The sequence below is a fragment of the Sphingomonas arvum genome, from assembly GCF_026013565.1.
Lineage (GTDB): Bacteria > Pseudomonadota > Alphaproteobacteria > Sphingomonadales > Sphingomonadaceae > Sphingomicrobium > Sphingomicrobium arvum.
Genome location: NZ_JAPDOB010000002.1, coordinates 719503 through 829171 on the forward strand (window position 1 = coordinate 719503; position 109669 = coordinate 829171).

Sequence of the window (109669 nt, forward strand, 5' to 3'; positions counted from 1 at the left end):
CGCCTGTCCGCGAGCAAGATGCTGGCGGGGATCGTGCTGGTCCTGCTTGCCTTGGGGCTCGTTGCCGGGACCATGTTCTGGCTTGGCAAGCGCAACGTGGGCGAAGGCTCCGGCCCGCCAGAGTTGATCGCCGCGCCGTCCGGTCCCTACAAGGTCAAACCGGCCGATCCCGGTGGCCTCGACATCAGGGGCGAAAGCGGTACCGCTTATGCGACCAGCGCCGGCGAGCAAACGGACGCGCAGCTCGACCTCAACGCGGTGCCGGAAGAGCCGGTAGCTCGGCCGCAGCAGCAGGCCGCTCCTGCTGATGCTCCCGCCGCGGCCGACAGTCAGCCGGCGGCCCCCAGCGGACCGGCAGGAAGCACCATCCAGCTCGGCTTTTTCCCTAGCCAGGCGGCTGCGAACGGCACGTGGGAATCGCTCTCCGGCCGCTTCCCTGCGGTGGCGGGCGCCGGCAAGGTGGTAGTTCCTTACCAGAGCGGCTACCGGCTGCGCGCCAGCTTTGGTTCGGCGGCCGAGGCCGCCCGCGCCTGTCAATTGCTCAAGGTCGCCGGCGAAGCCTGCTTCGTGGTGCGCTAGTGCAGGCAGCGATCTACTCGATGGCCGGCGGGTCCCTGAGCGCCGACGAACGCGCCTTCTTCCGCGACGTCGACCCGGCCGGCTACATCCTGTTCAAGCGCAACTGCGAGGACCGGGCCCAGCTGAGGGCGCTGACCGACTCGCTACGCGAGCTTCATGGCCACGGCGACGTGCCGATCCTGATCGATCAGGAAGGCGGCCGCGTGACCCGGATGAAGCCGCCCGAATGGCCGGCGCTGCCGGCCGGTGAGGCGTTCGACCGGCTCTACCAGCTGGCGCCCTCGTCAGCGATCGAGGCGGCGCGAATGAACGCCCGGGCCATCGCGCTCACCCTGCGCGAGTGCGGGATCAACGTGAATTGCCTGCCGATGCTGGACGTGCGCCAGCCGGGCGCGACCGACATCGTCGGCGACCGGGCTTATGGGGCTGAGCCGATGCAGGTGTCCGCCCTGGGTCGCGCCGTGCTCGACGGCATGGCGTCAGCGGGCGTGCTCGGCGTGGTCAAGCACATGCCCGGCCATGGCCGCGCGCTCGTCGACAGCCATCTGGAGCTGCCGGTGGTGGACGCGTCGGACAAAGAGCTGGCGGTCGACCTCGAACCGTTCGAACGGCTGGCCGCCGCGCCGATGGGCATGGTCGCGCACATCATCTTCACCGCCTGGGACAGGGAGCGACCGTCCAGCCAGTCGCCTATCATCATCGAGCAGGTGATCCGTCAGCGGATCGGATTCGACGGTTTCCTGATGACCGACGACATCGGCATGCAGGCGCTGAGCGGCAGCCCGGGCGAGCGCTCGGCCGCGGCAATTGCCGCTGGCTGCGATGCGACCCTGCACTGCTCGGGCAAGTTCGACGAAATGGTGGATGTCGCCAACCACGTCGGACCGCTCACTCCGGAAGCGGAGGCGCGCCTCGCCCGCGCAATGGCTGCCGTCATGCTGGACGGGGAGGGGCCGAGCCTCGCCGCCGCCGCCGCCAAGCGCGACGAGCTGCTGGCGCTCGCCTGACCGCATGGCCGCCGAGCTTCCGCTCCGCGCTGAGGACGAGCTCCAGCTCAGCCTTGGCGCGTGGGAGGGGCCGCTCGACCTGCTGCTCAACCTGGCTCGCGCGCAAAAGGTCGACCTGGCGCAGATCTCCATCCTGCAACTGGTCGAGCAATATCTCGAATACCTGACCGGCGCCCGCGCCTTCAAGCTGGAGATCGCCGCCGATTACCTCGTGATGGCGGCCTGGCTGGCCTATCTCAAATCCTGCCTGCTGCTGCCCAAGGACCCGCAGCAGGACCCCAGTCCGGAGGAGCTGGCCGCCAGGCTGCAACTCCGCCTGCAACGGCTCGATGCAATGCGCGAGGCAGGGGCGCGGCTGATGGCCCGCGACCGGCTCGGCCGCGACGTGTTCGCGCGCGGTGCGCCCGAAGGGCTTCGGCTGGTCCGCAAAGCGGCGTGGCAGGCGACCGCGTTCGACCTGTATGCGGCCTACGGCACCGTTCGCGCCCGCTCTGCGCCCGTCGTCCACATGGTGGCGCGTCGGGCGGTGCTGACCCTGGAGGAGGCGATCGAGCGTGTGTCGGCGCTAGTCGGCGCGCGGTTGGAGTGGCGCCGGCTCGAATCCTTCCTGCCGGTGACCCAGGATCCGCAGTTCCGCCGCTCAGCCCTGGCGTCATCCTTCGCCGCTGCGCTGGAGCTTGCCCGCAAGGGCCATGTCGAGGTGCAACAGGACGGCCCGTTCGCTCCGATCATGCTGCGCGCCCGCGCGGCGAACATGCCATGACGGCCCCGTTCACTCGCGCGGTCGAGGCGACACTGTTCGCGTCGGAGGAGCCGCTGACGCCCGACGACATCGCCGCGCACGCCGGCCCCGGGGATGTGCGAACGGCACTCGCCGAACTCGCCGAGCATTATGGCGGTCGTGGCGTGGAATTGGTCGAGCGGGGCGGGCGCTGGCACTTCCAGACGGCCGGCGACCTTGCCCACCTGCTGCGGCGCACGCGCGAGGAACCGCGCCGCCTGAGCCGCGCCGCGACCGAGACGCTGGCGATCATCGCCTATCACGAACCCGTCAGCCGCGCTGAGATCGAGGCGATCCGCGGCGTCCAGACTGCCAAGGGCACGCTCGACGTGCTGATGGAAGCGGGCTGGGTCCGCCCGGCCGGTCGTCGCGAGGCGCCGGGTCGGCCGCTGCTCTACGCCACCACCCAGGCGTTCCTCGGCCACTTCGGCCTTCAGTCCCGCCGCGACCTGCCGGGCATCGACGACCTCAGGGCCGCGGGCCTGCTCGATCCGGTCGACGTCAGCCTCGGCCAGCTGCAACTGGAAAGCGGCGGCGAAGAGGGCTAGATAGTAGCCGACCTTATGGAGTTTGAACGATGGGCGGCTTTAGCCTCTGGCATATCCTGATCTTCGCCATCGTGTTGCTGTTGCTGTTCGGCGGCAATCGCTTCTCGAACATGATGGGTGACGTCGCCAAGGGCCTGAAGAGCTTCAAGCAGGGAATGGCCGACGACGACGACGAACAGCGCCGGCGCTACGAGCGGGAGCATGGTCGGCTGGGCTCACCCGATCGCCCGATCGAGGTGACCCCGCACCCACGCGCCGCCGACCCAGTCGCGCCGCCGCCCCCGCCCCCGCCGCCAGCTGCGCAGGATCCGCGCGGCTAAGCGCGGAGCCACTCGCCGATGTTCGGCGTCGACAGCAGCGAGCTGCTCATTGTCGCGGTGCTGGCGCTGATCTTCATCGGCCCCAAGGAACTGCCCGCCACCCTGCGGACGGTCGGCCAATGGGTCGGCCGCATCCGCGCGCATGCCCGTCACTTCACGTCCGGCATCGAGAACATTATGCGGGAGGCGGAGCTGGAGGAGATGGAGAAGCGCTGGCGCGAGGAGAACGAGCGCATCATGCAGCAGTACCCAATGGGTGCGCTGCCCTATGCTGGCGCCAACCTGCCGCCGACTGACGAGCCTGTGCCGATAGCGGACGTGATGCCACCCGCAGGGCCCGTCACCGACCCCGACGAGCCCGGCCTGCCGCTGCCCGCACCGGACCACGCCCGGCGCCCGCTGCCATGAGCGACATCGACCAGACCCGGCAACCGCTGCTGGAGCACCTGATTGAGCTGCGGCGGCGATTGCTGATCAGCCTGGTGGCGCTGGTCGCTGCCTTTTTCCTGTGCCTCAGCTTTGCCAAGCCGATCTTCTCGGTGCTGGTCCAGCCATTGCTCGCCGCGGGACAAGGCAAGCTCATCTACACCGACATCTTCGAGGCATTCTTTACCGAGGTGAAGGTCGCGCTGTTCGCCGCGCTGATGCTCTGCTTTCCGGTGTTCGCGACCCAGATATGGCGCTTCGTCGCGCCGGGTCTCTATGCCAAGGAGAAGCGGGCGTTTCTGCCGTTCCTGATCATGACGCCGGTCTTTTTCGCCGCCGGCGCGCTGTTCGCCTACTTCATCGCCATGCCCTGGGCATTGAAGTTCCTGCTCGGCTTTGAAGGCAATGTCGGCGGGGTGCAGCAGGAGGCGCTGCCCGGCGTCGGTAATTACCTGAACTTCGTGACCCGCTTCCTTTTTGGATTTGGTGTGGCGTTCCTGACGCCGGTTCTGCTGATGATCCTGGAGCGGGCCGGCATCGTCACGCTGGAGCAGCTTAGCAAGCGCCGCCGCCACGCCATCGTGGTTGCCGCGGCAGTGGCGGCGGTGCTGACTCCGCCCGACGCCGTGTCGATGCTGCTGATGCTGGTGCCCCTGTATCTGCTGTTCGAATTCGCGCTGCTGGCCATCTGGCTCACGCACAAGCGGGCCGGGCGGCGCACGTCTGCAACCGAACCTCAGGCCTGACCGACCCGAACCGCTTCTGCCGATGTGGAAGTGCCCCGAACATGAGTGGGCCCGGAAGCGCTACCGGGGGGGGGGAGGGTTAGCGGTTCCGGGCCCATGTAAGCGGATAGCGAGAGCGGGGGGGCAAAAGGTCACTATCCGAAGAGTAGAACGTCGAGGCCGGTAAGGGGTTCCGGCTACCCATGGATTTTTTCAGTTTTTTTCCGACCGCGACGGAAACACCGGTAGGATCACGCTGTAGCTGCCCATTTCGCGCTCCAGCGGTGAGCGCAACTGCTTGGCGAGGCCGGTTATGATCCGCTCGAACTGCGGCCGCTCGCCCAACGTGTCCGGTTGCAACATGGCAGCGGTGATCGTGTAGCGGGCGCGGACGTCGTCGATCCGCGACAGGGTCAGCCGGATTGCGTCCTCGGGATGCCCGAGCATGGCGCATTCGACCACTTCCGTGGTGAAGAAGGCCACCGCCACCGCCGCGTCCTGCGTGGTGTTGAGGCTGTCGAGTTCCAGGTCGATGTTGAAGCGGCGGGCGGTGTCCGGAGCGCTGCTGCGCAGGCTCGCCGCCAGTTCGCTGATCAGCGGGCGGAGCGAAATGCCGCGGTTTTCCTCGAGCTCGGCATAATGGTTGCGGTGGACCACGGCGAGCGCATCGACGCGCCGGCCGATTGACGCATAGGCATTCCGCGCTTCCGGTGCCGCCGTCAGACGGCTGTGGATGTTTAGCAGCGAGGCGATCACCTGGAGGTTGTTCTTGACCCGGTGGTGTACCTCGCGAACCAGCCGCCGCTGTCCCTCCAGCGCCACCGCCATGTCTCGTTCCGACTCCTCGATCCGCTCCACCGCCCGGGAAAAGCTCTGGCCGAGCTCGCGAATTTCCGTGGCGGAGCCAAGGCGTTCCGGCAGTTCCAGCGCTGCGCTGCCTGGCTGGTAGGAGCCAATGGCCCGCTGCATGCGGCGGAGCGGCCGGATCAGGAAGCTGCCGACCAGCAGCCAGCTGAGCAGCGTCGCCACGATCCACATCAGCAGTGGCAGGAGGATGAGGCCCCGCTCGCTGGTGCCGATGCGGTCCACTTGCGCGATACTGCTGGCGCTGAGCTGACCTCCCCCGATCATCCAGCGGCGCTCGACCAGCTGCATGTTGGGGTCACGGTCGGCAGCCTGGACCGCGCCTGCCTCGTCGATCAGCAACATGGACGTCCGCCCGTCGCTGAGCGTCAGCTGGCGCAGCGTCCTGCTGCTTATGAGGGCCGCATCGCGCAGCTCCTCCCGCGAGAGGGTTCCGGTGCCGATCCCTCCGGGCACGCCGACCCGGTAATAAAGCATGTTACCGGTGGGGGAGATCCACAGCCGGACCTGCCCGGGGGGCACCAGGATCCGGTCTTCCTGCGGCAGGATGGTTCCGGCGGTGCAAAGGAGCTGACCGCCCGGGTCCTGCAGGGCAAATGTGCGAACCACACCGACGGATGAGCTCAGTGACTGCCGTGCAAGGGCGCAGGGATCGCCGGAGCCGTCGCGCAGCGCACCGGTGGCCGCCACTCGCAGGGCGAGCACGTTACGGGCCAGCAGGCTTTCCACCGCCCGCCCCGCCGAGCGGCTGCGATCCTCGGCGCTGATCACCAGCGCCTGGTTTGCCCTGTTGATGCTGGTGGTAGCGGCCCACACGAGGACCAGGCCCAGCGGCAGGATCGCCGCAGACAGGATGACAAGCAGTTTGGTGGTGGTCGAAAGGCGCCCGAACCAGTGCGACAAGCCGCTCACGCAGGAAGGTCCACCAAGGAACGGAGATCAGCTGAGCTTGCCGAGCAGGTCCATGAAGTCGTCGGGAACGTCTTCGCGCAAGGTGTTGTCGTAGACCGACCGGAGCGCCTTGCTGAGTTCGCCCGCCGGAGCCGCGCGCCGGCGCTTGCCGCCCGCGCCTTGCTCCGGTTCACCTGCACCTTTGGACGGGCGATGGTCATCGGCTTTGTCGTTGGCACTCAACCTCTCGTCCCCCGTGACGCCGTATTCAGCTTGGCGCAGTGTGCTTAGTCTCTGGTTAGATTTGCGCAATGGATGGTGTCCCGCCCCCTAGAAGTCGGGTGCCCGACTCGTCAAACGAATGCGATAACCCGCCCGGGAAACCAAAACGGGGCAGCTTTGTTCCGACCGGTCAACGAAGATTCCGCGCCGGGGTGGCAGGGTTGCACATTGGCGCAACCGCTCCCAATAGGGGCGTAACAAACGGATTAGGGAGCAACGATACGACATGTCGCTTGGCCAGGAACTCGCGCCGCATCTGCCGTTCTTGCGCCGGTACGCCCGCGCCCTGACAGGTAGCCAGACCCACGGTGATGCGTTTGTGCGGGCCACGTTGGAGGCGATCGTTGCGGCGCCCGACAGCTTCCCGCGCGACGTCGAACCGCGGCTCGGCCTTTACAAGACCTTTCACGCGATCTGGTCGACGGCCAACATCGAGGAAGGCGACCCCGATGGCGGCGATCTCGCCCATCCGGAAGGTATCGCCCAAGCGCGGCTGTCCCGCATCACGCCCTTGTCGCGCCAGGCGCTGCTGCTCACCGCGTTGGAAGGCTTCTCCGCCAACGATGCGGGCTATCTGATCGGCGCCAGCCCGGATGAGGTCGACAACTTGGTCGGCGAGGCCATGGAGGAGATCGAGCGGCAGACCCATGCCGACGTCCTGATTATCGAGGACGAGCCGATCATCGCCATGGACATCGAGACCATCGTCCGCGACCTCGGCCACAACGTCACGGGCGTGGCGGTGACCCGCGACGAGGCGGTGGCGCAGGCCCGTGCCCATCCGCCCGGGCTGGTCCTGGCCGACATCCAGCTAGCCGACGACAGCAGCGGCATCGACGCCGTGCGTGACATCCTGGCCGAGTTCGCCGTGCCGGTGATCTTCATCACCGCCTTCCCGGAGCGACTGCTGACCGGAACCCGGCCGGAGCCGACCTTCCTCATCACCAAGCCATTTCAACGGGCCACGGTGAAGGCGGCGATCGCCCAGGCATTGTTCTTCGATGCGGCCACGGTTCCCGCCGGTTAATCGACAAGCGTCGGAACTTCGGTTCCCACCGTTGCGTTGGCTTTCCAAACTTTCCTGGGGAATCAACCAATGGCAAAAGAGCAGCCGGACCATCTGACCGGCACAGAGGCCCGTGCGGGAACGACTCCGCACATGGCACGCGTGGCGCTGTTCGGCGGCCTCGGCTTGGTGATCATCATCTTCGCGATCATCGTGCTGGCCGCCGGCTAATCTGTATCAGTCGCGATCAACAAACATGCATGCTAATGGTGGTGCGGCCTTGAACCGTGCCGAGCCGGTTGAGTGGGGGAACGTGGAAGTCGAGGACGCAGATAACGAGGGCATGGATGCTCCGCGGCCCGAGCCGGTTCCGCTCTCGGATCCGGAATTCAAGCAGCAGCTCGCGCAAGTCATTCCGCACCTGCGCGCGTTCGGCCGCTCCCTGTCGGGCAGCCGCGACCTTGCCGACGACCTCGTCCAGGAAACGCTGCTTAAGGCGTGGGCGGCGCGCAAGCGCTTCCAGGCCGGCACCAACATGCGCGCCTGGACTTTCATCATTCTGCGCAATCTGTTCCTCAGCCAGATGCGGCGCGCCCGCTTCAAGGGGGAATGGGACGAACTGACCGCGTCCAAGCTGCTTGCCGCCCCGGCCAGCCAGGATCGTCACGTGGAGCTGGGCGACATGCAGCGGGCGCTGATGCACCTGCCGCAGCCCCAGCGCGAGGCGTTGATCTTGGTCGGCGCCGGCGGCTTTGCTTACGAGGAAGCAGCCGAGATCTGCGGGTGCGCTGTCGGCACGATCAAGAGCCGGGTGGCCCGTGGCCGGGTTGCGCTCGAACAGCTGCTGTCGGGCGGCAAACTGCCCAGCCGGCGCCAGCACAAGACCGACCCCAATAGCTCGGCACTAGCCCAGATCATGGGCGAGGTGGACGAGCTCGCCAAGGAACGCGGCTAATCGTGAAAGCCTGGGACGGCGTTGCGAACGTCGTGCCGGTCCCTGCTACGTCTCCGTCGCTGCTACCCTAATCGTGACAGCAGGTCGTCGAACTGGCGATCGTCGTTGCCATGCGGCACCGCCGCGAACGCCTTGCGTAGCGCCGCGGTCACTCCGGCATGTGCGGGTGGCAGCTCGACTCGGATGATCCGGCGATCCATGCTGCTCTCACTGCTACCCGCCGCCTTGTTGGAAAGGTCGGAAACCATTTGGGTAGTGAACGCCGGGGAAGCGGACAGGTTTCGTGAACAGGACCTTTCAGGCAGGGTCTGTGACCATGGGATTACACTCTGCCCAGTCACTACGCGACTCCGCGCTGGCGCGGGCCCACCGCCATTCGCCGTTCCTGCGCGAGGCGTCCGCCAAGTGCCCGGACGTGACGGAGCGGTTTCTGGCCGACGGATCGGACGCGGCTGTTGCTGCGGCCTTCGCGGTCGACGCGGCCGATCTCGGCGAGCGCCTGCGCCGGCAACGGCTGCGGCTGGCTCTAGCCGTGGCGCTCGGGGACCTGGCGGGAGAATTCTCGCTGGAGCAGGTCACTGGCCACCTGTCCAACTTCGCGGACTCGGCAATTGACGCAGCCCTGCGCCAGGCGGTGGTCGAGCGCGCTGGCGACCAGCCCTTCGCGGGCTTGACGGTCCTTGCGCTGGGAAAGCTTGGCAGCCGGGAGCTCAACTACAGCTCGGATGTCGACCTCATCCTGCTGTTCGATCCTGCGACGCTGCCGCGCCGCAGCCGAGACGAGCCGGGCGAGGCGGCCGTGCGCTATGGCCGGCGGCTGATCGAGCTGCTCCAACATCGCAACGAGCATGGCTATGTCGTGCGGGTCGACTTGCGCCTGCGGCCCTCGCCCGAGGTGACTCCGATCGCACTACCGATCGGCGCGGCCATCTCCTATTACGAAAGCTCGGCGTTGCCGTGGGAGCGCGCGGCGTTCATCCGGGCGCGCGCCTGCGCCGGCGACGCGGAGCTGGGGCGCGAGTTCCTGGCCGCAATCCAGCCATTCGTATGGCGCCGCAGCCTCGACTTCGGCGTGGTGGACGAGATCCGTGCCATCTCCACCCGCATCCGCGACCATTATAACCAGGGCCAGCGTTTCGGGCCCGGGTATGATCTTAAGCGAGGTCGCGGCGGCATTCGTGAGGTAGAATTCTTTGCGCAGATCCAGCAGCTGATCCATGCCGGGCGGGAGCCGGCCTTGCGGGCACCCGCCACCCTTGATGCGCTGGCCGCGCTTGCGGATTCTGGCAAGCTGCTGCGGAGCGATGCGGAGGCGATGGCGCTGGCCTACCGCCGGTTGCGTACGGCGGAGCACCGGGTGCAGATGATCGCCGATGCGCAGACGCATCTGTTACCGGCCGCGCCCCCGGCGCTCGGCCAGGTTGCCGAGCTGCATGGGCTCAGCGGCGGAGAAGAACTGATCGACTGGCTCGCGCCAAGCGTCACGGTCGTCGAGCAACTGTTCGGCGCGCTGGCCGACGATCGTGGCGGACGCTTCAGCAACGATCCCACGGTGCTGGAGGAGGAGCTTCGGGAGTTGGGCTTCCCGGAGCCGGCCATTCCCGCCCGCCATGTCGCCGGGTGGCGCTCGGGCCGGGCCCGCGCGCTGCGCTCGACCGCGGCGCGCGAGGCGTTCGAGGCGATGCTGCCGCTCCTCCTTACCTCCATCGCCGACGCTCCGGATCCGGCGGCGGCGCTCAACCGCCTGGCCGACCTGATCGAGCGGCTGTCCAGCGGAGTGAACCTCTTCCGGCTGATCGCGGCCCGGCCGGAACTCGGCACCCTGCTCGCCACCGTCCTCAGCCACGCGCCCACACTGGCCGCCCAGCTCGGCCGGCGGCCGGAGCTTCTCGACGGCCTGCTCGACGACAGCAGCTTCGCCTTGCCGCCGTCCGCCGGGGAGTTCGCAGCGCGGCTCCGCACCGGCATTGCGGGCCTGCCCTACGATAAGGCGCTCGACCGGGCACGGGCGCTGATCGGCGAGCGGCGGTTCGGGCTCGGCGTGCAACTCGTCAGCGGCCATCGCGACCCAATCGCCGTTGCCGAAGGCTACAGCGACGTGGCGGAGGGCGCCGTCGTGGCGTTGGCCGAGGTCGCGCAGGCCGATTTCGAGCAGGCCCATGGCCGGATGCCCAGCGGCGAGCTGATCGTGCTGGCGCTGGGCCGGCTGGGCGGGAGGGCGCTGACCCATGCATCGGACCTCGACCTCATCTTCATCTACGACGGGCCGCCCGACGCCCGAAGCGACGGGGCCAAGCCACTGTCGCCGGCCGATTACTACAACCGTCTGGCGCGCCGGATCATCGCCGCGCTGAGCGTGCCCACTGCCGCCGGACCGCTATACGAGCTGGATACAAGGCTCCGGCCGCAAGGGGAGCAGGGCATGCTGGCGGTCAGCCTCGACGGCTTTGTCGCCTACCAGAGGAATGAGGCTTGGACCTGGGAGCATATGGCCCTGTGCCGCGCCCGGCCGCTGACCGGGTCCGCCGCGATGAAGGAACGGGTGGCGGCACTGATCCGCGATATCCTCGGCAGCCGGGCCGACCCGGCCAAGGTGCGCGCCGACGCCGCGTCCATGCGGGCGGAGATGGCCCGGCACAAGCCGGCGCTCGGCCCGCTGGACATCAAGCTCGGCTCGGGCGGGCTGGTGGATCTGGAGTTTGCGGTGCACACGCTGCAGCTGACGACCGGCGCAGGCCTCGACCCCCGGCTGGAGGTCGCCCTTGCCGAACTGGGCCGCGCCGGCCTCGTCGACGCAGCTCAGGCCGACGCCGACCTGCGGCTGCTGTCGCGGGTGCTGGTCTGCCTCCGCCTTCTTGCGCCCGGCGAGGTCAAGCTGACGGAGCCGACGCAGGGGCTACTGGCCCGGCTGTGCGGCCAGAGTGACTGGCCGGCCCTTGTTGCGGCAATGGATGCGGCGCGGCAGAGGATCGCCGCTTTGTGGGACAGGGTAAAGGAGGGACGATGATCGACCAGGGACAGCAGGCGCCAGCGCTGACGGTGACTGCCACGGACGGCAGCAGCGTTGACCTTGCGGCGCCGGGAGCGCCGACGGTGCTCTACTTCTACCCCAAGGACGACACCTCGGGCTGCACCCGCGAGGCGCAGGACTTCACTGCGCTAGCCAGCGAGTTCGCGGCCGCCGGCGCCCGGGTAATCGGTGTCTCGCGCGACAGCGACAAGAGCCACGCCAAGTTCATCGCCAAGTACGACCTCCAGGTGCCGCTTGCCACGGATGACGGTGCGCTGAGCGAGGCGTTCGGCACCTGGGTCGAAAAGTCGATGTATGGTCGCAAGTACATGGGCATGGAGCGCTCGACCTTCCTGATCGGCGCGGACGGGGTCGTGCTGCGCGCCTGGCGCAAGGTGAAGGTGCCGGGTCACGCCGCCGAGGTGCTGAAGGCGGTGCAGGGAGCCTAAGCGGGACCAGATTGTTACGGTCGCATGACGGACCTGTTCGGCGCCGACCACTTCGACATCCTGCCGCATCTGGTCGCTCTGGCGGTGGCCTATGCGCTGGCCCTGCCGATCGGCTGGAACCGGGAACGGGAGGAGCGCAGTGCCGGCCTGCGTACCTTTCCGCTGGTGGCGGTCGCCAGCTGCGGCTTTATCCAGGCCGCAGAGGGGGTCGTCGGCGAGCAGCCCGAAGCGCTGGCGCGGGTGGTGGAAGGCCTGATCACCGGCATGGGCTTCATCGGCGGCGGCGCGATCCTCAAGGTGAAGGATAGCGTCAAGGGCACCGCCACCGCCGCCAGCCTGTGGGTCACCGGCGCGATCGGGGTGGCGGTGGGGCTGGGAGCGGTTGACGTCGCGGTCATGCTCACGATCGCCACTTTCTTTACCCTCTATCTGCTGGCGCCCTTGAAACGCATTGTCGAGCAGGACAGCGACCAGCCTTCCACCTCCGAGTAGGTCCATGGGCCAGTGGGCTTTTCTTCTGGGCGCCGCGCGCCTAGATCGCCCTCCAAGCACAAGAGGGTTTCATGGCCGAGTTCACGCTTCCGAAGAACAGCGTCATCAGCAAGAAAGGCAAGGCCTACAAGGTCGAGGGCAAGGCCGGGCGGACCAAGTCGTTCAAGGTCTACCGCTACGACCCCGACACCGGCCAGAACCCGCGCTACGACACCTACGAGCTTAACCTCGACGAGTGTGGCCCGATGGTGCTGGACGCGCTGATCAAGATCAAGAACGAGGTCGACCCCAGCCTGACCTTCCGCCGCTCGTGCCGCGAGGGCATCTGCGGCAGCTGCTCGATGAACATCGGGGGCCGCAACGGCCTGGCCTGCACCACGGCGATCGAGGACGTTAAGGGCGAGGTGCGCATCACCCCGCTGCCGCACTGCGACGTGGTCAAGGACCTCGTACCCGACTTCACGCACCTCTACGCGCAATATGCCTCCATCCAGCCGTGGCTGAAGACCGCGACCCCGGACCCGAGCGGCAAGGAGCGGCTGCAGTCGCCGGAAGATCGCGAGCACCTGAATGGGCTGTACGAGTGCATCCTGTGCTTCTGCTGCTCGACCAGCTGCCCGAGCTACTGGTGGAACGGTGACCGCTTCCTTGGCCCGGCCATCCTGCTCCAGGCCTATCGCTGGCTGGCCGACAGCCGTGACGAGATGACCGGCGAGCGGCTGGATCAGCTGGAGGATCCGTTCCGGTTGTACCGCTGCCACACCATTATGAACTGCGCGAATGTCTGCCCCAAGGGCCTCAACCCGGCCAAGGCGATCGCCGAAACCAAGAAGATGATCGCGGAGCGCGCGGCCTAGCGAAGGCCTGAGCGCAACTTCGCCGGCGCAGCATGCGTGGCCGAAGCAGCGCGAAGAGCGCGCGAGCAGCGGGGGCCTGCTGCGCAACTGACAGGACCGACGCGGATTTACTCCGCGCCGGCTCTTTCGTATCGCACCGCAGCATGGACGCACCCGAAGACCTGCCCAACCGCCCCTCGGGCGCGCGCGAGGACCCTGAGCATCCCGGCTGGTACAGTTGGGTCGACTTGCCGCCCGACAGTTTCGCGGCGCAGGTCGGCAAGATGATCTTCCGCCCCGACGGCGACGGCCATGCCGTGGTGCGCATGTTCCCGACGGAGAAGCACCTCAACCTCGGCGGCAGCCTGCACGGCGGCATGGTGATGAGCTTCATCGACATGGCGCTGTTCGGTGGCGGGCGCTGCGCCGGCATGGCCCCCGCGCACTACGTGACGCTGGACCTCACCACCCATTTCTTGGCGCGCGGCGAGGCCGGCAAGCCGCTCGACTGCCATGTCGAGCTGATCCGGCAGACGCGCAGCCTGGCGTTCCTGCAAGGCGTGGTCCGGCAGGAGGGCCAAGCCTGCTACAGCTTCACCGGCACGCTGAAGCGCTTACGCGACCGCACATGAGCGGCCCGGTCGCGGCCGCCTATGGGCAGCTGCTGAATGACGGCGAGCTCCGGGCGGACGGCGACCAGCAGCGGGCGGTGGCGGCGCTCGACCGGCTGGCCGGCGATCTGGGCGCTCCGGCTCCCGGCTTGCTGTCCCGCCTGCTCGCCCGCAAGCAGCCGCGGCCGTGTGGCGTCTACCTGTGGGGCGGGGTGGGGCGCGGCAAGTCCATGCTGATGGACCTCGCCTTCGACCACATGCCCGTGCAGCCCCGGCGCCGGGTCCATTTCCATGCCTTCATGCTCGATGTCCACCAACGGCTGCGCCGTGCCCGGACCGAGCACCCCGGCGACCCGATCCCGCCCGTCGCGGCCAGCATCGCCGACGAAGCGAAGCTGCTCTGCTTCGACGAGATGGTGATCAACAACACGGCCGACGCCATGATCCTGTCGCGTCTGTTCACTGCCTTGCTGGACGAGGGCGTGGCGGTGGTCACCACGTCGAACCGACCGCCCAGCGATCTCTACAAGGATGGCCTCAACCGCGAGCTGTTCTTGCCGTTCATCGACCTTATCGGGCAGCGGATGCAAGTGATCGAGGTCAACGGCGGGACCGATTACCGGCTGGATCGGCTGACCGGCGTCCAGACCTGGCACGTGCCCAACGGCCCGGCCGCGACCGCCGCGCTCAGTGAGGCCTTCTTCAAGCTGACCGACTATCCGGTCGAGGACCGCGCCAAGGTCCCGACCGAGGAACTGGACGTCGGCGGCGGGCGCACGCTGCACGTGCCCAAGAGCCTGAAGGGCGTGGCGGTGTTCTCGTTCAAGCGGCTGTGCGGGGAGGCGCGCGGCGCGGCCGACTATCTTGCCATCGCCCAGCGCTTCCACACGGTGATCATCGTCGGGATCCCGGTGATGGGCCCGGAGAACCGCAACGAGGCGGCGCGCTTCGTGACGCTGATCGACGCGCTGTACGAGCACAAGGTTAAGCTGCTCGCCGCCGCCGATGCGGAGCCCGCCGAGCTCTACCCGGCCGGCACCGGCGCGTTCGAGTTCGGGCGCACGGTCAGTCGGCTGGAGGAGATGCGCAGCGCCGACTACCTTGCCGAGGGTCACGGCACCGCATAGCGTCGCGCCCATGCGTCACCTCATCGCTTCGCTGCTACTCGCCGCCACTGCAACGCCCGCGCTCGCCGCCAACCCCGTCAGTCAGCCCAGCAAGCTCGACCCCGCCTGGCAGGCCAAGGTGCGCAGTTTCCTGCAGCAGGCGGTCGAGATCCCGTCCGTGGTCCAAAGAGGGCAGGTGCCCAAGATGGCGGAGCTGGTCGCGGAGCAGCTGCGTGCGGCGGGCTTTCCGGCCGACTCCGTCCAGCTCCTGCCTTACGAAGGTTTGCCGGGCGACAAGACCGCGGCCTTGCTGTTCCGCTGGAAGGCCGAACGTGCCGCGGCCAGGCCGATGATGATCATCGGCCACATGGACGTGGTCGAGGCCAAGCGGGAGGACTGGCGGAACGATCCGTTCAAGTTTCTGGAGCAGGACGGCTACTTCTACGGCCGCGGCACGTCCGACATGAAGAACGGCATCGTTGGCACAACGCTGGCGCTGGCCAAGCTCAAGGCAGCCGGGTTTCGCCCGAAGCGCGACATCGTGCTGTTCTTCACCGGTGACGAGGAGACGATGCAGAACGGCGCGCTGCTGGGCTCGACGGAGTGGAAGAGCCGACTGGATGCCGACTTCGCGCTCAACGCCGATGGTGGCGGCGGTGCGTTCGACAAGGCCGGGCGGCCGCTCGGCTATGCGCTCGACGCGGCGGAGAAGACCTACCAGACCTACTTCTTCACCGTTCGCAATCGTGGCGGCCACAGTTCCCGCCCGCGGCCCGACAACGCGATCTACCAGCTTGCCGATGCCCTGAAGAAGCTGGAGGGTTATTGGTTCGAGCCGCAGCTGAACGACGTCACCCGCGCTTACTTCCAGTCGCGCCAGCAGGACGAGAAGGGGCCCCTGGGCGATGCCATGCGGCGGTGGCTAGCCAATCCGCGCGACGGAGGCGCGGCGGACGCGATCGAGGCGAGCGAGCTGGAGGTCGGCAAGACGCGCACTCGATGCGTCGCGACCATGCTCAACGCCGGCCATGCCGACAACGCACTGCCGCAGATGGCGCGCGCCACCGTCAACTGCCGGATCATGCCGGGAATCGAGCCGAAGGTTGTGCAATCCGAACTGCAGCGGCTCGTCGGCTCAGGGGTGGAGATCGCGCCCGATCCGAGCTTCATAGGCAAGCCGACGCCGGTGCCCGCAATCCGCCCCGATGTGCTCGCCGCCTACACGCGTGCGGTGCGGCAGCTGCACGGGCCGGCGATGAAGGTCATCCCGAACATGGCGACCGGCACCAGCGACGCCAGCTTCTTCCGCTCGGCGGGCATCCCGACCTACGGCGTGGACGGAAGCTGGGGGATCAGCCCCGATGACGAGCGCGCCCACGGCCTCGACGAGCGCATTCCGGTGCGCGCGGCCTATGACGACGTGCTGCACTGGGAAGCGATGATCCGCGACCTGGCCGGGAGATAGAAAAGGCCGCCCGGATCGCTCCGGACGGCCATTCTTCATCTGCTGCCCGGACTAGCGCAGCAGCGCCTGGACGATCTGCTGGACCACCTGCGTGCGTGGGTCGACGCCGTAGAGGTAGCCATTGTTGTCGTAGTAATAGCGGTAGTTGCGATTAAGGTCGTACCGCCGCCGGACGTCATACGGAATCGAATCGTAGCTGTACGAGCGGTAACCGTAGCTCGACGCGTAGCGCTCACCGCGTGACAGGCGGCGCGCGTGGCCTGGCGGGAGGCAACCGTTGCGCTTCTTGGCGAGGCCGGGCGGGCAATGCCGCTCATTGTAGACGCCTTGGCTGCCGCGGTTGGCGTGGTGGTGCTGGGCGGCGGCCGGGGCCGCGGCTAGGGCCAGGCCAGCGCCGGCGAGAGCAAGCATGAGCTTCATCGACGATCCTTCCGATATGCGCCCGCAAGCGGGCCGTAACGCCTGTGTCAACTTACGGGGGTGCCAAGCGGTTGCCCCTGCGGCCTCATCGGTCTAGAGGCCCACTCGCACCGGCCGCCCGTCCGTGAGCGGCCCCTCACACGCTTGTTTCACGAGAGGCCACCACGACAATGGCTCGAAAGAAGATCGCCCTCATCGGCGCCGGCAATATCGGCGGCACCCTGGCCCACCTCGCCGCCCAGAAGGAGCTTGGCGATATCGTCCTGTTCGACGTGGTCGAGGGCGTTCCGCAGGGCAAGGCGCTGGACCTGTCGCAGTGCGGGCCGATCGAGGGCTTCGACGCCAGGGTCACCGGCTCCAACGACTATGCCGACATTCGCGGCGCGGACGTGATCATCGTCACTGCCGGCGTCGCCCGCAAGCCGGGCATGAGCCGCGATGACCTCATCGGTATCAACCTCAAGGTGATGAAGGCGGTCGGCGAGGGCATCCGCGACAATGCGCCGGACGCGTTCGTGATCTGCATCACCAACCCGCTGGACGCGATGGTCTGGGCCCTGCGCGAGTTCTCCGGCCTGCCGCACAACAAGGTGGTCGGAATGGCCGGCGTGCTCGACAGCGCTCGCTTCGCGCACTTCCTCGCGGAGGAGTTCAAGGTCAGCGTTCGCGACGTCAACGCTTTCGTGCTGGGCGGCCACGGCGATACCATGGTTCCCGTCACCAGCTACACCACGATCAGCGGCATTCCGGTCGACGACCTTGTGAAGATGGGCAAATCGTCCAAGGAGCGCATCGACGAGATCGTGAAGCGCACCCGCGGCGGCGGCGGCGAGATCGTCGCGCTCTTGAAGACCGGCTCGGCCTATTACGCGCCGGCGACCAGCGCCATCGCGATGGCGGAAGCCTACCTCGGCGACCAGAAACGCATCCTGCCCTGCGCCGTCTATGTCGAGGGCAAGTACGGCCTCGACGGCCTGTACGTCGGCGTGCCGGTGGTGATCGGTGCCGGCGGCGCCGAGGAGATCATCGAGATCGCGCTCGATGACGAAGCCAAACAGAACCTTCAGGTCAGCGTGGACGCGGTCAAGGAACTGCTCGACGCCTGCAAGCAGATCGACGGGAGCCTCGCCAAGTGAGCATCCTCGTCAATCGGAACACCAAGGTCATCACGCAGGGCATGACCGGCGAGACCGGCACCTTCCACACGCAGCAGGCGCTCGCCTACGGCACGCAGATGGTCGGCGGCGTGACTCCCGGTAAGGGCGGCACGACCCACATCGACCTGCCGGTGTTCGACACGGTCGAGGAAGCGGTCGCCAAGACCGGCGCCGACGCGTCCGTCATCTACGTGCCGCCGCCCTTCGCCGCGGACTCGATCCTGGAGGCGATCGACGCCCGGGTGCCGCTGATCGTCTGCATCACGGAGGGCATCCCGGTGCTCGACATGGTCAAGGTGAAGCGCGCTCTCGACGGCTCCAAGTCGCGGCTGATCGGTCCGAACTGCCCGGGCGTGCTGACGCCCGACGAGTGCAAGATCGGCATTATGCCGGGCAATATCTTCAAAAAAGGCAGCGTCGGCGTGGTCAGCCGCTCCGGCACGCTGACCTATGAGGCGGTGTTCCAGACCACCAACGAGGGTCTGGGCCAGACCACCGCCGTTGGCATTGGCGGTGACCCGGTTAAGGGCACCGAGTTCATTGACATGCTGGAGCTGTTTCTGGCGGACGACGAGACCAAGTCGATCATCATGATCGGCGAGATTGGCGGCTCGGCCGAGGAGGACGCGGCGCAGTTCCTCGCCGACGAGGCGAAGCGCGGCCGTTCCAAACCAACTGTCGGCTTCATCGCCGGCCGCACCGCGCCCCCGGGCCGGCGCATGGGTCATGCCGGCGCGATCGTGTCCGGCGGCAAGGGTGACGCGGAATCCAAGATCGCCGCAATGGAAGCGGCTGGCATTAAGGTGTCTCCGAGCCCATCTGAGCTTGGAAAGACGCTAAAAGAGCTCCTGAACGGCTGATCACCCCCGACCAAGGTCGGACTCCAGCTGTCGGGACGAACGGTGAAAGGCTGGACCGCGGCGAGGGCCGGGGTACGGGAGCGACATGGACCAGATTTTCGACGTCGAGCAGGGGCCGAGCTGGGAACGGCCGAACTGGCCGCTCGCTGAGCTGGATGAGATCAACCTTGGTCTCGATCCGACCCAGGCGACCATCGAGAAGGTGCAGAAGGCCGCCAAGGCGCAGGCGGCTACCGCAGGGGTGACCGACGAAACGGCCCTGCGCCGGGCGGCCGACGACAGCGTCCGGGCAATGATGCTGATCCGCACCTACCGGGTGCGGGGGCATCTTGCGGCCGACCTCGACCCGCTGGGGCTATCCCACCGCGAACTGCCCGCCGATCTCACGCCCGAGTACCACGGGTTCACTGCCGGCGATCTCGACCGCCCGGTCTACATCGGCGGCGCGCTTGGCCTCGAGACGGCGACGGTCCGCGACATCGTCGCCATCCTACGCGCCAACTACTGCGGCCGGATCGGCCTCGAGTACATGCACATCAATGACCTGGAGGAGCGCCGCTTTCTCCAGGAGCGGATGGAAGGCCGCGACAAGGGAGTCAGCTTTACCCCCGCGGGCAAGCAGGCGATCCTTGAGAAGGTGATCCACGGCGAGCAGTGGGAGAAGTTCCTCGCCAAGAAGTACGTCGGGACCAAGCGCTTCGGTCTCGACGGCGGCGAGAGCATGATCCCGGCGCTTGAGGGCGTGATCAAGTATGGCGGCCAGTATGGCGTTGAGGAGATCACGGTTGGCATGGCCCATCGCGGGCGGCTCAACGTCCTCGCCAACGTCATGGGCAAGCCGTACCGCGCCATCTTCAACGAATTCGCGGGTGGCAGCGCCAACCCGAAGGACGTCGGTGGCTCCGGCGACGTCAAGTACCACCTCGGCACCAGCAGCGATCGCGAGTTCGATGGCATCAAGGTCCATCTGTCGCTGCAGGCCAATCCGTCGCACCTGGAAGCGGTCAACCCCGTGGTGCTCGGCAAGGCCCGGGCGGTGCAGACGATCAAGGGCGATCCCGACGGCGACAAGGTGCTGCCAGTGCTGCTGCACGGCGACGCGGCGTTCGCGGGCCAGGGCATTGTCTGGGAGTGCCTGAGCTTCTCCGGCCTGCCCGGCTATGGCACCGGCGGCTGCCTGCATTTCGTCATCAACAATCAGGTCGGCTTCACCACCTCGCCGCAGTTCGCGCGCTCGTCGCCCTATCCTTCGGACGTGGCCAAGGGCATTCAGGCGCCAATCCTGCACGTCAATGGCGATGATCCGGAAGCGGTGACCTTCTGCTGCAAGCTGGCCGTCGAGTTCCGCCAGCAGTTCAATCGCGACATCGTGATCGACATGTGGTGCTACCGCCGCTTCGGCCACAACGAGGGCGACGAGCCGAGCTTCACCCAGCCGCTGATGTACGATGCGATCCGGCAGCATCCGGCAGTGAGCAAGCTCTACGGTGACCGGCTGATTGCGGAGGGCGTGGTTGACCAGGCCTGGATCGACGCGCGCACCGCCGAGTTCACTACCCTGCTGGAAGGCGAGTTCACGGCGGGTGCGACCTACCTGCCGAACAAGGCCGACTGGTTTGAGGGACGCTGGGCCGGGCTGAAGCGCCCCGGCGAGCCGGTGTCCGGGCGCCGTAACACGGGCACGGCGATCGACACCGAGGAGATGGCGCGGCTCGGCGAGCTGCTAACCCAGGTTCCCGAGGGGCTGACGGTCCACAAGACGCTGCAGCGGATTCTCGATGCCAAGAAGCAGATGTTCACGGCGGGCGCCGGCTTCGACTGGGCGACGGCGGAGGCGCTGGCGTTCGGTGGGCTTCTTGCCGACGGTCACAGCGTGCGGCTGTCGGGCCAAGACAGCGGTCGCGGCACCTTCTCGCAGCGTCACGCAGTGTGGACCGATCAGCAGACCGGCAACAAGTACATCCCGCTGACCAAAGTCGAGGGCGGTCGGTTCGAGGTCCGCGACAGCCCGCTGTCGGAGTTCGGCGTGCTCGGCTTCGAATATGGCTACAGCCTGGCCGACCCTCGCACCCTGGTGCTGTGGGAGGCGCAGTTCGGCGACTTCGCCAATGGCGCGCAGGTCATCATCGACCAGTTCATCGCCAGCGGCGAGGCGAAGTGGCTGCGCGCCAGCGGCCTCGTGCTGCTGCTGCCGCACGGATTCGAAGGACAGGGACCGGAGCACAGTTCGGCCCGCCTGGAGCGCTACCTGCAGCTGTGTGCGGACGACAACATCCAGGTCGCATATCCGACCACGCCGGCCAACTACTTCCACCTGTTGCGGCGCCAGTTGCTGCGCGACTTCCGCAAGCCGCTGGTGGTGATGACGCCCAAGTCGCTGCTTCGCCACAAGTTGGCGGTATCGACTGCCGCCGACTTCACCGGCGAAAGTCACTTCAAGCGGATTTTGTCCGATCTTAACCCGCCAGTTGAGGGCAAGACCAGGCGGCTGGTCTTGTGCTCGGGCAAGATCGCCTACGAACTGCTCGAAGCGCGCGACGCGGCCGGGCAGGACGATGTCGAGGTGGTCCGGATCGAGCAACTGTATCCGTTCCCGTCCGAGCCGCTGGTCAAGCGCCTGTCTGCCATGCCGAACCTCGAAGAGGTCGTCTGGTGCCAGGAAGAGCCGCGCAACAACGGCAGCTGGTTCTTCGTCGAGCCGTTCATCGAGGAATGCCTCAAGGCGGCCGGCAAGAACCTGCGTCCGCGCTACGCGGGCCGCGCCGCGTCCGCTTCGCCTGCAACGGGCCTCGCCAAGCGCCATGCCGAGGAGCAGACGGGCCTTGTCGGCGACGCGCTCGGCACCCCTGAATCGACCAACGCTGAAGTGGAGGCTAAGCAGCCTCCAGCCGCAGCAGCCAACTCCTGAGGAGCCGAATGGGCATCGAAGTCAAAGTTCCGACGCTTGGCGAAAGCATCACGGAAGCGACCCTCGGCCAGTGGCTGAAGAAGCCCGGCGAGGCGGTCGCGGTCGATGAACCGGTCGCGAGCCTTGAAACCGACAAGGTGTCGGTGGAAGTGCCCTCGCCCGTCGCCGGCACGTTCGGCGAGGCGATGGTTGCCGAGGGCGACACGGTCAACGTCGGCGCGGTGATCGCGACCATTTCGGAAGGGGCAGCTGGGTCCGCTCCTGCTGCGACCTCCGCTCCGGCCCAGGCACCAGCCGCTCCGGCTTCGGCCGCGTCGGCCGCCCCGACGCAAGGGCACGAAATCACGGATGAGCAGGCACAAGCTCTTCGCCTCAGCCCCGCAGTGCGCCGGGCTGTTCAGGAAAGCGGCGTAGATCCGTCGGCTCTGACCGGGTCCGGCAGGGACGGTCGCCTGACCAAGGAAGACGTGCAGAAGGCGGCCGAGGGCAAGGTCGCGCAGCCGAGCGCGCCGGCTCCGGCACCGGTCGCGCCAGCGTCCGCCGCCCCGGTTGCGACCGGCGAGCGCCGCGAGGAGCGCGTCCGCATGACGCGCCTGCGCCAGACCATCGCCACCCGCCTCAAGGAAGCGCAGAACACCGCTGCGCTGCTGACCACGTTCAATGACGTGGACATGACGGAAGTCATCGCCGCCCGCGCCCGCTACAAGGACCTATTCGAGAAGAAGCACGGCATTCGCCTCGGCTTCATGGGATTCTTCGTGAAGGCGGCGGCGCTGGCCGCCCGCGACGTGCCGTCGGTTAACGCCCGGATCGAGGGCGACGAGATCGTCTACCACGACTACCTCGACGTTTCGGTCGCCGTTTCCGCGCCCAAGGGCCTGGTCGTCCCGGTGATCCGCTCGGCCGACCGGATGAGCTTCGCCGAGATCGAGGGCGCGATCGCCGGCTACGGCAAGAAGGCCAAGGAAGGCACGCTCACCCAAGCCGACATGGCTGGCGGCACCTTTACCATCTCCAACGGTGGCGTGTTCGGCTCGCTGCTGTCCACTCCGATCATCAATCCGCCCCAATCGGCGGTGCTCGGCATGCACCGGATTGAGGAGCGGCCGGTGGTCAGGGACGGGCAGATCGTCGCCCGCCCGATGATGTACCTGGCGTTGAGCTATGATCACCGGCTGGTCGACGGCCGCGAGGCGGTCACGTTCCTGGTCCGCATCAAGGAAGCGATCGAAGACCCGACGCGGCTGCTGATCGACTTGTGATTTCCCCCACCGACCCCAGTTGAGACGGGTGTCCCGGCTGCGTCCGGATGGCGGCGGCTGCCGCCACGACGAACAGGAAAAATCTGATGGCTGATTACGACTTCGACGTATTGGTGATTGGCGCCGGCCCCGGCGGCTACGTCGCCGCAATCCGCGCGGCGCAGCTCGGGCTCAAGACCGGCTGCGTCGAGAGCCGCGAAACACTGGGCGGCACCTGCCTCAACGTCGGTTGCATCCCGTCCAAGGCGCTGCTCCATGCGTCCGAACTGTTCGAGGAAGCCGCGCACGGCCACTTCGACCAATGGGGCATCAGCGGCCAATTCACGCTGGACCTCACCAAGATGCATGCCGGCCGCAAGGATGCGGTCGGGGGCCTGACCAAGGGCATCGAGTTCCTGTTCAAGAAGAACAAGGTCGAGTGGATCAAGGGGCAGGGCACGTTCACCGGCAAGGACACGGTCCAGGTCGGTGATCGCACCGTCAAGGCCAAGAACATCGTGATCGCCACGGGCTCGTCCGTCACCCAGCTGCCGGGTATGACCATCGACCAGCAGCGGATCGTCGATTCCACCGGCGCGCTGGAGCTCCCCGAGGTGCCGTCACACTTGGTGGTGATCGGCGGCGGCGTGATCGGCTTGGAGCTCGGTTCGGTCTGGCGGCGGCTTGGCGCCAAGGTCACGGTCGTCGAGTTCCTCGACCAGATACTGCCCGGCATGGACGAGGAAGTCCGCAAGGAAGCCAACAAGATTTTCAAGAAGCAGGGCTTCGAATATCGGCTCGGCACCAAGGTGACGGGCGCGCAGGTGAATGGCGGCGGCGTCGCCGTGACGATCGAGCCCGCGAAGGGCGGCGCGGCCGAGACCATCGAGGCCAGTCACGTGCTGGTCGCCATTGGCCGCCGCGCCAACACCGAAGGGCTTGGTCTCGATGCGGCCGGGCTGCAGGTCAATAACCGCGGCCAGATCGAGATCGACCACGACTTCCGCACGGCCGTGCCCGGCATCTGGGCGATCGGTGACGTGGTCCCCGGCCCCATGCTCGCGCACAAGGCCGAGGACGAGGGCATCGCCGTGGCCGAGAACATCGCCGGCCTGACCGGTATCGTGAACCACGCGATCATTCCGTCCGTGGTCTATACCACGCCGGAGATCGCGGGCGTCGGCCTGACCGAGGAGCAGGCCAAGGCCAACGGCGAGGTCAAAGTCGGCAAGTTCCCGATGCTCGCCAACAGCCGCGCGAAGACGAACAAGGAGCCGGACGGATTCGTCAAGGTCATCGCCGATGCGAGGACCGACCGGGTGCTCGGGGTGTGGATGATCAACACTTTGGCCGGCACCATGATCGCGCAGGCCGCGCAGGCGATGGAGTTCGGCGCGACGTCCGAGGACATCGCCTACACTTGCCACGCTCACCCGACCCACGCCGAGGCCTTCAAGGAAGCGGCGATGGCAGTTCGCGGCAAGCCGATCCACGTCTAGCATCGAGGCTCAGGAAGACGGGCGGAGCACAGGCATGCGCCTCCGCTCGACCCTGCGGCGCTGGCATACCTGGCTCGGCTGGCTGATCGGCCTGCCGCTGCTGTTCTGGACCTTGTCCGGCGTGATCATGGTGTGGAAGCCAATCGAGGAGGTGCGCGGCGCCGACCTCCTGCGGCCGCTGGCGCCGGTGCGCATGACGGCGCCGCCCGCACCGCCAAGCATCGCCGGACTGCCGCTCGAGCGCTTGAGCCTGGAACAGCGTGCCGGGGGTCCGCGCTGGATCCTGGCGGTGAAGGACGGACCGACGCGGCTGGCCGACCCGCTGACCGGCCACTTGCTCCCGCCACTCAGCGCGGCCGATGCCGCACGCGAGGTTACCGGCCGCTACACCGGATCGGCGCACGTCGCCGCCGTCGCCCGCACCTCCGCCGACAGCCCGCCGCTCGACCTCCGCCGTCCGCTTGCCACCTGGCAGGTGAGCATGAGCGACGGCACTCGCTTCTACGTCGACGCCGGCTCCGGCGAGGTGGTCGCCCGCCGCACCCGCTGGTGGCGCTTCTATGATTGGATGTGGGGGCTCCACATCATGGACCTGAAGGGCCGCGAGGACAGCCACAACCCGTCGGTGATCGGCTTCGGGATCGCGGCGCTGATCGGCACGGTGCTGGCGCTCGCCCTGCTGCCCTTCACGGTGCGGCGGCGCCGGATCAGCCCAGCAGCGCCGCAAGCCGCTCCCACCAGCCCAGCTCCGCCGCGCTGACTCGCGCCGGCACGGGCGCCGGGCAGCTCAGGCAGCGAACCTGGATGGTCGGACCCATCAGCACCGAGCGGGCGTCGGCCAGCCCGCCCAGAAGTTCGCGCTGGCCGCGCGCCGCCAGGCTGGCGAAGGCGTCGGAGCCGCCGCTGCTGCCCTCGTCGTCATCGTCACCGCCGACGAAGCCGAGCAGCTGCGACCGCCAGCTGGTCGGTCGTTCCAGGTAAGTGACCCGGCGCTCGTCACCCAGCTTGGCCAGGCGGGCGGCTTCCGCGATCGCCTCGTCCATCCCGCCGAAGCTGTCGACCAGGCCGATCTGTCGCGCCGTTCCGCCTGCCCACACGCGGCCTTGCGCGATTTGGTTGACCTGGGCCGGCGTCTTGCCGCGCGCCTGGGCGACCAGCCCGAGGAAGCGACGGTAGGTGCTCTCGATCCCCATCTGCACCAGCCGGCTCGCTTCGGGGGAGGGCCCGTTGAGCAGGTCCGGCTCGCCCGACAGCGGCGTAGTCTTCACCCCGTCGGCACCGACGCCCAGCTTTTGCAGGGTGCCCTGGAAGCTCGGCAAGATGCCGAACACGCCGATAGAGCCGGTGATGGTCGAGGGCTCGGCTATGATCCGATCCGCGGCGGTCGCCACCCAATAGCCGCCCGACGCGGCGACATTGCCCATGGAGGCGACCACGGGAATGTTACGTGCCCGGGCTTGCATGAGGGCTGCGCGGATGCGCTCCGATCCGGTCACCGAGCCGCCGGGCGAGTCGATGCGGACGACCAGCGCCTTCAGCTTGCCGCCGCGCAGCGCTTTGTCGATCGTCGCCGCGATGCTTTCGCCGCCGGCCGTGCCGAGCGGCGCCTTCCCGTCCACGATGGTCCCGGCAACCGTCACCACCCCGATCGGCGCCGAGCGGTTGTCGCGTACCTTGTCGCGGACGTAGGCGGCCAGCGGGATGCGCTGGTAGGCGCCGCGAGCGCGGTCTCCTTCGCCGCCGAGCGCCGCCAGCCGGCGCTCGAACTGGTGCCGCTCGCCGATGCGGTCGACCAGCCCGGCGCGTAGGGCCGCCTGGGCAAAGTCGCCGCCGCTCGCCTGAACGACGCCGGCCGTGTCGCGCAGATATGGGTCGACGGCCGCCTTGGGCCGTGCCGCGCGGATGTCGTCGCGCCAGGTCTCCAGCAGGTTGCCGGACAGTTCCTGCGCATTCTGCCGCGCCTCAGGCGACATGTCAGAGCGGGTGTAGGGCTCGACCGCGCTCTTGTAGGTGCCGACGCGGTAGACGTTGGCGGTCACGCCCAACTTGTCGAGCAGGCCCTTGAAGTAGAGGTTGTTGCCGCCCGGCCCAGCAAGCGCCACCGTGCCCAACGGGTTGAGCCATACCTCCGACGCGTGGGCCGCGAGTTGATAGCCGTCGTCGGTGTAGGCGGTGGCATAGGCGATCACCGGCTTCTTGGCCCGGCGCACCTCGTCGAGCGCCGTGCCGAGGTCGTGCAGGGCCGCCTGGCCGCCACCCATGAAGCCGTCGAGGTCCAGCGCAACCGCCTTGACCCGGCCGTCGTCCTTGGCCGCAAGCACCGCCGCACGCAGCTGGCGCAGGCTATGCTCCCTCATGCCGCTGCCGCCGAGGGTTGCCAACGGGTCGACCTCGGCCGGCTGTTCGACCAGCGTGCCGGCCATGTCCAATGTCAGCACGCCATCACCGACCGGTGCCGGCCGGGAGGACAGGGCCGCGTACAGCAGACCGAAGAACAGCAGCATGAAGATCAGCACCAGTGCATCCTTGATGCCGACCAGCAGGTGCCAGACGCCGCGCACGAACCGCATGAGCTTCTCCTTGTGTGCGGCGGCAAGTAGCGGAGCGAGCAATGTCGCGCCATAGGTGACGGCAGAGGTCCGGGCGGCTAGGGCGGCGCCATGCCGCGTGCGCTCGCCGCCGCTCCCGCCACGTGGCGCGACGAGCTGTCCGCCAGCCTGCGCCTCGCGGGGCCATTGGTGCTGTCCAACCTTGCGGCCAACGCGATCACCACCACCGACGTGCTGATGCTCGGGCGACTGGGGCCGGAGCCGCTCGCTGCCTCGGCGCTAGCGGTCAATTTCTTCAGCCTCGTCCTGTTCACCGGCGTCGGCCTGACCATCGCGATCGCGCCGCTGATCGCCTCCGCACTCGGGCGGCGCATCGGGGCCGTGCGGGAAAGCCGGCGCAGCTTCCGCATGGGCCTGTGGCTGGTCGCGTTCTACGGCCTCGCTGGCGTGGGAGTGCTGAGCCTGGTTGAGCCGTTGTGCCGGCTGCTGGGGCAGGACCCGCGCCTGTCGGCGGCCGCGGGCGATTTCATGGGCGTCCTCCGGTGGGCCCTGCTGCCCGGCCTGCTGATATTCCTGTTCCGCACCGCGCTGACCGCATTCGACCGGACGATCGTGACGCTGGTGGTGGCGCTTGGTGGCGTCGCGCTGAACGTGCTGCTCAACTGGACGCTGATCTTCGGCCACCTTGGCATGCCGGCGTTCGGGATGATTGGATCGGCCATGGCGACGCTAATCACCAACAGCGTCATGGCGCTCGCGCTGGGCGTTACGCTGACCAGGCTAGCACGGCTGCGCACCATGCACCTGTTCGGTCATTGGTGGCGGCCCGACTGGCCGCGTTTCCGGGAGCTGGTCCGGCTCGGCACGCCCATCGCGCTGACCTGGGCATTCGAGGTCAGCGTCTTCTCCTGCGCCGTCTACCTGATGGGCCTGATCGACACGACCAGCGTTGCGGCGCACGTGATCGCCCTGCAGATCGCCGCCTTCGCCTTCATGGTACCGCTGGGCCTGAGCCAGGCGGCGACCGTGCGGGTCGGCTACGGCCACGGCGCGCGCGACCCGGCGTGGATCGCACTGGCGGGCCGGGTGGCGATTGCGTGCGCGTTGGCGTTCGCGCTGCTGTCCGCCGCGGTCATGTGGCTGTTCCCTAGCCGGCTGGCCGGCCTGTTCCTCGACTCCGCGGAGCCGGGCAGCGGAGCCGTGCTGGCGCTGGCCGTGCGGTTCCTGCTGGTCGCCGCGGTGTTCCAGATCGTCGATGGCGCGCAGGTGATCGGCGCCTCCATCCTACGCGGACTGCACGACACCCGCGTACCGATGCTCTATGCCGGGTTCGGCTATTGGGCGGTCGGCCTCGGCAGCGGCGCATATCTCGCCTTCGCGACACCGCTCAAGGGCACCGGAATCTGGATCGGCCTGGCGCTCGGGCTGGCGGTCGTGTCCGTGCTGATGCTGGTGCGCTGGTCGCGGCGGACGCGACTGGGCCTTGTTCCGCCCACGTAAATTTGCGGCTGAACGGGGCATTGACAGACACGCCGGCGCTACCCAAATGCGCGACGTCGCTGGCACTCTCTTGATGGGAGTGCCAACGCGAAACGGTTCAACAACGAAGAGCAAAAAGGGGCTTAGCTCATGGCTTTCAGGCCGCTTCACGATCGCGTTCTCGTCCGCCGGGTCGAGGCCGAGGAGAAGACCGCGGGCGGGATCATTATCCCGGACACCGCCAAGGAAAAGCCGCAGGAAGGCGAAGTCGTTGCCGTTGGCACCGGCGCCCGTTCCGACAACGGCACCGTGACCCCGCTGGAGGTTAAGACCGGCGACCGCATCCTGTTCGGCAAGTGGTCGGGCACCGAGGTCAAGGTCGACGGTGAGGACCTCATCATCATGAAGGAAAGCGACATCCTGGGGATCGTCGGCTGAGCAAACGAGCTCGGATCCTTCTTCAACCATCACCGGCTCTGATCTTCAGAGCCGAACTCATGAAAGGGTAGCCACATGGCAGCCAAGGACGTGAAATTCAGCCGGGACGCGCGCGAGCGAATCCTGAAGGGCGTCGACATTCTCGCCGACGCCGTCAAGGTGACGCTGGGCCCGAAGGGCCGCAACGTCGTCATCGACAAGAGCTTCGGCGCACCGCGCATCACCAAGGACGGCGTTACCGTCGCCAAGGAAATCGAGCTCAAGGACAAGTTCGAGAACATGGGTGCGCAGATGCTGCGCGAAGTGGCCTCGAAGACCAACGACATCGCCGGCGACGGCACCACCACCGCCACCGTGCTCGCCCAGGCGATCGTCCGCGAGGGCATGAAGTCGGTTGCGGCCGGCATGAACCCGATGGACCTGAAGCGCGGCATCGACCTCGCCGTGACCCGCGTGGTTGAGGACCTCAAGAGCCGTTCCAAGCCCGTCGCCAACAGCCAGGAGGTTGCCCAGGTCGGCATCATCTCGGCCAACGGCGACCGTGAAGTCGGCGAGAAGATCGCCGAGGCCATGGACAAGGTCGGCAAGGAAGGCGTCATCACCGTCGAGGAGGCCAAGGGTCTCGAGTTCGAGCTGGACGTCGTCGAGGGCATGCAGTTCGACCGCGGCTACCTGTCGCCGTACTTCATCACCAACCCGGAGAAGATGTCGGTCGAACTCAGCGATCCGTACATCCTGATCCACGAGAAGAAGCTCAGCAACCTGCAGGCCATGCTGCCGATCCTGGAAGCGGTGGTGCAGTCGGGTCGTCCGCTGCTGATCATCGCCGAGGACATCGAGGGCGAGGCGCTGGCGACCCTGGTCGTCAATAAGCTGCGCGGCGGCCTCAAGGTCGCGGCCGTCAAGGCGCCGGGCTTCGGTGATCGTCGCAAGGCGATGCTCGAGGACATCGCCATCCTGACCGGGGGCGAGATGATCTCCGAGGATCTCGGCATCAAGCTCGAGAACGTCACGGTCGGCATGCTCGGCACCGCCAAGCGCGTCACCATCGACAAGGACAACACCACCATCGTCGACGGCGCTGGTGAGAAGTCCGGGATCGAGGGCCGCGTCGCCGCGATCCGCCAGCAGATCGAAGTTACCACCAGCGATTACGACCGTGAGAAGCTCCAGGAGCGTCTCGCCAAGCTCGCCGGGGGTGTCGCCGTGATCAAGGTCGGCGGTTCGACCGAGGTCGAGGTGAAGGAGCGCAAGGACCGCGTCGACGACGCGCTGCATGCGACCCGCGCCGCGGTCGAGGAAGGCATTGTCCCGGGCGGCGGTACCGCGCTGCTCTACGCCACCAAGGCGATTGAGGGCCTGAGCGGCGTCAACGACGACCAGACCCGCGGTGTGGATATCGTCCGCAAGGCGCTCTACGCGCCGGTCCGCCAGATTGCGTCCAACGCTGGTCATGACGGTGCGGTGATCTCGGGCAAGCTGCTGGACGGCGGCGACGCCAACCTCGGCTTCAATGCGCAGACCGACACCTACGAGAACCTGGTTCAGGCCGGCGTGATCGACCCGACCAAGGTCGTCCGCACCGCGCTGCAGGACGCGGCCTCGGTCGCCGGCCTGCTGATCACCACCGAAGCGGCGGTCAGCGAAGTGCCGGAAGACAAGGCTGCTGCCGGCGGCGGCCTGCCGGGCGGCATGGGCGGCATGGGCGGCATGGACTTCTAAGCCGAGCCGGCCGGGGCCAAGGCCGGCGACCGACAGGTCGGCGACTTGGCCCCGGACTCGGCGACGGTTGGACGGCCTGCGGCAACGCCGACAGGACCGACGTCACGAAATTAACTCCCGTGACGGCCCCGCCCAAGCTACTCCGACGAACTGGAAGGGCCGCTGTCCTCGGGCAGCGGCCCTTCTTCGTTCCCAAGCGCATTCAGTTCCGCCTCGGCCTGGTCGAGCCGCCGGCTCTCCTCCGCCGTTGGCGCCGGCGGCCGCTCATTCCGTCCGCAGGCGCTCAGCAGCGTCAGTGTCAGCAGCAGGGTCGTTCTCAAGACATCCCTCCAACGAAGAAGGGCCGCCCGGTCTGCCCGGACGGCCCTTCCGCTTAACTGATCAGGAACGCGAGAGCTTAGCGGCCCGCGACGTTGTCCTGGCCGTTGGCGACGTCCTCGGCCGCATTCTCAACGGCGTTGCCGGCGTTCGACACGGCGTTGCCGGCCGCGTCCAGCGCGTTGTCGGCGGCGACTCCGGCGTTGTCGGTCGCGTCGAGCGACGCGTTGGTGTCGGCCGCAGCTTCGGTCTCGATCGTGTTCTCGGTCGAGACGTTGTTGTCCGGAGCATTGTCCTGGCAAGCAGCGAGACCCAGACCAGCAACGGCCACGGCGACGAGCGCAAACTTCTTCATGATCGTTTCCATCCCTATCAAAACGACGCCGGCCCCAAAGATCGAGTTCGGCGCAGGTCCGGCCCGCCGCATTGTTTACGGTCAGACCAGCGCGCGGATTTAGGTGAGGCCTGGGGAGCACGCAATCACCTTTTGCGACGAACCGATTTTGTGCGGGTCCGCGCTTTCGTGCTTGCCCCACATATAAAGACTTCTTTATATCGTTATCCGTGTCTCCATTGCTCCCCCTGACCGAGTTGTTCCAGGCGCTTGCCGACCCCACGCGGTTGCGCATCGTGGCGCTGGTGCGCGAGCTGGAGATGTCGGTGGGCGAACTGGCGCAGCTACTGGGGCAAAGCCAGCCGCGGGTATCGCGACACGTCAAGATACTGGTTGACGCCGGTATGCTGGCTCGCCGCAAGGAAGGCAGCTGGGTTTTCCTGACCCTGGCCCGGGCGGACCTGGCGAAAGCGCTGTTCGCGCTGACCGATCTTGCTGCCGACCGCGAGGCCGCCGCGTCGCTCGCCGCCGACCGGGCGCGGCTTGCTGCTGTGCGACGCGATCGGGCCGAGGCGGCCGAGCGCTATTTTGCGGTGAATGCCCATGTCTGGGACGAGATCCGCTCGCTGCACGTCGCGGAAAGCGAGGTTGAGCAGGCGATCGGGCGGGTGCTCGGCGCCGGGCCGCTCGGCCGGATGGTCGATGTCGGCACCGGCACCGGGCGCATGATCGAGCTGTTTGGACGCTTGGCCGAGCAGTCGATTGGAGTCGACAAGTCCAGCGAGATGCTGCGGTTTGCCCGCGCCAAGCTGGAGGCTGCGGCGGTGCCCGCCTCGCTGCGGCAGGGTGACATGTATGCGCTTCCGCTGGACGACGGCAGCGCCGACCTGGTCTTGCTACATCAAGTGCTGCACTTTGCTCATGCGCCGGGGCAGGCGATCGTGGAGGCGGCGCGCCTGCTGTCCCCGGGAGGGCGGTTGCTGGTCGTCGACTTCGCGCCGCATGAGCGCGAGGAACTACGCGAGATCGCGCAGCATGCGCGGCTCGGCTTCAGCGATGACGCGCTGCTCGGCTGGCTGGCGGAGGCGGGGCTCGTGGGCGAAGTGGTCGAGCACCTGGCCGGCGGGGAACTCACCGTCACCATATGGTCTGCGCGCAAAGAAGCTGCGCGGCTAGCAAAGCGGAGAGCGGCATGAGCAGGGTAGCGCTGGCGTCGGTCGGCACATTCGAGCCCACACCATTATTCGCGGCGGCAAAGGGCGACATTGCGGTCAGCTTCGAGTTCTTTCCGCCGAAGTCGGACAAGATGGCTGAAACGTTGTGGGCCTCGATAGAGACGCTCGCGCCGCTTCAACCGCAATTTGTGTCGGTGACCTACGGCGCGGGTGGCTCCACGCGGGAGCGGACCCATGCGACAGTCGAGCGTATCGTTCGCGAAACGCACTTGCCGGCCGCCGCGCACCTCACCTGTGTCAACGCAAGCCGGGGCGAGATCGACGACATCGCGCGGAGCTATTGGGACGCCGGTGTGCGCCACATTGTCGCCCTGCGCGGCGATCCGCCGGAAGAAGGCGCCGATTATGTGCCGCGTGCCGACGGCTATGCCGATGCGGCGGCGCTGGTCGCCGGCCTGAAGCAGGTTGCGCCATTTGAAGTGAGCGTTGCCTGCTATCCCGAGATGCACCCCCAGGCGACTTGCCCGGAAGCCGACCTGGACCATCTCGCGCGCAAGGTGGACGCCGGGGCGGATCGGGCGATCAGCCAGTTCTTCTTTTCGGCCGACGCGTTTCTCCGGTTCCGCGACCGCGCGGCCGCCCGGGGCATCGCGGCCGAGATCGTGCCCGGCATCCTGCCGGTCAGCAACGTCGCCCAGACCCGCAAGTTTGCGGGCCAGTGCGGCGCCGCCATCCCGGACTGGATGGACGAGCTGTTCGAAGGGCTCGACCACAAGCCGGCGGCGCGGCAGCTGATCGCCGCTACCATCGCCGCCGAACTATGCGGCCAGCTCTACGCCGGCGGGATCCGCCACTTCCACTTCTATACATTGAACCGCGCCGAGTTGGCCTATGCCATCTGCCACCTGCTGGGGGTGCGCGCGGACCGAAAGGCTCACCGATGACGTCTTCCGCCGATGCCCTTCGCGCTGAGGCCGCCCGCCGCATCCTGATCAAGGACGGAGCCTATGGCACCGCCATTCAGGGCGCCGGGCTGGCGGCCGCCGACTATTGCGGGAGCATTGGCCTGACCCGCGACCAGAAGGGCAACAATGATTTGCTCTGCCTCACCCGGCCGGACCTGATCGCATCCATCTGCGAGGCATATGTCGAGGCGGGCGCGGACGTGCTCGGCACCAACAGCTTCAACGCCAACCGCATCAGCCAGGCGGACTACGGGGCCGAGGAGCTGGTGCCCGAGATGAACGTGGCCGCGGCCCGCATTATCCGGGAGGTCGCCGACCGCTATTCGGACAAGGATGGCCGCCGTCGCTTCGTCGCCGGCGCGCTCGGGCCGACCAACAAGACCTTGTCGCTGTCACCGGACGTCAACGATCCGGGCTTCCGGGAAGTCGATTTCGACACGGTCAAGGCGACCTATCGCGAGCAGGCGCAAGCGCTGCTGGAAGGCGGGGCCGACTTCATCCTGATCGAGACCGTGTTCGACACGTTGAACTGCAAGGCGGCGATCATGGCCGCGCTCGACCTGGCGCCGATCATGGTTTCCATGACCCTGACTGATCTTAGCGGCCGCAACCTGTCCGGCCACACCGTGGAGGCTTTCTGGGCCAGCGTTCGGCACGCGCGGCCGATCACCATCGGGCTCAACTGCAGCTTCGGCGCCGCGCAGCTTCGTCCGCACCTGGCGGCGCTGAGCGCCCAGGCGGACACGCTGATCATGGCCTATCCGAACGCCGGCCTTCCTAACGAGCTGGGCCAATATGACGAGGCGGCCGAGCAGACCGCCGCGCAGGTGGGCGAGTGGGTGGACGATGGCCTGGTGAATATCGTTGGCGGCTGCTGCGGCACCACCCCCGCGCACATCGCCGCCATTGCCCGCAAAGTCGCACACCGCACTCCGCGCGTTGCGCCGCCAGCGCCGCGCCGGACGGTGCTCGCCGGGCTTGAGCCGATGGTGCTGGCCGCCTGACATGAACGCCACTGCCGACACCTCTGCCGCCAACGCGGCCACCGCGTTCGTCAATATCGGCGAGCGCACCAACGTCACCGGCTCCGCCCGCTTCAAAAAGCTGGTGCTGGCCGGAGATTACGACGCAGCGGTCGAAGTCGCCCGCCAGCAGGTCGAGAACGGCGCGCAGGTGATCGACGTCAACATGGACGAGGCGCTGCTCGACGGCGAACTCGCCATGACCACGTTCCTGAAGCGGATCGCCGCCGAGCCGGACATCGCGCGGGTGCCGGTGATGATCGACTCGTCCAAGTGGACCGTGATCGAGGCCGGTCTCAAGTGCGTGTCGGGCAAGCCGATCGTCAATTCGATCAGCCTCAAGGAAGGCGAGGCGGTGTTCCTCGAACAGGCCCGGCTGGTCCGCGGCTATGGCGCGGCGGTGGTCGTGATGGCGTTCGACGAGACCGGTCAGGCAGACACGGCTCAGCGCAAGGTCGAGATCTGCGAGCGCGCCTACCGCACCCTCACGGACGATGGTTTTCCGGCCGAGGACATCATCTTCGACCCTAACGTGTTCGCCGTGGCCACCGGCATCGACGAGCACCGCCGCTACGCCATCGACTTCATCGAGGCCGCGAGCGAGATTCGGCGGCGCTGCCCCGGCGCGCACATCTCCGGCGGGCTGTCGAACCTAAGCTTCTCGTTTCGCGGCAACGAGCCCGTGCGCCGCGCCATGCACTCCGTGTTCCTGTACCACGCCATTCCGGCGGGCATGGACATGGGCATCGTCAACGCGGGCCAGCTGGACGTCTACGACCAGATCGACCCGGAGCTGCGGGATGCGTGCGAGGACGTGATCCTCGACCGCCGTGAGGACGCGACCGAGCGGCTGATCGCGCTCGCCGAACGCTTCAAGGGCACCGACGAGGTCGCGGAGAAGGCGGCCGCCGAATGGCGTTCGCTCCCCGTTGCGGAGCGCCTGTCCTATGCGCTGGTGAAGGGCATCGACGCCCACATCGTCGAGGACACGGAGGAGGCACGCCAGCAGGCGACCCGGCCGATCAGCGTCATCGAGGGTCCGCTGATGGACGGCATGAACGTCGTCGGCGACCTGTTCGGGTCGGGCAAGATGTTCCTGCCGCAGGTGGTGAAGTCCGCCCGCGTGATGAAGAAGGCGGTTGCTCACCTGCTGCCCTTCATCGAGCTGGAAAAGGACGAAGGCGCCAAGGGCAAGGGTCGGATCGTCATGGCGACGGTCAAGGGCGACGTGCACGACATCGGCAAGAACATCGTCGGCGTGGTCCTGCAGTGCAACGGCTATGAGGTGGTCGACCTTGGCGTTATGACGCCGTGGACGAAGATCCTCGAGACGGCGCGCGAGACGGACGCCGACATCATCGGCCTGTCGGGGCTGATCACGCCGTCGCTGGACGAAATGGTCACGGTGGCGAGCGAGATGGAGCGGGCGGGCATGAGCCTGCCGCTGCTGATCGGCGGCGCCACCACTTCCAAGGCGCACACGGCGCTCAAGATCGCGCCGGCCTACTCTGGCCCCGTCATCCATGTCCTGGACGCGAGCCGGGCGGTGGGCGTCGCGTCGGCGCTGGTCAGCGACGGGCCGCAGCGGGCCGAGCTGATCGACGGCACGGCTCGCGACTACCAGGCGCTGCGCGAGGCGCGGGCGCGAGGCGGGCCGCAGGACCGGGTGACGCTGGAGGAGGCGCGCGCCAACCGCTTCCGCGCCGACCCGGCTGGCAAGGCGCCCGACCCGTATCGGCCGGGCAGCCACAAGTTCGCCGACTGGCCGCTCAGGGACTTGCGCGCGCACATCGACTGGACGCCGTTCTTCCGCGCGTGGGAGCTGCACGGCACCTTCCCGGCCATCCTCGACGATCCGGTCGTTGGGGAGAGCGCCCGCGGCCTGTACCGCGACGCCGAAGCGATGCTCGACCGGATCGTGGCGGAGCACTGGTTGACTGCCCGCAGCGCCGTCGGCCTGTGGCGCTGCTGGCGTGATGGTGACGACGTCCTCGTGCTGGCCGGCAACGAGCCGGTGCGGGTACCCTTCCTCCGTCAGCAGGTCCGGAAGCGTGAGGGCCGAGCCAACATGTGCCTGGCCGACTTCATCATGGAGGAGGGCGAGGATTGGATCGGTGGCTTTGCGCTGGGCATCCATGGCGCCGAGCCGCACCTCGACCGGTTCAAAGCGGCTAACGACGACTATTCGGACATCATGCTGAAGGCGCTGGCCGACCGGCTGGCCGAAGCGCTGGCCGAACGACTGCACCATCATGTGCGCACCTACCTGTGGGGCTATGCCGAGGAGCATCTCTCCAACCAGGAGCTGATCCGCGAGCGCTACGCTGGCATCCGTCCGGCGCCCGGCTATCCGGCCAGCCCGGATCATAGCCTGAAGCCGATCCTGTTCGACCTGCTGGGCGGGGCGCCGGCCGACCTCCAGCTGACGGAGAGCTTTGCCATGATGCCGACGGCGGCGGTCAGCGGCTTCTACTTCGGCCATGCCGACAGCGCCTACTTCGGCGTGGCGACGATCGGGCGCGACCAGCTGGAGGAATATGCCAAGCGCCGCGGCGTTGATGTCGAGCAGGCCGAACGGTGGCTGCGCCCGAACCTCGATTGATGCTAGGGCGCGGTTCCGTGCTCCGCTGCCTGCTTCTGCTGCTCGCGCTGATCTTCAGCCGACCGGCGCTTGCGCAGCTGGGGTCGGGACCGCCGAACATCACACCGCAACTGGTGGTGGACGGACCGGTGCAGCCGGGCAGCGAGGTCGACCTCGCCATCCTGATGACTCCGGCGCCGGGCTGGCACGGCTACTGGCTGAACCCGGGCGACGCCGGCCAGCCGATGAGCATTGAGTGGCAGGTGCCGGCCGGCGCGAGTGTCGGCGAGCTGCGCTATCCGGTGCCCCAGACGCTGACGATCGCGGGCCTGATGAACTATGTCTACAAGGGTCCATACGCGATCCTGACCCGCCTGCGCGTGCCGGCGGATGCGTCCGGCCTGATGCCCGTGCGCGCGCAGGCCCAGTGGCTCGCCTGCACCGACCAGATCTGCGTTCCGGAGCGGGGCGAGTTGCGGCTGGACGTTCCGGTCGGCGGCGGGTCGGACGAGCGGGCGCGCTTCGACGAATGGCGGCGCAAGCTGCCGCGGCCGCTCGGTGCTGCTGCCCGGTTCGATGGAGTGGGCACGGCGGTGCGGCTGGGCATTCCGCTGCCCGCCAGCGTCGCCGTTCAAGAGCCGCACTTCTTTCCGGCGCCAGGTACCGACCTCGGCCATGCGGCACCGCAGCGATTCCTGCGCAAGGGCGACCTGCTGATCGCCGAGCTGACGACCAAGTCGCCCGGTGACCGCATCGAGGGAGTGCTGGCGCTGGGTGCAGGGCAGGGGCTGACGGTGGCAGCGACGCCCGGTTCGGTCCCGAGCGGCGGGACGGTGATTGGAGCGGCCGGGCGGAACGACTGGAGCGCACTTGGCTGGGCCCTGCTGGGCGCGCTCGCCGGCGGGCTGCTGCTCAACCTCATGCCGTGCGTGTTTCCGATCCTCGCCTTGAAGGCGCTGGCGTTGGCACGGGCTGGTGGGGACGAGCGCCACGCCCGCCGCGATGCGCTCGCCTACACGGCGGGCGCGGTGGTCGGCACCGGTGCGCTGGGCATCGCCCTGCTCCTGATCCGCGCCGGAGGGTCGGCCGCCGGCTGGGCGTTCCAGCTGCAGGACCCACGCACGATCCTGGTCCTGCTACTGCTCGGCACGGCCATAACTCTCAACCTCCTGGGCGTGTTCAAGCTGCCGGTGCTCGGCGGCGCTGCCAACCCGCGCGGCGGCTTCGCCACGGGCGCGCTGGCCGCGTTCGTCGCCACGCCATGCGCGGGGCCGTTCATGGGTGCGGCACTCGGCGCGGCGCTGCTGCTGCCTGCCGCTGGAGCGATCGCGGTGTTCGCCGCCTTGGGCTTTGGCATCGCGCTGCCGTTCCTGGCGGTTGCGTTCGTTCCCGCGCTGCGGCGCCGATTGCCCCGTCCGGGCGCGTGGATGGTGCGGCTGCAGCGGGTACTTGCGATACCCATGGCGCTCAGCACGGGCGCGGCCCTGTGGTTGCTTTGGCGGCAGGGCGGGCAGGCGGGCCTGCTGCTCGGATTGCTGGCGGTGGCGCTGCTCGCGCTGCTGCTGTTCCTCTACGGTCGAAGTCAGCGCGGCGAGCGCCGATGGGGCTGGCTTGTGCTTGGCAGTACGGTGGCGGGGGCGCTGGTGCTCGCCTTGCTGCTGCCAGTTCCTTCGGGGGCGACCCGCAGCCTGGCGGGCGTGCGGGCGTGGAGCGAGGCAAAGGTCACGTCTGCGCAGGCCCAGCGCAGGCCGGTGTTCGTATACTTCACCGCCGATTGGTGCCTGACGTGCAAGGTCAACGAAGCCAACGCGATCGATCGTGAGGCCGTCACGGACGCATTCCGCCGAGCGAAGGTCGAGGTGCTGGCCGGCGACTGGACCAACGGCGATCCAGCGATCACCCGGTTTCTGGAAGCGCGTGGGCGGGCGGGCGTACCGCTCTACCTGTGGTACGCGCCGGGCCGGTCGGAGCCCGAGGAACTGCCGCAGGTGCTGACCCCGGCCATGCTCATCGCACGGGCGCAGCGTCCCTAGCCCAGACGCGCTGGCCGGCGACCCAGGTTTCCAGCACCTGTGTGCGGGCAAGGTCATGCGGGCTCGCGGCGCTGATGTCCCGGTCGACCAGGATGAAGTCGGCCCACTTGCCCGGCTCCAGGCTGCCGAACTTTTGCTCGGCGAAGCCGGCCCAGGCCGCGTCACGGGTGAAGCCCTTGAGCGCTTGGGCGAAGGTCAGCCGCTCCCACGGCCGCCACCCGCCGGGCGGCTGGTCGTCCATGCCCTGGCGGCTGATCCCCGCGGCGAGCCCGTGAAACGGGTTGGGGTCCTCGACGGGGAAGTCCGATCCGAACGCCAGCCTGGCGCCGCTCTTCTCCAGCGTCTGCCAGGCGTAGGCGCCGGCCGATCGTTGCTGGCCGAGCCTCGCTTCGGCCATCAGGCGGTCGCTGGTCTGGTGCACCGGCTGCATGGACGCGATGATCCGGCCGCGGGCGAAGCGGTCGAGGTCGGCGGTGTCGACGATCTGCGCATGCTCGGCCCGCCAGCGCCGGTCGCCATTCGCAGATCCGAGCTGCTCGTAGGTGGTCAGGACCATGTCGTTGGCGGCATCGCCAATGGCGTGCACGGCGATCTGGTAGCCGCCCGCCGCAGCGACGCCCGCCTGCTGCTTGAGCTGTGCCGGGGTGAGCAATGCCAGGCCGCGGGTCGGGGCGTCGGCGTAGGGCCGCTTGAGCCAGGCGCCGCGCGAGCCGAGCGCGCCATCGGCGTAGAGCTTCACGCCGAGCAGCTTCAGCCGGTCCGCGAATAGCCAGTCCTTGGCGCCGGTGCGCGCGATGGCGGCGAGGGCATCGGGGCCGGCCGCATAGCTCATGATGCGGACCTGGAGCGAGCGGTCGCCATAGGCCTGCTGCATGGCGGCCCAATCGTCGAGGCTGGTGCCCATATCGGCGACGGCGGTCAGTCCCTTAGACAGGAGGTCGGCCTGCGCCTTCAGCAGCGCAGTGCGGCGCATGGCTGCGGTCGGCGCGGGAACGGAGCGTTCGACAAAGCCGGTCGCGGCATCCACGAACAGGCCGGTGGGCCGGCCGGCGGCGTCCTGCTCAATCCGGCCGCCGGACGGCGCCTTGGTGGCAGCGGTCACACCGGCCGCGCGCAGGGCAGCGCTGTTGCCTACGTTGGCGTGGCCATCCACGCGACCGAGCCAGACGGGTCGGTCGTTGACCACTGCGTCGAGATCGGCAGCGGTGGGGAAGCGCTTGTCCGGCCATAGCTCCTGGTTCCAACCGCGGCCGATGATCCAAGGCAGGTCGGGGTTGGCGGCCGCATAAGCCCTGAGGCGCTGCTGCAGCTCGGCCACGGAGCGGGTACCGGTGAGGTCGAGCTGCGACAGCGAAAGGCCGAGCTCCATGACGTGACCATGGGCGTCGATCAGCCCCGGCAGCATCGCGCGCCCGCCGCCATCGACCACACGGGTGGAGCCGGGCAGCTTCAGCTGCTCACCATGGAGGACGCGCCTGACCTTACCGGTGTCGTCGAACAGCAGCCCGGTGAAGCGCTCGACCTGACCGCGGGCATCGACCTGCACGCCGCGGACGTTGCGGACGAGCGTGTCGGCGTGAGCCGGAACGGCGGTGAGTGCGGCGGCGGTGAGCAGGATGGGGAAGCGCATGGGGTGAGCCTAGCATTGTTAGGCCGCTCGGGAAGGGCTAGCCGGACGGGCATGAACCTTCCGACCGTTGACGACATCCGCCTCGCCGCCGACCGCATCGCCGGCGCGGTCATCCGTACGCCTACCCTGCGCAGCCGCACCCTGTCGGAGATCACCGGCGCCGACGTCTGGTTGAAGTTCGAGAATCTGCAGTTCACCGCCGCCTACAAGGAGCGTGGCGCGCTCAACAAGCTGCTGCAGCTGACTGACGAGGAGCGCGGGCGCGGCGTGATCGCGGCGTCGGCGGGGAACCATGCGCAGGCAGTAGCCTACCACGGCCGCCGGCTCGGCATTCCGGTGACCATCGTCATGCCGACCAACACGCCGATCATGAAGGTCAGCCAGACGGAGGAGCATGGCGCCCACGTGATCCTGCATGGTGAGCGGTTCGACGACGCCTATGCCTATGCGCTGGAGCTGGCGGAGCGCGACGGCTTCGTCTTCGTCCATCCGTTCGACGACCCGAAGATCGTGGCCGGGGCGGGCACCGTCGGGTTGGAGCTGCTCGACCAGGTTGCGGACCTTGATTGCGTGGTGGTGCCGATCGGCGGCGGCGGGCTGATGAGCGGGGTGGCGACGGCGGTGAAGGCGCTGCGGCCCGAGGTCGAGGTGATCGGCGTCGAAGCAGAGCTCTACCCGTCGATGAAGAACTGCATCGACGGCACGGTGACGGACGTCGGCGGCGATACGCTGGCCGAGGGCATCGCCGTCAAGGAGCCGGGCCGGCTGACCCGGGCGATCATCGCCGAGCGGGTCGACCGAATCCAGCTGGTCGCCGAGAAGCACATCGAGCATGCGGTGGCGCTGCTGGTCGGGATCGAGAAGACGGTGGTCGAAGGCGCGGGCGCGGCAGGCCTGGCGCTGATCCTCGCCCGGCCGGAGCAGTTCCGGGGCAAGAAGGTCGCCACCGTGCTGTGCGGCGGCAACATCGACACGCACCTGCTGGCAAACGTGCTGATCCGCGAGCTGGTCCGTTGCGGGCGGATCGCGCGGCTGCGCATCTTCGCGCAGGACCGGCCGGGCGCGCTGGCGGCGATCACCCGCACCATCTGGGAGGCGGGGGTGAATATCGTCGAGGTGCGGCACAACCGCATTTTCACAGCGCTACCGGCCAAGGACACCGAGATTGAAGTCGAGGTGGAGGCCCGCGACGCCGCCGACATCGACGCGCTTGAGAAGAAGCTGGAGGGCGCCGGCTTCCACGTCGAGCGCGCCCGGCTCGATTAAGCGCTGCCCCACTCCGGTACATGCTTTCGGCTTAACCAAGTTCGGGAGGGAGCGAGGCCTTCCCCTGCGCGTTATAGAGGGACATAAACCTTTTCGTAACCAATTTCCGGAGCCCCGGGACTCGTGAGCGCACCATTCCGTTTTCCCAAGTTCTTCGTCACGAGCCCGAGCGCGTGCCCCTACCTACCGGGCAAGATCGAGCGGAAGGTGTTCACCGAATTGTCCGGTCACCATGCCGGCGAACTGAACGAGGCACTGGGGCGGATCGGCTTCCGGCGCTCGCAATCGGTCGCTTACCGGCCGAGCTGCATCGACTGTGCGGCGTGCGTGTCAGTGCGGGTGGTGACGGACGAATTCGAGCCGAGCCGGACGCAGCGGCGGCTGATGCGGCGGTTCGCGGACCTCGAGGTGACCGCCTGCAAGCCGTGGACCACGGATGAGCAATACGAACTGCTGCGCCGGTATCTCGCCGTGCGTCATCCGGGCGGTGGCATGGCGGAAATGGACGAGAACGACTTTGCCGACATGGTCGAGCAGACTCCCGTCCGCACCTATGTCGTTGAATATCGCGAGCCCACGGTGAACGGCCGGCCGGGCCGCCTGGTCGGCGCCTGCCTCAGCGACCAGCAGAACGACGGGCTTTCGATGATCTACAGCTTCTACGACGTTGGGCCCGACGCCCGGCAAGGGCTGGGCACGTTCATCATCCTCGACCACATCATCCGGGCGGCGCGCGCCGGGCTGCCATATGTGTACCTGGGCTACTGGGTGCCGGGGTCCGACCGCATGGCCTACAAGGCGAAGTTCCGACCGATGGAGAAGCTTGGCCGGGATGGCTGGCACCGGTTCGATCCCACGGCCGAGTAAGCCGGACTTGATCTCCGCGGCGAGATGCGTGGAAAGCTGCTGCCATTCAATGGTTAGTTAATGGGCCTTGCGCGCGTTCGCGGCGGGGCAAGTTGATTGGAGGGCTCGAGATGAAGCGTTGGATTGCTCTCACGGCCGCCGTGGCCGTTGCGTGTTCCCCGATTGTGATGGGATCACCGGTTCAGGCGAAGCAGCCGGATCTGCCCGGCGATCCGGACATCCATGCCTTGTGCGAGTTCCTGATCGACGAGTATGGCGGCTTCAACTCCTTTGGCGATTGCATCTCGGGCTTTCGCAGCAACGCGCCGGAAATCTGCAAGGAGTTGCGCAGCGCCGACCTGCTGGAATGGGCCGGGTTCGACAGCTTCAGTTACTGCGTCCGGACCGTCAACAACGGGTCATCGCAACGGCGCTGAGCCGATTGCCTATCAACCGACGGCTGCCCGGCCACATCGCGCGGCCGGGCAGCGCTTAGCTCGTCAGGCGACCGCCGCTTCCGGCAGTTCCACCTCGTTGGGATCCCGCAGGACGTAGCCGCGGCCCCAGACGGTTTCGATGTAGTTCTCGCCCCCGCACGCCAGGCTGAGCTTCTTGCGCAGCTTGCAGATGAAGACGTCGATGATCTTCAGTTCCGGCTCGTCCATGCCACCGTAAAGGTGGTTCAGGAACATTTCCTTGGTCAGCGTCGTGCCCTTGCGGAGCGACAAGAGCTCCAGCATCGCATATTCCTTGCCGGTCAGGTGCACCCGGGAGCTGTCGACCTCGACCGTCTTGGCATCGAGGTTGACGGCCAGCTTGCCGGTGCGGATCACCGATTGGCTGTGGCCCTTGGACCTGCGCACGATGGCGTGGATGCGGGCGACCAGCTCGTCACGGTGGAACGGCTTGGTGACATAGTCGTCAGCGCCGAAGCCCAAGGCGCGAACCTTGCTGTCCATCTCGCCGACGCCGGACAGGATCAGCACGGGGGTGGTGACCTTGGCCGTGCGCAGCTTCTTCAGCACGTCGTAGCCGTGCATGTCGGGCAGGTTCAGGTCGAGGAGGATGATGTCGTAATCATACAGCTTGCCGAGATCGAGGCCTTCTTCCCCAAGGTCGGTGGTATAGACGTTGAAGCCTTCGGTGCCGAGCATCAGTTCGATGCTCTTGGCCGTCGTCGGCTCATCCTCGATCAGCAGAACCCGCATTGCATTGTCCCCCGTTCAAAGGCGGTTCGGCTCACTTGGCTCATATAGAGCGTTACGCGAACTTAACGGCCTTGAAGCGTGCATTAACCATTGGGGATGTCGTCGACAAAGGTTAATATCGCCTAAACCGCTGGATTGCCGCGGGAACGTTGCGGGAAAGCCGCAGTGGGGACGGCGGAGCTGGAAGAAGGGCACCGTCCTCCCTGCTTGGGCAGCCATGTTGCCAGCCGGCCAAGCTCCTGCCAGTCAGCCCTCATGTCCCTGTCCGACCGCATCCTGTTCATTGATGGCGAAGCGCTGGTGATCGACAAGCCGGCCGGGCTGCCGGTTGACCGGCCGCGTTCCGGCGGGCCGAGCATTGAGGGGCGGATTGACGAGCTGAAAGCCGGCTTCCAACGACCGCCGGTGCCGATGCACCGACTGGACCAGGACACGTCCGGCTGCCTGCTGCTGGCGCGCCACCAGAAGGCAGTGAAGCGCTTCCAGGCGAGCTTCGAGGCCGGAGAAGTGCGCAAATCCTACCTGGCGGTGGTCGCTGGCGAGCTGGTGGACGATGAAGCGGCGATCGACCTGCCCCTGGCCAAGGTGTCTACCGCGCGCGACGGCTGGCGGATGGAGATCGACGAGGGCGGCAAGCCGGCGCTGACCCGCTGGCGGCGGATCGCCTCGGCCGAGGGGCAGACGCTGTTGGAACTCCGGCCGGAGACCGGGCGGACGCACCAGCTGCGCATTCATGCTGCCCGCGGGCTGCTGGCGCCGATCGTCGGCGATCCGGTCTATGGCGGAGCGCGCTCAGGCGGCGGGGTGATGGCCGGGCCGGACTGCGGCATGCTGCTGCATGCCTGGCGGCTGGCGGTGCCGCGCGAACCGCACGACGAGATCGACGTCACCGCGCACGTGCCTGAGCGGTTCGGCCGCTGGCGCGACTATCTGCCATGAGGCCGGAGGACGTGGTCATTCCGGAGGAGGCGCTGAGCGAGCGGTTCCTGGCGGCGACCGGACCGGGCGGGCAGAACGTCAACAAGGTGGCGACCGCCTGCCAGCTGCGCTGCGACGTGTTCCGCCTCGGCCTGCCGCCGCATGCGTATGAGAAGTTGAAGAGCCTGGCCGGTAGTCGGATGACGGTCGGGGGCGAGTTGCTGATCACCGCCCGCAATTACCGGACCCAGGAGGCCAATCGGGAGGATGCTCGCAAGCGTCTTGCCGAGCTGATCGCCGCTGCCCATGTGCGGCAGGCCAAACGGCGGCCGACCAAGCCGAGCCGGGCGGCCAAGGCCAAGCGGGTCGACGCCAAGAAAGGGCGGGGCGCGGTAAAGGCGGGGCGTGGAAAGGTGACGCTGGACTGATGTATGATTTCAAGATCGCCGCGGCTGACAAGCAGACGCTCTATGCCGACCTGCTGTCCGCGCTGGAGGGGCTGACGGCCGGCGAGCCTGACCCGATAGCCAACATGGCCAATGCCGCAGCGCTAATCTGGGAGAGCCTGCCGGAGCTCAACTGGGCCGGTTTCTACCGCAACGTCGATGGTGAGCTCGTCCTTGGGCCGTTCCAGGGTCGGGCGGCCTGCATCCGCATTCCGTTCGGCAAGGGCGTGTGCGGCGCTGCGGCGGCGACGCTGCAGGTGCAGCGGGTCGACGACGTCCATGCTTTCCCTGGGCACATCGCCTGCGATGCAGCGAGCGCGTCGGAGCTGGTGGTGCCGATCGTACGCGACGGTGAGCTGATCGCCGTGCTGGACCTCGACAGTCCGCACAACGCGCGGTTCACGGCCGAGGACGAGGCGGGCTGCGTGGCGGTGTGCGAGCTGCTGGCGCGGGTGCTCTAGCTCAGTTGCTCCAGTCGCTCGTCGCTGAGCGAGCCGGGGATGATCATGACTGGGCAAGGGAGCTTGCCCGCGTCAGTTCCGGCGAAGGCGGCGACGAGCGCGCCGGGCGAGCCGCTGGGGGCGGCGCCGAGGACCAGTGCGTCGATGTCCTCGCGCGCGCCGATGAGGTCGCGGACGACCTGCACGGGGTCGCCTTCCTGGACCATGATGCGCGGCGTGATGCCGGCGGCGCTGACGATCTCGCCGACCGCGGCGGAGACGCTGCCTTCGATGCGGAGGCGCTGTTCCTCCTCGATCGCGGCCTGAACGCCGCCCCATTGGACGAAGTCCTGCGGTTCGGCGACCGCGAGTACCTCGATTGCGCCATCGGTCTTGGCGGCGCGGCGCGCGGCGAAGCGCAGGGCTTGGCGGGCTTCGGCACTGTCGTCGATCACGACCAGGTAGGTGCGCTTGGGGCTGTCCATCGCCGCGCAGCTTAGGCCACGGCGCTTGACGGGCAAAGGGGCTTGGTCTTTGGACTTCGGCGATCCACGACCAATCGCTAGCAAGGCTCCCCATGGCGACCGAACTCAAGATGCCCGCTCTGTCCCCGACCATGGAAGAAGGGACTCTCGCCAAATGGCTGGTCAAGGAGGGCGACACCGTCAGCAGCGGCGACATCCTGGCCGAGATCGAGACGGACAAGGCGACCATGGAGTTCGAGGCGGTGGACGAGGGCACCGTTGCCAAGATCCTGGTGGCCGAGGGTACGGACGGGGTGAAGGTTGGCACACCGATCGCGCTGATCGCGGCCGAGGGCGAGGATGCGGGAGCCGCTACTCCGGCGCCGGCCGCGGAGGCTCCCAAGCCCGCGCCGGAAGCAGCGAAGCCAGCGCCGGAAGCACCTGCTCCCCAGCAGGAAGAGCAAGCGGTCGCGGCGACCGCGCCGGCTGCGGTCGAGACTCCGGCGGCTCCGGCCGAGCCGGCAGCGCCGCCGACGGCCGAGGGCGAGCGGATCAAGGCGAGCCCACTCGCACGGCGGCTGGCGCAGGCGCAGGGAATCGACCTGTCGACGTTGAAAGGCAGCGGGCCGGGCGGCCGGATCGTGCGGGCGGACTTGGGTCAGGCCGCGGGTGGTGTGATGGCGCAGCCGCAGGCACCAGTCGCGGCTCAGCCGAGCGCTGCGCCGGCCGCCACCCCGGTTGCACCGGCCCAGCCATTCTCGACGGATATTCCGCACGAGGCCGTGAAGCTCAGCAACATGCGCAAGACGATCGCGCGGCGGCTGACCGAGGCAAAGCGCGAAATACCGCACATCTACCTGACGGTCGACGTGCGGCTGGACGCGCTGCTGAAGCTGCGGGGCGAGCTGAATGGGACGCTGGCGGCACGGGGCGTGAAGCTCAGCGTCAACGACATGCTTATCAAGGCGCTGGCGCTGGCGCTGGAGGCGGTGCCGGAGTGCAACGTGTCGTTCACGCCGAACGAGTTGATCATGTACCGCCGCGCCGACATCTCGGTGGCGGTGAGCATCGACGGTGGTCTGATCACGCCCATCATCCAGGATGCCGGGTCCAAGTCGATGTCTCGTATTTCGACCGAGATGGCGGAGCTGGCCGGACGGGCGAAGGCCGGCAAGCTTGCCCCGCATGAATATCAGGGCGGCACCGCCAGCATCTCCAACATGGGCATGTTCGGGATCAAACAGTTCGACGCCGTCATCAACCCGCCCCAAGCGATGATCCTGGCGATTGGCGCGGGCGAGAAGCGGCCTTATGTCGAGGGCGACCAGCTGACCGTCGCGACCGTAATGAGCGCCACCGGCAGCTTCGACCACCGCGCCATCGACGGCGCGGACGGCGCCCGCTTCATGAAGGCGTTCAAGGAACTGGTGGAGAACCCGCTGGGACTGGTTGCGTAGGTGGTGCCGGGAAGGAAGAGGGGCCAGATGAGCTTCCCTCCACTCCTTTTGAAATCTTACCTCTTCGGCACACTCGCGGCGGCAATCGCGCTTCATGTTGCTGTTTCGTTAATCGCTCCCGGCGAAGGGGGCACGACTGTCGCACTTACCAGTGGCTCGATCTTTCCGGCGATCTTGGTCGTGATTGCCGGCGTCGCACTGATTGCGTTTCCGGTTGCTGCACTTGTCAGCTGGCCTCTTCGCGGCCTTGTTGCCTCGCGACCTGTACTTGCCTTCGTTCTCGCGACGGGCACTGGGTTAGCTGTCGGTGCGGTTCTAACAAGAACACAGTTCCAAACTGGGCCCGGAGACTTCTGGTCCGGTCCTCTGGTTGGTTTTGTGTACGGAGCAGTTTGGTTCTGGGTGGTGTGCAACGCTTCGCGAAGGGCCCAGTCACTTGGTTGACCGAACCCCTCTCATCCGCGCTACCGCCATGCCGGCCGACACCAACCCGTATGGCGGCGTCTTCGGGGGGTGGTTAATGGGGCAGATGGGGCTGGCGTGCGGGTCGTTTGCCTCGCGGCACTCGGGCGGCAAGGCGATCCTGGTGGCGGCGGATGAGGTTCGGTTTCCCGGGGCGATGGCGGTGGGCGATGAGCTCAGCGTCTATGTCGAGCTCTTGCGGCAGGGGCGGACGTCCTTGCGGCTGAAGGCCGAGGCGATCGGGCGCGAGCGGGACGGCGATAAAGAGACGGTCGTCGCGAGCGGCGAGTTCACCTTTGTCGCGCTGGACGAGAACAACAGGCCGCGGTTGATCGCGGCAGAGGAAGTGACCGATGGCTGACCAATATGACGCGATCGTGCTCGGCTCCGGGCCGGGCGGCTATGTGGCGGCGATCCGCTGTGCGCAGCTGGGCCTCAAGACGGCGATCGTCGAGCGGGAGAACCTCGGCGGCATCTGCCTCAACTGGGGCTGTATCCCGACCAAGGCGCTGCTGCGCTCGGGCGAGGTGTATCACCAGATGAAGCATGCCGAGAGCTACGGGCTGTCGGCGGGGCAGGTCGGGTTCGACCTCGCCAAGGTGGTGGCGCGCAGCCGGGCGGTCGCCAAGCAGCTCAACCAGGGCGTTGCGCACCTGATGAAGAAGAACAAGATCGCCGTGCACATGGGGACCGGCAAGCTGACCGGGTCGGGGAAGATGCACGTCGACCTCAACGACGGGAAGGCCGTCGACCTCGAGGCGAAGCACATCATCGTGGCCACCGGGGCGCGGGCGCGGGAGCTGCCGTTTGCGCAGTCGGACGGCAAGCGGCTGTGGACCTATCGCCATGCGATGGTGCCCGAGACCATGCCGACCGAGCTGCTGGTGATCGGTTCGGGCGCGATCGGGATCGAGTTCGCCAACTTTTACAACGACCTCGGCGCCAAGGTGACCGTGGTCGAGATGGTTGACCGGATCGTGCCGGCCGAGGACGAGGAGGTCAGCGCGGCGCTGCGCAAGAGCCTGGAGAAGCAGGGCATGACCATCCTGACCGGCGTCGGGGTGCAGAGCCTCAAGGCGGACGGGCAGGGCGTCGCCGCCGAGATCAAGATGGCGGATGGTAAGGTCGCGCCGCACCGGTTCAGCCACTGCATCGTGGCGGTCGGCATCGTCCACAATATCGAGGGCATCGGCCTGGAGGAGCTGGGGGTGGCCGTCGACAAGGGGCGGATCACCATCGACGATTATGGTCGGACCAGCGTTTCGGGCGTGTGGGCGATCGGCGATGTGACCGGTGCGCCGTGGCTGGCGCACAAGGCGAGCCACGAGGGCATCACCGCCGCCGAGAGCATCGCTAAGGAGCTGGGCAACAGGCAAGTCCACCCGCACGTCATGGACGCCAGGAACATCCCGGGCTGCACTTACTGCCACCCGCAGGTCGCCTCCGTGGGCCTGAGCGAAGCCAAGGCCAGGGAGGCCGGCTACGAGGTGCGGGTCGGCAAGTTCCCGGCGATCGGCAACGGCAAGGCGATCGCGCTGGGCGAGACTGAAGGGTTCATCAAGACGGTGTTCGACGCCAAGACCGGCGAACTGCTGGGCGCGCACATGATCGGCGCGGAGGTGACCGAGCTGATCCAGGGCTACACGGTGGGCAAGACGGCCGAGCTGGTGGAGGAAGACTTCATCAACACCATCTACCCGCACCCGACCCTGTCGGAGATGATGCACGAAAGCGTGCTGGCGGCCTACGACCGGGTGCTGCACATCTAGGCTTCGGCGGAACGCACCCGCCGGAGCAGGGTTGTCCGGAGCGAAGCTTTCGGAGACCCCCTTAATGACCCGTTTCGCTGTGCTCGCGTCCGTGGCCGTCCTGTCGCTGGCCGCCGCCGCGTGCAAAGAACCCGACCTGACCGCCTCCCAGAACGAGCCGCAGGCGGCCGAGCTGAACACGCCGGACGATCCGGGAGTGGCCAACATGGCGGCGCCGGCGGGAGCGTCGGTCGCGGCTCCGCAGTTCGCGGCTCAGGCCGCCGGCAGCGACCTGTTCGAGATCGCCAGCGGCAAGCTCGCGCAGCAGAAAGGCGAATCGGCGGGCGTGAAGCGCTTCGGCGAGCAGCTAGTGGAGGAGCACACCAAGTCGTCGAACGAGATGAAGGCGGCGCTGGCAGGGGTGCAGCCCGCCATTGCCTTGCCGAGCGCGCCGCCGGCCGAGCTCCAGGCCAGGCTGCAGGCGCTGCAGGGCCTGTCGGGCAAGCAGTTCGACCAGCGGTTCATCGCCGACCAGATCGCCAGCCACCAGCAGTCGTTGGCGGCGGTGAACGGCTATATCGCCTCAGGTGACAACCCGGCGCTGCGCGACTGGGCGCGCAAGGCGACCGGAGTGATCCAGAAGCACCTCCAGCAACTCAACCGGATGAGCCAGCGATGACCGACAGCAGCAGCACTCTTGAGCGCCCGCAGACCAAGCGCGGCTTCGTCGGCGACATCGAGGAGCAGACCTGCGCCAACACCGACTTCCGTCGCGTCCTCTATACCGGCCAGCACCTGCAGCTGGTGCTGATGACGCTGCAGCCCGGCGAGGAGATCGGCGAGGAGGTGCACGAGGACCGCGACCAGTTCTTCCGCTTCGAGGAGGGCTCGGGCGTGGTGCTGATCGACGGTAAGGAGAGCCCGGTCGAGGACGACTTTGCCGTGGTGGTGCCCGCGGGCGCGCGCCACAACGTGCGCAACACGGGCGACCGGCCGCTCAAGCTCTATACCGTCTACGGTCCCCCCGAGCACAAGGACGGCGTAGTACAGGCAACCAAAGAGGAAGCGGACCGCCGCCACCATGACGAGGAATGGGACGGCGGCACGACCGAGTAGCCGTTAAGCCTTCCTCAGGAAGATGGCGCTACCCTCCACACGAGGAGGGGAGCGGCATGCGCAAGTTTCATTATCGGACCGGGCGCAACGCCTTTGCCGCCATCGGCCTGGGCATCCTGGCGCTGGCGTGCGGCCTGGCCTGGTTGGGTGATGGCGAATGGCCGCTCGCCCTCGGGTTCGTCCTGTTCGGAGCGGCCGGCGTCAAGGCGGCGGCCAACGCCATGAGCGATGAGCCGGCCTTGGTGTTTGATGCCTACTGCCTCAAGGTGCGAACGTCGTTCGGCGTCCGGGAGGCGCTCTGGTCCGACGTCCAGGCGATCAGCCTGGAGGTATTCACCTATCGTTATTGGGGCATCATCCCGATCGCCCGTCACGAGAACCTGGTGATCAAGACGGGTGGAGGTACATTCGGATCGAGGCGGCTGCGGATCGCAGTCAAGTCGATCGAGTTGCCACCGGGCGGGTCGACAGAGTTGGTTCACCTCCTGCACCAGCAGCATGTTGCTGCGGTCGGGCAGGCGGGAGTCGCCATGGCCGGTGCGGACCAGCACGGCTGGGGTGTTCGGCCGGGGAGAGCGGCAAGGGTCGCGGTGGACACCGACGAGTCGTTGACGGGCTTTGATCCCGACGCGGCATTGGCCCGCTACCTTGCCGCGCGGGAGCAGCAGCCCGAGGTAGCGGCCGCCGAGCGCGCGATCGGGCAAACACCACAGATCGTGCCCCAGCCCGCACGGGCCGCGTTCGGGCGCAAGGGCCTGTAACCAGCCGCGGGGGCGTTGACCGCCTCCGTCCTGCGATGTAAGGGGCGGCCGTCCGCGAGGAGCGTGCTCGGTAGCGGACAGAGCTGAACATTGTGCTCTCTCAGGTGAGATGGCCGGCGGCCTTCGGGTCAACCGGCCTTCGCGCTTGAAGGCCAAAGTAACCGCCGGGTCTTCCGGTAACAACAAGGTGAAGGGCTTCATGCCAACGATCAACCAGCTGATCCGCAAGGGTCGCGAACCGCAGAAGGCCAAGTCGAAGGTCCCTGCGATGGAGCAGAACCCGCAGAAGCGCGGCGTCTGCACCCGTGTTTATACCACGACCCCGAAGAAGCCGAACTCGGCGTTGCGCAAGGTGGCCAAGGTCCGCCTGACCAACAGCCGTGAGGTCATCAGCTACATCCCGGGCGAGGGCCACAACCTGCAGGAGCACTCGGTGGTGCTGATCCGCGGCGGCCGTGTGCGCGACCTTCCCGGTGTGCGCTACCACGTGCTGCGCGGCGTGCTCGACACGCAGGGCGTCAAGGACCGTCGCCAGAGCCGGTCCAAGTACGGCGCCAAGCGGCCCAAGTAAGCTGATCGTTGGCCGCCCGCGACTAGACGCGGGCACCGCTCAAGAAGGAAGAGACACATGTCCCGTCGTCGTCGCCCAGAAAAGCGCGAGATCCTCCCCGATCCGAAGTTTGGGGACATCACCCTGTCCAAGTTCATGAACAGCGTCATGCTGGACGGCAAGAAGTCCGTCGCCGAAGGCATTGTCTACGGCGCGCTTGATAACGTGGAAACCCGCTTGAAGCGCGAGCCGCTGGCCGTGTTCCATGACGCGCTGAACAACGTCAAGCCAGGCATTGAAGTCCGCAGCCGCCGCGTTGGCGGTGCGACCTACCAGGTTCCGGTCGAGGTCCGCGACGTGCGCGCCCAGGCGCTGGCGATCCGCTGGCTGATCTCGGCTGCGCGCGCCCGCTCGGAAAAGACCATGGCCGGCCGCCTGTCGGGCGAGCTGATGGACGCCGCGCAGAACCGCGGCAACGCCGTCAAGAAGCGCGAGGACACGCACCGCATGGCCGAAGCGAACCGCGCCTTCAGCCACTACCGCTGGTAAAACAAACACCTATATGTTGGGGACGCGGGTCGCTGGCTCGCTCCCCACATCGCTAAGGAATTGACGATCATGGCCCGCAGCCATCCGCTCGAGCGTTACCGCAATATCGGCATCATGGCGCACATCGACGCCGGCAAGACCACGACGACCGAGCGCATCCTCTATTATACCGGCAAGTCCTACAAGATCGGCGAGGTCCATGAGGGCACCGCGACCATGGACTGGATGGAGCAGGAGCAGGAGCGCGGGATCACGATCACGTCGGCCGCGACGACCTGCGTGTGGCGGGCCGAAGAAGGCAAGGGCGAAGAGCACCGCATCAACATCATCGATACGCCGGGTCACGTCGACTTTACCATCGAGGTCGAGCGCAGCTTGCGCGTGCTGGACGGCGCGGTGGCCTGTTTCGACGGCGTCGCCGGCGTTGAGCCGCAGTCGGAGACCGTGTGGCGCCAGGCCGACAAGTACGGCGTGCCGCGGATGTGCTTCGTCAACAAGCTGGACCGCACCGGCGCCAACTTCGACTATTGCGTGCAGTCGATCGTCGAGCGCCTCGGCGCGCGTCCGGCCGTCCTGTACCTGCCGATCGGCATTGAGGGCGGCTTCAAGGGCCTGGTCGACCTGGTTGAGAACCGCGCGATCATCTGGCTCGAGGAGAGCCTGGGCGCGAAGTTCGAGTACCAGGAGATTCCGGACGAGCTGAAGGACAAGGCGGCCGAAGCCCGCACCGCGCTCATTGAGATGGCGGTCGAGCAGGACGACGAGGTCATGGAGTCCTATCTCGAGGGCAACGAGCCGGACACCGCGACGCTCAAGAAGCTGATCCGCAAGGGTACGCTCGGCATGGCATTCGTGCCGGTGGTCTGCGGCTCGGCGTTCAAGAACAAGGGCGTGCAGCCGCTGCTCGACGCGGTGGTCGACTACCTGCCGAGCCCGCTGGACGTGCCGGCCATCAAGGGCATCCTGCCCGATGGCTCGGAAGACAGCCGTGCATCGGACGACAATGCGCCCTTCTCGGCGCTGGCGTTCAAGATCATGAACGATCCGTTCGTCGGCACCTTGACCTTTGCCCGCATCTACTCGGGCAAGCTGGAGACTGCCTCGCAGGTCCAGAACTCGGTCAAGGAGAAGAAGGAAAAGGTCGGCCGCATGCTGCTGATGCATGCGAACGAGCGCGAGGACATCCAGATCGCCTACGCGGGTGACATCGTCGCTCTGGCGGGCCTCAAGGACACCACCACGGGTGACACCCTGTGCGCCACCAACGCGCCGATCATCCTGGAGCGGATGGAGTTCCCCGAGCCGGTGATCGAGCTGTCGGTGGAGCCCAAGACCAAGGCCGACCAGGAGAAGATGGGCGTGGCGCTCAACCGCCTTGCCCGCGAGGACCCGTCGTTCCGTGTGTCGACCGACCACGAGTCGGGCCAGACCATCATCAAGGGGATGGGCGAGCTCCACCTCGAGATCCTGGTCGACCGCATGAAGCGCGAGTTCAAGGTCGAGGCCAACGTCGGCGCGCCGCAGGTGGCTTATCGCGAGTATCTCGCGAAGCCGGTCGAGCTCACCTACACCCACAAGAAGCAGTCGGGCGGCTCCGGCCAGTTCGGCGAGGTCAAGGTTTCGCTGAAGCCGGGCGAGCGTGGTTCGGGCTTCCAGTTCTTCGACGAGATCAAGGGCGGCAATATTCCCAAGGAATATATCCCCTCGGTCGAGAAGGGCATGCGCGAGACGGCGGAAACGGGCTCGCTGATCGGCTTCCCGATCATCGACTTCGAGGTCCACCTGACCGACGGCAAGTACCACGACGTCGACTCCTCGGCGCTGGCGTTCGAGATCTGCGCCCGCGGCGCGATGCGCGAAGCGGCCCAGAAGGCCGGCATCAAGCTGCTGGAGCCGATCATGAAGGTCGAGGTGGTGACGCCGGAGGATTACCTGGGCGACGTCATCGGTGACATGAACAGCCGCCGCGGCCAGATCCAGGGCACCGACAGCCGGGGCAATGCCCAGGTGGTCGAGGCGATGGTCCCGCTGGCCAACATGTTCGGCTACGTGAACCAGCTGCGCTCGTTCACCCAGGGCCGCGCTCAGTACAGCATGCAGTTCTCGCACTATGACGAGGTTCCGCAGAACGTGGCGGACGAGGTCAAGGCGAAGCTGGCGTAACCTGATTTTTGACGCTAAGGGCGCGCTCGCAATCGGGCGAGCGGGCCCATTCAACACCTAGAAGAGGCGTACAATGGCGAAGGCGAAATTCGAGCGGAACAAGCCGCACTGCAACATCGGCACCATCGGTCACGTCGACCATGGCAAGACCTCGCTGACCGCGGCGATCACCAAGGTGCTGGCCAAGACCGGCGGCGGCGTCGCCGTTGACTTCGCCAACATCGACAAGGCGCCGGAAGAGCGCGAGCGCGGCATCACCATCTCGACCGCCCACGTCGAGTATGAGACCGCCAACCGTCACTATGCGCACGTCGACTGCCCGGGTCACGCCGACTATGTGAAGAACATGATCACCGGCGCGGCCCAGATGGACGGCGCGATCCTGGTGGTGTCGGCCGCCGACGGCCCGATGCCGCAGACCAAGGAGCACATCCTGCTCGCGGCGCAGGTCGGCGTTCCGACCATGGTCGTGTTCCTGAACAAGGTCGACCAGGTCGACGATCCCGAGCTGCTCGAGCTGGTCGAACTGGAAATCCGCGAGGAGCTCTCCAAGCGCGGCTTCGACGGCGACAACATTCCGATCGTTGCCGGTTCGGCCCTGGCCGTTCTGGAAGACAGCAACGAAGAGATCGGCGAGCAGGCCATCCTGAAGCTGATGCAGGCGGTCGACGACTGGATCCCGCAGCCGGAGCGTCCGCTCGACAAGCCGTTCCTAATGCCGATCGAGGACGTGTTCTCGATCTCGGGTCGCGGCACCGTGGTCACCGGCCGCGTCGAGACCGGCGTCGTCAAGGTGGGCGAGGAAGTCGAGATCGTCGGCATCAAGGACACCAAGAAGACGGTCGTCACCGGCGTCGAGATGTTCCGCAAGCTGCTCGACCAGGGCCAGGCCGGCGACAACATCGGTGCGCTGATCCGCGGCGTTGGTCGTGACGAGGTCGAGCGCGGCCAGGTGCTCTGCAAGCCGGGCTCGATCACCCCGCACACCGACTTCCAGGCGGAAGTCTACGTCCTCAGCAAGGACGAGGGTGGTCGTCACACGCCGTTCTTCGCCAACTACCGTCCGCAGTTCTACTTCCGGACCACGGACGTGACCGGTGAAGTGCAGCTGCCGGAAGGCACCGAGATGGTCATGCCGGGCGACAACGTGTCGCTGGGTGTGAAGCTGATTGCTCCGATTGCCATGGACACCGGCCTGCGCTTCGCGATCCGCGAAGGTGGCCGCACCGTCGGCGCCGGCGTCGTCGGCAACATCACCAAGTAAGTCCCGACGCCGCAGGGCCTAGGAACGATAGAGGGCCCGGTACTCGCAAGAGTGCCGGGCCTTTTGCTGTGGTGAGCCACCTCATTTGAAGCGGCGGCTTACATCCGCTTACAACACCCTATACCTCCGGGCTGAAGGCAGTGGCAGCTGTACAGCCGGAGCACGGAGCCTTGGGGGGTTGATGGGTTCTCGATTGATGCTCGTGCAGTTCAGGGCTTTCCGTTGTGCACTCGTCGCGGCCCTTGCGTACGCAGCGCCGGCCGTCTTGGCGGCGGCCACGCCTTCGGCGGCCGTCGAGGAGGCAATCACCAAGATCAAGGCGATGGCCTTTCGCTCCCCGCAGGTCGATTGGTCAGCGCTGGAAGCGCGCGTTCGGGCTGCCGCTGAAGGCGCTAAGGACGATGTCGACCTGCTGCGCGCATACCAGATCCTGGTAGGAGGGCTTGGCGACGGTCACAGCTTCGTGAACGTCTCCGCCGACGATCGAGCCTTGTTCAAGGAGCGCTACGGGCACGAGTTCGACTCCGGACGCGCCCTCAAGAAACCGACGTCCAAGTTCATTGGCCGCCGTGATCCGGAAGTCCGCCAGATGGCTATTGGGGCCAGACAGGCTGCGCTGATCGTCGTGCCACTGAAGCTTGGCGGCGGCGAGTCAGCCCGCGCTTACGCGGACGTCATATATCGAGGCGTCACCGGCGCTCCGCTCGGCACCTGCGGCTATGTCGTGGACTTGCGGGGAAACAGCGGCGGCAACATGTGGCCGATGCTCGCCGGCCTGAGTTCCCTGCTGGGAGACGGATGGCGCTCGTACGAACTGGATGCGAGCGGCAAGACGACTTCTTATGCGAGGTTGGAGAAAGGGGCGGCGGTCATCAACGACGGCGAGCAGAAGGACCTGAAGATCGTTGGGGTGAGCGACTGGGCCTCCCATCCTGCGCTTGCGCGTGCACCCGTTGCTGTCCTGATTGATGACGCGGTAGCTAGTTCAGGTGAAGGTGTCGCCGTGGCGTTCAAAGGACGACCGCACACGCGCTTCTTCGGACAACAGACATTCGGCGTCGCCAGCTCGAACGAGGGGTTTGTCGTCGGCGACCGGGTCAACATCGTCGTGACCACGGGAATGATGGTGGACCGGACCGGGCGCACATACCCCGACGGCGTTCCACCTGACCAGCAGGTCCCCCCTAGCGCTGCGAGTGTCGCCCCCGGTGACGATCCGGTGGTGAAGGCGTCCGCCCGATGGCTCTCAAGTCAGCCTACTTGCGGGCGCCCGCGCTTGAGACAGGAACGCCCCCGACGCTGAACTGCGGCTTGGGCCGCGTCACCGTTTGCGGTCGTCTGCCGCACGCCGCACGCGACACGGGGGTTGATCCTACGGCTCGTCCTCTGTAGAGGCGCCTCCACAGACGGGGATTCGTCACCGTCACCAAACTTTAAGCGTTGAGGTCGTCCGCCTCGGGAAACCGGGAATAGGCGGGTGCGGCCTCTTGTTGTTCGGGCCGGCAACGGCCTGGTGGCTCTTTCGCATCGGTAGTGGACATGGAAACGCAGAACATCCGGATTCGCCTGAAAGCCTTCGACCACCGCGTGCTCGACCAGGCGACCGGCGACATCGCCGACACGGCCCGCCGCACCGGCGCCCTCATTCGCGGTCCCATTCCGCTGCCGACGCGCATCGAGAAGTTCACGGTGAACCGCTCGCCGCACGTCGACAAGAAGTCGCGCGAGCAGTTCGAGGTCCGCACCTACAAGCGCCTGCTGGACATCGTTCAGCCGACCCCGCAGACGGTCGATGCGCTGATGAAACTCGATCTCGCCGCGGGTGTGGACGTGGAGATCAAACTGGCCTAAGGGCCTGGCACCGGCGGTGGAATCGCTCCTCAAGCGATCCTGCTGGTGCAACAAGACAAGGGATACCGCGGGCGGCCTTCGGGTCACCCGGTCTGCGTCCCCCGCTCTCGCCCCTGGGCGAGAATAGCCCAGCGGGGGCTCGCATCATTCACCGGGCTAGGGGTGCCGCCGAAGCGATGCTTCGAAGGGTGCCCCGCATGCCCGCCAGCGTGAGTTGGCGGGCCTCTGTAGGGGAGTGCAAGATCATGCGCACTGGCGTGATCGCGAAGAAGGTCGGAATGACCCGCCTGTTCGGCGCGGACGGTCGGCACGTGCCGGTTACCGTTCTGCAGCTGGACGGCGTGCAAGTCGTCGGTCGCCGCGAGGCCGACAAGGATGGATATACCGCCGTTCAGCTCGGCGCCGGCTCGGCCAAGGCGAAGAATGTCGCCAAGCCGCAGCGTGGCGCCTTCGGCAAGGCCGAAGTCGAGCTGAAGGCGAAGGTTGCCGAGTTCCGCGTCGCTGAGGACGCGCTCCTCGACGTCGGCGCGGAGATCTCGGCCGAGCATTTCGTCGCCGGCCAGCTGGTCGACATCTCGGGCGTGACCCAGGGCAAGGGCTTTGCCGGCGCCATGAAGCGTTGGGGCTTTGGCGGTCTGCGGGCCACTCACGGTGTCTCGGTCTCGCACCGTTCACACGGTTCGACCGGTAACCGCCAGGATCCGGGCCGCGTCTTCAAGAACAAGAAGATGGCCGGTCACATGGGCGCCCGCAACCGCACCCAGCAGAACCTCGAGATCGTGCGCACCGACGCGGAGCGCGGCCTGCTGTTCGTCAAGGGCTCCGTCCCGGGGCACAAGGGCAGCTGGCTGACCGTGCAGGACGCGATCAAGCTGCCACGCCAGGACGCCGCGCCCTATCCGGCCGGTCTTCGCCAGGCCGCGCAGAACAACAACGCCGACGTGAGCGCCGACAACTCGGTCGCCGCTGACGAAAGCACGGAAGGCTAAGCGATGAAGGTCGAAATCAAGACCCTGGACGCGCAAGGCGGCGGCGACCTGGAGCTCAACGATGCCGTGTTCGGTGTCGAGCCCCGCGCCGACATCCTGCACCGCGTCGTCACCTGGCAGCTGGTGAACCGCCGCGCCCCGGCGCGCGCCACCCGCGAGCGTTCGGACGTGGCCCGCACCGGCAAGAAGTTCGGTCGCCAGAAGGGCGGCGGTACGGCTCGTCACGGCGACCGCCGCGCCCCGATCTTCATCGGCGGTGGTAAGGCTCACGGTGCCCGCGCCCGCGTGTTCAGCGCTTCGCTGAACAAGAAGGTGCGTCAGCTCGGCCTCAAGATGGCGCTGTCGAGCAAGGCTCAAGGCGGCCAGCTGATCGTGGTCGACAACCTGGACGTGCCCGAGGGCAAGACCAAGGCGCTCGTGGAGCGGCTCGGCAAGCTCGGCTTCGGCAAGAGCGCGCTGGTGATCGACGGCGACGCGCTGAACGTCAGCTTCGCCCGTGCCTCGTCGAACCTGGAAGGGCTCAACGTCCTGCCGGCGATCGGCGCCAACGTCTACGACATCATGCGCCACGAGACCCTGGTCCTGACCAAGGCCGCGGTTGAGAAGCTGGAGGCCCGCTTCAATGGCTAAGCAGCCGACCACGGCGATCGACAATCGCCACTACGACGTCATCCTGGCGCCGCACATCACCGAGAAGACGACCATGCTCTCCGAGCATAACGCGGTTGCCTTCAAGGTCGCCGGTACCGCGTCCAAGCCGCAGATCAAGGCCGCCGTTGAGGCGCTGTTCGGGGTCACGGTGACGGGCGTCAACACCATCGTCCAGAAGGGCAAGTCCAAGCGCTGGAAGGGTACGCCGTACCAGCGGTCGGACGTGAAGAAGGCGATCGTAACCCTCGCCGAGGGCCAGTCGATCGACGTCACCGAAGGGGCTCGGGGTTAATGGCACTCAAGCAATACAAGCCGACGAGCCCGGCCCGGCGTGGCCTGATCCTCGTCGACAAGTCGGCGCTCTGGAAGGGCAAGCCGGTCAAGGCGCTGACCGAAGGCAAGCGCAAGACTGGTGGCCGCAACAACAAAGGCCATGTGACCAGCCGCGGCATCGCGGGCGGCCACAAGCAGAAGTACCGGATCGTCGACTTCAAGCGGCGCACCTGGGACGTCACGGCGACGGTCGAGCGGCTCGAGTACGACCCCAACCGGTCGGCGTTCATCGCGTTGGTCACCTACGAGGGGGGCGAGCAGGCCTACATCCTGGCTCCGCAGCGTCTCGCTCCGGGTGACAAGGTGGTGGCCGGCCGCAAGGTCGACGTGAAGCCGGGCAATGCGATGGAGATCGGCCAGATGCCGGTCGGCACTATTGTCCACAACGTCGAGCTGAAGCCCGGCAAGGGCGGTCAGATCGCCCGCGCCGCTGGCACCTACGTCCAGGTCGTCGGCCGTGACCGCGGGATGGTGATCGTCCGCCTGAACTCGGGCGAGCAGCGCTATGTCCGTTCGGACTGCATGGCGACTGTCGGTGCGGTGTCGAACCCGGACAACGGCAACCAGACGCTGGCCAAGGCCGGCCGCAGCCGTTGGCTGGGCCGCCGTCCGCTGACCCGCGGCGTCGCCAAGAACCCGGTCGACCACCCGCATGGCGGTGGTGAAGGCCGGACCTCGGGCGGCCGTCACCCGGTTACCCCGTGGGGCAAGCCGACCAAGGGTGCGCGCACCCGTCACAACAAGGCGACCGACAAGTTCATCATCCGGTCGCGTCACGCGAAGAAGAAGGGCTAACAGAAGATGGCTCGTTCCGTCTGGAAAGGTCCGTTCGTCGAGCTGTCGCTCCTGAAGAAGGCGGAAGCCGCTCAGGAGGCGAGTAAGCGCGCGCCGATCAAGACCTGGTCGCGTCGCTCGACCATCCTGCCGCAGTTCGTCGGCCTGACCTTCAACGTCTACAACGGCCGCAAGTTCGTGCCGGTGTCGGTCAACGAGGACATGGTCGGCATGAAGCTGGGTGAGTTCGCGCCGACGCGCTACTTCCCTGGCCACGCCGCCGACAAGAAGGGCAAGCGCTAATGGGCAAGCCAGCTGCACCCCGCCGCGTGGGCGACAAGGAAGCGCTCGCGATCGGCAACACCATCCGTGGTTCAGCGCGCAAGCTGAACCTGGTGGCCCAGCTCATCCGCGGCCGCCGCGTTGAGGAAGCGCTCAACATCCTAAAGTTCAGCCCGAAGGGCATGAGCGAGGATGTCTATAAGGTGCTCGCCTCGGCCGTCGCCAACGCCGAGAACAACCACAACCTCGACGTCGACGCGCTGGTCGTCGCCGAGGCGAGTGTCGGCAAGTCGATCAGCATGAAGCGCTTCGCGACCCGTGCGCGTGGCCGTTCCAGCCGGATCGTCAAGCCGTTCAGCCGAATCCGCGTCGTCGTGCGCGAGCAGGAAGAAGCCTAATGGGTAACAAGAGCTCTGCGATCGGCCTTCGGCTGCAGATCAACCGGACTTGGGATAGCCGCTGGTTCGCGGAAGGCCAGGACTATGGCCGGCTGCTGCTGGAGGATCTCAAGATCCGCCAGTACATCTTCAAGACGCTGCCGCAGGCCGCGATCTCGAAGGTAGTGATCGAGCGTCCGGCCAAGCTGTGTCGCATTTCGGTCTATGCCGCCCGTCCGGGCGTGATCATCGGCAAGAAGGGCGCCGACATCGACAAGCTGAAGCGGACCCTGTCCAAGATGACGGGTTCCGAGGTCAGCCTGAACATCGTCGAGATCCGCAAGCCGGAAGTCGATGCGCGCCTGGTGGCGCAGGGCATCGCCGACCAGCTCGAGCGCCGTATTGCCTTCCGCCGCGCCATGAAGCGCGCCGTGCAGTCCGCGATGCGCCTGGGTGCCGAAGGCATCCGGATCGAGTGCGGCGGTCGTCTCGGCGGCGCCGAGATCGCCCGCTCCGAGCGCTATCGCGAAGGTCGGGTGCCGCTGCACACGTTGCGCGGTAACGTCGATTATGCCGAGGCCCAGGCCCACACCGCTTACGGCGTGTGCGGCGTGAAGGTCTGGGTGTTCAAGGGTGAGATCCTCGGCCACGACCCGCTGGCCCAGGACCGCCTGATGATGGAAGCGCAGACCTCGGGCGTCCGCCCGGCGCGCGACGACGACCGGCGCCGGTAAGGAACAGACAACATGCTGCAACCAAAGCGCACCAAGTTCCGCAAGGCTTTCAAGGGCCGTATCCACGGCAATGCCAAGGGCGGAACCGAACTGAATTTCGGCGCCTTCGGCCTCAAGGCCATGGAGCCGGAGCGGATCACCGCGCGGCAGATCGAGGCGGCCCGCCGCGCGATCACCCGCCACATCAAGCGCCAGGGGCGTTTGTGGATCCGCATCTTCCCGGACCTGCCCGTGTCCAGCAAGCCGGCCGAAGTCCGCATGGGCTCCGGTAAGGGCGCGCCCGAATATTGGGTCGCCCGGGTCAAGCCCGGCCGCATCCTGTTCGAGCTGGACGGCGTTCCCGGTCCGCTCGCCAAGACGGCGTTCGAGCGTGCGGCCGAAAAGCTGCCGATCAAGGTCAAGGTGGTTGCCCGCCTTGGCGAAACCCTGGTTGAGGCTGACTAACCATGGCCAAGCGTGAAGACCTGACCGTCAAGACTGACGACCAGCTGCAGCAGCAGCTGGGCGACCTGAAGCGTGAGCAGTTCAACCTGCGCTTCCAGGCCGCCACCGGTCAGCTGGAGAAGGCTAGCCGGGTGCGCGAGGTTCGTCGCACCATCGCCCGCATCAAGACGCTGCAGCACGCTCGGTCCAAGACCGTCGCGGCGCAGGGTTAAGGAGTTCAATCGATGCCCAAGCGCGTCCTGACCGGCACCGTGGTGTCCGACAAGGCCGACAAGACCGTGGTGGTCCGCGTCGAGCGGCGGGTTAAGCACCCGCTGTACGGCAAGATCATCAAGCTGTCGAAGAAGTACCATGCCCACGACGAGGCGAATGCCTATTCGGTGGGTGAGCAGGTCCGCATTCAGGAATGCGCGCCATTGTCGAAGCTCAAGACCTGGACCGTGGTCGAGCGTGTGTCGGAAGCCAAGGCCTCCGATCTCGCCGAAGCGGCCAACGCTTGAACCGCGAAGGGATAGGGTAGACCCATGATCCAGATGCAGTCCAACCTGGACGTCGCGGACAACAGCGGGGCCAAGCGCGTCCAGTGCATCAAGGTGCTGGGCGGGTCCAAGCGCCGTACGGCGGGCGTTGGCGACATCATTGTCGTGTCCGTCAAGGAAGCGCAGCCCAAGGGCCGCGTGAAGAAGGGCGACGTGCACCGTGCGGTGATCGTCCGTACCGCCAAGGACATCCGCCGTCCCGACGGTTCGGTGATCCGCTTCGACAGCAACGCCGCCGTGCTGGTCAACAAGAACGAGGAGCCGATCGGCACCCGTATCTTCGGCCCGGTGGTGCGCGAGCTGCGCGCCCGCAAGCACATGAAGATCATCAGCCTGGCGCCGGAGGTTCTGTAATGGCTGCCGCGAAGATCAAGAAGGGCGACCGCGTGGTCGTTCTGTCCGGCAAGGACAAGGGCAAGACCGGCGAGGTCACCCAGTCGCTGCCGAAGGAGCAGAAGGTGGTCGTCAGCGGCGTCAACGTCGCCGTTCGTCACCGCAAGCCGAGCCAGGCCGAGCCGCAGGGCGGCCTGGAGCGCAAGGAAGCGCCGCTGCACGTGTCCAAGGTCGCGATTGCCGACCCGAAGACCGGCGGTCCGACCCGCGTCCGCTTCGAGGAGCGTGACGGCAAGAAGGTCCGCGTGGCGGTCAAGTCCGGGGAACTGATCAATGGCTGATAGCTACACTCCGCGCCTCAAGCAGGACTATGAGGATCGTATCGCGCCGGCGATGATCGAGCGGTTCGGTTACAAGAACCGCCTCGAGGTCCCCAAGCTCGAGAAGATCGTCATCAACATGGGCGTCGGCGAGGCGACCCAGGACAAGAAGAAGGTTGAGCAGGCCGCCGGCGAAATGCAGGCGATCGCCGGGCAGAAGCCGGTGATCACCAAGGCCAAGAAGTCGATCGCCCAGTTCAAGCTGCGCGAAGGCATGCCGATCGGTTGCAAGGTGACCCTGCGCCGCGAGCGCATGTTCGAGTTCCTGGATCGGCTTGTGACCGTGGCCCTGCCACGCGTCCGCGACTTTCGCGGCCTCAACCCCAAGTCCTTCGATGGCCGTGGCAACTACGCCATGGGCCTGAAGGAGCAGATCGTGTTCCCCGAGATCAACTACGACCAGATCGACAAGGTTCGGGGCATGGACATCATCGTCACGACGACCGCGAAGACGGACGAGGAAGCGCGCGAGCTGCTGCGCCTCTTCAACTTCCCGTTCCCGGGCGCCGAAGACCAGAAGCAGGCCGCCTGAGCGGCCGTAGGAGAGAACTTAAGTCATGGCGAAACTGAGTTCCATCAACAAGAACGAGCGGCGTCGCAAGCTGGTGGAGAAGACTGCTCCCAAGCTTGAGAAGCTCAAGGCGAAGGCCAACGATGAGTCGCTCGACGAGACCGAGCGGCTGATCGCCCGGCTCAAGATGGCCGAGCTGCCGCGCAACGGCAACAAGACCCGCATCCGTAACCGGTGCGAGCTGACGGGCCGTCCGCGTGCGTACTACCGCAAGTTCCGTCTTTCGCGCGTGATGCTGCGGGAATTGGGCAACAAGGGCCTGATCCCGGGTCTCACGAAGTCGAGCTGGTAAGGGTCACCAAGACATGGCGATGACCGATCCCCTGGGTGACATGCTCACCCGCATCCGCAACGGCCAGCAGGCGCGCAAGGACTCGATCCTGACGCCGGCGTCCAAGCTGCGCGTGCGCGTCCTCGACGTGCTGCAGCGCGAAGGCTACATCCGCGGCTATTCGGAAGAAGAGCTGTCGGGTCAGAAGGGCCTGCGGATTGAACTGAAGTATTTCGAAGGCCAGCCTGCGATCCAGCATGTGGCGCGTGTTTCGAAGCCCGGCCGCCGGGTCTATTCGGGCGCGACCGACCTGCCGCGGATCCGCAATGGCCTTGGCATGACCATCGTCTCGACGCCCCGTGGCGTTCTGTCCGACGCGGAAGCGCGCGAGCAGAACGTGGGCGGCGAGGTGCTGGCGGAGGTGTTCTAAGATGTCCCGTATCGGCAAAAAGCCGGTTCCGGTGCCCGCAGGGGTGACCGCGAACCTGGAAGGCTCCCAGCTCTCCGTGAAGGGTCCCAAGGGCACGCTATCGATGAGCGTGATGGACGAACTCGTCCGCACGACCGTCGAGGACGGCCAGATCAGCGTCCAGCCGGTTGGCGACAGCCAGCGCGCCCGGGCGGCTTGGGGCATGCAGCGCACCAACGTGCTGAACCTGGTGACGGGCGTCACCGAAGGCTTCACCAAGGTGCTGGAGATCACCGGCGTCGGTTATCGCGCCGCGGCCCAGGGTAAGAACCTGCGCCTGCAGCTCGGCTACAGCCACGACGTGAACTACGCCATTCCCGAGGGCATCGACGTCAAGACTCCCGACCCCAACACGGTCGAGATCAGCGGCATCGACAAGCAGCAGGTTGGTCAGGTCGCCGCCGAGATCCGCCGCTGGCGCAAGCCGGAGCCCTACAAGGGCAAGGGCATCAAGTATCGCGGCGAGTTCATCTTCCGCAAGGAAGGGAAGAAGAAGTAATGGCCAAGCTGTCCCTCTTCGATCGCCGGCGCCGCCGGGTCCGGACCGCGCTCAAGGCGCGTGGCGCCGGCAAGCCGCGACTGTCCGTGCACCGCTCGGGTCGCCACATCTACGCTCAGGTCATCGACGATGCGGCGGGCCGCACCGTTGCTGCTGCCTCGACCCTCGACAAGGACCTGAAGGGCAATGGCGGGGCCAACCGCGATGCGGCGGCGAACGTCGGCCGCACCGTGGCCGAGCGCGCCAAGGCGGCGGGCGTCAGCCAGGTCGTATTCGACCGTGGCGGTTTCCTGTTCCATGGCCGGGTTAAGGCCCTGGCCGACGCCGCCCGTGAGGGCGGTCTGGAGTTCTAATGATGGCAGACGAAGTCGAAACCCAGACCCAGGCGGGCAACCCGGACGCCGGTGCGGCCGCTTCCGCAGCCGATGCCGGTCAGCCGGCGCAGCAGGACGCGCGCGGTCCGCGTGGCGGCCGAGGCGCTCGCGGCGGTGGCCGTGACAATCGCGGCGGCGGCAACCGTGGCCGGCGCGACGACCGTCGTGGTCCGCCGCGCGGCGACGATGACGGCGAAGAGCTGATCGAGAAGCTGGTTCACATCAACCGCGTCTCGAAGACGGTGAAGGGCGGTAAGCGCTTCGGCTTCGCGGCGCTGGTGGTGGTCGGCGACGGCAAGGGCCGCGCGGGCTTCGGCCACGGCAAGGCTCGCGAAGTGCCGGAAGCGATCAGCAAGGCGACCGCGGCGGCCAAGAAGGCCATGATCCGCGTGCCGCTGCGCGACGGCCGTACCCTGCACCATGACGGCAAGGGCCACTTTGGCGCCGGCAAGGTTGCGGTTCGCGCCGCTCCGGCGGGTACCGGTATTATCGCGGGTGGCCCGATGCGCGCCATCTTCGAGAGCCTGGGCGTGGCGGACGTGGTGACCAAATCGGTCGGCACCTCCAACCCGTACAACATGATCCGGGCGACCTTCGAGGCGCTCAAGGAACAGACCAGCCCCCGCTCGGTGGCGCAGCGGCGCGGCAAGAAGGTCGCGGACCTGCTCGGCCGGGGCGGAATGGGCGGCGCCGAGGCGGAAGCGACCGCCGAAGCGATCGCGGAGTAAGCCCACATGGCAACCATCAAGATCACGCAGACCGGTTCGCCGATCCGCCGGGACAAGACCCAGCGCGCAACGCTGGTCGGTCTCGGTCTCAACAAGATGCACCGCACCGTGGAAGTGGACGAGACCCCCGAGGTCCTCGGCCAGATCCGCAAGGTGCAGCATCTGGTTTCGGTCGAACGCTAGGACCTTCTTCGTGCCTCCGCTTCGGCGGGGGCACTTGCGCGACAAAAGCGAAAGCGAGTGCACATCATGACAATCAAGCTTAACGAACTTCGCGACAACGACGGCGCCCGCAAGTCCCGCATGCGGGTCGGCCGCGGCATCGGCTCGGGCAAGGGCAAGACCTCTGGCCGCGGCCAGAAGGGTCAGACCAGCCGCTCGGGTGTCAGCATCTTCGGCTTCGAAGGTGGCCAGATGCCGCTGCACATGCGGCTGCCGAAGCGCGGCTTCAACAACATCTTCGCTCGTGACCACGCCGAGGTGAACCTCGGCGCGATCCAGAAGATGATTGACGCCGGCAAGCTGTCGACCGACGGCACCGTCGACCACGCCGCGCTCAAGGCCGCCGGCCTGGCGCGTGGCGGCAAGGACGGCGTGCGGCTGCTCGGCAAGGGCGAACTGACCGCGAAGGTCGCGTTCCGCGTCGCCGGTGCGTCCAAGGGCGCACGCGAAGCGGTGGAGCGGGCCGGCGGCTCGGTCGAGCTGATCGAGCGCCGTGACTCGGCCGAGCTCGCCAAGGCCAAGAAGGGCACGGCCAAGGCCGCCCGCACGGCCAAGTAAGCCGCCGCGCAAGGCCGCTTCTCAAGCGGCCCGCACGGATTATATGAGGCGGCGGGGGGCGAGAGCCATCCGCCGCCTTGTTTCCTTAAGGACCGTCAATGGCAACCCAAGCCGAACGTCTGGCTTCCAGTATTTCCCTGTCGAACTTCGGCCGGGCGACCGAGCTCAAGAAGCGCATCTGGTTCACCCTGGGTGCCCTGATCGTCTTCCGCCTATTGAGCCACGTGCCGATGCCGGGCATCGACCCGCGCGCGATGGCGCAGCTGTTCAACACGCAGCGCGGCGGCGTGCTTGACTTCTTCAACACCTTTTCGGGCGGCAGCCTGGAGCGGATGAGCATCATCGCGCTCGGCGTCATGCCTTACATCACCGCGTCGATCGTCGTGCAGCTCGCCGCTACGATGTATCCGCCCTGGATGGCTCTCAAGAAGGAGGGCGAGACAGGGCGCAAGCGGCTCAATCAGTATACTCGTTTCCTGACCGTCCTGCTGACGATGGTGCAGGGCTATTTCATCGCAGTCGGCCTGGAAGGGCTCGGCGCTACCCAGGGCATCGCCGCCGTGGTCCAGCCGGGCTGGACCTTCCGGATCGCGGCCACCATCAGCCTGATTGGCGGCACCCTGTTCTTGATGTGGATCGGCGAGCAGATCACCAGCCGCGGTATCGGTAACGGCGTGTCGCTGATCATCATGGCCGGTATTGTGGCCAGCCTACCGCGCGGTTTGGCCCAGATGTTCGAGGGCGGTCGCAGCGGCACGATGGACCCGCTGATCATCGTGCTGGTGATCGGCCTCGCCGTCGGGCTGGTCCTGTTCATTTGCTTCATGGAGCGCGCCCAGCGCCGGGTGCTGATCCAGTATCCCAAGCGCGCGACCGCGCGTGGCATGATGAACCAGGAGCGCAGCCACCTGCCGATCAAGATCAACACGGCGGGCGTCATCCCGCCGATCTTCGCCAGCTCCCTGCTGCTGATGCCGCTGACCGTGATCCAGATGGCCGGCGCCCGCTCGCCTGACGCTGGCGGCAGCGATTTCCTGATTACCCTGTCGACCTACCTGCAGCACGGCAGCCCGCTGTTCATGACCCTTTACGGTCTGGGCATCGTCTTCTTCTGCTTCTTCTACACGGCGGTGCAGTTCAACTCTGAGGAGACGGCCGAGAACCTGAAGCGCAACGGCGGCTTCATCCCGGGCGTGCGTCCGGGCAAGGCGACGGAGGAGTACTTCGATCGCCTGCTCAACCGCATCACGGTGCTTGGCGCGGGTTACCTGGTCCTGATCTGCCTCATTCCGGAGATCATGTTCACTCAGGCGGGCATCCCCTTCTACCTGGGCGGCACCAGCCTGTTGATTGTCGTGAACGTCACCATGGACACGGTGAGCCAGATTCAAAGCCACCTGATCGCGCATCAATATGGCGACCTGATCAAAAAGGCTAAGCTCAAGGGCAATCGGCCGTTCCGCCGCTGATTGCTTGCATTTCGGCAGGCGCGTGAGGACAACGGGGCCGAACAGGTGGGAGCCGAGCGCTTGAATATTATTCTCTTAGGGCCGCCTGGCGCCGGCAAGGGCACGCAGGCGCAACGGCTCGAGCAGCAGCGCGGCATGGTGCAGATGTCGACCGGCGATATGTTGCGCGCGGCGGTCAAGGCCGGCACGCCGGTCGGTCTCAAGGCCAAGGCGGTGATGGAAGCGGGCGAGCTGGTCAGCGACGCGATCGTGTCGGCGCTGATTGGCGAGCGGCTGGACGAAACGGAAGGCAAGGGCGCGATCTTCGACGGCTTCCCTCGCACCGGGCACCAGGCGGCGGCGCTGGAGATCCTCCTCGGCGAGCGCGGCCGGGCGCTCGACCATGTGATCGAGATCGAGGTCGACGAGGACGCGCTGGTGGAGCGGATCACCGGCCGTTTCTCCTGCGCCAATTGCGGCGCGGGCTATCATGACCGCTTCAAGCTGCCCAAGGTGGAAGGCACCTGCGACGTCTGCGGACAGCACGAGTTCAAGCGGCGCCCGGACGACAATGAGGCGACCGTACGCACTCGCATGTCCGAGTACCGGGCCAAAACCGCGCCGATCCTACCTTATTATGAAGAGCGAGGGCTGGTCCGCCGGGTCGATGGCATGGCTTCGGTCGAAAAGGTCGCACGGCAAATCGACGCCATTCTGGACGGCGCGCAGGCGTGAGCGTCAGGTCACCCGCTGCAGGGTGACAAACGCATAGGCAAGCCGATCGCCCTCCGCGGGGTGGTCTTCGCGTCCGACTTCCCGCCATCCTCCGTCCGCCCGTGGGTCGGGCATCAACGTATCTCCGGGCACGTCGGCCAATACCTCCGTCAATTCAATCCGGTCGGCCAGCGGCAGGAACAGCGCGAAGATCTCCGCGCCGCCGATGATGCTGACCGGGCTGCCGGCGGCGACGGCGAGCGCCTCTTGCGGGCTATGCACGACCTCTGCGCCCTGCGCCTGCCAGTCGACGTCGCGGGTGAGGACGATGTGGCGGCGGCCGGGCAGCAGGCCGGGCAGGCTGTCGAAGGTCTTACGGCCCATTACCATGACCGTGCCAGTGGTCAGCGCCTTGAAGCGGCGGAGGTCGGCCGGCAGGTGCCAGGGCAACGTGCCGTCGCGACCTATAACGCCATTGCGGGCGCGGGCGAGGACCAGGGTGATGGCGGAATGGTTCAGCGACATGAGGGATCTGTCGCGGCTCGCGCGGCTGCGGGCAAGCGCCTATGTGCACGGCATGGACGCGGCGATGGCGATGGCGGAAAAGGTGCGGGCGCGGCTGGGCGAGCGGGCGGTGGTCAGTAACCAGGCCGACCTTGCGCCATGGTTGACCGACTGGCGGGGGCGCTGGACAGGCCAGGCGGCCGCGCTGCTGCAACCGGCCTCAACGGAGGAGGTCGCCGAGATCGTCCGGCTGGCGGAAGCGAGCGGGGTGGCGCTGGTGCCTCAGGGCGGGAACACCTCGATGGTTGGCGGGGCCACTCCGGGTGAGGACGGCAGCGCGCTGCTGCTGTCGATGCGGCGGATGAACGGCATCCGGGCGATCGGGCCGGAGCAGGCGGCAATCGAGGCCGGCGTGATCCTGGCCGACCTGCACGACGCGGCGGAGGCGATCGGGCGGCGGTTCCCACTGACGCTCGGCGCACGAGGCAGCGCGACGGTTGGCGGGCTCGCCTCCACCAACGCCGGGGGTACGCAGGTGCTGCGATTCGGGACCATGCGGCAGCTGGTGACGGGCGTAGAGGCGGTGCTGTCCGGTGGGTTGGTCCATGACGGCTTGGCCGGGCTGAAGAAGGACAATCGCGGCTACGCGCTCGACCAATTGCTGGTCGGCGCGGAGGGGACGCTGGGGATCATCACAGCGGTCGCGGTGCGGCTGGTGCCCGCGGTGATCGCGCGCGGCGTAGCATGGGTCGGGTTGGCCGATCCGCAGGCCGGGCTCGACTTGCTGCGCCGGTTGCAGCAGCAGACCGACCGCGTCGAGGGGTTCGAGATCTTGCCGCAAGACAGCCTTGACCGCGTGCTGCGCTACATCCCCGGCACGCGCCCACCGCTCGCCGGCCAGCACGCCTGGCATGCATTGATCGAAGCGACCGCGACGAGTGCCGGGGAGGAGCCGCCGAGCGAGCTGCTCCAGCGGCTGCTCGAGCCCGCGCTGGCCGACGGGCTGGTCGAGGATGCGGCGATCGCCGCCAGCGAGGCGCAAGCGGAGGCGTTCTGGCGCATCCGCCACAGCATCTCGGAGGCAGAGAAGAAGTCTGGTCCGGCGATGCAGCACGACATCTCCGTGCCTGTCGCCACCATGCCGCGCTTCATGGTGGAGGCCGCGCGGGAAGTGGAGGCGCGTTTTCCCGGAACCGACGCGTCCGGCTTTGGTCACCTGGGCGACGGCAACATCCATTTTCATGTGCGGGCGCCGGCCGAAGCCGGGGCTGATTGGATTGCCGGCGAAGGTCCCGCCGCCTCCCGGTTCGTCCACGACCTGGTGACCGCCGCCGGCGGATCGATCTCGGCCGAGCATGGCATCGGGCAGATGAAGCGTGGCGAACTGGAGCGGCTCGGATCGCCTGCCCGCCTCGCGGCCATGCGCGCGATTAAGGCTGCCATGGACCCGCACGGCATCTTCAACCCCGGGAAGCTGATCGCCTGACTGTTGCTCCGCTCCGGAGCGGCTGGCAGGAAGCGACTAGCGGGGGTTCACCATGCGCAAGCTCACGGGCGAGGAATACGAAGCCAACCTGAAGCCGCTGTTGCGCGAACTGAGCGACATGGCGCGGTGGGTTGCGGAGACGGGTCAGCGCGTGCTGGTGATCTTCGAAGGGCGTGACACGGCGGGCAAGGGCGGAGCAATCCAGGCGATCCAGCGTCCGCTCAATCCCCGGCAATGCCGAGTGGTTGCGCTGTCCGCACCCAGCGAGCGCGAGCAGAAGCAATGGTATTTTCAGCGCTTCGTGCCGCACCTGCCCGCCGAGGGAGAGATCGTGCTGTTCGACCGCAGCTGGTACAATCGCGCCGGCGTGGAGCAGGTGATGGGCTACGCCACGGAGGCGCAGGTGGCCAAATTTCTGGCCGAGGTGCCGGCGTTCGAACGCCAACTGGTCGACGATGGAATTCTGCTATTCAAATATTGGCTGTGCTGCGACCAGGCCAAGCAGGAGAAGCGCTTCCGCGAGCGGGCCGAGAACCCGATGAAGCGCTGGAAGCTGTCGCCGGTCGATGTGGAAGCGCGGGGCCGCTACGCCGCTTACACTGCCGCGCGCGAGCGGATGCTGGCGGCGACGCACACGGAGCAGGCGCCGTGGACGCTGGTCGACTTCAACAACCAGGGGCTGGGGCGGCTAACGCTGATCCGCGACTTGCTGGACAAGCTGCCGGACACCAAGCTGCCTGAGCCGGAGATCGATTGGCCGCCGTTGCCGGGCGAGCCGCTGGTCGAGCAATATGGCGTGCTGCGCCCCATTCCGCCGGTCGAGGTTGAGCTGAAACTCGAATGAGGTAAGCTCCGCCGGGCTTGTCGCGAAGGGGGATGCGGGATGCGCGCGGTTCGGCTGCTGGCGATGCTGGTCGTCTACTATGCGGTGCTGGCGCTTGCCGCCTGGCTGGTGCTGACCCGTTTTCCCGAGCTCAAGGACAAGCTGCCGATCGGCAGCGCGCAGCACCTGATCGCGCAGCCGGCCGGAAGCGAGGAGGGCGCGAACGCCTTTAAGCAGGTCAGCCGCGGCAGCTACGACCATGTCGCCACCATTGGCGGCAGCATCGGCTGGATGCTGGCTGCTGTCGCAGCAGCGTTCCTGGCCGCCTGGCCTGTCAGCTGGGTCTATATGCACACCCGTAGCGAGGACGAATATGACCAGTCGCTGATCAGCACGATCCTAATCCTGCCGGTCACCGTGACCTCCATCGTGATCATCGTCCAGAACAGCCTTAGCCTGGCCTTCGCGCTGGGCGGCATCGCGGGCGCCGTGCGCTTCAAGAACAGCCTTAAGAGCTCGGGCGATGCGCTGTATATCCTGCTGTCGGTTGGGATCGGCCTGGCCGCGGGTACCGGCGCGGCGGAGCTGGCCTATGTGATGAGCCTGACCTTCGCCCTGTGCTTCGTCGCGCTGTGGCTGAGCGAATATGGCGAGCGGCAAGGCATGAAGCGCTACATGAGCGACTTCGACCCGCATGATGCGGAGAGCCGGGCGCGAATGGTGGCGCCGTCCACGGAGGTGCCCTGACCTAGCGGACGCAGTTCGAAAGAATCCTGGCGCGAACGGTCGCGTCCGTCGCAATCTGCGCCCAGAACGGGTCAAGGAACGCCCGGGCCTTGCGCAGCGACCCCGGGCTGAGCCCTGGAATGCTGGCCAGCAGGGTCATGATCTCCGTCCGCTTAGTTCGGATCTCGCCAGCCGCCGCGAGGGCCTCTGCATTGTGGAGGCAATAGCCACGGTAGTTGCGGACCCGCACGTTGGGAATCGGTATCTGCGCCGGGGGCTGCGCATAGGGCGCGTCCACCAAGCCTGAGAAATCAAAGTCATACGGCACCGGAACAAAGCCCGGCTGCCCCGGGCGCTGCAGCAGGCGAGCATTGTGGCAGCAGCCTTCGCCCTCGGGGCCGCCGCGCATCGACCAGTCAAGATTGGCGATCAGGTATTCGAACATCGCCATCCGGGCGGCATGGGCCGCGGACAGGCTGCTGCGCGGCACCATGTCTCCCGTGCGCGGCCGCTCCAGCCCGGTGCGTTGCGCAAGGTGGAACGCGTCCTCGATGAAGAAGCCCGGCCGGGTGATCAGCGCCCGGCCGGACGGGTCGGCATAGGTGATGTTCGCCAGCCGCGCGCGGAAGCTCAGCGGGGTGAGCAGGTTATAGATTCGATAGGCGGCATATTCGAGCAGCAGGTGTTGCGCATGCCCGTCCCTCCGCCGACAGTAGGTGACGAGCTTGAGCGTCCGCTGGCCGGCGAACAGCCCGGCTGTCGGGCGCGTCGGGAGGTCCATTCGCAGTGGTGGGAATTGGCAGATCTCCTTGAGGCGCCGGGTGATCCCGCGCGGGCTGAGCTGCACTGGTATCCTTTCACCCGTCACCGCCAGGGTGGCTGCCCAGCGGCTGTCGCCATCGCGATTCGCGGCGAGCGCGCTCATGGGGCCGGTCAGCGTGATCGCCAGTGGCGCGTCGCTGCTGAACAGCGGGGTTGCATTCTGCGCAGACGCCGGGACGGCGGGGACCATCGCCGCAAGGCCGGCGAGCAATCGCAGGAACATCATTGACGCATTCCAGTGCCCGCGGACGGTCGCGGCACCACGTGCGGCACCAGCCGCTCGCCAATGATCTCAAGATAGCTGAGCGGCCCGCCATAATAGCGGCTGATGCCCGTATCGATGCGGATGAGCCGCGCGTCATGGTCGATGACGATGCCCTTGAGCGACGGCGTGTGGCCGATCACCATACGCTTGGTTCCAGTCGCCGCCAGCACCTGCGTCAGTTCGGTGGCGATCCCCGGGCGGGACGGCAGCTTGACGGCGCCGGGCGGCAGCGGTGGTTCGTCGGGGTCCGGCGCGCGCGTGACCAGGCCGCGGTACCACAGCGGCCCGAGCGGATCGTTGATCAGCGCCGCCTCGTCCGTGCTGCGCGCCTTCAGCTCGGCGGCCGCGCGGCGATTAAGTTCGTCGAGCGGAAAACGCGCATACTCCGCGCTCAGCCCGCCATGCACGAACAGGGTGTCGCCCATCTTGGCGACCACGGGATTCGCGGCGATCCACCGGCCGTAAACGCCGTTCACCGGGCTGAAGGCGAGCTGGTGTTCAACCAGCCCCAGCGGCGTCTGGCGGTCCCATTCCTGACGGACTGCACCGCCCGAAAGCTTGCGTGCCGCGGCCCCGATCCGCGTGGCGAAGGCGGCCCGCTGCTGTTCGAACAGCAGGTCGCGCAGTCGCACCGAGCCGCGGGTGGCGAACGCCGCATATTCGCCCGGGTCGACGTAGCGCAGGTCGCCGGTGACGTTCATCGCCTCGTGATTGCCGGTCAGTACCACTACCCGGCCGCCGACCCGCGGTGCTTCGCGCTGGAGGCGCATCAAATGATCGAGGATGCGGCGGCTGCCGGCGCCGCGGTCGACGATGTCGCCGGTCTGGACCAGCACCGTTCGTCCGCCGCTCCACCGTCCGCGGTCGTCGATCAGTCCGGCCGCACGAGCAATCGCCTGCCAGGCGTCAAAGTCGCCGTGGAGGTCGCCGACTGCGACGATCCGTCCCGGTGCTTGGGCCCAGGCAGTGGGCGAGGTCAGCAGTGCCAGGAGCGGCAACAGGCAGCGCAGCAGGCGTCCGAACATGGCGAAGCCCCCTTCGTTGCCGAAGAGGGCCTCGCTTCACTTATCTTGTCAACCCGTGCGCTAATTATCCGCGCTCGCCAGTCGGGGACGCTGGAGTGGACGGTGCCGGCAATGGCGCCGACGCGTCCGGCACTGGAGCGTAGGGCGCGGTGCCGGCTGTCGGCAGCGCTTCGCCGTTCAACGCGGCACGAAGCCGCCCACCGGCATAACGCTGCGCTTCGGCGGCGTCGGCGATCACCGCGTCCGCGCCGAAGAACTCGTGGGTGGTCCCGGCGAACTCGCGCCGCTCGACCTGCACGCCCTGGGCGGAGAGGCGCTGCGCCAGCAGCTCGCCTTCCGAGCGCAGCGGGTCGATCTGCGCCGCAACGATGGTGACGGGTGGCAGGCCCTGGAGGTTGGCCGCCACCAGGTTGATGCGCGGATCCATCAGGTCGGCCGGCGTGCGCGGCACATAGCGGAAAAACCAAGCCATCAGCGCGCGGTTGAGCGTCGGGCCATTGGCCGTATCCTGATAGGAAGGCGTGTTAAGGTCGCTGCCGGCGATCGGATAAACCGACAGGATGTGGCGCGGCAACGGCAGCTGCGCGTCGCGGGCCAGCATGGCGGTGGCGACGGCGAGGTTGCCGCCCGCGCTTTCGCCGGCTAAGGCGATGCGGTTCGGGTCGCCGCCGATCGACGCCGCATTCTGCAGCAGCCAGCGGTAGGAGGCGAGCGCATCGTCATGCTGCGCCGGGAAAGGCGCTTCGGGCGCGCGGCGGTAGTCGACGGAGACGACGATCGCCTGCGCGTTGCGAGCGAGGCCGCGAGCGCCGCCAGCATAAACCTTGCGGTCCGCGATGACCCAGCCGCCGCCATGAAAGTAGAGGATCACTGGTAGCGGGCCGCGCGCGCCGGTCGGGGTGAACACCGTCGCCGGCAGGCTGCCGGCCGCGCCGCGGACCGTGATATCGCGCTCGCTGGTGCCCGGCGGCGGAGTGGTCGGACGGCCCTGCGCGCGCAGCACGGCGTTGACGCCGTCCGCGAAGGTCGGCTGCTGCCGCGCAGCAACCGGATCGAGCGTGTGGTAAGGCCGCAGCTTCAGTTGCTTGGTCAGCGCGTCGACGACGGCCTGGTTGTCGGGATCGGCCGGCGCGCCGCTGGCCGGAATGCCTGGTTGGCCCTGGGGCATCGGCGCCATCGCCATCGGCTGTTGGGCGAGCGCCGCGCCGGCGGTGAGCGCCAGCGCCACTCCGCTTACCACCGTCCCAAGCTTCCACGAAATTTGCATCTTGTTCCTCGATCCTGCGCTGAATGAAAATTGAACAAGAGCCGGAACGATGCCGACACAGGCGGGTTCCGATCAGCGAATTTTCCTGAAAATCAGTGCCCTGAGGAGGTCAGTCGTGATCAACCGTCAACTGCTTGCCCTTGCCGTCACCCTGTCGGCAACGGCGACCGCCGTGCCCGCCGCGGCCACCCTCCCGACCCCGCCGCAGGGCGCCGCGACGCGCGAAGCGCAGGCCTATCTGTTCCATTCGGGCGCAGGCGATGTGTTCGAGATCACCACCAGCATGATGCTGCTGCAGAAGAGCCAGAACCCGCAGGTGCGGGCCTTCGCGACCATGCTGATCAGCGACCACACCATGCTCAGCAACACGGCGCTGGCGACCGCCAAGGGTGCCGGCGTCATGCCGCCGCCGCCGGAGCTCAGCCCCATGCAGAAAGGCATGATCGGGCAGCTGATGAGCGCCTCGCCGGCTACGATCGACCGCGTCTACCTGCAGCAGCAGGTGCCGGCGCACCAGCAGGCGCTGTCGATCAACACGGGCTACAGCCGTTCGGGCGATGTGCCGGCATTGCGGGGTGCCGCGACAGGTGCCGTACCGCGTATCCAGCAGCACCTGACCGAGGCGCAGCAGCTGCTCCGGTCGGTTCGCTAACAAGCTTCGCGCTGGTTAACAGCCTGCGCGAGCGAAACAAAGGGAACGGCTGCATTGCTGCTCCGTTCGGTGGCCTATGACTGGTGCATTGCCCAAAGAGGTTCTCGTGGTCGAGGACGAGCCCCTGGTCCGGATGGTGGCGGCCGACGCCCTGTCCGAATGCGGGATCATGGCATGGGAAGCCGCGGATGCGGACGAGGCGCTGGAGGTGCTGGATCGGCACCCCCGCATCGGCCTGCTGTTCACGGACGTGGACATGCCCGGGGCCAAGGACGGGCTCGAGCTCGCCCATGAGGTCAGCAATGCGCGGCCAGATGTCGAGCTGATCGTCACCTCCGGCGCGGTCAGCGTGGCGGACGAGGCGCTGCCCGACAATGGCACGTTCCTGCCCAAGCCCTATCCGACGCATCGGCTCATCGACCTGGTGGTACGCAAGCTGGACGGACCGAAGGAGTAGCGCACGCGCGGCGGAACGGCGGTTGCGGCCGTCCGTTCGGAAGTGCGTGATTACCCTTCTCGACGAGCGCCCGGGCGCCGCCACCCAAGCCGACACTGGTGCAACCTCCACAGCGGAACCGAGCGGGATCGGGGAGACCGCGGCGGTGCTGCTCGACGCGCTGGCGGACGGCGACCTCATCTATCTTGCGGCGGATGAGCCTGGCGGGCGCGAGCTGTTTCGTGCCGTGCAAGCCGGGGCGCCCGAGGCCGTGGTGGTGTTCGTGCCGCCGAGCGACAGCTTGCCCGGCGAAGCCTCGGCACCCACGCCCGCCAACGCCGGCGAGCGCACGGCCGCTTTGCGGCGGATCCACGCGACAACGGCCGACGGGCAGCGGCCGCGGATTGCGCTGATCAGCACCGGCGAAGCGGCGGCGCGCCTGACGGCTCCGGCCGAGGCGTTCGGGACCGCGCCGCCGATCCTGCGCTGCGGCCAGGAACTCAACCTCGAGCAGCTGGCTGAGCAGCTGTGCGAGATCGGCTATTTCGTCGACGATCGGGTCGACGAGCCGGGCGAGATCGGGCCGCGCGGGCAGGTGCTGGACATCTTCCCGGCCGACGCTGGCCAGCCCTATCGAGTCGAGGTGCAGGAAGGGCGGCTCGCCGCCATCCGCGCCTACGACCCCGCGACGCAGCTGACGACCGGCGAGTGCGAGACGCTGGAGGTGGGGCGGGTGACGGAACCGGCGATCGGGGAGGGCATGACTCTGCTAGACCACTTGCCCGCCGCGCGTGTCGCGCTGGCAGCCGAGGCCGACGGGCGGCGGCAGCGCTTTCTGGCACTTGCCGAGGACGCCGCCAGGCGCCGGCCCAAGCGAGCATTGCGCGACATCTGCGAAGACGAGCGCTGGCAGGCTGCGCTGAAGGTGCATGAGTCGCTCGAGCTCGCCGCGCCGTTCGGTGAGGCGCCGCCACGCTTCGTAGAGGGCCGGGCGCCGGAACGTGCCTTCCTCAAGGCGGCGCGAGCCGCGCTGGCGACGGGCGACCGAGTGCTGCTGCTCGGGACGGCCCGCGATCTGCGCTTCGTCCTGCCCCGGGCCGCCCGAGCACTAAAGACGGAGGCGGTGGCGGCGACCAGCTGGGCCGAAGCGCGCGCCACCGAGCCGGGATCGCTGATATCGCTGGAGATGCCGGTGCCGCGCGGCTTCCGCTTGCCCGGGCTGCTCGCAGTCGCCGCCGCCGACCTGCTCGGCAGTCGCGCCCAGCGCGACACGGACCCGGCGGTCAGCGTTGAAGTGCCGTTGCTCGAAGCGTCGGAAGTGCGGATCGGCGACGTCGTCGTGCACGAGGACCATGGCATTGCGATCGTCGCAGGCCTGCAGACGCTGCCGGACGACGGCGGCGAGGCGATCGTGCTGCGCTTTGCCGGTGACGCTCGGCGGCTGGTGCCAGTGACTGAGGCCGACCGGCTGTGGCGCTACGGCGCGGACGAAGATGCGGTGACGCTCGACAAGCTCGATGGCTCGAGCTGGGAGAAACGGCGGCTGGAGATCCTGTCCTCCATCGCCGAGACGGCGCGTGGGTTGGTCGCGCTCGCGGCGGAGCGGATGAAGCAAAGCGCTCCAGTGCTGGAGCCGGACGCGGCCGTCTACGAGCGCTTCGCCAGCGGTTTCCCGTTCACCGAAACCGCCGACCAGGCCCGCGCGATCGAGGCGGTGCGCGCCGACCTTTCCTCCGGCAAGCCGATGGACCGGCTGATTATCGGCGACGTCGGCTACGGCAAGACCGAGGTGGCGCTGCGCGCCGCAGCCATCGCCGCGCTGGCCGGCAAGCAGGTGGCCGTCGCGGCGCCGACGACCGTGCTCGCCCGCCAGCACCTCGAAAGCTTTCGCGAGCGCTTCGCCGGCCTGGACGTGGAGGTCGCCGGCCTGTCGCGCCTGGCAAGCGCGGCCGAGAGAAAGCGCGTGGCGGCCGGGCTCAAGGACGGCTCAATCAGGGTAGTGGTCGGCACCGGCGCGGTGGCGGGCAAGGCGATCGCCTATGCCGACTTGGCGTTGGTGGTGATCGACGAGGAGCAGCGCTTCGGTGCCGCCGACAAGACCAAGCTGCGCGAGCTTTCGGCGGGGCATGTGCTGACGCTCAGCGCCACGCCGATCCCTCGCACGCTGCAATCGGCGCTAATCGGCCTGCAGCAGATGTCGGTGATCGCCACGCCGCCGGCCCGCCGCCAGCCGATCCGCACCGCCATCGCCAGCTTTGACGAGGCCACCGTCCGCACCGCCCTGCTGCGCGAGAAGAGCCGTGGCGGGCAGAGCTTCGTGGTGGTGCCCAAGATTGAGGACATGACTGACATGGCGGCGCGGCTTGCCAGGATCGCGCCGGAACTCGACCTGCTTCAGGCCCATGGCAAGATGCCCGCGGGAGAAATCGACGAGACCATGGTCCGCTTCGCCGCGGGCGATGGCGATGTGCTGCTCGCCACCAACATCATCGAGGCCGGCCTCGACGTGCCGCGTGCCAACACCATGCTGGTGTGGCGCGCCGACCGCTTCGGCCTGTCGCAACTTCACCAGCTGCGCGGGCGGGTCGGGCGTGGCGCACGGCGTGGGCAGATCTACCTGCTGACCGAGGAAGGCGCGGAGATCGCGCCGCGCACCATGGCCCGCCTCAACACCCTGCAGGCGTTCGACCGACTGGGCGCCGGGTTCGCGATCAGCGCCCGCGACCTTGACCAGCGCGGGGCTGGCGACCTGTTGAGCGACGAGCAGTCGGGCCACGTCAAACTGATCGGCGTCGACCTTTACCAGAACCTGCTCGGCCGCGCTCTGCGCGAGGCGCGCGGCGAGGCGGTGGACGAATGGACCCCCACGCTCAACCTTGGCACGAGTGGCAGCCTGCCGGCCGAGTGGATCCCGGAGGAGGAGACCCGCGTCGGCTTGTACATCCGTTTTGCCCGCCTGGCCGACGTGCCCGCACTGGAAGCGTTCGAGCAGGAATTGGCCGACCGTTTCGGCGAACTCCCGCCGCCCGCACAGGCACTGCTGGCGCTGGCGCGGGCCCGCGTGCTGGCGCGCAGTGCGGGGATCGACAAGGTCGATGCGGGGCCAGCCGCCATTGCATTGACGCCACGCGCCGGAACCAAGCTCGGCGAGCTGCCTGGCGGGCTCGACAGCAAGGATGGCCGACTGCTGCTCAAGGAGCGGATCGACGATCCGGTCGACCGGCTCGTCCGGGTCGAGGAGGTGCTCGCCGAGATCAGCTGAGCTACTTACCGGAACTTACCTCCCCGTTTCGGCGTTGAAACGTTTGTCGCGGCCTTGGGAAGGGCTGCGCGCAGGGGAACATATGGCTGGAGCAGTCCGGTGGCGTCTTGCCGCCTTGTTCATTTGCACGCTGCTCGCCACGCCCGCCTTTGCTCAAACCGGTGCCGTTACTGCTCGCTCCGTGGCGCAGGCCGACAATGGCAATTGGGAGATGCCGGGCAAGAATGTCGCGGCCACCCGCTTCTCGGCGATGCGGGAGATCACGCCCGCCAACGTTCGCAACCTGCGCGTTGCCTTCACAGCGTCGACCGGAATCAACCGCGGGCATGAAGCGCCGCCCTTGGTGATCGGCGGCACCATGTACCTGGTGACGCCGTTCCCCAACAAGCTGATCGCGCTGGACCTGACCAAGCCAGGCGCGCCGACCAAGTGGGTGTTCAATCCCAAGCCGCCGACCGCGGCGCAGGGGGTTGCCTGCTGCGACGTGGTCAACCGCGGCGCGGTCTATGCGAATGGCCGCCTGTTCTTCAACACGCTGGATGGACGGACGGTCGCGGTGGACGCGCGCTCGGGCAAGCTCGCCTGGCAAACGAAGCTCGGCGACATTCAGCGCGGCGAGACCATGACGATGGCCCCGACGGTCGCTAACGGCAAGGTGATCGTCGGCAACTCGGGCGGCGAAATGGGCGTGCGCGGCTGGATCGCGGCGCTCGACACGGGCTCCGGGCGAGTGGTGTGGAAGGCGTTCAACACTGGCCCCGACAAGGACGTGCTGATCGGGCCACGCTTCAGGCCATTCTACGCGATGGACCGGGGCAAGGACCTGGGCGTCAAGACCTGGCCGCCGGGCGCATGGAAGATTGGCGGCGGCAGTGTGTGGGGCTGGGTCAGCTACGACCCGCAGCTTCGCCTCATCTACTACGGCACCGGCAATCCCGGGCCGTGGAACCCCGAGCAGCGGCCAGGCGACAACAAGTGGACCACCGGCGTCTTCGCCCGCGACGTCGATACCGGCCAGGCCGTGTGGTTCTACCAGAGCACGCCGCACGACCTGTATGACCATGACGACATCAACGAGATTATCTTGGTCGACATGCCGGTGGCCAAGCGCATGCGCCCCGTGCTGCTGCGACCGGCGCGCAACGGCTTCTTCTATGTCCACGACCGGCGTACCGGCCAGCTGCTGAGCGCCAAGCCGTACAGCTACATGAACGTGGCCAAGGGCATCGACCCGCACACTGGCCGGTTGATCCCGGTGCCGGAGAAGGAGCCCAAGGTCGGGCGGGTCGTCCGCAACATCTGCCCGGCGGCGCCCGGTGCCAAGGACTGGAATCCGGCGGCGTTTAGCCCGATCACTGGCGTCGTTTACATCCCCCACATCAACCTGTGCATGGACATGGGCGCGCTGGAGGCCAACTACATCGCGGGCACGCCTTACGTCGGCGCGGACGTGAAGATGTACGCGGGGCCTGGCGGCAACCGCGGCGTGTTCACCGCGTGGGACCCGGTCCACGCCCGCAAGGTGTGGGAGTTCAAGGAGGACCTGCCGCTGTGGAGCCCGGCGCTGGCGACCGCCGGCGGGCTGGTCTTCTACGGAACCATGGACGGCTGGTTCAAGGCGATCGACCAGCGCAACGGCAAGCTGGTCTGGCAGTTCAAGACCGGCAGCGGGATCATCGGCCAGCCGATCAGCTATCGCGGCCCTGACGGTCACCAATATGTCGCGGTCATGTCGGGGGTCGGCGGCTGGGCGGGCGCGATCGTCGCCGGCAAGCTCGACCCGCGCGACGGTACTGCGGCGCTCGGCTTCGTCAATGCGATGAAGGACCTGCCGGCAAGGACCGATGCGGGAGGCATGCTCTATGTCTTCACCCTGCCGCGCTAGCCTCGCGCTCGCCGCAGTGGCCCTGCTCGGTGGCTGCGACCGGGAAGAGCGGGACAGCCGCGGCCAGCCGGTGACCGAAACGGTGCCGGCCGGGGCCACCGCCGACACTATCTACCCCGGCGGTCCGAGCGGCTCGACGGTAACGCTCAGTCCCAAGGCGGCCGCCTACGAGAACAACGCTTATCACATTGCGCAGGGGCAGCAGCTCTATGGGCAGATGAACTGCGTCGGCTGCCACGCGCATGGCGGCGGCGGCATGGGGCCGGCGCTGATCGACGATGAATGGCGCTATGGCGGGCGGATCGAGCAGATCGCAACCACCATCGTGGAGGGCCGGCCGAACGGCATGCCGAGCTTCCGGGGCAAGCTGACCGACACCCAGATCTGGGAATTGGCGGCCTATGTCAGGGCTATGTCGGGCCAGGTGCGCAAGGATGCGGTTGGCGCACGGACCGACGAGCCCAGCAACACGCCGCCGCTGACCCAGACTAGGCGCGAGCCGATCGTGCCGGGCGAGGACGCCACGCCATGAACACGGTGCAGTCGGTCTTCGGCGGACAGGGTGCGGAGGGCGCGCAGTTCCTGTCGCTGATGACCCTGTTCACCGTCGTTACCACCATCATCTACCTGCTGGTGCTCGCTTATCTGGCGTTGGCATTGTGGCGGCGGCGCCGAACCGAGCATACGGTCGAAAGCGGCGACCACGCGGCCGAACCGCCGCCGCAGCGTACGGCCCTGATCGGCTGGGTGGCGCTGGTCAACACGGGATTGATAGTGCTGACGGTGGCCAGTTTCCTGACGGACCGAGCGATGGCTCGGACCGCCAGCAGCCCGGCGTTGGAAATCGAGATCATCGGCCATCAATGGTGGTGGGATGTGAAGTACACGGGGGCGGACCCGTCGCAGTCGCTGGAAACCGCAAACGAGCTTCACCTGCCGGTCGGCGTGCCGGCGCACATTACGCTGAAGTCCGCGGACGTGATCCATAGCTTCTGGGTGCCGAACCTCGCTGGCAAGCAGGACCTCATCCCCGGGCGGCAGACCGACATTTCGATCAAGCCGACGCGGACGGGCCTGTTCCGCAGTCAGTGCGCCGAGTTCTGCGGAGTCCAGCATACGCACATGGCGCTGGACGTGACCGTCGAAAACCGGGCGGACTTCCTGCGCTGGTACCGCGCCGGGCTGCAGCCGGCCAAGGCGCCGACTGCGCCCCTCGCGAAGGCCGGTTACGCCTATGTTATGACGCGCCAGTGCGCGATGTGCCACAATATCACCGGCACCGAGGCGGGAAGCCATTTCGGGCCGGACCTGACGCACCTCGCCAGCCGCCGCAGCATCGCCGCGGGCACTTTGCCGATGAACCGCGGCAACCTCTATGGCTGGGTCGCCGACCCGCAGGCCAACAAGCCCGGATCCAAGATGCCGACGCTTGGGCTTGAGCCAAATGAGCTGCACGCCGTGGTCGCCTATCTGGAGACGCTGAAGTGAGCGCGGCCGAGCTGGCGCGTGACGGACCCACCCTGCACGGGCCGGAGCTGGCCGCCCGACTGGAGCGGAGCTGGAGTCGCGATCCGGGACTGCTCGGCTGGTTGGCCACCGTCGACCACAAGGAGATCGGCCGTCGCTATCTTGTGACCGCGTTCGTCTTCCTGGCGCTCGCCGGCGTACTGGCACTCGCCATGCGGGTCCAGTTGGCCAGGCCCGACCAGAACATCATCGGCGCCGCGCGCTACAACGAGATCTTCACCATGCACGGGACCACGATGATGTTCCTGTTTGCCGTGCCGGTGATGGATGCCGTTGCGATCTACCTCATCCCGCTGATGCTCGGCACGCGCGCGACCAGCTTCGCCCGGCTCAACGCCTTCAGCTACTACGTTTACCTCGCCGGCGGCATGCTGCTCTGGATCGCGTTCGTGCTGAACGTCGGTCCGGACGTCGGCTGGTTCGCCTACGTGCCGCTGTCCGGCCCCGAATATGGCGTCGGGAAGCGGGCGGATATCTGGGCGCAGATGGTCACGTTTACCGAAGTGGCGGCGCTATCGGTCGCGGTGGTGCTGACCGCCACCATCCTGAAGCAGCGCGCGCCGGGCATGAGCCTCGACCGCATGCCGCTGTTCGCCTGGGCGATCCTTGTGACCTCGTTGATGGTGATCTTCTCCATGCCCTCGGTCGCGCTGGCGAGCGGCATGCTTCTGAGCGATCGGCTGGTCGGAACGCAATTCTACAACCCGACCGAGAATGGCGATGCGCTGCTGTGGCAGCACCTGTTCTGGTTCTTCGGCCATCCGGAGGTGTACATCATCTTCCTGCCGGCGGTCGGCTTCGTCAGCGAGATCACCGCCACTTTCTGCCGCCGGCCGGTGTTCGCTTATCCCGTGATGGTGATGGCCGTGGTGGCAATCGGCCTGCTCGCCTTCGGTCTGTGGGTCCACCACATGTTCGCGACCGGTCTGCCCCGGGTCGGCTACAGCTTCTACACCGCGGCGAGCATGGCGGTGGCGATCCCGACCGGCATCCAGATCTTCTGCTGGATAACCACCATGTGGCTGGGCCGGCCGCGGTTCGATGTTCCGTTCCTCTACGTCGTGGCATTCATCGTGACGTTCGTGATCGGCGGGCTGACAGGGGTCATGGTCGCCTCCGTGCCGCTCGACCTGCAGCTGCACGACAGCTACTTCATCGTCGCGCATTTCCATTACGTGCTGATCGGCGGAGCGGTCTTCCCGCTACTGGGGGCAATCACCTACTGGTATCCCAAAGTGACCGGCCGGCTGATGTCGGAGCGGCTAGGCAAGCTCAGCTTCTGGCTGCTGTTCGGGAGCTTCCAGCTGACCTTCTTCCCCATGCACCTGAGCGGCATGCTTGGCATGCCCCGCCGCGTGTACACCTATCCGGCCGGACTGGGTCTGGAGCTGCCGAACTTCCTGTCCAGCATCGGCGCGTTCATCGTGGCGCTCGCCTTTGTCCTGTTCATCGCAAACGTGTTTCTGTCACTCCGCCGCGGGGCGATCGCAGGTCCGAATCCGTGGAAAGCAGGCGGGCTCGAATGGGCGACCAGTTCCCCGCCGCCGCCCTACAATTTCGCGCACGTGCCGTCCGTCGGCAGCGCTACGCCGCTATGGGACGGCCCGCTAAAGTGGATGAGCGGGCTGCGCGTCGACGAGAAGGAGATGCTGCTGACCACCGTGGTTTCGGCCCGCCCGGACCTGCGCGAACCCGTGCCCGAGCCCAGCATCTGGCCATTTATTTCGGCGCTGGCGCTGACGGTTATGTTCGTCAGCTCCATCTTCTCGCCGTGGGCCGTACTGTTTGGCCTCGTGCCACTCGGCGTTGCGCTGATCGCCTGGTTCTGGCCCAAGCAGCTTGAGCCGACTGCCGAACCGGTAATTGAATGAGCGACGCTCCGACCTTCGAACGCGACCTGGCGGACGTGCCGACAAGTGCGTTCGGTTCTCGCAGCCTCACCTGGTGGGGCGTGATCGCCTTCATGGCCATAGAAGCCACCGGCTTCGCGCTGGCAATCGGCGCCTACTTCTTCCTGATGGCGCACGAGCACAGCTGGCCACCCGAACCGTGGCTACCGCCCGACCTGCTCGCGGGAACGCTCTTCACTACCTTGATCGTGCTGAGCGAAGTTCCGAACACGCTGGCCAAGCACGCGGCGGAGAAGCATGATCTGCCCGCCGTCCGGCGCCTGCTAATCGTCATGGCGGTGATCGGAGCCGTGTTGCTGGTGCTGCGCGGGTTCGAGTTTAACAGCCTCAACGTGCGCTGGACCGACAATGCCTATGGTTCGGTCATCTGGCTGCTGCTGTTCCTGCACACGACCCACATCGCAACCGACTGGGCCGACACGCTGGTCCTGGCCGCGCTGATGCACACCCGAGAAGGGGAGGAGGCCCGCCGCTTCACCGACACGAGCGAGAACAGCCTCTACTGGCGCTTCGTCTGGCTCACCTGGCTGCCCATTTACTTGTTGCTCTATTGGCTGCCGAGGTGGGCGCCATGAGGATGGCAACGCGGGCGCGGCTATATGCCTGGCCATGGGCGGGGTTCCTGCTGGGCGGGCTCGGTTTCATCCTGTCGCACCAGATCGGGTCGACGGGCAATTATGACGCGTGCAGCCTGCACGGCTGGCCCGACGTCCTGCTGGCAGGCGTGCTGTCCCTCGGACTGGCAGGCATGGGAGCGCTGCTATCCTGGCGGTTGTGGCGGCGCGGGGAGCACCACGAGAGTGCGACGCGGCGCTTCATCGCGCTGGTGTCGACCCTTGCTGCGGGGCTATTCGCCTTTGCCATCGTTCCGCCCATGATCGCGTCGCTGCTCATACCAAGGTGCTTCGGATGAGGTGGTGGGCGCTCATGCTGCTCGCGGTGCCGGGTTCCGCTTACGCGCATGCCGGACACGAGCATGCCGAAGCGCCCGGCTGGACCTTTGATCCGCTACTCGTGCTGCCGCTGCTTTTCGCGCTTGGCCTCTACCTGCTGGGTGCCCGCCGGCTATGGCAGCGGTCCGACCTGTCGCACCCGGCGCAGCGCCGGACCACGCGGCTCTTCGTGTCCGGCTTGGCTGTTCTCGCTTTGGCTTTGCTGTCGCCGCTGCACGAAGGGGGGGAGCGGAGCTTCACCCTGCACATGATCGAGCACGAACTCATCATGCTGGTCGCGACGGCGCTGCTCGCCGGATCGGGCGCGGGCGGGGCGCTGGCCTGGGGCCTACGGAAGTCATGGCGCTCGCTGCCGGCCGGCGCCCCGGCGCGGCTGTGGCGAGCAGTAACCGAGCCGGTCACGGCCACCGTGCTGCAAGCTGCGGCGCTGGTCGCCTGGCACCTGCCGGTGCTGTTCGACCTGGCACTTCGCCAGCCCGCCGTGCACATCTTGCAGCACGCGAGTTTCTTCACCACCTCCTTGGTCTTCTGGTGGGCCATGCTGCACGCACGGGGTGACCGCAGCCGGTACGGAGTGTCGGCGCTGTGCCTGTTCGTGACCAGCCTCGTCGGCGGGGCACTCGGCGCGCTGATGGCCGTGTCGAACAGCCCGTGGTACGCACCTTACGCCGCCATGCCGCTGACCGGCATCGGGCTGCAGCCCGCCGCCGACCAGCAGCTTGCCGGGTTGATCATGTGGATACCCGGCGGGCTGGTCCACGCCGGTGCCGCCCTTGTCTTTCTTCATCGGTGGCTGAAGGCCGCGGAGACCAGTCATGCCCCTGTCCCGCAACAATAGGCGGCTGGCCGCCGCCGCAGCCGTGCTCGTGCCGGTCGCAGCAGCCGGAGCGGTGACGGCAGACTATGTGGACGAGAGCCACGAACTGCAGACGCGGGCGGCCCTGGTCACGGGCGGTGATCCGACGGCGGGGCAGGCCAAGTTCATCGCCTACGGCTGCGGTAGCTGCCACAGCCTGAAGAACGTCCGCCATGCGGTCGGGATGGTCGGACCTCGACTCGACGGCGTCGCACTGCGCGCGATGATCGCGGGCAAGCTGGCGAACAATCCGGGCAACCTGCAGCATTGGATCCGCGACCCGCAGGCGGTCAGCCCCGGCACCGCGATGCCCGACCTCAACGTCGGCGAACGCGACGCGCGCGATATCGCCGCTTTCCTGTACACTCGCTCGTGATCTTCCTGCTGGCGGCGGCCGAGACGATTTTCGTCAGCGACGAAGCGGGCAGTTGCGTCCAGGCGGTGGACGCGGCCACCCTAAAGGTTGTCGAATGCGTCGTGGTTGGCGCTCGTCCCCGAGGAATGGCGGTGTCGCGCGACGGCAAGCGGCTGTACGTCGCAGCGAGCGACGCTAACCGGATCGCGGTAATCGACACCGCCACCCGCAAGATGGTGCGAACTATCGACTCCGGTCCAGACCCGGAGACCTTCGCGCTGTCGCCCGACGAGCGACAGGTCTATGTCGCCAACGAGAACGACAACGAGCTGTCGATCATTCCAATCGCCAGTGGCGCCCGGCGAGAAGTGGCGGTTGGGGGCGAGCCGGAAGGAACGGCCGTCAGTCCCGACGGACGAACCGTCATTCAGGCATCCGAAAGCGGCAGCATGGCGCACGTGATCGATGCTGCGTCCGGCACCGTGCGCGCCAACCTGATAGTGGATACCCGTCCGCGCTACATCGCGTTCACGCCGGACGGGACGCGGTTCTGGGTGTCATCCGAGCTGCGCGGGACGGTGTCGGTGTTCGATGCGGCAACGCTGAAGCCGCTAGGCAAGATCGATTTTGATCGCGCGAACCTTACAACCGAGCTGATCCAACCGGTCGGCATCCGGTTCACGCGCGACGGGAAGCGTGCATTCGTGGCGCTCGGGCGCGGCAAGCTGGTGGCCGAGGTCGATCCGCAGACGCTCGCCATCCGGCGGACGTGGCCGGTTGGCCTGCGCGCCTGGAACCTCGCGCTGTCGCCTGACGAGCGCCGGCTCTACACGGCAGACGGGCTCGACGGCACGATGTCTGTCGTCGACCTGGTCGCGAATAAGGTGCTTCCCCCGGTGAAGCTGGGCGGCAAGCCGTGGGGCATCGAGGCGGTGCCATGAAGTGGGCCCTTGCGCTGGCGGCGCTGCTGACGGTGCAACCGGCGGCGGCCCGAACCCTGAAGGTCTGCGCGGACCCCAACAACCTGCCGTTCTCGAACGCCAAGGAAGAGGGCTTCGAGAACAGGATCGTCCGGATCGTCGCTGCCGAGCTTAGGGCCGACGTGGAGTATGTCTGGTGGGCGCAGCGCCGCGGTAACGTGCGGGAAACGCTGAATGCCGGGCTGTGCGACATCATCCCAGGGGTGGGCAGCTCGCTCGACATGCTGGCGACGACGCGGCCTTACTACCGCTCCGCCTATGTCGCGGTGGTGCGCGATCCGGCGCTGAAAGGGCTCTCCAGCTTCGACGATCCGCGGCTTGCGCGGCTGAAGATCGGGGTGCAGCTGATCGGCGACGATGGCAGCAACACGCCGCCGGCGCATGCACTTTCGCGGCGGGGCATGATCGACAATGTGCGCGGCTTCGCGGTGTACGGCGACTATTCGCAGCCACTACCGCAGGCACCGATCGTGCAAGCCGTCGCCAGCGGGGAGGTCGACGCGGCGTTCGTGTGGGGACCGACGGCCGCCTTTTTCATTCGTCGCTCGGCCGTGCCGCTGAGCTATGCGGTCGTCTCGCCGCTCAGCGACGGTCCGGCGCTGCCGATGGCGTTCGACATATCCATGGGTATGCGGCGGACGGATGTACCGTTACGGCGCGAGCTGGAGGCGGCGCTCGAACGGCGCGCTGTCGAGATCCGGTCGGTGCTGGTGAGTTACGGCGTGCCGCTGCTGGACCAGCCCTGATCAATAGATGTCGTTCAGCGCCGCGCCGATTGTGATCAGCGCGGTGACAAGCACCAGCAGCGCCGCCCAGAGCTCCCACTTCGCCTTCATCGGCGCCCGATCGTTGCCAGCCATACGCGTCCGTCCTCCGTCTGGTGCAGCAACGCGCGGGCCGTCCGAAGGGGTCAGCGGGCGGCGGGACCCGTGACTTCCTTCACATTGTCGTCGCTGTTGCGGTCGATGTAATAATTGTACGGATCGACGCCCGCGAACGCCGGCTTGGCCGTGCTGCGGATCACGATCTTCTTGACGCTGCTGCGGATCGGCTGGCGCCCGAGTTCGATCACGTTCCTGGCCGAGAAGGCTCCGAGTCCGGGGCGGGCGGTGAACAGCCCGACTTCGATCGGCTCATAAAGATTAGCCTTCGACTCCGCACCCTTGCCGTCCGCATAGTACTTGTCCGCGGCGATCGTCAGCGTCGTCTGCCAAGCGTTGCCGACCTTCGTGGTAACGGCATCGGTGACTTTGAGGTCGTACAATGTGATCCGTTCGAACAGGTCGGTGATCAGCTGCTGCTGTTCCGGCGTCTCCGCCTCCTTGCGGAACTCGGCGACGAGGTCGGTCGAACGCAGGTAGGGCGGACCAGTGAAGCGATAGCGGGCAACGAAGCGCGCCAAGGCCCGGTTAACCGCCGCTTCGCCCAGTCGCTCCTGGAGGAGGTACATCGCCACGGCGCCCTTGCGGTAATGGATATACTGCTGGTTCTCGACCCGCTCGAGCGGCAGTTCCTCCAGCGCCTCGCCCTTGCGGCCGCGCAGGTAGCCGTCGAGTTCGTATTTGAGGAAGCGGCGGATCTTGTCCGGTCCGTACAGCTTCTTCATCACCATCAGCGCGGAATATTGCGCGAGCGTCTCGCTGCTCAGCGTCCCGCCCTGCATGTCGGCGCCGACCACCTGGTGTGCCCAATATTGGTGTGAGATCTCGTGCGCGATGACGTAGGTGGTAAAGTCGATCTTCTCCGGGTCGTTGGTGTTGGCGTTGAAGCCGATCGACTCCGAATAGGGCATGGTGCCGGCAAAAGCCTGGGCGAAGCTGTTGTAACCCGGGAATTCGATGATGCGGGCGTAGTTGAACTGGTAAGGCCCGAAGTTTGCGCGATAATAGTCGAGCGACGTTGACATCGCGCGCAGCATCTTGGGCACGTTGTGGTCGTGACCGGGATGATAGAGCACCTCCAGCGCGACGCCGTTGTGGTTGCGGCGCGCCGCCTGGTAGGCGGCCGACTGGACGGAGAAGAAGTTGAGGATCGGCGCGGGGCTGACGAACCGGGCTGTGCGGCGGCCGTTGGCGGTCGTGTCCGCGACCTGGTTGCCGGGCGCGATCGGCGTCTGGTCCGCATCAGTGGTCACCCGGATGTCGGACATGACCCAGTCCGACCCGATGTAGTTGCGACGGGTTGCGCTTAGATCCTCGAGCTTGGCGGGGCGCAGCTCGGCGGGAAGGCCCTGACGGCGACGCTGCGTCCGGTCGCTGAGCATGCCTTGGCGGGTCATCCCGATCAGCGGCGCGAAATCGAAGTTGTTCACGAGCGTGCCGTTTTCGATCACGTCCGTGGCCGGAGCACTGGCCCGGAAACCTTGCCGCCAGATGCGTGTGCGGAAGACAAGGGCAGTGGCCTGGCCAGGAGCGAGCGGACGGTCGAACCGATAGATGCGATAGCCGAACCTTTCGTCGTCAGACACTGGGCGCGCGCCCGGTATGTCGAGCTTCAGCAATTCGGTATCCCGGTCCCCCTGACGGACGTGGAGATCGCGGATGGGTGCGTCCGTCCGATTGACCAACTCGTAGCGCCCGTCGGTCACCATCCGCCGTTCCTTCGGGAACAGCTGCACGTCGAGGTTCACCCGGGTGATGCTGGGCTGCGGCAGCTTCTCGTACTTGAGGTACTTGCGCTCGTAATCGGCGCGGAACTTCTCGACCTCGTCCGAAGTCTCGTAACGGTTCAATACCTTGATGTTCTGGTAGGCGTAAGCGCCCGTGGCGGCCATCGCCAGCGCCGCCACGCCCGCGATCGCCAGCGGCACGGCGCCCGGCCGCCGCAGGCGCCTCAAGCGCGTGCGGAGGTCGAGGTCCGTGCCGCGGGGCCACAGCAGGTGGGCAAGGACGGCGAAAATCACGGCGCACATCAGCCAGTAGAACTGCAGCGTCAGCGCGCCCTTCCAGAAGCTGCCGGCGCCGACGAAGTCGCTCAAGGGCACGCCTGGGTATGCACCGTAGAGGTAGAGCGGGTTGGTGTAGCCCATGTTCGATAGGAAGATGGTCCCGACGAACCAGACGAAGATGACTCCCCAACCAAGGTACTTGCTGGGGCTGAGCACCTGCACCAGGACCACTAGGATGGCGATTAGCAAGCCATCCATGGCAGCGGGAAGAATGAACCACGCGAGATAATCGGCGACGCCGAACTCGGTAGCGCCCTTGGCCAGCTGGTAGAACAGGCCAGTCGCCATCGCGACGAGGTTGACGGTGAGCAGGACCACGAAGATGGCGATGATCTTCGGCACGGTCATCACCCAGCTGGGCACAGGCGTGGAGTCGATCAGCTCGTTGAACTTGCGATCGCGTTCGCGCCAGACCAGCTCGCCGCCGTAGAATACGGCGACCATTAGCAGGAAGATCGACGACATGTTGCGTACGACGTCGACCACGGCCGAGACGGTCGGATAGTCGGGCGTGCCGTAGGTCGACTGGCCCTGCCACAGGTTTGCGGAGGTGAAGCCGATCGCCAGCAGCGCCAGGATGAGCAGGCCGGGACTGGTCAGGACCTGGCGGACCTCCAGGCGGAGCCGCATGAAGAACTGGGTGGCGGTGGACGAGCGCGCGTTGCGGGCGACCACCTCGTCGCCGCCGAATGTCGGCGCCACGGCGGCAGCCTTGGCCTCGCGGGCTTCCCGCTTGGCCAGCTTGCGCAGCCGGCGGCGCGACGGCGCGCGCTCCGTCAGCGAGAAGCGCCAGAGGGTGAGCCCGAGGAACAGTAGGCCGAGAACGATCGCCCAGCCGCGATTGAATGCCATTGTGCCCGTCAGGTCGACCAGGCGGTTGTTCAACTCCGCCTGCGTCCAGTAACGGGTGGCCTGATCCAGTGCGCCGGTGCCGAGCGGCTCCCAGCGCGCGAAGCTGTCCCGATATTCGATGTTCTGCCCGACGACGCTGCTGGTCACGAGATAGCCCATCACCAGCAGCACGGCGCCGATGTACGATGCCATCATCGAACGCAGCGAGGTCGCGAGCGCAAACAGGATAGCGCTGGTCAGGAAGATGTTGGGGATGGCGAACAGCAGGTAGTTCCAGGCGTAGTGCGACAGCCGCAACGGCCCGACTGTTTCCGGATCGACCCACGGCATCGCCGATCCGACCATCAGGCCGAGCGGCACCGCCAGATAGCCGAGGTAGGCGACGACGAGGCCGCCAAGAAAGCGGCCGAGCACAATCTGCGCCTTGGTTACGCGCGTCGCCCGGATGATCGGTGAGAAGCCGCTGGAATCGTCGCGGACGATGGCGTTGGCGACGAACGCGGTGGTGACGAACAGGTAGAAAAGGGTAAAGATGGCGGTGGCCACGGCGATGGCGGAGGGCGCGTTCTCGTGCACCGCGCCGGGCGTTCCGATCCGGACGTTCTCGCTGGCGGTCAGGCCGAAGCCGAGCAGGAAAAAGATGGCGATCGCGACCCAGAAGACCGGGTTGCGGAGCTGGTAGCGGATCTCGAACCGCGTGATACCAAGTAGCATGCCTCAGGCCGCGCGGCGCAGGGTGGAAAGCGTGGCGAAGTAGACGTCCTCGAGCCCACCCTCGACCGGGTGGAAGCCGGCCGGCTGCCGGTCAGACAGGACGTGGATGATGGTCTGCCCGGCAAACAGGCGGGTGGAAATGATCTCGTGGCTGGCCTGGTAGGTCGGCAGTTCCGAGTGGCCGATCGCCTTGCGCCAGACATGGCCACGGGTGGAGGCGATGAGGTCGGCCGGCTTGCCCTGCAGTTGCACGCGGCCGTTCGCGAGCACCGCCATCAAAGGGCAGAGGTCCGCGACGTCGTCGACGATGTGGGTCGACAAGATAACGACGACGTTGTCACCGATCGCGGCGAGGAGGTTCAGGAAGCGATTGCGCTCCTCCGGGTCGAGGCCGGCGGTGGGCTCGTCGACGATGATCAGTTCCGGATTTCCAATCAGCGCTTGAGCGATGCCGAAGCGCTGCCGCATGCCACCGGAGAAGCCGGCAATGGCCTTGTCGCGGACGGCCCAGAGGTTGGTCTGGTTCAGCAGCGTCTCGACCACTGCCTTTCGGTCGGCGCGGCCGGTAATGCCCTTCAGTACCGCCATCTGGTCCAGCATCGCGTAAGCCGAGACTCGCGGGTAGACTCCGAAGTCCTGCGGCAGATAGCCGAGGGTACGGCGGAGCCGATCCGGCTCGGCGAGCGCGTCGATGTCGCCAAACCGGATGGTCCCCGCCGTGGGGGCCTGCAGGGTCGCAATCGTCCGCATCAGGGTGGACTTGCCTGCGCCGTTGGGTCCGAGCAGGCCGAACATGCCCCGTGGAATAGACAGAGAGACGTCGTTCAGCGCCACCGTGCCGTTGGCGTAGGTGTGCGACAGGCCCGCGATTTCCAGCATTTTCCCCCCGGTGCGCCACCCTCTTGGACAGGTGAGCGGCGCGCGGCAGGCTAGCGTCGTGCTTCGTGCCTCACAATGCGAAGTTCGGCAGACCGACAGACGGCAGATGTCTCTAGGACTAGGCCGCCGTCCAGCCGCCATCCATGCTGAGGTTCGCGCCGGTGATCGAGCCCGCTTCAGGCCGGCAGAGGTACAGCGCCAGGCTGGCGACCTCGATCGGCTCCACGAAGCGCTTGGTCGGCTGGGCGGCGAGCAGGACGTCGTTCATCACCTGCTCCCGGGTCAACCCGCGGGCCTTCATTGTGTCGGGGATCTGGTTCTCGACCAGCGGCGTCCAGACATAGCCGGGCGAAATGCAATTAACGGTGACACCGTCGCGCGCCGCCTCCAGCGCCACCGCCTTGGTGAAGCCGGCGACCCCGTGCTTGGCGGCGACATAAGGCGCCTTGTTGGGCGAAGCGACAACGCTGTGGGCGCTTGCGGTGTTGATGATCCGGCCCCAGCCGCGCTGGCGCATGCTGGGCAGGCACAGGCGCGTGGTATGGAACACGGCCGACAGGTTCACCGCCAGGATTGCGTCCCATTTCTCGGTGGGGAAGTCCTCGATCGGCGAGACGAACTGAATGCCGGCGTTGTTGACGAGGATGGAGGGGGACCCGAGCTCGTCCGTGCAGGTTGCGACCATCGCGTCGATCGCTTCCGGGTTCGACAGGTCGGCGTCCGAATAGCCCGCGCAGTCGCCGTTAAGCTTGGTGAGTTCGTCCTGGATGACCTGGATCTCGGCTCGGTCGCCGAAGCCGTTCAGCATCACCCGAGCACCTTCGGCCGCAAGGGCCCGCGCGATGGCGAGGCCGATGCCCGACGTGGAACCCGTGACCAGCGCGACCTTGTCCTTGAGCAGCATGGTTAAGTCCTCCGTTGTCGGGCGCCTGTCGCGTGCCGCCGCGCCGATTGCAACCGTTACGGGCGGCGAAGCATTTTATAGCTACTTGAAGGAGCATGGCATGCGTTTGGGTGGTGGCAACGACGACGGCTTTATCGATCGGACCGGCTCGAGCGGCGGCGGCGGCATGCTTGGCGGCGGAGGCGGGATGCTCGGCTTCCTCCTGCCGATGGTTCTTGGCCGCTTCGGCTTCGTCGGCATCCTGATCCTGCTGCTGGGTTATTGCGCCTTGTCCAGCCTTGGCGGCGGCGGCGGCATGCTCGGTGGCGGCTCGCAGCAGGCTGCTTCCGGCCAGTCGACCCTGTCACCACAAACCCGGCAGGTCCTGACGGGTGCGTTGTCCTCGACCAACGAGATCTGGGGCGAGCTGTTTCGCGCGTCCGGTGCGTCGTATCAGCGTCCCGAACTAGTGGCTTATACGCGAGGCACGTCCACTGGCTGCGGGCAGGGGCAGGCGGCGATGGGGCCGTTCTACTGCCCGTCGGACCGCCGCATCTACATCGATCCTCAATTCTTCAATGAGCTCAGTCAGCGTTTCGGAGCACCGGGCGACTTCGCGCAGTACTATGTCATCGCGCATGAGGTCGGCCATCACGTCCAGAACCTCGAGGGCACCCTTGATCGCGCAAGCACGGCTCAGGCCCGCGCAGGCGAAGCGGGCGGCAACCAGATTCAGGTCGGTGTCGAGCTGCAGGCCGACTGCTATGCAGGAGTCTGGGCAGCCAACGCCAAGGCGCCGGACGGCAGCCGGGCGCTTGAAAATGGCGACATCGAAGAGGGTCTGCGCGCGGCGCAGGCGATCGGCGACGACACCTTGCAGCAGCAGACGCAGGGACGCGTCGTGCCGGAGAGCTTTACCCACGGCACCTCGGCGCAGCGCATGGAAGCGCTGCGCCGCGGCCTGACCACGGGTAACCCGGCGAGCTGCAACTACAACCGGGTCTGACCTAGAGCTTCACCAGCATCTTGCCGGTGTTCTTGCCGGAGAAGAGGCCAAGGAATGCTTCCGGCGTCTTCTCCAGGCCTTCGACAATGGTGTCGCGGCTCTTGACCTGGCCGCTGGCCATCAGCGCGCCCATCTTCTGAAAGAACTCGCCCATCTGGGGCATGTAGTCGGTGTAAATGAAGCCCTTGAGCATGATCCGCATGGCGATGATCCGCATGATGTAGCGGAAGGCCATCGGCTCGGCACTGTTGTAGCTGTCGATCATGCCGCAGATGGCGAAGCGAGCATTCTGGCGGGCGTGGGCGAAGGCAGCGTCCAAATGATCGCCGCCGACATTGTCGAAGTAGACGTCGATGCCCTTGGGCGCGGCCTCTGCCAGCGCCTTCACCAGCGGCGTGCCGGACTTGTAGTCGATCACCGCATCAGCACCCAATGAGCGGACGAACTCGCACTTGTCGGCCCCGCGGGCCGAGCCGATCACGGTCATGCCGTGCGCCTTAGCGATTTGCACCACGGCCGAGCCGACCGCGCCCGCCGCCGCGGACACGAACAGAGTGTCTCCCTCCTTGGCCTGAGCAGCGTCAAATAGTCCGAACCAGGCGGTGCCGCCGGTGACACCCAGGTTACCGAGGAAGTCCTGCGGCTGAACACCGGGGATTGGCGGCAGCTTGTTGAGGCTCTTACCCGGGACCACCGCTTCGTCGCGCCAGCCCGCCATGTGCAGCACCGTGTCGCCAGGCTGGAAAGCGGGGTCGCGGCTTTCCACCACCTCGCCGACGGCACCGCCTTCGAGCGGCTGGCCGATCTGGAACGGCGGGACGTAGCTCTTCACGTCATTCATCCGCCCGCGCATGTACGGGTCGACCGACAGCCAGCGGTTGCGGACGTGGACGCTCCCTTCGGTCAGCTCCGGCAGGCTGGTCTCCGCGAACTCGAAGTTGTCGGCGGTGGGTAGTCCGCTGGGGCGGCTCTTGAGGTTCCAGGCGCGGGCCATCGAGCTTCTCCTAAAGCAAAGGGCCCGACCGCCATGGCGGCGGCCGGGCCCTCGCGTCAACGCTTCAACGTGCGCTTAACTGCGCTTGTTGTCGTCCTCGTAGGTGCCGGAGAAGCTCCGGTCGAGGATATGCGGGCCATCCCCGGACTGCTGGCCGGCGGTCGACGAACCAGTTGCTCCGGTCGCGCCCGTGTTCAGGTCCTGGTTGCCGCGGTTCTCGTCGTCCCGTCGACCACCGAACAGGCCGCTTAGCAGGCCGCCGCCGCCCGAGCCGCGATCGTCACCGCCGCGCTCCTCGTGCAGCTGACCGCGGAGCGAGTCCTTGGTGCCGCTGAGGTAGACCTTGCCGTCTTCAACCCGTTCCAGGAGCGAGCAGCTGAAGCTGCGGTGCACGCCGCCGGCTTCGGGATCGTTCTTGGTCATGATCACGGTGTCGCCGTGAACCTTGTCGACCATGCCGATGTGCTGCCCGCTCGAGTCTACTACTTCGAAGTGCTCGCGGATGGATTGCAGCATCTGGCGCTTGGTCTGGCGTTGCTGGCGGAATCCGGAGAACTCGTTCTCGAACCGGCTCTGATGCTCCTGGCGGTAGGCGTGGTAGTCATTGTCGAGCTCGTCGATCTGACGCTGGCGCCAGCTCGAATAATGCTCGTCGTGCGGGCTGCTGCCACGGCCGCCGAGCAGGGACGCGCCCGCACCTGCCGCCGCGCCGACGAAGCCACCCCGATTACGGCTGCGGTCGTCATCGCGCCCGCCGCCGTAGCGCTGGCCGCCGCTCATTCGGTCGTTGCCCTGGTCCTGACTGAAGTCCTGGCGGCCATACTGACTGCGGGTGAAGTCCTGCCCGCCCATGCCGGAGCGGTAGTGCTCCTCATGGTCCTGGCCGCCGCTGCTGCCACGGCCATAGTCACCGGTCATCGGCCGGTACTGGTCGCCACCCTGGCTCTGCCGGCCGTAGCGCTGACTGCCGAAGCCGGAGCGGTCATCGTCATGGCTGAAGCTGCCTTGGCCGAAGCGCTGCCGGTCCTGGTCACGGTCGCGATGCTGGTCTTCCCAGCCGCGGCTCTGCGGCGAAGGCGAGTAGCTGCCGCCGCCACGCTGGCCGTAGCCCGGGGGGTAGCCGCGGTTGCCGCCACGGTCCTGGTCCCGATCCCGGTGCTGGTCCTGGCGATAGCCGGTGCTGCCCCAATGGGACCGGTCCTGGCTGGTGTAGTCGCCGCCGCCGAAGCCGCCGCTTTCGCCGCCGCCACGGCCATACTGGCTACGATAATCGCCGCCTTCACGGCCGCGGCCATAACTGGTCGACTGCCCACCGCCGAAGAAGGCCGAGCGGTCGTCGTCATGAGCCCCGCCGTGCTCACGCCGGGGGTCGCGACCCTGGTTGCCGTACTCGCTGCGGCCACGGCTACTGTCCGGATGGCTCATGCGGTCGTCATCGCCGCGCCGACCGCCGCTGTCCTCGTCGCCGAACCAGCTTTGCACCTCGTCACGGGCGCGGTCCCAAAAGCCGCGGTTGTCGCCGCCGCCGCCGCCACGCGGCCCGTTGTTGCGGTCCTGATAGCGACCCTCGTCGCGGTATCCGCCGCCGCGGTCATACCGATCGTTAGCCATTGCCACTCCTCCAAAAGGGTGCATGCCGGCGCGGGCGGGGGTGCCCGCCGCATGATGGTTGATAAACGAGCAGGCGCAGGGCTCTGTTCCGGGCGGAGAGAGGGCAGCACGGCCAGGCGGAGGCGCCTAGACGACGAGGCGAAAAGGCGCGTTGCAAGGGAGAGAAAGCGCAGCTAGAGGGGCGCTTACCGACAGGTGCGGGGCTGTAGCTCAGATGGGAGAGCGCTGCAATCGCACTGCAGAGGTCAGGGGTTCGATTCCCCTCAGCTCCACCAGCCCTGTCAATTACTTAGCTGGCCTCACCCGCGGGCGGTACGGAAATAGCACGGAAGGCTGTTCCGGCTGATCTTACTACAGGTAGCGCATCCGTGTCTGATGCGCCGCACTCCAGCGCTGGCCAGCCGTAGGCAGGGCCTTTCCTGCCGGCTCTTGCATTGCGAAGTGAGTGGCTTACCGTTCGTCACGCCGGATCACCTGCTGTCGCGGGAGCAATACGCGCGAGTTAAGGAACTCGGGCCTTTTCCCCAGAAAACAGCCCTTTACGAGCAGAATATGACCTCAAAGGAACTCACCCCCGCGCAAGGCAAACTAGACCTTGGAATCGAGTGCCAGGCCGAAGTCGACGGCATCGGCATGGGAGTTTTAAAGAATGGAACCGCCTATCTGACGGGTCGCGGCCTTGCCCGCCTCGTAGATATGGAGAACCTCCATATTCGCACTATCGGTCAAGAGTGGCTGCTGGACTCCCCACCACCGCGCACAGAGAGCATCAAGGCCATTCTCGCAAAACGTGGGATACATCGGGACTCGGCTTACATCGCCACCAAAGATGCAGGGGGGCAGACTGTTCATGCTTTCCCCGAAGACGTTTGTCTCGCCGTTCTTGAGTACTATGCGTTTGATGCCGCTAAGCCGCGGGAAGCAGCTCGCGACAACTACCGCCTGTTAGCCGGCAAGGCGTTGCGTGACCTGATCTATAACCAAGTCGGGTACGACCCGAGCGGAGCTAATCGGTTTCACAAGTGGCATGAGCGGATCGCTCTCAATCACCAGTCGGCTCCCAAGGGCTTCTTCCACGTCTTCAACGAAGCTCACACGATTATTTACGAATTGATTTTAGCCGGCGCCGAGATTGGTGAAAAGTTTGTCGTCGATATCTCAATCGGTTCGCACTGGTCGAAGTATTGGAAAGAGGCCGGCCTAGACATGGTGTATGATCGTGGAAAGTATCCGCATTGTTACCCTGAGAGCCACCCTCAATCCAAATCGAATCCACAGGAGTCATGGTGCTACCCGCTCGCGGCTCTTGGAGCATTTCGAGAGTGGCTGCAGGACGTTTACTTAGAAGGAGGCAAGTTCAAGGGTTATCTTGACGGCAAGGTTGCCAAAGGCGAGTTGCCTCCGTCAGTAGCGCAGCTTGCAATAGACACTCTAGCGCCGGCACAGATCACCGGACCCGAGGCTTAGAAGATGGGCAGGGCTCGCGCCATCAATCTTACTACTCGCAGCTTCGCGAAAGCTGGCGACGCAACCGCTCACTTCAGCAGCATGCTCTCACGCTACAAAGTCGGCGACGAGGTCTCGCCTGAGGACAGTGCTGACTTGGGCGCACTTCTGAAGCGACACGATGAGGCAGCTGATAAGATTGGAGTTGGAGTTCAGCGCTACGAAGTTGGCAGCGCGCCCGAGCCCTTTCCCAATCAGAGGTGCTTCTGGATCGTCCGGAAAGACGGTTCTCGTATCGATTTCTCGTACCAGCATTGTTTGGAGAAGAAAGCTTACGACTAATCCGTGGCCGCCCTGAGCGGGGAAGCTAGGTTTCAATCCGTCGCATCTCTGCGTCTGAGAAGGGCACGGCAAGCTCGCAGGCAGTCACGCGTTCGCTACTCAGCCACGTGGGCACGTCAGCAGGTCGCAGCATCACCGGCATCGCCTTCGGGTGCACGGCGCCAACGCTTTGGTTTGGCTCGCAAGTGAGAAAGGCGAAGTAGGACCGCTCGTCGCCTGGTCGCCAGATGCCGGCAAACGCGAACAGCGGCTCGTCATGCTCGTGCAGGCCGAACCACACTTTGCGCTTTCGCTTGGTCTCTGGGTCGGGCTCTGCCGTCCACTCGCAGAAGCGGGACACGGGCACGATGCAGCGCCGCTCCGGTTTCTCCAGAGCGCTGCGCCAGAACGGACTCGCAAGATTGCGGACGTTGGTGACCGGTCTACCCTTGGCTGCGGCCGGCCCAGGAAAGCCCCACTCCATAACCTCCAGCTTCAGCGTCGCGCCCTCAGTGCGCAGCACAGGTGCGGGCTTCGCGGGGTATATGTCGCCGAACGCAGGCATGTTGGTTCTGTCACCCTCAAAAGAGCCGAAGACACGTCGAATCTCATCGACAGTCGCTGTCATGCTGTACAGATTGCACATGGCGGCAGCTTATCTGCAGCCTTGATTACTGGCTATGGGGGACAAGTGCTCGTCGGTTCGATGAAGGTGGGGTGAGGGGGGGCCTATGTACTGCATCAGGTGCGGCGCCGAACTGCCGGACGGCGCGCTCTACTGTCCGAAATGCGGGAAGAAACAGGAAGACGGGGCTCCTTATGCCGGAACGTCTGCTCTGCACGCGGACGTAGCGGCTACACTTAACCAACCCATCGTACCCGAGGCGTCAGCTAACACGAGTACGAGCGCTTTGAGTTGGATTGTGGGAGCAATCTTGGGGCTGTTTGGTTTGTTCGTTATCGGTGTGGTCGCAGCATCGATTGCAGCGCCCAATAAGGTAGCTGAGCCTAGCGTCGCGAACGCTGTGGTGGGTCAGAACGTCGTCGACATACCCACGGGCCCGCAGGTTACGGAGCCGACATCGAACAGAGCTGCTGAGAATGTGGCTCCTGATCCTGTGGAGAAAGCGACCGTCCAGGAAGAGGAGGAGGACGGCTCCGGCCTAACATCTGCGCAATTAAACGCTGTTCGGTCGGCACAGCAGTATCTGAATATGACTGGCTTCTCACGCGAGGGGTTGATCCAGCAGCTCTCGTCCGAATACGGCAGTGGCTACTCTCGCGCGGATGCAACTGCCGCCGTGGATAGCCTAGCCGTGGATTGGGACGAGAATGCTGTTAGGTCGGCACAGCAGTATTTAGAGATGACTGGCTTCTCATGTCAGAAGCTTATTGATCAACTCTCGTCGGATTATGGCAGCAAGTACACGGTTGAGCAGGCGACCTATGGCGCACACCAGGCCGGGGCTTGCTAGTTGCTGACCGTTGCAATCCCGCCAGCGACGAAAGAGCCGGTTCTGAGCATATCTACCGACAGGGAGAGGACTACGAGAGATTAGGCGAAGTGAGCTTGAAAGCTCCGTTAGGCTTTAGAGCTATCTCGGCGAAGTTTCGCGGGGGTGCGATCCTCCATGAGGGCAAGGAATGAGTATATGCCGGCAGCAGCGAACGTGATCCGGCTGCTTTCCGTCAGCATTGTCATTACCTTGTCCGAGAGGGCGGCAGGCGTCAGGAGTGCCAGAGGGACTAGAGCTACCCCTGCGAAGAACAGTTCTCCCGTGTCTCGGGAAAAGACGGGAGGAGGCCTCTTCAGCTGCCGCCTACGGAAACGGACGTAGAGCATGGCCCCGATGAGCGAGGCCAGATCGACAGCTCGAGAAGCTATGCCCTCCCAGAGAGCTGCAGCGAGGGAACTCAATCGCGTTTGATGGCTCGAAACGCCGTCAGCATCCCTGCACCGAGGCCAACGACCGCCCCTAGCTCGCTAGCGGCAGCTGTCAGCGCCGGGATCCAGCTGAGAAACGCACCTGCCACAACGGTGCCAGCCAAAGCCGACCCAGCAACCCAGCGTAGGCTATGGATAATGGTTTCAGTGGTGGTCGTCATGAAAAGACACGTAATCCAGAGTGTGAGGCGATTCAACTTGTGGTTGAAAGTCGCGTTCCCTGCCGATCGCTTTGCTCATTCAACTGCTCACGCGTAGAACATAAGTGGCAGTATTCGCCCGAATGAATTGCTTGGCCCAAATGGGTCGGTAAAGGCTACGCCAGTCATCCCGGCCTTGTAGCGGTTGCGGCCATCGTCCGCTCGCAGCGCACCCGAGAACCACTGCGACTGGGTGGAGGCGATGCAGCCCCAGACCTTCGCTCCCGCTGCCACAACAACGGGGGCGAGCATGTTGACCTTGAGAACGCCGCCAACCTGCCTGCACCGGCACCGTTTGGCTGATGCCGAGCAAAGCACCTGGCAGGTTCGCAGCGTCCGCATAGATAGCCATGCGGAACGTCTCCAGCGGTGCGTCACCGCCTGATACGATGTTGACGACCTGAAGCTGAGTGACAGTGACAGGCCCGCCGCTATCATTGGTGAACTGGCACACGTCATGCTCACCGGACCAAACAGCTTGGTCAAACGTGCCTGTGCCGTCGCCGGTCTTGTAGCCGAACGCGAACGTAGTTGCGGGTGCGCTGCTCGCCGGAAACGGCATGGATTGAACGATCATAGACCCACCGCCGTCCGGTCCCAGCGGGTGCCCGCAAGCAAGCTCTCACCAGCTTGCTCTGCATAATGCCGGAAGAACGCCGGAACGTGGTGGTCGCCCCAATGCCGGGAAACAAACTCGGACAAGGCCATGGCAAGGACGAGGCCCTGCCCCTCGTGGTCCAGCCCCTCCCGGCATGCCAGGGTGGCGAACTGGTGGTGCAGCTCATAGGCGCGGCGAGCCGCGTCAATCCCGCTGAGTTGGGGGCGGGCTGGTCTGTTGTGGCACACGGTTATGCTCCTCGTTGGAATGTGCCGCCTCTCGGCGGAAGTTAGCTCTGATCACGGAGGGGGCGCTCCGATCCCGGCGGGCCGCTTGCGGGACAGCGGCGCGAAAGGTCGCAGATATCGCTAACTGCAAGTTTTGTGTTGCGGGGGAAGGGGCGGGAGCCGAAGCCCCCGCCCAACCGGCTCAGAGAATACCGACCAGCTTGGCGAAGTGCGCCTTGCGCTCAAGCTGGACGTCGGTCCGCATACCAAATACAAAGTCAACTTGGCTATTCTCGGCGAAGCGCTCCTGAAGAACGCGGATCGTCAGCTCGTTAAGCTTACCAATGAGACCCTTGTTGAGGTCGCCCATGGGTTCGAGCTAGCCGCGATGCTGGGGGGCTGCGCCAAACTCCTGGCATGCCTGTTAGTGGCCGCCAGGTGACCGTCCGGTTTTCGCGCGCGGAGGCCGGAAGCAGACGCCCGTTCAGCTACGTAGCTGATGTGCGGAACCGGTCCATTCCTGACTTTTGCTCGTCAGCTGATGAGCCTCCATCTCCGCAGTTCAGAGTGCAGGCGAACGCACCCGTAAGCCCACCCTTGTTCGTCGACGCGAGTCGTGCGCGGCGGCGGCTGCAGTTCTGGTGGTGCCGTACAGCAGGGGCTCTGCCTCGGACAGCTGTCGCATCTCAGTCGACTGAGCTGCCAACCAGCTTTCTCCGACGTAGATTTTCGGAGGCAAATAGAGTTCCGGTAGGCCAGCGATCTGAAACTGCTCCACTGCTGGCAAGCACCAAGCGTTTTCCCTCCCGCTTTCGGCCGCTCAGCCAGAGGCATTCCCCGCGTATGTTGTCGACCCAAGCGCTGCGCCACGGATCATCCGGATAGTCGGCGCGGGTCACCGTTGCGGCCTCATCAAGAAGTGCAAAAGCATTGTTGTAGGCTCCACGTGCGCATCGCAGTGACGCGAGATCAGCGAGGCTGGGTCCCAAGGTGCGATGACTATGGCTCCGCGCCGCCGCGATGGCCTCGTCAAACAGGCGCTCAGCCTCGTGGCGCTGCCCGAGCCGCGCTTTGACAATGGCGAGATTGGAAAAGACAAATGCCATCTGGTCGTGGGTCTGGCCGCGCTCCACGAGATTGCTGCGCATCGCCCGTTCGAGCAGCGGCGCAGCTTCGGCGAACCGCTGCTTTTCCAGCAGCACTCGCGCAAGATTGTTGCGCGTGGTCGCCGTGTCGGGATGGTCGGGACCAAGCACTCGTTCGTCGGACACCAAATTGCCGCGGAAGAAGCGCTCGGCGCCGTCAAGATCGCTCTGCAGGTAGGCGATCGATCCGAGGCTGTTGTAATTGTCGCTCACGCTGGGGCTGGCGTTGCCTTCGGCCTTGCGGCGCAACGCGAGCGCCCGAACGAACAACGGCTTCGCGTTTTGGAGATCGCCTGCCAGCATCTGGTTTAGGCCCAGCGCTTCATAGTCCCGGGCTTGGTCGCTGATCGCCGTCTCGCCACGGGCGCGATCAAGGAGCAGGGCGCGGCGGAGATGCGGCGTCGCTTCCGGATATCGCTCGAGCTGCGTCAGGCTCTGGCCCAAGCCGGCCAGGATCCGGGAGCGGACCGACGGCGTCGCATTGGGCGCCTGCGCCAACGCCCGCCGAAACTGGCGCTCGGCCGCTTCATAATCGCCCAGGCGGAGCATCGACTCCGCCAGTGCTGCTGTCCGGCGCGCCACCGTCGTTGGCTCGGAGACCGGAATGGTGAAGCTTCGCCGGACCAGTCGATCGCTCTTCGTGTATAGCCCCAGCGCGCCGTACACGTCCGCCAAGGCGACCGCGAGTTCGGCCTTGACCACGGGCTGATCGGACAGACTGTTTTCCAGTCGATCGGCCGCTCGATCGACGATCTCGCGAGCCGTAATGGCGGCCCCCTTGGCTTCGGACGGATCGGCCAGGGAGAACATGCCCTTGACGAAGTCGACCGTCCGCTCGGCCACGGCCATTCGCTGCTCGGCAAGAGTCCGTTGGCGCAGGGCCTCCGCCCGCGACATCAAGGCGATGACGGTCAGGCCGGCCATGATCAGGAAGCCGATCGATGCTGCGCTGGCCAGGACCAGCAGCCGTTGCTGGCGCCGCGCCACCTCTCGCTGGCGAAGTTCGTCGAACGGCACGTCGATGATGCCAGCGATCAATTTGAGGATAGCGCCTGAGCGGCCGTCCGCAGTCTTTCGGACATCGGCGGCGAGTGGCTCTGGGCCGCCATCGCGCAGCGCCGGCGGCAGGCACTCCTGCTCCGGATCGGCGGCATGAGGTTGCCCGTCGACAACGACCAGCCGGATGCGGTCTCGGCGGCCGCTGTCGATGAAGGCGCGCACCTCCTGATCGACCCAGCGCGAGCGCGCGGCATGCGGCGAGCAGATTACGACCAGTGTCGTCGACTCCGCCAACGCTCTCCTGACCGCGGCATCGAGATCGGCCGAGGCCGCCAGTTCGTCGCGATCACGGAACACCGGCGGCAGCCGTGGGCCAAGCTCACCCCATGGCGCGGCGCGGCCTCGCAGGCGCTTGGGCACCGAGTAACTCTCAAGCGCACGGTGGAGCCGAATCGCCCAATCGCGGTTGCGGTGATTGTAGCTGATGAACGCGCTGTATTTCACGTCCGCTCCCACCCTTAAACGGCGTCTTTCCGGAGAAAACTATCGTTTATTTATTATTAATGATAGACCCGAGTCGTATTGACATTCCGGCTTGGGATCGGGTCGGCAAAGGGGGAGGTATCAGTGGCTCGGACCATTCGCACCGGCATTGACGCGCTTTCAGGCTACCGGCAGCTCGCGTGGGAAAACGATAGGCCGCCTTTGCCGCCCGGCGAGGACCATACCGAGATTGCCTACTCGATCACGCTCGCTAACGGGATGACCTTCGACCGGGTCACGATCTGGGGCATTGGGCTGGTCTCGCTCGGTCCGGCCACAGCGGCCCAGCAGGCGTTCGTTGCCGCCATGACGCCAACCACAAGCCTGGCCTCGTTTCCGGGCCTGTTCGCGGCCGGAGGCGTCGCCATACCCGCACAGGTGAGCGTGTTCGACATCCTCGTCGGCAATCCGGCTTCGACCGACCTTAGGATCTGGTGGAGCGGCGGCGGCGTGATCCTAACTGATCAGGGTTTCGGCGCAAGCGGCGCCACGGGTCAGACCGGCGTCCTGAGCGCCAACGGCTATCAGGCGGGGGCCGGCTTCAGCTACTGGAGCGACTTTTCGATCACGCAGGGCACCGCGTCGGGTGAGCTGATGGTCGGTACGGACCTGGCAGAGACCCTGATGGGGCTTGCTGGCGACGACACGCTGGTCGGAGGGCTCGGGGCCGACGCGCTGAGGGGCGGCGACGGCAACGATGTTCTGGTCGGCGCTGGCAAGGACCGCATGTGGGGCGATGCCGGCAACGACTGGCTCAAGGCCACTCCCGACTTCGCGCTGGCTGATGGCGGCAGCGGCTACGACCGGCTGACGGTGGATTATTCCGCCTCCAACCGCAGCCTGGTGTTGCTGTTCGACAACCTGCTTGCAGACACGAGGGTGTCCGGGATCGAGCAGCTGGAAGTCATCGGCACGAACCAGGTCGATACGATCACGGGCACCGCCGGCGACGACCGGCTGTTCGGGGGTGGCGGCTACGATGTGCTGCGCGGCGGTGCCGGCAACGATTGGCTGGACGCCGGTCCGGCGGGCCCGTCGACCGTCGGCATCATCGGCGAGCGCGGCGGCTTCTACTCGGGCCTATCGCTCGATAGCCTGTGGAGTGCCGGCGCGGGCGGTCCGACGCTAACTACCCGTGTGACCTACGTTCCGGTGCTGTTGCCACCGGCGCCGAACACGGGTGGCGATTTCAGCTTTACCGTGACTGATCCGGGCACCACGTTGTCGATCGCCTACGCTTTTCAGGGAGCGCTTGCGGGCGGGTGGGGCTACTACGACGCGCATCTCGTCGCTCCCGACGGCAGCTGGATCGACCTCCATCCCTACTCCGCGGACAATGTCGTCAGCCTGACCCAGGTCGGGACCTATCAGTTGTCCGCCAGCCTATTTTCCGGGAGCTCTTGGGAGTACGGACACCTCGACCTCACGGTCACGCTGTCCGGCGGGGAGGTCCTCTCTGCGAACCGCTTGATCGGTGGGGCAGGCAACGACACGTACGTCATCTATTCCGTGACGGACCAGATCGTTGAAGGCGCCGGCGAGGGCATCGATACGGTGCGTAGCCCATTCTCCTACGTGCTTGGCGACAATTTGGAACAACTAGTCCTGACCGGCTCCGCAGTGGACGGCACCGGCAACGGCCTTGCCAACGCCATCATCGGCAACGTAGGCGATAACTGGCTGCGCGGCCTGGGCGGGAACGACCGGCTGGAAGGTGGCGACGGAACGGACCGGCTGACGGGCGGCAGCGGTCGTGACATCTTCGTGGTGGGGCTCGATGAGCTCGGAACATCGCGATCCGGCGAGCATGACACCATCACTGATTTTATTGGGGGCCAGGACCGCATCGACCTGAGTGCACTCTACGCTGGCAGCAAATTCGGCGGAGTGAAGAAGGGGACTTCCGGCGATTTCGCGGACATCTCCAAGTACCGGGTGGCAACCATCGTGGACGGCGACAGGACCTGGGTGATCGGCGACACCGACGGACTGCCAGGCGCAGATTTCGTCCTGGAGCTAACTGGCGCGCACAACCTGACCAAGTCCGACTTCATACTTTGATGCGCCGTCCGGAGCGATGACAGGCACGCCGCAGAGCGACTCACCGGACTGCTGAGTCGTCGGCCTACTTGCCAGCGAGATCACGCAGCAGAATAGTCCAGTGCACCACATTCTGTGTAAGTGCTGCAACCGGCAGGCGCTCGTCCTTACCATGGGCGCGATTGTCGTCCGGGGTCACGACGAGCGTTCCGTCAGTGCCATAGATCGGAATGCCGGCGACGCGGAAAGGGCGGGCATCGCTTGCGCCGGTTGACATCTCCGGCGTGATCGCAACGCCTGGATGCAGCGCATGCACTGCATGTTCGAACGCTGAGACCACGTCTGGCCGCAATGGCGAAGCTAGTGACGCTACATATTTGTCATTGCGCGTGACCACCACCGTTGGATCGGCGACAATGGCCGTGAGATCCGCTTGCACTTGGTTGGGATCAACGCCGGGGAAGATGCGGCAGTTGATAAGCGCGGTCGCAACCTGCGGGAGGGCGTTATCCGCATGGCCGCCAAATAGGCGGGTGGGCACACATCGCGTCCGCGTTAGTCCGACATAGCTTTCATCTGCCTCGATCAAGTCAGGCGCAGCGCCATCGTTTGGATTGGCAAGCCATGTGCGCATGGCTCCGGCCAGCGCACCTTGTTCGGTTTTAGCGCGCGAAGCGAAATATGCTCGGGTGGTCTCGTTCA

Annotated in this window: 116 protein-coding genes and 1 tRNA gene (2 of these 117 running past the window's edge); 93 read left to right on the top strand and 24 right to left on the bottom strand. The window is 66.6% G+C overall.

Annotated elements, in window-relative coordinates; translation table 11 throughout:
* The 7 genes in view from OMW55_RS11075 to tatC are tightly spaced (at most 29 nt apart) and all read left to right on the top strand, a layout consistent with a single transcriptional unit that may run on beyond the window.
* On the top strand, nucleotides 1-579 hold the 3' portion of the coding sequence (locus OMW55_RS11075; RefSeq protein ID WP_264883152.1) for an SPOR domain-containing protein. The gene continues 63 nt to the left of window position 1, outside the view; the window shows 579 of its 642 coding nt (coding positions 64-642); its start codon lies off the left edge, out of view; the stop codon is at nucleotides 577-579.
* Nucleotides 579-1586: a beta-N-acetylhexosaminidase gene (gene nagZ, locus OMW55_RS11080; RefSeq protein WP_264883154.1), complete on the top strand. Its 1008-nt coding sequence runs from the start codon at nucleotides 579-581 to the stop codon at nucleotides 1584-1586. Before OMW55_RS11075 ends, nagZ begins: the two co-directional genes overlap by 1 nt.
* Before the next feature lie 4 nt (nucleotides 1587-1590).
* The gene (locus OMW55_RS11085) at nucleotides 1591-2349 is read left to right on the top strand and encodes a segregation and condensation protein A (protein WP_264883155.1); all 759 of its coding nucleotides are present in this window, start codon (nucleotides 1591-1593) and stop codon (nucleotides 2347-2349) included.
* Nucleotides 2346-2915 carry an SMC-Scp complex subunit ScpB gene (gene scpB / locus OMW55_RS11090; protein WP_264883157.1) on the top strand — a complete coding sequence of 190 codons (570 nt, stop codon included), beginning with the start codon at nucleotides 2346-2348 and terminating at the stop codon, nucleotides 2913-2915. Before OMW55_RS11085 ends, scpB begins: the two co-directional genes overlap by 4 nt.
* Nucleotides 2916-2944: 29 nt before the next feature.
* Nucleotides 2945-3235 (top strand): Sec-independent protein translocase subunit TatA, encoded by a 291-nt coding sequence (locus OMW55_RS11095; protein WP_264883158.1) that lies wholly within the window; start codon nucleotides 2945-2947, stop codon nucleotides 3233-3235.
* A gap of 18 nt (nucleotides 3236-3253) precedes the next feature.
* The gene (gene tatB / locus OMW55_RS11100; RefSeq protein ID WP_264883159.1) at nucleotides 3254-3643 is read left to right on the top strand and encodes a Sec-independent protein translocase protein TatB; all 390 of its coding nucleotides are present in this window, start codon (nucleotides 3254-3256) and stop codon (nucleotides 3641-3643) included.
* Nucleotides 3640-4407, top strand: a complete 768-nt coding sequence (gene tatC / locus OMW55_RS11105) for a twin-arginine translocase subunit TatC (protein ID WP_264883160.1) — start codon at nucleotides 3640-3642, stop codon at nucleotides 4405-4407. Before tatB ends, tatC begins: the two co-directional genes overlap by 4 nt.
* Before the next feature lie 192 nt (nucleotides 4408-4599).
* Here tatC and OMW55_RS11110 read toward each other — a convergent pair whose 3' ends face one another.
* Together OMW55_RS11110 and OMW55_RS11115 are read right to left on the bottom strand one after the other, a co-directional pair.
* Entirely contained in the window at nucleotides 4600-6162 is a 1563-nt protein-coding gene (locus OMW55_RS11110; protein ID WP_264883162.1) for a sensor histidine kinase, read from the bottom strand.
* A 27-nt stretch (nucleotides 6163-6189) separates the two neighbouring features.
* On the bottom strand, nucleotides 6190-6384 hold the full coding sequence (locus tag OMW55_RS11115; RefSeq protein ID WP_264883164.1) for a NepR family anti-sigma factor: 195 nt from the start codon (nucleotides 6382-6384) through the stop codon (nucleotides 6190-6192).
* A gap of 265 nt (nucleotides 6385-6649) precedes the next feature.
* On the opposite strand from OMW55_RS11115, the gene OMW55_RS11120 reads away from it, so the two are divergent.
* The 3 genes from OMW55_RS11120 to OMW55_RS11130 all read left to right on the top strand — a co-directional run bounded on the left by OMW55_RS11120 (nucleotide 6650) and on the right by OMW55_RS11130 (nucleotide 8384).
* Nucleotides 6650-7450: a response regulator gene (locus tag OMW55_RS11120; RefSeq protein WP_264883166.1), complete on the top strand. Its 801-nt coding sequence runs from the start codon at nucleotides 6650-6652 to the stop codon at nucleotides 7448-7450.
* A gap of 69 nt (nucleotides 7451-7519) precedes the next feature.
* On the top strand, nucleotides 7520-7660 hold the full coding sequence (locus tag OMW55_RS11125; protein ID WP_264883168.1) for a hypothetical protein: 141 nt from the start codon (nucleotides 7520-7522) through the stop codon (nucleotides 7658-7660).
* 112 nt (nucleotides 7661-7772) lie between these two features.
* A complete protein-coding gene (locus OMW55_RS11130; protein WP_264883989.1) occupies nucleotides 7773-8384 on the top strand; it encodes a sigma-70 family RNA polymerase sigma factor in 612 nt (203 codons plus the stop codon).
* 62 nt (nucleotides 8385-8446) lie between these two features.
* Here the strand turns inward: OMW55_RS11130 and OMW55_RS11135 are convergent, their stop codons facing one another.
* Nucleotides 8447-8584: a hypothetical protein gene (locus OMW55_RS11135; RefSeq protein ID WP_264883169.1), complete on the bottom strand. Its 138-nt coding sequence runs from the start codon at nucleotides 8582-8584 to the stop codon at nucleotides 8447-8449.
* A 116-nt stretch (nucleotides 8585-8700) separates the two neighbouring features.
* On the opposite strand from OMW55_RS11135, the gene OMW55_RS11140 reads away from it, so the two are divergent.
* The 7 genes from OMW55_RS11140 (at nucleotide 8701) to OMW55_RS11170 (ending at nucleotide 16353) form a co-directional block, all read left to right on the top strand.
* On the top strand, nucleotides 8701-11391 hold the full coding sequence (locus OMW55_RS11140) for a bifunctional [glutamine synthetase] adenylyltransferase/[glutamine synthetase]-adenylyl-L-tyrosine phosphorylase (RefSeq protein WP_264883170.1): 2691 nt from the start codon (nucleotides 8701-8703) through the stop codon (nucleotides 11389-11391).
* A complete protein-coding gene (locus OMW55_RS11145; protein WP_264883172.1) occupies nucleotides 11388-11843 on the top strand; it encodes a peroxiredoxin in 456 nt (151 codons plus the stop codon). The genes OMW55_RS11140 and OMW55_RS11145 overlap by 4 nt, the downstream gene beginning before the upstream one ends.
* Before the next feature lie 24 nt (nucleotides 11844-11867).
* A complete protein-coding gene (locus OMW55_RS11150; RefSeq protein WP_264883173.1) occupies nucleotides 11868-12335 on the top strand; it encodes an MgtC/SapB family protein in 468 nt (155 codons plus the stop codon).
* Between the two features lie 71 nt (nucleotides 12336-12406).
* A complete protein-coding gene (locus OMW55_RS11155) occupies nucleotides 12407-13192 on the top strand; it encodes a succinate dehydrogenase iron-sulfur subunit (protein WP_264883174.1) in 786 nt (261 codons plus the stop codon).
* Between the two features lie 143 nt (nucleotides 13193-13335).
* Nucleotides 13336-13803 (top strand): PaaI family thioesterase, encoded by a 468-nt coding sequence (locus OMW55_RS11160; RefSeq protein WP_264883175.1) that lies wholly within the window; start codon nucleotides 13336-13338, stop codon nucleotides 13801-13803.
* Nucleotides 13800-14909, top strand: coding sequence for a cell division protein ZapE (zapE, locus tag OMW55_RS11165; protein WP_264883176.1), 1110 nt, complete (start codon nucleotides 13800-13802; stop codon nucleotides 14907-14909). The genes OMW55_RS11160 and zapE overlap by 4 nt, the downstream gene beginning before the upstream one ends.
* 10 nt (nucleotides 14910-14919) lie before the next feature.
* Nucleotides 14920-16353: a M20/M25/M40 family metallo-hydrolase gene (locus OMW55_RS11170; RefSeq protein WP_264883178.1), complete on the top strand. Its 1434-nt coding sequence runs from the start codon at nucleotides 14920-14922 to the stop codon at nucleotides 16351-16353.
* Nucleotides 16354-16404: 51 nt separating this feature from the next.
* Here OMW55_RS11170 and OMW55_RS11175 read toward each other — a convergent pair whose 3' ends face one another.
* Nucleotides 16405-16773: a hypothetical protein gene (locus tag OMW55_RS11175; protein WP_264883180.1), complete on the bottom strand. Its 369-nt coding sequence runs from the start codon at nucleotides 16771-16773 to the stop codon at nucleotides 16405-16407.
* A 170-nt stretch (nucleotides 16774-16943) separates the two neighbouring features.
* Between OMW55_RS11175 and mdh the strand changes: the two genes are divergently transcribed.
* The 6 genes from mdh (at nucleotide 16944) to OMW55_RS11205 (ending at nucleotide 25198) form a co-directional block, all read left to right on the top strand.
* A complete protein-coding gene (gene mdh / locus OMW55_RS11180) occupies nucleotides 16944-17909 on the top strand; it encodes a malate dehydrogenase (protein ID WP_264883182.1) in 966 nt (321 codons plus the stop codon).
* The gene (gene sucD, locus OMW55_RS11185) at nucleotides 17906-18790 is read left to right on the top strand and encodes a succinate--CoA ligase subunit alpha (protein ID WP_264883184.1); all 885 of its coding nucleotides are present in this window, start codon (nucleotides 17906-17908) and stop codon (nucleotides 18788-18790) included. Before mdh ends, sucD begins: the two co-directional genes overlap by 4 nt.
* A gap of 85 nt (nucleotides 18791-18875) precedes the next feature.
* Nucleotides 18876-21698 (top strand): 2-oxoglutarate dehydrogenase E1 component, encoded by a 2823-nt coding sequence (locus OMW55_RS11190; RefSeq protein ID WP_264883186.1) that lies wholly within the window; start codon nucleotides 18876-18878, stop codon nucleotides 21696-21698.
* Nucleotides 21699-21706: 8 nt separating this feature from the next.
* On the top strand, nucleotides 21707-22960 hold the full coding sequence (odhB, locus tag OMW55_RS11195) for a 2-oxoglutarate dehydrogenase complex dihydrolipoyllysine-residue succinyltransferase (RefSeq protein ID WP_264883187.1): 1254 nt from the start codon (nucleotides 21707-21709) through the stop codon (nucleotides 22958-22960).
* Nucleotides 22961-23046: 86 nt separating this feature from the next.
* On the top strand, nucleotides 23047-24438 hold the full coding sequence (gene lpdA / locus OMW55_RS11200) for a dihydrolipoyl dehydrogenase (protein ID WP_264883188.1): 1392 nt from the start codon (nucleotides 23047-23049) through the stop codon (nucleotides 24436-24438).
* Nucleotides 24439-24472: 34 nt separating this feature from the next.
* Entirely contained in the window at nucleotides 24473-25198 is a 726-nt protein-coding gene (locus OMW55_RS11205; protein WP_407822138.1) for a PepSY domain-containing protein, read from the top strand.
* On the opposite strand, the gene sppA is transcribed toward OMW55_RS11205, so the two are convergent.
* Nucleotides 25146-27008, bottom strand: coding sequence for a signal peptide peptidase SppA (gene sppA / locus OMW55_RS11210; protein ID WP_264883189.1), 1863 nt, complete (start codon nucleotides 27006-27008; stop codon nucleotides 25146-25148). The genes OMW55_RS11205 and sppA overlap by 53 nt on opposite strands.
* A gap of 90 nt (nucleotides 27009-27098) precedes the next feature.
* Here sppA and OMW55_RS11215 point away from each other — a divergent pair, with 90 nt between their 5' ends.
* The 3 genes from OMW55_RS11215 to groL all read left to right on the top strand — a co-directional run bounded on the left by OMW55_RS11215 (nucleotide 27099) and on the right by groL (nucleotide 30626).
* Nucleotides 27099-28487 carry an MATE family efflux transporter gene (locus tag OMW55_RS11215; RefSeq protein ID WP_264883191.1) on the top strand — a complete coding sequence of 463 codons (1389 nt, stop codon included), beginning with the start codon at nucleotides 27099-27101 and terminating at the stop codon, nucleotides 28485-28487.
* A gap of 129 nt (nucleotides 28488-28616) precedes the next feature.
* On the top strand, nucleotides 28617-28904 hold the full coding sequence (gene groES / locus OMW55_RS11220) for a co-chaperone GroES (protein WP_264883193.1): 288 nt from the start codon (nucleotides 28617-28619) through the stop codon (nucleotides 28902-28904).
* Between the two features lie 75 nt (nucleotides 28905-28979).
* The gene (groL, locus tag OMW55_RS11225) at nucleotides 28980-30626 is read left to right on the top strand and encodes a chaperonin GroEL (protein WP_264883194.1); all 1647 of its coding nucleotides are present in this window, start codon (nucleotides 28980-28982) and stop codon (nucleotides 30624-30626) included.
* A 137-nt stretch (nucleotides 30627-30763) separates the two neighbouring features.
* Here groL and OMW55_RS11230 read toward each other — a convergent pair whose 3' ends face one another.
* Nucleotides 30764-30946 (bottom strand): hypothetical protein, encoded by a 183-nt coding sequence (locus OMW55_RS11230; RefSeq protein WP_264883196.1) that lies wholly within the window; start codon nucleotides 30944-30946, stop codon nucleotides 30764-30766.
* A 77-nt stretch (nucleotides 30947-31023) separates the two neighbouring features.
* On the bottom strand, nucleotides 31024-31299 hold the full coding sequence (locus OMW55_RS11235) for a circumsporozoite protein (protein WP_264883198.1): 276 nt from the start codon (nucleotides 31297-31299) through the stop codon (nucleotides 31024-31026).
* A 218-nt stretch (nucleotides 31300-31517) separates the two neighbouring features.
* On the opposite strand from OMW55_RS11235, the gene OMW55_RS11240 reads away from it, so the two are divergent.
* Genes OMW55_RS11240 through OMW55_RS11260 form a run of 5 tightly spaced genes read left to right on the top strand, consistent with a single transcriptional unit; the run spans nucleotide 31518 to nucleotide 39054 of the window.
* Nucleotides 31518-32474 (top strand): ArsR/SmtB family transcription factor, encoded by a 957-nt coding sequence (locus OMW55_RS11240; RefSeq protein ID WP_407822155.1) that lies wholly within the window; start codon nucleotides 31518-31520, stop codon nucleotides 32472-32474.
* Complete coding sequence (gene metF, locus OMW55_RS11245) at nucleotides 32471-33397, top strand: methylenetetrahydrofolate reductase [NAD(P)H] (protein ID WP_264883200.1); 927 nt, start codon at nucleotides 32471-32473, stop codon at nucleotides 33395-33397. The genes OMW55_RS11240 and metF overlap by 4 nt, the downstream gene beginning before the upstream one ends.
* On the top strand, nucleotides 33394-34422 hold the full coding sequence (locus OMW55_RS11250) for a homocysteine S-methyltransferase family protein (protein WP_264883201.1): 1029 nt from the start codon (nucleotides 33394-33396) through the stop codon (nucleotides 34420-34422). The genes metF and OMW55_RS11250 overlap by 4 nt, the downstream gene beginning before the upstream one ends.
* A gap of 1 nt (nucleotide 34423) precedes the next feature.
* Nucleotides 34424-37042, top strand: coding sequence for a methionine synthase (gene metH, locus OMW55_RS11255; protein WP_264883202.1), 2619 nt, complete (start codon nucleotides 34424-34426; stop codon nucleotides 37040-37042).
* 17 nt (nucleotides 37043-37059) lie between these two features.
* Nucleotides 37060-39054 carry a protein-disulfide reductase DsbD family protein gene (locus OMW55_RS11260; RefSeq protein WP_264883204.1) on the top strand — a complete coding sequence of 665 codons (1995 nt, stop codon included), beginning with the start codon at nucleotides 37060-37062 and terminating at the stop codon, nucleotides 39052-39054.
* Here the strand turns inward: OMW55_RS11260 and OMW55_RS11265 are convergent.
* Nucleotides 39029-40684 (bottom strand): amidohydrolase, encoded by a 1656-nt coding sequence (locus OMW55_RS11265; protein ID WP_264883206.1) that lies wholly within the window; start codon nucleotides 40682-40684, stop codon nucleotides 39029-39031. The genes OMW55_RS11260 and OMW55_RS11265 overlap by 26 nt on opposite strands.
* Before the next feature lie 51 nt (nucleotides 40685-40735).
* On the opposite strand from OMW55_RS11265, the gene OMW55_RS11270 reads away from it, so the two are divergent.
* From OMW55_RS11270 to OMW55_RS11280, 3 genes are all read left to right on the top strand, one after another.
* On the top strand, nucleotides 40736-41950 hold the full coding sequence (locus tag OMW55_RS11270; protein ID WP_264883208.1) for a threonine ammonia-lyase: 1215 nt from the start codon (nucleotides 40736-40738) through the stop codon (nucleotides 41948-41950).
* A 123-nt stretch (nucleotides 41951-42073) separates the two neighbouring features.
* Nucleotides 42074-42817: an arginyltransferase gene (locus OMW55_RS11275; protein WP_264883209.1), complete on the top strand. Its 744-nt coding sequence runs from the start codon at nucleotides 42074-42076 to the stop codon at nucleotides 42815-42817.
* 110 nt (nucleotides 42818-42927) lie between these two features.
* The gene (locus OMW55_RS11280; protein ID WP_264883210.1) at nucleotides 42928-43233 is read left to right on the top strand and encodes a hypothetical protein; all 306 of its coding nucleotides are present in this window, start codon (nucleotides 42928-42930) and stop codon (nucleotides 43231-43233) included.
* 63 nt (nucleotides 43234-43296) lie between these two features.
* Here OMW55_RS11280 and ctrA read toward each other — a convergent pair whose 3' ends face one another.
* Nucleotides 43297-44004 (bottom strand): response regulator transcription factor CtrA, encoded by a 708-nt coding sequence (ctrA, locus tag OMW55_RS11285; RefSeq protein ID WP_264883211.1) that lies wholly within the window; start codon nucleotides 44002-44004, stop codon nucleotides 43297-43299.
* Between the two features lie 255 nt (nucleotides 44005-44259).
* Here ctrA and OMW55_RS11290 point away from each other — a divergent pair, with 255 nt between their 5' ends.
* The 3 genes from OMW55_RS11290 to OMW55_RS11300 are packed head-to-tail and all read left to right on the top strand — an operon-like array spanning nucleotide 44260 to nucleotide 45829.
* Complete coding sequence (locus OMW55_RS11290; RefSeq protein WP_264883212.1) at nucleotides 44260-44943, top strand: RluA family pseudouridine synthase; 684 nt, start codon at nucleotides 44260-44262, stop codon at nucleotides 44941-44943.
* Entirely contained in the window at nucleotides 44940-45350 is a 411-nt protein-coding gene (gene arfB / locus OMW55_RS11295) for an alternative ribosome rescue aminoacyl-tRNA hydrolase ArfB (RefSeq protein WP_264883214.1), read from the top strand. The genes OMW55_RS11290 and arfB overlap by 4 nt, the downstream gene beginning before the upstream one ends.
* Nucleotides 45350-45829 (top strand): GAF domain-containing protein, encoded by a 480-nt coding sequence (locus OMW55_RS11300; protein ID WP_264883215.1) that lies wholly within the window; start codon nucleotides 45350-45352, stop codon nucleotides 45827-45829. Before arfB ends, OMW55_RS11300 begins: the two co-directional genes overlap by 1 nt.
* Here the strand turns inward: OMW55_RS11300 and OMW55_RS11305 are convergent.
* Nucleotides 45826-46293 carry a universal stress protein gene (locus OMW55_RS11305; RefSeq protein WP_264883216.1) on the bottom strand — a complete coding sequence of 156 codons (468 nt, stop codon included), beginning with the start codon at nucleotides 46291-46293 and terminating at the stop codon, nucleotides 45826-45828. The two genes, OMW55_RS11300 and OMW55_RS11305, sit on opposite strands and share 4 nt — an antisense overlap.
* A gap of 92 nt (nucleotides 46294-46385) precedes the next feature.
* On the opposite strand from OMW55_RS11305, the gene OMW55_RS11310 reads away from it, so the two are divergent.
* The 34 genes from OMW55_RS11310 to OMW55_RS11475 all read left to right on the top strand — a co-directional run bounded on the left by OMW55_RS11310 (nucleotide 46386) and on the right by OMW55_RS11475 (nucleotide 69904).
* On the top strand, nucleotides 46386-47729 hold the full coding sequence (locus OMW55_RS11310; RefSeq protein ID WP_264883217.1) for a pyruvate dehydrogenase complex dihydrolipoamide acetyltransferase: 1344 nt from the start codon (nucleotides 46386-46388) through the stop codon (nucleotides 47727-47729).
* Nucleotides 47730-48165: 436 nt separating this feature from the next.
* On the top strand, nucleotides 48166-48552 hold the full coding sequence (locus OMW55_RS11315; RefSeq protein WP_264883219.1) for an acyl-CoA thioesterase: 387 nt from the start codon (nucleotides 48166-48168) through the stop codon (nucleotides 48550-48552).
* The gene (lpdA, locus tag OMW55_RS11320) at nucleotides 48545-49960 is read left to right on the top strand and encodes a dihydrolipoyl dehydrogenase (RefSeq protein WP_264883220.1); all 1416 of its coding nucleotides are present in this window, start codon (nucleotides 48545-48547) and stop codon (nucleotides 49958-49960) included. The genes OMW55_RS11315 and lpdA (OMW55_RS11320) overlap by 8 nt, the downstream gene beginning before the upstream one ends.
* 64 nt (nucleotides 49961-50024) lie before the next feature.
* Nucleotides 50025-50618, top strand: coding sequence for a DUF4142 domain-containing protein (locus OMW55_RS11325; RefSeq protein ID WP_264883221.1), 594 nt, complete (start codon nucleotides 50025-50027; stop codon nucleotides 50616-50618).
* Nucleotides 50615-51055, top strand: coding sequence for a cupin domain-containing protein (locus tag OMW55_RS11330; protein WP_264883222.1), 441 nt, complete (start codon nucleotides 50615-50617; stop codon nucleotides 51053-51055). The genes OMW55_RS11325 and OMW55_RS11330 overlap by 4 nt, the downstream gene beginning before the upstream one ends.
* Before the next feature lie 56 nt (nucleotides 51056-51111).
* Entirely contained in the window at nucleotides 51112-51816 is a 705-nt protein-coding gene (locus OMW55_RS11335) for a hypothetical protein (RefSeq protein ID WP_264883223.1), read from the top strand.
* 199 nt (nucleotides 51817-52015) lie between these two features.
* Nucleotides 52016-52387: a 30S ribosomal protein S12 gene (gene rpsL / locus OMW55_RS11340; protein WP_235068262.1), complete on the top strand. Its 372-nt coding sequence runs from the start codon at nucleotides 52016-52018 to the stop codon at nucleotides 52385-52387.
* A 57-nt stretch (nucleotides 52388-52444) separates the two neighbouring features.
* Nucleotides 52445-52915 carry a 30S ribosomal protein S7 gene (rpsG, locus tag OMW55_RS11345; protein WP_264883226.1) on the top strand — a complete coding sequence of 157 codons (471 nt, stop codon included), beginning with the start codon at nucleotides 52445-52447 and terminating at the stop codon, nucleotides 52913-52915.
* 69 nt (nucleotides 52916-52984) lie between these two features.
* Nucleotides 52985-55078 (top strand): elongation factor G, encoded by a 2094-nt coding sequence (fusA, locus tag OMW55_RS11350; protein ID WP_264883228.1) that lies wholly within the window; start codon nucleotides 52985-52987, stop codon nucleotides 55076-55078.
* 73 nt (nucleotides 55079-55151) lie between these two features.
* Nucleotides 55152-56342: an elongation factor Tu gene (gene tuf, locus OMW55_RS11355; protein ID WP_264883229.1), complete on the top strand. Its 1191-nt coding sequence runs from the start codon at nucleotides 55152-55154 to the stop codon at nucleotides 56340-56342.
* A 196-nt stretch (nucleotides 56343-56538) separates the two neighbouring features.
* Nucleotides 56539-57645, top strand: a complete 1107-nt coding sequence (locus tag OMW55_RS11360) for a S41 family peptidase (RefSeq protein ID WP_264883230.1) — start codon at nucleotides 56539-56541, stop codon at nucleotides 57643-57645.
* Nucleotides 57646-57881: 236 nt separating this feature from the next.
* Nucleotides 57882-58193 carry a 30S ribosomal protein S10 gene (rpsJ, locus tag OMW55_RS11365; protein WP_028969184.1) on the top strand — a complete coding sequence of 104 codons (312 nt, stop codon included), beginning with the start codon at nucleotides 57882-57884 and terminating at the stop codon, nucleotides 58191-58193.
* A 245-nt stretch (nucleotides 58194-58438) separates the two neighbouring features.
* Entirely contained in the window at nucleotides 58439-59182 is a 744-nt protein-coding gene (gene rplC, locus OMW55_RS11370) for a 50S ribosomal protein L3 (RefSeq protein ID WP_264883234.1), read from the top strand.
* 3 nt (nucleotides 59183-59185) lie between these two features.
* Nucleotides 59186-59812: a 50S ribosomal protein L4 gene (rplD, locus tag OMW55_RS11375; RefSeq protein WP_264883236.1), complete on the top strand. Its 627-nt coding sequence runs from the start codon at nucleotides 59186-59188 to the stop codon at nucleotides 59810-59812.
* Nucleotides 59805-60125, top strand: coding sequence for a 50S ribosomal protein L23 (locus OMW55_RS11380; RefSeq protein WP_264883237.1), 321 nt, complete (start codon nucleotides 59805-59807; stop codon nucleotides 60123-60125). Before rplD ends, OMW55_RS11380 begins: the two co-directional genes overlap by 8 nt.
* The gene (gene rplB / locus OMW55_RS11385) at nucleotides 60125-60961 is read left to right on the top strand and encodes a 50S ribosomal protein L2 (RefSeq protein ID WP_264883239.1); all 837 of its coding nucleotides are present in this window, start codon (nucleotides 60125-60127) and stop codon (nucleotides 60959-60961) included. Before OMW55_RS11380 ends, rplB begins: the two co-directional genes overlap by 1 nt.
* Before the next feature lie 6 nt (nucleotides 60962-60967).
* A complete protein-coding gene (rpsS, locus tag OMW55_RS11390) occupies nucleotides 60968-61243 on the top strand; it encodes a 30S ribosomal protein S19 (RefSeq protein ID WP_264883241.1) in 276 nt (91 codons plus the stop codon).
* The gene (gene rplV / locus OMW55_RS11395; protein ID WP_264883242.1) at nucleotides 61243-61620 is read left to right on the top strand and encodes a 50S ribosomal protein L22; all 378 of its coding nucleotides are present in this window, start codon (nucleotides 61243-61245) and stop codon (nucleotides 61618-61620) included. The genes rpsS and rplV overlap by 1 nt, the downstream gene beginning before the upstream one ends.
* Complete coding sequence (rpsC, locus tag OMW55_RS11400) at nucleotides 61620-62333, top strand: 30S ribosomal protein S3 (protein WP_264883243.1); 714 nt, start codon at nucleotides 61620-61622, stop codon at nucleotides 62331-62333. The genes rplV and rpsC overlap by 1 nt, the downstream gene beginning before the upstream one ends.
* Before the next feature lie 12 nt (nucleotides 62334-62345).
* Nucleotides 62346-62777, top strand: a complete 432-nt coding sequence (gene rplP / locus OMW55_RS11405) for a 50S ribosomal protein L16 (RefSeq protein ID WP_264883245.1) — start codon at nucleotides 62346-62348, stop codon at nucleotides 62775-62777.
* Nucleotides 62778-62779: 2 nt separating this feature from the next.
* Complete coding sequence (gene rpmC, locus OMW55_RS11410) at nucleotides 62780-62989, top strand: 50S ribosomal protein L29 (RefSeq protein WP_264883246.1); 210 nt, start codon at nucleotides 62780-62782, stop codon at nucleotides 62987-62989.
* 12 nt (nucleotides 62990-63001) lie between these two features.
* Nucleotides 63002-63277, top strand: coding sequence for a 30S ribosomal protein S17 (gene rpsQ / locus OMW55_RS11415; RefSeq protein ID WP_264883249.1), 276 nt, complete (start codon nucleotides 63002-63004; stop codon nucleotides 63275-63277).
* 24 nt (nucleotides 63278-63301) lie between these two features.
* Nucleotides 63302-63670, top strand: coding sequence for a 50S ribosomal protein L14 (gene rplN / locus OMW55_RS11420; RefSeq protein ID WP_264883250.1), 369 nt, complete (start codon nucleotides 63302-63304; stop codon nucleotides 63668-63670).
* The gene (gene rplX / locus OMW55_RS11425; protein ID WP_264883252.1) at nucleotides 63670-63990 is read left to right on the top strand and encodes a 50S ribosomal protein L24; all 321 of its coding nucleotides are present in this window, start codon (nucleotides 63670-63672) and stop codon (nucleotides 63988-63990) included. The genes rplN and rplX overlap by 1 nt, the downstream gene beginning before the upstream one ends.
* Entirely contained in the window at nucleotides 63983-64561 is a 579-nt protein-coding gene (gene rplE / locus OMW55_RS11430) for a 50S ribosomal protein L5 (RefSeq protein ID WP_264883254.1), read from the top strand. The genes rplX and rplE overlap by 8 nt, the downstream gene beginning before the upstream one ends.
* 25 nt (nucleotides 64562-64586) lie before the next feature.
* Entirely contained in the window at nucleotides 64587-64892 is a 306-nt protein-coding gene (rpsN, locus tag OMW55_RS11435) for a 30S ribosomal protein S14 (protein ID WP_264883256.1), read from the top strand.
* A gap of 13 nt (nucleotides 64893-64905) precedes the next feature.
* Entirely contained in the window at nucleotides 64906-65301 is a 396-nt protein-coding gene (gene rpsH, locus OMW55_RS11440; protein WP_264883257.1) for a 30S ribosomal protein S8, read from the top strand.
* 1 nt (nucleotide 65302) lies between these two features.
* Nucleotides 65303-65839 (top strand): 50S ribosomal protein L6, encoded by a 537-nt coding sequence (gene rplF, locus OMW55_RS11445; RefSeq protein ID WP_264883259.1) that lies wholly within the window; start codon nucleotides 65303-65305, stop codon nucleotides 65837-65839.
* Complete coding sequence (gene rplR / locus OMW55_RS11450; RefSeq protein WP_264883260.1) at nucleotides 65839-66192, top strand: 50S ribosomal protein L18; 354 nt, start codon at nucleotides 65839-65841, stop codon at nucleotides 66190-66192. Before rplF ends, rplR begins: the two co-directional genes overlap by 1 nt.
* 2 nt (nucleotides 66193-66194) lie before the next feature.
* Complete coding sequence (gene rpsE / locus OMW55_RS11455; RefSeq protein ID WP_264883991.1) at nucleotides 66195-66941, top strand: 30S ribosomal protein S5; 747 nt, start codon at nucleotides 66195-66197, stop codon at nucleotides 66939-66941.
* Nucleotides 66942-66947: 6 nt separating this feature from the next.
* Nucleotides 66948-67124 (top strand): 50S ribosomal protein L30, encoded by a 177-nt coding sequence (rpmD, locus tag OMW55_RS11460; protein ID WP_264883261.1) that lies wholly within the window; start codon nucleotides 66948-66950, stop codon nucleotides 67122-67124.
* Nucleotides 67125-67196: 72 nt separating this feature from the next.
* Complete coding sequence (gene rplO / locus OMW55_RS11465; protein ID WP_264883992.1) at nucleotides 67197-67721, top strand: 50S ribosomal protein L15; 525 nt, start codon at nucleotides 67197-67199, stop codon at nucleotides 67719-67721.
* A gap of 98 nt (nucleotides 67722-67819) precedes the next feature.
* On the top strand, nucleotides 67820-69190 hold the full coding sequence (secY, locus tag OMW55_RS11470) for a preprotein translocase subunit SecY (protein WP_264883262.1): 1371 nt from the start codon (nucleotides 67820-67822) through the stop codon (nucleotides 69188-69190).
* A 60-nt stretch (nucleotides 69191-69250) separates the two neighbouring features.
* Complete coding sequence (locus OMW55_RS11475; protein WP_264883263.1) at nucleotides 69251-69904, top strand: adenylate kinase; 654 nt, start codon at nucleotides 69251-69253, stop codon at nucleotides 69902-69904.
* Nucleotides 69905-69907: 3 nt separating this feature from the next.
* Here OMW55_RS11475 and OMW55_RS11480 read toward each other — a convergent pair whose 3' ends face one another.
* Nucleotides 69908-70408: a dihydrofolate reductase gene (locus OMW55_RS11480; RefSeq protein ID WP_264883264.1), complete on the bottom strand. Its 501-nt coding sequence runs from the start codon at nucleotides 70406-70408 to the stop codon at nucleotides 69908-69910.
* A 52-nt stretch (nucleotides 70409-70460) separates the two neighbouring features.
* On the opposite strand from OMW55_RS11480, the gene OMW55_RS11485 reads away from it, so the two are divergent.
* The 3 genes from OMW55_RS11485 to OMW55_RS11495 are packed head-to-tail and all read left to right on the top strand — an operon-like array spanning nucleotide 70461 to nucleotide 73443.
* Nucleotides 70461-71873, top strand: coding sequence for an FAD-binding oxidoreductase (locus OMW55_RS11485; protein ID WP_407822156.1), 1413 nt, complete (start codon nucleotides 70461-70463; stop codon nucleotides 71871-71873).
* 52 nt (nucleotides 71874-71925) lie between these two features.
* Complete coding sequence (ppk2, locus tag OMW55_RS11490; RefSeq protein WP_264883266.1) at nucleotides 71926-72717, top strand: polyphosphate kinase 2; 792 nt, start codon at nucleotides 71926-71928, stop codon at nucleotides 72715-72717.
* Between the two features lie 39 nt (nucleotides 72718-72756).
* On the top strand, nucleotides 72757-73443 hold the full coding sequence (locus OMW55_RS11495) for a DUF4956 domain-containing protein (RefSeq protein ID WP_264883267.1): 687 nt from the start codon (nucleotides 72757-72759) through the stop codon (nucleotides 73441-73443).
* Nucleotide 73444: 1 nt separating this feature from the next.
* On the opposite strand, the gene OMW55_RS11500 is transcribed toward OMW55_RS11495, so the two are convergent.
* The 3 genes from OMW55_RS11500 to OMW55_RS11510 all read right to left on the bottom strand — a co-directional run bounded on the left by OMW55_RS11500 (nucleotide 73445) and on the right by OMW55_RS11510 (nucleotide 76801).
* Nucleotides 73445-74470 (bottom strand): hypothetical protein, encoded by a 1026-nt coding sequence (locus OMW55_RS11500; RefSeq protein ID WP_264883269.1) that lies wholly within the window; start codon nucleotides 74468-74470, stop codon nucleotides 73445-73447.
* Nucleotides 74467-75534 (bottom strand): metallophosphoesterase, encoded by a 1068-nt coding sequence (locus OMW55_RS11505; protein ID WP_264883270.1) that lies wholly within the window; start codon nucleotides 75532-75534, stop codon nucleotides 74467-74469. Before OMW55_RS11505 ends, OMW55_RS11500 begins: the two co-directional genes overlap by 4 nt.
* 64 nt (nucleotides 75535-75598) lie before the next feature.
* Entirely contained in the window at nucleotides 75599-76801 is a 1203-nt protein-coding gene (locus tag OMW55_RS11510) for an alpha/beta hydrolase (RefSeq protein ID WP_264883272.1), read from the bottom strand.
* A 115-nt stretch (nucleotides 76802-76916) separates the two neighbouring features.
* Here OMW55_RS11510 and OMW55_RS11515 point away from each other — a divergent pair, with 115 nt between their 5' ends.
* The 13 genes from OMW55_RS11515 (at nucleotide 76917) to OMW55_RS11575 (ending at nucleotide 90363) form a co-directional block, all read left to right on the top strand.
* A complete protein-coding gene (locus OMW55_RS11515; RefSeq protein WP_264883273.1) occupies nucleotides 76917-77453 on the top strand; it encodes a DUF4142 domain-containing protein in 537 nt (178 codons plus the stop codon).
* A 106-nt stretch (nucleotides 77454-77559) separates the two neighbouring features.
* Complete coding sequence (locus OMW55_RS11520) at nucleotides 77560-77910, top strand: response regulator (protein WP_264883275.1); 351 nt, start codon at nucleotides 77560-77562, stop codon at nucleotides 77908-77910.
* 46 nt (nucleotides 77911-77956) lie between these two features.
* A complete protein-coding gene (locus OMW55_RS11525) occupies nucleotides 77957-81151 on the top strand; it encodes a helicase-related protein (RefSeq protein WP_319950668.1) in 3195 nt (1064 codons plus the stop codon).
* 82 nt (nucleotides 81152-81233) lie between these two features.
* Nucleotides 81234-83036 (top strand): methanol/ethanol family PQQ-dependent dehydrogenase, encoded by a 1803-nt coding sequence (locus OMW55_RS11530; RefSeq protein WP_264883276.1) that lies wholly within the window; start codon nucleotides 81234-81236, stop codon nucleotides 83034-83036.
* Nucleotides 83014-83568 (top strand): c-type cytochrome, encoded by a 555-nt coding sequence (locus OMW55_RS11535; protein ID WP_264883278.1) that lies wholly within the window; start codon nucleotides 83014-83016, stop codon nucleotides 83566-83568. The genes OMW55_RS11530 and OMW55_RS11535 overlap by 23 nt, the downstream gene beginning before the upstream one ends.
* Nucleotides 83565-84524, top strand: a complete 960-nt coding sequence (gene coxB / locus OMW55_RS11540) for a cytochrome c oxidase subunit II (protein ID WP_264883280.1) — start codon at nucleotides 83565-83567, stop codon at nucleotides 84522-84524. Before OMW55_RS11535 ends, coxB begins: the two co-directional genes overlap by 4 nt.
* Nucleotides 84521-86434, top strand: coding sequence for a cytochrome c oxidase subunit I (ctaD, locus tag OMW55_RS11545; RefSeq protein WP_264883282.1), 1914 nt, complete (start codon nucleotides 84521-84523; stop codon nucleotides 86432-86434). Before coxB ends, ctaD begins: the two co-directional genes overlap by 4 nt.
* On the top strand, nucleotides 86431-87048 hold the full coding sequence (locus OMW55_RS11550) for a cytochrome c oxidase subunit 3 (RefSeq protein WP_264883283.1): 618 nt from the start codon (nucleotides 86431-86433) through the stop codon (nucleotides 87046-87048). The genes ctaD and OMW55_RS11550 overlap by 4 nt, the downstream gene beginning before the upstream one ends.
* Complete coding sequence (locus OMW55_RS11555) at nucleotides 87045-87386, top strand: hypothetical protein (protein WP_264883284.1); 342 nt, start codon at nucleotides 87045-87047, stop codon at nucleotides 87384-87386. The genes OMW55_RS11550 and OMW55_RS11555 overlap by 4 nt, the downstream gene beginning before the upstream one ends.
* Entirely contained in the window at nucleotides 87383-88264 is an 882-nt protein-coding gene (locus OMW55_RS11560) for a cytochrome c oxidase assembly protein (protein WP_264883285.1), read from the top strand. The genes OMW55_RS11555 and OMW55_RS11560 overlap by 4 nt, the downstream gene beginning before the upstream one ends.
* The gene (locus tag OMW55_RS11565; RefSeq protein WP_264883286.1) at nucleotides 88242-88658 is read left to right on the top strand and encodes a c-type cytochrome; all 417 of its coding nucleotides are present in this window, start codon (nucleotides 88242-88244) and stop codon (nucleotides 88656-88658) included. The genes OMW55_RS11560 and OMW55_RS11565 overlap by 23 nt, the downstream gene beginning before the upstream one ends.
* Nucleotides 88655-89578 carry a PQQ-dependent catabolism-associated beta-propeller protein gene (locus OMW55_RS11570; protein ID WP_264883287.1) on the top strand — a complete coding sequence of 308 codons (924 nt, stop codon included), beginning with the start codon at nucleotides 88655-88657 and terminating at the stop codon, nucleotides 89576-89578. The genes OMW55_RS11565 and OMW55_RS11570 overlap by 4 nt, the downstream gene beginning before the upstream one ends.
* A complete protein-coding gene (locus OMW55_RS11575; RefSeq protein ID WP_264883288.1) occupies nucleotides 89575-90363 on the top strand; it encodes a quinoprotein dehydrogenase-associated putative ABC transporter substrate-binding protein in 789 nt (262 codons plus the stop codon). The genes OMW55_RS11570 and OMW55_RS11575 overlap by 4 nt, the downstream gene beginning before the upstream one ends.
* Nucleotides 90364-90527: 164 nt before the next feature.
* Here the strand turns inward: OMW55_RS11575 and OMW55_RS11580 are convergent, their stop codons facing one another.
* The 3 genes from OMW55_RS11580 to OMW55_RS11590 all read right to left on the bottom strand — a co-directional run bounded on the left by OMW55_RS11580 (nucleotide 90528) and on the right by OMW55_RS11590 (nucleotide 95913).
* Nucleotides 90528-94130 carry an ABC transporter permease/M1 family aminopeptidase gene (locus OMW55_RS11580; RefSeq protein ID WP_264883289.1) on the bottom strand — a complete coding sequence of 1201 codons (3603 nt, stop codon included), beginning with the start codon at nucleotides 94128-94130 and terminating at the stop codon, nucleotides 90528-90530.
* 3 nt (nucleotides 94131-94133) lie between these two features.
* Nucleotides 94134-95009, bottom strand: a complete 876-nt coding sequence (locus tag OMW55_RS11585; protein WP_264883290.1) for an ABC transporter ATP-binding protein — start codon at nucleotides 95007-95009, stop codon at nucleotides 94134-94136.
* Between the two features lie 118 nt (nucleotides 95010-95127).
* Entirely contained in the window at nucleotides 95128-95913 is a 786-nt protein-coding gene (locus OMW55_RS11590; RefSeq protein ID WP_264883291.1) for a 3-hydroxybutyrate dehydrogenase, read from the bottom strand.
* A gap of 100 nt (nucleotides 95914-96013) precedes the next feature.
* Between OMW55_RS11590 and ypfJ the strand changes: the two genes are divergently transcribed.
* Nucleotides 96014-96898 carry a KPN_02809 family neutral zinc metallopeptidase gene (gene ypfJ / locus OMW55_RS11595; protein ID WP_264883292.1) on the top strand — a complete coding sequence of 295 codons (885 nt, stop codon included), beginning with the start codon at nucleotides 96014-96016 and terminating at the stop codon, nucleotides 96896-96898.
* Between the two features lies 1 nt (nucleotide 96899).
* Here ypfJ and OMW55_RS11600 read toward each other — a convergent pair whose 3' ends face one another.
* Complete coding sequence (locus OMW55_RS11600) at nucleotides 96900-97892, bottom strand: NADP-dependent oxidoreductase (RefSeq protein WP_264883293.1); 993 nt, start codon at nucleotides 97890-97892, stop codon at nucleotides 96900-96902.
* A gap of 75 nt (nucleotides 97893-97967) precedes the next feature.
* Entirely contained in the window at nucleotides 97968-99503 is a 1536-nt protein-coding gene (locus tag OMW55_RS11605) for a DUF2171 domain-containing protein (protein WP_264883294.1), read from the bottom strand.
* A gap of 199 nt (nucleotides 99504-99702) precedes the next feature.
* On the opposite strand from OMW55_RS11605, the gene OMW55_RS11610 reads away from it, so the two are divergent.
* The 3 genes from OMW55_RS11610 (at nucleotide 99703) to OMW55_RS13980 (ending at nucleotide 101291) form a co-directional block, all read left to right on the top strand.
* A tRNA-Ala gene (locus tag OMW55_RS11610) sits at nucleotides 99703-99778 on the top strand.
* A gap of 100 nt (nucleotides 99779-99878) precedes the next feature.
* The gene (locus OMW55_RS11615) at nucleotides 99879-100970 is read left to right on the top strand and encodes a hypothetical protein (protein ID WP_264883295.1); all 1092 of its coding nucleotides are present in this window, start codon (nucleotides 99879-99881) and stop codon (nucleotides 100968-100970) included.
* An 81-nt stretch (nucleotides 100971-101051) separates the two neighbouring features.
* Nucleotides 101052-101291, top strand: a complete 240-nt coding sequence (locus OMW55_RS13980) for a DCL family protein (protein WP_407822157.1) — start codon at nucleotides 101052-101054, stop codon at nucleotides 101289-101291.
* Nucleotides 101292-101316: 25 nt separating this feature from the next.
* On the opposite strand, the gene OMW55_RS11620 is transcribed toward OMW55_RS13980, so the two are convergent.
* Nucleotides 101317-101916, bottom strand: a complete 600-nt coding sequence (locus OMW55_RS11620; protein ID WP_264883296.1) for an SOS response-associated peptidase — start codon at nucleotides 101914-101916, stop codon at nucleotides 101317-101319.
* A gap of 85 nt (nucleotides 101917-102001) precedes the next feature.
* Here OMW55_RS11620 and OMW55_RS11625 point away from each other — a divergent pair, with 85 nt between their 5' ends.
* Nucleotides 102002-102745, top strand: a complete 744-nt coding sequence (locus OMW55_RS11625; RefSeq protein ID WP_264883298.1) for an Ltp family lipoprotein — start codon at nucleotides 102002-102004, stop codon at nucleotides 102743-102745.
* Nucleotides 102746-103988: 1243 nt separating this feature from the next.
* Here the strand turns inward: OMW55_RS11625 and OMW55_RS11630 are convergent.
* The 3 genes from OMW55_RS11630 to OMW55_RS11640 form a co-directional block, all read right to left on the bottom strand.
* A complete protein-coding gene (locus OMW55_RS11630) occupies nucleotides 103989-104261 on the bottom strand; it encodes a hypothetical protein (RefSeq protein WP_264883299.1) in 273 nt (90 codons plus the stop codon).
* 181 nt (nucleotides 104262-104442) lie between these two features.
* Entirely contained in the window at nucleotides 104443-104610 is a 168-nt protein-coding gene (locus tag OMW55_RS11635) for a hypothetical protein (protein WP_264883301.1), read from the bottom strand.
* Nucleotides 104611-104926: 316 nt separating this feature from the next.
* Nucleotides 104927-106888 (bottom strand): tetratricopeptide repeat protein, encoded by a 1962-nt coding sequence (locus tag OMW55_RS11640; protein WP_264883303.1) that lies wholly within the window; start codon nucleotides 106886-106888, stop codon nucleotides 104927-104929.
* 123 nt (nucleotides 106889-107011) lie between these two features.
* Here OMW55_RS11640 and OMW55_RS11645 point away from each other — a divergent pair, with 123 nt between their 5' ends.
* Nucleotides 107012-108988 (top strand): calcium-binding protein, encoded by a 1977-nt coding sequence (locus OMW55_RS11645; protein ID WP_264883304.1) that lies wholly within the window; start codon nucleotides 107012-107014, stop codon nucleotides 108986-108988.
* 64 nt (nucleotides 108989-109052) lie between these two features.
* Here OMW55_RS11645 and OMW55_RS11650 read toward each other — a convergent pair whose 3' ends face one another.
* Nucleotides 109053-109669 carry the 3' portion of a M20/M25/M40 family metallo-hydrolase gene (locus tag OMW55_RS11650; protein ID WP_264883306.1) on the bottom strand. 817 nt of this gene lie beyond the right edge of the window, so 617 of the gene's 1434 nt are visible here — the last part of the coding sequence; its start codon lies beyond the right edge, outside the window; the stop codon is at nucleotides 109053-109055.

Excerpts from the sequence above, each read along its gene's own strand:
- OMW55_RS11085 (WP_264883155.1), top strand. The coding sequence starts at position 1,591 with ATGGCCGCCGAGCTTCCGCTCCGCGCTGAGGACGAGCTCCAGCTCAGC.
- scpB (WP_264883157.1), top strand. The coding sequence starts at position 2,346 with ATGACGGCCCCGTTCACTCGCGCGGTCGAGGCGACACTGTTCGCGTCG.
- OMW55_RS11095 (WP_264883158.1), top strand. The coding sequence starts at position 2,945 with ATGGGCGGCTTTAGCCTCTGGCATATCCTGATCTTCGCCATCGTGTTG.
- tatB (WP_264883159.1), top strand. The coding sequence starts at position 3,254 with ATGTTCGGCGTCGACAGCAGCGAGCTGCTCATTGTCGCGGTGCTGGCG.
- tatC (WP_264883160.1), top strand. The coding sequence starts at position 3,640 with ATGAGCGACATCGACCAGACCCGGCAACCGCTGCTGGAGCACCTGATT.
- OMW55_RS11120 (WP_264883166.1), top strand. The coding sequence starts at position 6,650 with ATGTCGCTTGGCCAGGAACTCGCGCCGCATCTGCCGTTCTTGCGCCGG.
- OMW55_RS11125 (WP_264883168.1), top strand. The coding sequence starts at position 7,520 with ATGGCAAAAGAGCAGCCGGACCATCTGACCGGCACAGAGGCCCGTGCG.
- OMW55_RS11130 (WP_264883989.1), top strand. The coding sequence starts at position 7,773 with ATGGATGCTCCGCGGCCCGAGCCGGTTCCGCTCTCGGATCCGGAATTC.
- OMW55_RS11135 (WP_264883169.1), bottom strand. The coding sequence starts at position 8,584 with ATGGATCGCCGGATCATCCGAGTCGAGCTGCCACCCGCACATGCCGGA.
- OMW55_RS11140 (WP_264883170.1), top strand. The coding sequence starts at position 8,701 with ATGGGATTACACTCTGCCCAGTCACTACGCGACTCCGCGCTGGCGCGG.
- OMW55_RS11145 (WP_264883172.1), top strand. The coding sequence starts at position 11,388 with ATGATCGACCAGGGACAGCAGGCGCCAGCGCTGACGGTGACTGCCACG.
- OMW55_RS11150 (WP_264883173.1), top strand. The coding sequence starts at position 11,868 with ATGACGGACCTGTTCGGCGCCGACCACTTCGACATCCTGCCGCATCTG.
- OMW55_RS11155 (WP_264883174.1), top strand. The coding sequence starts at position 12,407 with ATGGCCGAGTTCACGCTTCCGAAGAACAGCGTCATCAGCAAGAAAGGC.
- OMW55_RS11160 (WP_264883175.1), top strand. The coding sequence starts at position 13,336 with ATGGACGCACCCGAAGACCTGCCCAACCGCCCCTCGGGCGCGCGCGAG.
- zapE (WP_264883176.1), top strand. The coding sequence starts at position 13,800 with ATGAGCGGCCCGGTCGCGGCCGCCTATGGGCAGCTGCTGAATGACGGC.
- OMW55_RS11170 (WP_264883178.1), top strand. The coding sequence starts at position 14,920 with ATGCGTCACCTCATCGCTTCGCTGCTACTCGCCGCCACTGCAACGCCC.
- OMW55_RS11175 (WP_264883180.1), bottom strand. The coding sequence starts at position 16,773 with ATGAAGCTCATGCTTGCTCTCGCCGGCGCTGGCCTGGCCCTAGCCGCG.
- mdh (WP_264883182.1), top strand. The coding sequence starts at position 16,944 with ATGGCTCGAAAGAAGATCGCCCTCATCGGCGCCGGCAATATCGGCGGC.
- OMW55_RS11190 (WP_264883186.1), top strand. The coding sequence starts at position 18,876 with ATGGACCAGATTTTCGACGTCGAGCAGGGGCCGAGCTGGGAACGGCCG.
- odhB (WP_264883187.1), top strand. The coding sequence starts at position 21,707 with ATGGGCATCGAAGTCAAAGTTCCGACGCTTGGCGAAAGCATCACGGAA.
- lpdA (WP_264883188.1), top strand. The coding sequence starts at position 23,047 with ATGGCTGATTACGACTTCGACGTATTGGTGATTGGCGCCGGCCCCGGC.
- OMW55_RS11205 (WP_407822138.1), top strand. The coding sequence starts at position 24,473 with ATGCGCCTCCGCTCGACCCTGCGGCGCTGGCATACCTGGCTCGGCTGG.
- sppA (WP_264883189.1), bottom strand. The coding sequence starts at position 27,008 with ATGCGGTTCGTGCGCGGCGTCTGGCACCTGCTGGTCGGCATCAAGGAT.
- OMW55_RS11215 (WP_264883191.1), top strand. The coding sequence starts at position 27,099 with ATGCCGCGTGCGCTCGCCGCCGCTCCCGCCACGTGGCGCGACGAGCTG.
- groES (WP_264883193.1), top strand. The coding sequence starts at position 28,617 with ATGGCTTTCAGGCCGCTTCACGATCGCGTTCTCGTCCGCCGGGTCGAG.
- groL (WP_264883194.1), top strand. The coding sequence starts at position 28,980 with ATGGCAGCCAAGGACGTGAAATTCAGCCGGGACGCGCGCGAGCGAATC.
- OMW55_RS11235 (WP_264883198.1), bottom strand. The coding sequence starts at position 31,299 with ATGAAGAAGTTTGCGCTCGTCGCCGTGGCCGTTGCTGGTCTGGGTCTC.
- metF (WP_264883200.1), top strand. The coding sequence starts at position 32,471 with ATGAGCAGGGTAGCGCTGGCGTCGGTCGGCACATTCGAGCCCACACCA.
- OMW55_RS11250 (WP_264883201.1), top strand. The coding sequence starts at position 33,394 with ATGACGTCTTCCGCCGATGCCCTTCGCGCTGAGGCCGCCCGCCGCATC.
- metH (WP_264883202.1), top strand. The coding sequence starts at position 34,424 with ATGAACGCCACTGCCGACACCTCTGCCGCCAACGCGGCCACCGCGTTC.
- OMW55_RS11265 (WP_264883206.1), bottom strand. The coding sequence starts at position 40,684 with ATGCGCTTCCCCATCCTGCTCACCGCCGCCGCACTCACCGCCGTTCCG.
- OMW55_RS11270 (WP_264883208.1), top strand. The coding sequence starts at position 40,736 with ATGAACCTTCCGACCGTTGACGACATCCGCCTCGCCGCCGACCGCATC.
- OMW55_RS11280 (WP_264883210.1), top strand. The coding sequence starts at position 42,928 with ATGAAGCGTTGGATTGCTCTCACGGCCGCCGTGGCCGTTGCGTGTTCC.
- ctrA (WP_264883211.1), bottom strand. The coding sequence starts at position 44,004 with ATGCGGGTTCTGCTGATCGAGGATGAGCCGACGACGGCCAAGAGCATC.
- OMW55_RS11290 (WP_264883212.1), top strand. The coding sequence starts at position 44,260 with ATGTCCCTGTCCGACCGCATCCTGTTCATTGATGGCGAAGCGCTGGTG.
- arfB (WP_264883214.1), top strand. The coding sequence starts at position 44,940 with ATGAGGCCGGAGGACGTGGTCATTCCGGAGGAGGCGCTGAGCGAGCGG.
- OMW55_RS11300 (WP_264883215.1), top strand. The coding sequence starts at position 45,350 with ATGTATGATTTCAAGATCGCCGCGGCTGACAAGCAGACGCTCTATGCC.
- OMW55_RS11305 (WP_264883216.1), bottom strand. The coding sequence starts at position 46,293 with ATGGACAGCCCCAAGCGCACCTACCTGGTCGTGATCGACGACAGTGCC.
- OMW55_RS11310 (WP_264883217.1), top strand. The coding sequence starts at position 46,386 with ATGGCGACCGAACTCAAGATGCCCGCTCTGTCCCCGACCATGGAAGAA.
- lpdA (WP_264883220.1), top strand. The coding sequence starts at position 48,545 with ATGGCTGACCAATATGACGCGATCGTGCTCGGCTCCGGGCCGGGCGGC.
- OMW55_RS11325 (WP_264883221.1), top strand. The coding sequence starts at position 50,025 with ATGACCCGTTTCGCTGTGCTCGCGTCCGTGGCCGTCCTGTCGCTGGCC.
- OMW55_RS11330 (WP_264883222.1), top strand. The coding sequence starts at position 50,615 with ATGACCGACAGCAGCAGCACTCTTGAGCGCCCGCAGACCAAGCGCGGC.
- OMW55_RS11335 (WP_264883223.1), top strand. The coding sequence starts at position 51,112 with ATGCGCAAGTTTCATTATCGGACCGGGCGCAACGCCTTTGCCGCCATC.
- rpsL (WP_235068262.1), top strand. The coding sequence starts at position 52,016 with ATGCCAACGATCAACCAGCTGATCCGCAAGGGTCGCGAACCGCAGAAG.
- rpsG (WP_264883226.1), top strand. The coding sequence starts at position 52,445 with ATGTCCCGTCGTCGTCGCCCAGAAAAGCGCGAGATCCTCCCCGATCCG.
- fusA (WP_264883228.1), top strand. The coding sequence starts at position 52,985 with ATGGCCCGCAGCCATCCGCTCGAGCGTTACCGCAATATCGGCATCATG.
- tuf (WP_264883229.1), top strand. The coding sequence starts at position 55,152 with ATGGCGAAGGCGAAATTCGAGCGGAACAAGCCGCACTGCAACATCGGC.
- OMW55_RS11360 (WP_264883230.1), top strand. The coding sequence starts at position 56,539 with ATGCTCGTGCAGTTCAGGGCTTTCCGTTGTGCACTCGTCGCGGCCCTT.
- rpsJ (WP_028969184.1), top strand. The coding sequence starts at position 57,882 with ATGGAAACGCAGAACATCCGGATTCGCCTGAAAGCCTTCGACCACCGC.
- rplC (WP_264883234.1), top strand. The coding sequence starts at position 58,439 with ATGCGCACTGGCGTGATCGCGAAGAAGGTCGGAATGACCCGCCTGTTC.
- rplD (WP_264883236.1), top strand. The coding sequence starts at position 59,186 with ATGAAGGTCGAAATCAAGACCCTGGACGCGCAAGGCGGCGGCGACCTG.
- OMW55_RS11380 (WP_264883237.1), top strand. The coding sequence starts at position 59,805 with ATGGCTAAGCAGCCGACCACGGCGATCGACAATCGCCACTACGACGTC.
- rplB (WP_264883239.1), top strand. The coding sequence starts at position 60,125 with ATGGCACTCAAGCAATACAAGCCGACGAGCCCGGCCCGGCGTGGCCTG.
- rpsS (WP_264883241.1), top strand. The coding sequence starts at position 60,968 with ATGGCTCGTTCCGTCTGGAAAGGTCCGTTCGTCGAGCTGTCGCTCCTG.
- rplV (WP_264883242.1), top strand. The coding sequence starts at position 61,243 with ATGGGCAAGCCAGCTGCACCCCGCCGCGTGGGCGACAAGGAAGCGCTC.
- rpsC (WP_264883243.1), top strand. The coding sequence starts at position 61,620 with ATGGGTAACAAGAGCTCTGCGATCGGCCTTCGGCTGCAGATCAACCGG.
- rplP (WP_264883245.1), top strand. The coding sequence starts at position 62,346 with ATGCTGCAACCAAAGCGCACCAAGTTCCGCAAGGCTTTCAAGGGCCGT.
- rpmC (WP_264883246.1), top strand. The coding sequence starts at position 62,780 with ATGGCCAAGCGTGAAGACCTGACCGTCAAGACTGACGACCAGCTGCAG.
- rpsQ (WP_264883249.1), top strand. The coding sequence starts at position 63,002 with ATGCCCAAGCGCGTCCTGACCGGCACCGTGGTGTCCGACAAGGCCGAC.
- rplN (WP_264883250.1), top strand. The coding sequence starts at position 63,302 with ATGATCCAGATGCAGTCCAACCTGGACGTCGCGGACAACAGCGGGGCC.
- rplX (WP_264883252.1), top strand. The coding sequence starts at position 63,670 with ATGGCTGCCGCGAAGATCAAGAAGGGCGACCGCGTGGTCGTTCTGTCC.
- rplE (WP_264883254.1), top strand. The coding sequence starts at position 63,983 with ATGGCTGATAGCTACACTCCGCGCCTCAAGCAGGACTATGAGGATCGT.
- rpsN (WP_264883256.1), top strand. The coding sequence starts at position 64,587 with ATGGCGAAACTGAGTTCCATCAACAAGAACGAGCGGCGTCGCAAGCTG.
- rpsH (WP_264883257.1), top strand. The coding sequence starts at position 64,906 with ATGGCGATGACCGATCCCCTGGGTGACATGCTCACCCGCATCCGCAAC.
- rplF (WP_264883259.1), top strand. The coding sequence starts at position 65,303 with ATGTCCCGTATCGGCAAAAAGCCGGTTCCGGTGCCCGCAGGGGTGACC.
- rplR (WP_264883260.1), top strand. The coding sequence starts at position 65,839 with ATGGCCAAGCTGTCCCTCTTCGATCGCCGGCGCCGCCGGGTCCGGACC.
- rpsE (WP_264883991.1), top strand. The coding sequence starts at position 66,195 with ATGGCAGACGAAGTCGAAACCCAGACCCAGGCGGGCAACCCGGACGCC.
- rpmD (WP_264883261.1), top strand. The coding sequence starts at position 66,948 with ATGGCAACCATCAAGATCACGCAGACCGGTTCGCCGATCCGCCGGGAC.
- secY (WP_264883262.1), top strand. The coding sequence starts at position 67,820 with ATGGCAACCCAAGCCGAACGTCTGGCTTCCAGTATTTCCCTGTCGAAC.
- OMW55_RS11480 (WP_264883264.1), bottom strand. The coding sequence starts at position 70,408 with ATGTCGCTGAACCATTCCGCCATCACCCTGGTCCTCGCCCGCGCCCGC.
- OMW55_RS11485 (WP_407822156.1), top strand. The coding sequence starts at position 70,461 with ATGGACGCGGCGATGGCGATGGCGGAAAAGGTGCGGGCGCGGCTGGGC.
- ppk2 (WP_264883266.1), top strand. The coding sequence starts at position 71,926 with ATGCGCAAGCTCACGGGCGAGGAATACGAAGCCAACCTGAAGCCGCTG.
- OMW55_RS11495 (WP_264883267.1), top strand. The coding sequence starts at position 72,757 with ATGCGCGCGGTTCGGCTGCTGGCGATGCTGGTCGTCTACTATGCGGTG.
- OMW55_RS11500 (WP_264883269.1), bottom strand. The coding sequence starts at position 74,470 with ATGATGTTCCTGCGATTGCTCGCCGGCCTTGCGGCGATGGTCCCCGCC.
- OMW55_RS11505 (WP_264883270.1), bottom strand. The coding sequence starts at position 75,534 with ATGTTCGGACGCCTGCTGCGCTGCCTGTTGCCGCTCCTGGCACTGCTG.
- OMW55_RS11510 (WP_264883272.1), bottom strand. The coding sequence starts at position 76,801 with ATGCAAATTTCGTGGAAGCTTGGGACGGTGGTAAGCGGAGTGGCGCTG.
- OMW55_RS11530 (WP_264883276.1), top strand. The coding sequence starts at position 81,234 with ATGGCTGGAGCAGTCCGGTGGCGTCTTGCCGCCTTGTTCATTTGCACG.
- OMW55_RS11535 (WP_264883278.1), top strand. The coding sequence starts at position 83,014 with ATGTCTTCACCCTGCCGCGCTAGCCTCGCGCTCGCCGCAGTGGCCCTG.
- coxB (WP_264883280.1), top strand. The coding sequence starts at position 83,565 with ATGAACACGGTGCAGTCGGTCTTCGGCGGACAGGGTGCGGAGGGCGCG.
- OMW55_RS11550 (WP_264883283.1), top strand. The coding sequence starts at position 86,431 with ATGAGCGACGCTCCGACCTTCGAACGCGACCTGGCGGACGTGCCGACA.
- OMW55_RS11555 (WP_264883284.1), top strand. The coding sequence starts at position 87,045 with ATGAGGATGGCAACGCGGGCGCGGCTATATGCCTGGCCATGGGCGGGG.
- OMW55_RS11560 (WP_264883285.1), top strand. The coding sequence starts at position 87,383 with ATGAGGTGGTGGGCGCTCATGCTGCTCGCGGTGCCGGGTTCCGCTTAC.
- OMW55_RS11565 (WP_264883286.1), top strand. The coding sequence starts at position 88,242 with ATGCCCCTGTCCCGCAACAATAGGCGGCTGGCCGCCGCCGCAGCCGTG.
- OMW55_RS11575 (WP_264883288.1), top strand. The coding sequence starts at position 89,575 with ATGAAGTGGGCCCTTGCGCTGGCGGCGCTGCTGACGGTGCAACCGGCG.
- OMW55_RS11580 (WP_264883289.1), bottom strand. The coding sequence starts at position 94,130 with ATGCTACTTGGTATCACGCGGTTCGAGATCCGCTACCAGCTCCGCAAC.
- OMW55_RS11585 (WP_264883290.1), bottom strand. The coding sequence starts at position 95,009 with ATGCTGGAAATCGCGGGCCTGTCGCACACCTACGCCAACGGCACGGTG.
- OMW55_RS11590 (WP_264883291.1), bottom strand. The coding sequence starts at position 95,913 with ATGCTGCTCAAGGACAAGGTCGCGCTGGTCACGGGTTCCACGTCGGGC.
- ypfJ (WP_264883292.1), top strand. The coding sequence starts at position 96,014 with ATGCGTTTGGGTGGTGGCAACGACGACGGCTTTATCGATCGGACCGGC.
- OMW55_RS11600 (WP_264883293.1), bottom strand. The coding sequence starts at position 97,892 with ATGGCCCGCGCCTGGAACCTCAAGAGCCGCCCCAGCGGACTACCCACC.
- OMW55_RS11605 (WP_264883294.1), bottom strand. The coding sequence starts at position 99,503 with ATGGCTAACGATCGGTATGACCGCGGCGGCGGATACCGCGACGAGGGT.
- OMW55_RS11615 (WP_264883295.1), top strand. The coding sequence starts at position 99,879 with ATGCGCCGCACTCCAGCGCTGGCCAGCCGTAGGCAGGGCCTTTCCTGC.
- OMW55_RS13980 (WP_407822157.1), top strand. The coding sequence starts at position 101,052 with ATGCTCTCACGCTACAAAGTCGGCGACGAGGTCTCGCCTGAGGACAGT.
- OMW55_RS11620 (WP_264883296.1), bottom strand. The coding sequence starts at position 101,916 with ATGTGCAATCTGTACAGCATGACAGCGACTGTCGATGAGATTCGACGT.
- OMW55_RS11625 (WP_264883298.1), top strand. The coding sequence starts at position 102,002 with ATGTACTGCATCAGGTGCGGCGCCGAACTGCCGGACGGCGCGCTCTAC.
- OMW55_RS11635 (WP_264883301.1), bottom strand. The coding sequence starts at position 104,610 with ATGGGCGACCTCAACAAGGGTCTCATTGGTAAGCTTAACGAGCTGACG.